Below are 84,253 nucleotides of genomic sequence, written 5' to 3'. Positions count from 1 at the left end.
AAACCTTCCGGATGTCGCTGCGCTCAAACGCCATGGCCAGCCAATCCGCGACCGCTTGCGCCAGCGCGGCGTGATTCTCGCGTTTGACGATCTCGTGGCCGTCGTCGGCAAAGAGCAGATAGCGCACGGTGCGCCCGCGGGGGCGGCGGCCCACGTTCGTGGTATTAGCCCGACCTGCGGGCGTGACGGTCGGCGGACGCTAGCGCCGCCACCGTCATCGCCCGGAGTACATCGCGTGAACGCCCCTGGTCGGCTCCCCGTGCCGCCAGGGGCTTCATGCTGTGTGGGGTCGAGTTCAGCAGACCGAACACCGCGTGGGCCATCAACCGGGCGTCCGCCTCCGCGGTGTCGGGGTGTACTTGGCGTAGCACCTCGACCCACACCTCGACATAGCTGCGCTGCGCCCGGCGCACCTGCCGCTGGGCGGAGGCCGGCAGGTGGGCGAGATCGCGATCCTGGATGCGGATCAGGTCCGATTCACCAAGTGCGAAGTCGAGGTGGAATTCGATGAGACCGGCGAGCGCGGCCTCCGGCTCGGCCGCCTCGGCGACGACGGCCCGTGCGCCGGCCAGAAGCCGCGTGCTGATGCCGACCAGGAGTTCGACCAGCAGGGCTTCCTTGTTGGGGAAGTGCCGGTACACGGCCGGCCCGCTTACTCCCGCCGCGGCGCCGATGTCCTCGATCCGAACGGTTTGAAAGCCCTTGTCCGCCATCAACCGCTCCGCGGCCGTCAACAGGGCAGACCGGCGATCCGATTTCTGCCTGCTTCGACGGGTCGACGTGTCGATGGGACCCTCCTGGAATGACTCTGGACGTTTCGGTTAATCTTCACTAACGTTACATCAGTTAGTCGTCATTAACTCAATTCGGGACGGGACATCGACGATGGCATCGCCCAACCGTGAGGCGCACCTGCAGCTTGTCGAACAGTTGCGCGGAAAGCTGGCCACCGCGGCGCTCGGTGGGCCCGAACGCGCCCGCGAACGACACGTCGCCCGGGGCAAGCTGCTGCCGCGCGATCGGGTCGACGGCCTGCTGGATCCCGGCAGCGCGCTGCTCGAGGTTGCTCCGCTGGCCGCCGACGGCATGTACGACGACGACTGCCCCGCGGCCGGGATCATCACCGGCATCGGCCGGGTGTCCGGGCGGGAGTGCATGGTCGTCGCCAACGACGCGACGGTCAAAGGCGGCACCTACTACCCGGTGACGGTCAAAAAGCACCTGCGCGCTCAGGAGATCGCGCTGCAGAACCGCCTGCCGTGCATCTACCTCGTGGACTCCGGTGGCGCGTTCCTGCCCCGCCAGGACGAGGTGTTCCCCGACCGCGACCACTTCGGCCGGATCTTCTTCAACCAGGCCACCATGAGCGCGGCCGGCATCCCGCAGATCGCCGCCGTGCTCGGCAGCTGTACCGCCGGCGGCGCCTACGTTCCCGCGATGAGTGACGAGGCGGTGATCGTCCGCAACCAGGGCACCATCTTCCTGGGCGGCCCCCCACTGGTGAAGGCGGCCACCGGCGAGGTGGTGACCGCTGAAGAACTCGGCGGCGGCGACCTGCACTCCAAGACCTCCGGCGTGACCGACCACCTCGCTCATGATGACCGGGACGCCCTGCGCATCGTGCGTCGCATCGTCGCCACCCTGGGTCCGCGTGAGCCGCGGCCATGGGATGTGCGTCCCCCCGTCGAGCCGATCGCCGACCAGCACGAGCTCTATGACGTCGTCCCTGTCGACGCACGGGTGCCCTACGACGTGCACGAGGTCATCACCCGCATCGTTGACGGCGGCGAATTCAGCGAATTCAAGGCCGAGTACGGCACCACGTTGGTCACCGGATTCGCACACATCCACGGTCATCCGGTCGGCATCGTCGCCAACAATGGTGTGCTGTTCGGTGAATCCGCCCTCAAGGGAGCCCATTTCATCGAACTGTGTGACAAGCGGATGGTGCCGCTGCTGTTCCTGCAGAACATCACCGGTTTCATGGTCGGGCGCGATTACGAGGCCGGCGGCATCGCCAAGCACGGCGCGAAGATGGTGACGGCGGTGGCCTGCGCCCGGGTGCCGAAACTGACCGTCGTGATCGGCGGCTCCTACGGTGCGGGCAACTACTCGATGTGCGGGCGGGCCTACTCGCCGCGGTTCCTCTGGATGTGGCCGAATGCCCGGATTTCGGTGATGGGCGGCGAACAGGCCGCCTCGGTGCTGGCCACGGTGCGCGGTGACATGACGCCGGAGGAATCCGAGGCCTTCAAGGCGCCGATCCGCGAACAGTACGAACATCAGGGCAACCCGTATTACTCGACCGCACGGCTGTGGGACGACGGCGTCATCGATCCTGCCGACACCAGAACTGTTCTGGGACTGGCACTCTCGGTGACCGCCAACGCTCCCGTCGAGGCCGTCTCCTACGGCGTCTTCAGGATGTGACGATGTTCAACACTGTGCTGGTCGCCAACCGCGGCGAGATCGCCGTGCGGGTCATCCGCACCTGCAAGGCGATGGGCATCCGGTCGGTGGCCGTCTATAGCGACGCCGACGCCGGGGCCCGTCACGTCACCGAGGCCGACACCGCCGTCCGCATCGGGCCGCCACCGGCCCGGCAGAGCTACCTCGACATCCAGGCCGTCGTCGACGCGGCGCTGCGTACCGGTGCCCAGGCCGTCCATCCTGGATACGGCTTCCTTTCGGAGAACTCAGAATTCGCAGCGGCGCTGGAACGGGCCGGGCTTGCGTTCATCGGACCGCCGTCGACCGCGATCCGCACCATGGGCGACAAGATCGCCGCTAAGGCGACGGTGTCGAAGTTCGGGGTCCCGGTGGTGCCGGGTATCGCCCGGCCCGGCCTGACCGACGCCGAACTCGTCGACGCCGCCGGCGACATCGGATTCCCGATCCTGGTCAAGCCATCCGCGGGCGGGGGCGGCAAAGGCATGCGACGTGTCGACGACGCGGCCGACCTGCCGGCGGCGCTGGCCGCCGCGCGGCGGGAATCCGCGGCGGCCTTCGGCGACGACACGCTGTTCTTGGAGCGGTTCGTGTTGTGGCCCCGGCACATCGAAGTCCAGGTTCTCGCCGACAGTTTCGGCAACGTCGTGCACTTTGGTGAGCGCGAGTGCAGCCTGCAGCGCCGCCATCAGAAGGTCATCGAGGAGGCGCCGTCGCCGCTGCTGGACCCGCCGACCCGCGCGCGCATCGGCGCGGCGGCCTGCGACACCGCCCGCAGCGTGGACTATGTCGGGGCGGGCACCGTCGAGTTCATCGTCTCCGCAAACAAGCCCGACGAGTTCTTCTTCATGGAGATGAACACCCGCCTCCAGGTGGAGCATCCGGTCACCGAATTGGTCACCGGGTACGACCTCGTCGAGTGGCAGGTGCGCGTCGCCGCGGGGGAGAAGCTGCCCTTCACGTCCGACGACATCACGTTGACCGGGCACGCCATCGAAGCGCGCGTGTATGCCGAGGATCCCGGTGCCGGCTTCCTGCCGACCGGAGGGCCGGTACTGGGATTGATCGAACCGGACGGTGTCCGGGTGGATTCCGGTTTGGCGCAAGGGATGACGATCGGCAGTGACTACGACCCGATGCTGTCGAAGGTCATCGCCCACGGCGCCGACCGCGCGGCCGCGTTGCGCACCTTGGATCGGGCGCTGTCGCAGACCGCGGTACTCGGCGTGGGAACCAACATCGAGTTCCTGCGTTTCCTGCTGGCCGATGGCGATGTGGCCGCGGGCCGGCTCGACACCGGCCTGATCGACCGGACCCCGTTCGTTCCCGCCTCGGCCGGCGATGACGCGTTCGTCGCCGCGGCGGCCTACCGCTGGCTGACGCGCTGGCCGTCGGCTCCGGCGGACCCCTGGGATGTGCCGTCGGGCTGGCGGGTCGGTGCGCCGGCGCCCACCAGCATTCGACTGCGATCTGGCGATCGCACCGACCACGTCCACATCACCGGAGTTCCCGCCGGGGCTGTCGCGCGCATCGAGGATGGTGAAAATCGTCCACTGTCGGCCGAATTGGACGGTGACCAGCTAACCGTCACAGTCGATGGCATTCGCAGCCGGTACACCGTGGCTGTCGACGGCGACCAGATCTGGCTGGCCGGTGGTGGTCGTTCGCTGATGCTGGAGGAAGTGCGGGAGGCGCCGGTACGCCCGGACGATGAGCACAGCGGCGACGCTGAGCTCGTCAGCCCGATGCCCGGTTCGGTGGTGGCGGTGGGTGTTTCGAATGGTGACGAGGTCACCGCGGGCACGGTGGTGGTGGCCGTCGAGGCGATGAAGATGGAGCATTCGCTGACGGCGCCGGTCGACGGGGTGGTCGAACTCCATGTCGCCGTCGGCGATCAGGTCAAAGTGGGGCAGCTGCTGGCCAAGGTCACAGCCAGAGAAGAGAAAGCGCAATCATGACTGACTTCCTGTCCACGGGAACACTTCCCGACGAGTACGCGCAGCTCGCCAAAACGGTGCGTGACTTCGCCCAGACCGTGGTGGCCCCAGTGGCGGCCGAACACGATGCCCAGCACACATTCCCCTACGAAGTCGTGGCGGGGATGGCCGAGATGGGTCTGTTCGGCCTGCCGTTCCCCGAGGAGTACGGCGGCATGGGCGGTGACTACTTCGCTCTGTGCCTGGCACTGGAAGAGCTCGGCAAGGTCGACCAGAGCGTCGCGATCACACTGGAGGCCGGAGTCTCGCTGGGCGCGATGCCGGTCTACCGGTTCGGCAACGAGGCGCAGAAGCGGGAGTGGCTTCCGCAGCTGACCAGCGGTCAGGCCCTTGGGGCGTTCGGGCTGACCGAGGCCGGCGGTGGTACCGACGCCGGCGCCACCAAGACCACCGCGAAGTTGGACGACGGGCACTGGGTGATCAATGGCACCAAGCAGTTCATCACCAACTCCGGCACCGACATCACCCGGCTGGTGACCGTCACCGCAGTCACCGGCGGCTCCGGCGACAACCGCGAGATCTCCTCGATCCTGGTGCCGGTGCCCACTCCCGGTTTCACCGCCGAGCCGGCCTACGACAAGGTCGGCTGGAATGCCTCCGACACTCACCCGCTGACCTTCGACGACGTTCGGGTGCCGGAGGAGAATCTGCTCGGTGAACGCGGCCGCGGTTACGCCAACTTCCTGCGGATCCTCGACGAAGGCCGGATCGCGATCGCCGCGTTGTCGGTGGGTGCGGCGCAGGGCTGTGTCGACGAGAGCGTGAAGTACGCCGGCGAGCGGGCTGCCTTCGGCCAGCCGATCGGGAAGTTCCAGGCGATCGAACACAAGATCGCCCGGATGGAGGCCCGCGCGCACGCGGCCCGCGCCGCCTACTACGACGCGGCGGCGCTGATGCTCGCCGGTAAGCCGTTCAAGAAGGAGGCGGCGATCGCCAAACTCGTCGCCAGCGAGGCCGCCATGGACAACGCCCGCGACGCGACCCAGATCCACGGCGGCTACGGTTTCATGAACGAATACCCGGTCGCCCGGCATTACCGGGACAGCAAGATCCTCGAGATCGGGGAAGGGACAACCGAAGTGCAGCTGATGGTCATCGCCCGGCAGATGGGACTGTAGTGAGCGAGCCGCCCGAGGAGAAGGTCGTCGTTCAGCGCGGCCTGTGGTACGAGGAGTTCGAACTCGGGGTGCGCTACGTGCACGCCCCCGGGCGCACCATCACCGAAGCCGACAACGTCCTGTTCACCACGCTGACGATGAACACCCAGGCGCTACACCTGGATGCGGCGTTCTCCGACGCTCTGCCACCGTTCAACCAGCGGCTGGTGAACTCGATGTTCACGCTGTCCACGCTGGTCGGCTTGTCGGTCACGCAGCTGACGCAGGGCACCATCGTCGGCAACCTCGGTTTCTCCGACATCGCTTTCCCCAAGCCGCTTTTCCACGGCGACACGATGTACGCCGAAACCGTCGTCACCGACAAACGCGAATCCAAGAGCCGTCCCGGAGAGGGCATCGTCACGTTCGCGCACACCGCGCGCAATCAGCACGGTGACATCGTCGCCACAGCCAGTCGCAAGACCATGGTCCGAAAGAAGCCCGCCTGATGGCACTCGACAATCCAGGGCCGGCCTGGCTGTTCTGCCCTGCCGACCGTCCCGAGCGGTTCGAAAAGGCCGCCGCCACAGCCGATGTCGTGATCCTCGACCTCGAAGACGGGGTTGCGGCCAAGGACCGCGAGGCCGCGCGTGAGGCCCTGGTGTCCACCCAGCTCGACCCCGGCCGCACCGTGGTCCGGGTCAATCCGGTGACCACTCCCGATCATCCGCGGGATCTCGAGGCGCTGGCCCGCACGCCGTACACCACGGTGATGCTGGCCAAGACCGAGTCCGCCGAGCAGGTCGCCGCACTGGCTCCGCTGGACGTCGTGGTGCTGATCGAAACCCCGCTGGGTGCGCTCAACGTCGTCGAGTCCAGCCGGCCGGACAACGCGATCGCCGTCATGTGGGGTGCCGAGGACTTGTTCGCCGTCCTCGGTGGCACCGCCAACCGCTATCCGGACGGCTCATATCGCGAAGTCGCACGGCACGTGCGGTCGCAGAGCTTGCTGGCGGCCAAGGCATACGGCCGCCTCGCGCTCGACTCGGTGTACCTCGACATCAAGGACCTCGACGGCCTCGCGGCCGAGGTGGACGACGCGGTCGCTGTCGGTTTCGACGCGAAAGTGGCCATCCATCCTAGCCAGATAGCGGTGATCAGGAAGGGCTACCTTCCTGGCGCTGAGCAGGTAGCTTGGGCGCGACACGTGCTCGAGGCGGCCCGCGATGAACGCGGTGTCTTCCAATTCGAGGGCATAATGGTGGATGCCCCGGTGCTTCGGCGAGCAGAGCGCATAGTCCAGCTGGCGCCCGACCCCGGCCGCTAGCTGGAGCCTGCTACCACAGGTTTGCTCCGACCGCCTCCGCACCGGTAGAGGAGGCGGTTATGGATCAACCGGTTCAACTCATCGGGCCCGACGGAACAGCGACGGCCGAAAGCCGATATCGCCGTGATCTGGCGCCGGAGACCCTAGCGTGGCTCTACGAGAATCTGGTTGTCGCGCGCGATCTCGACGTCGAGTTCGTCAATCTGCAGCGTCAGGGCGAATTGGCCCTGTACGCCTCGTGCCGGGGCCAGGAGGCCGCACAAATCGGCGCGGCAGCCGCACTCCGGAAAACCGACTGGCTGTTCCCACAGTTCCGCGAACTCGGTGTCTTCCTGGTTCGCGGGATCCCGCCCGCGAATGTCGCCGCCCTCTGGCGCGGTGCCTGGCACGGCGGGCTGGATTTCACCGGCAAGTGCTGCGCACCTGTCGCCATTCCCATCGCCACCCACACCGTGCACGCCGTCGGCGCGGCAATGGCTGCCCAACGGCTGGACGAGGATTCGGTGACGGTGGCGTTCCTCGGGGACGGCGCCACCAGTGAAGGTGACACCCACGAGGCGATGAACCTGGCTGCCGTCGAGAAAGCGCCGTGCGTCTTCTACATCCAGAACAACCAGTGGGCCATCTCGGTTCCGGCGAGCCGCCAATACGCCGTGTCCACTCTCGCGCAGCGCGCGGCCGGCTACGGAATGCCCGGAATCCGGGTGGACGGCAACGACATCCTGGCCTGCTTCGCGGTGATGAGTGAAGCCGCCGAACGGGCGCGGGCCGGGGACGGCCCCACGCTGATCGAAGCGGTCACCTACCGGATGGAACCCCACACCACCTCCGACGACGCCACCCGATACCGCAGCACTGAGGAGATCGCCTACTGGTCGGCCCGGGACCCGATCGCCAGATACCGCGCCTATCTTCACCAGAGCGGTGTCCTCACCGAGCGGATCGAGCAGCGGGTGCATGCGCGGTCGACGCGACTGCGGACCGAACTGCGCGACGCGGTGGTGGGCGCCCCGGATCCGGACGTGGACGAGCTGTTCGATCACGTGTACGCCGAGATCACCCCCGAATTATCCGCGCAGCGAGAACAATTGCGCGCCGAGTTGGCGGGAGGCACGCGATGACCCAGATCATCGAGCGACCTCCGATGCGCGGTGATGACACACCGGAACCTGACGGCCCGATCCTGACCGAACTGCCCACCGTCAGCACCCTGACCATGGTGCAGGCGATCAACCGCGCCCTGCACGACGCGATGGCAGGTGATGACCGGGTACTGGTGTTCGGTGAAGATGTAGCCGACCTGGGTGGCGTCTTCCGAATCACCGAGGGCCTGGCGGAAACCTTCGGAACCCAAAGATGTTTCGACACACCCCTGGCCGAGTCGGCGATCATCGGTGCCGCTATCGGCCTGGCGATCCGCGGATTCGTCCCCGTCCCGGAGATCCAGTTCGACGGGTTCTCCTACCCGGCGTTCGACCAGGTGGTCAGCCACCTCGCCAAGTACCGTAACCGGACCCGCGGCCAGGTCGACATGCCGGTCACCGTCCGGATCCCGTCGTTCGGCGGCATCGGCGCCGTCGAGCATCATTCGGAATCCACCGAATCCTACTGGGTGCACACGGCGGGCCTGAAAGTTGTTGTGCCGTCGACTCCTTCGGATGCCTACTGGCTGCTTCGGCATGCCATCGCCGCCCGCGATCCGGTGATCTATCTGGAACCCAAACGGCGGTACTGGGCCCGCGAGGCCGTCGACCTCGCTGTGCCGGGGCCGCCGATAGGCACGGCCGTGATCCGTCGGCCCGGCGATGACGTCACGGTGCTCACCTACGGCGGAGTGGTCGGCACCGCGGTGAATGCGGCCGAGATCGCCGAGTGCAGCGTCGAAGTGATCGACCTGCGCTCGCTGAGCCCCCTGGACTTCGACACGGTTGCCGCGTCGGTCCGCAAGACCGGCCGCGCGATCGTCATGCACGAGGGACCCCGCTCACTGGGGTTCGGAGCCGAGCTGGCCGCCCGGATATCCGAGGAACTGTTCTACGACCTCGAGTCACCGGTGCTGCGGGCCACCGGATTCGACACGCCCTACCCGCCGGCGCGGTTGGAGAAGCTCTGGCTGCCCGGTGTGGACCGGCTGCTCGACTGCATCGAGAAAGCGATGCGACGGCCATGAGCGACTTCCTGGTGCCCGACCTGGGGGAGGGCCTCGAGGACGCGACCATCACGAGTTGGGCCGTCGCCGTCGGGGATGTCGTCGAGCTCAACCAGACCCTGTGCACGGTCGAGACCAACAAAGCCGAAGTCGAGATCCCCAGCCCGTATGCCGGGCGGGTCGCCGAACTCGGCGGCGCCGAGGGGGAAACTCTGGGTGTGGGAACGCTGTTGGTGCGCATCGAGACTTCAGCGCGCGCGCCGGTTCTGGTCGGTTACGGCATCGACGACGGCATGGACCGCAGTCGGCGGGCGCGTGCTGCTCCGAAAACCCGCAAGCTGGCCGCCGACCTTGCGGTGGACCTGAACGGGCTGCGGCCTGGTTCAGGGACCGACGGCGTGATCACCCGCGACGATGTGCTCGACGCGGCCGGGGCTGTGTCACACAGCATTCCGGTGCGCGGTGTGCACGCCCGGATGGCCACCCATATGTCGTTGTCCCGCAGCCGGATTCCCGACGCCCACGCCAGCGTCCAGGTGGACGGCACGGCGCTGCTGCGGCTCCGGGATCAGCTCGACGTGACGCCGTTCGTCCTGACGTTGCGGTTGCTGGTGATCGCGTTGGCGCGCCACCCCAGGCTCAACGCCACCTGGGTGGAAGCCGAAGCGGGACCAGAGATCCGGATGCACCCCGACATTCGACTGGGTGTCGCGGTGGCCACCGAGCGAGGCCTGGTGGTTCCGGTCGTCGACACCCGCGGACGTTCCACCCGGCAGTTGGCCGCCGCCGTCGACGATGTGATCGAGCAGGCCAGGGCAGGCACCGTGGCGCCCACTCAGCTCAGCGGCTCGACGTTCACCGTGTCGAACTTCGGTGCGCTGGGCCTCGACGACGGCGTCCCGGTGATCAACTATCCGGAGGCCGCGATCCTCGGGATGGGCTCACTGAAGCCGCGGGCCGTGGTCGTCGACGGCGCGGTGGTGGCGCGGCCGACCATGACGCTCACGTGCGCGTTCGACCATCGAGTCGCCGATGGAGCGCAGGCGGCGGCGTTCCTGACCGATCTGCGCGGACTCATCGAATCCCCGGAGACCGCGCTGCTCGATCTCTGAGCCGTTGACGCCCAGCGTGGGCGTTGTCGTCGACGAATCGACCGTTCACCAACGACAACTCGCACGCTCGACGTCAGACGTGGGCGTGAAACTCCCACGGCGCGGTGGGCAATACGTCGCCGGTCTCCAGCAGCGTTTTGAGATTGGCGAACACTGTCGGCCAGCCCTGCCCGACCGACTCGCGGTCCGCGGGAGACTGGAAATTCGTATGAGTCACAGTCAATTTGACGATCTCGCGGAAGGGCTCGATCTCGAACGTGACGATGCTTTCCTCGACGGTCGGATCATCGCTGGGCTCGCCGAAGCCGAAGACCAGTCGGCGCGGCGGATCGACTTCCATCACGGTGCCGGCGACGTCGACGATGCCGGACCCGTCGGACCGGACATGCTCGACGCGGCCGCCGACCTGCCACTCCGAGACTTGCGCATGACCCCAGAACTTCGCGGTGAGCTCGGCGTCGGTGAGGGCATGCCACACCTGTTCCGCGCTGGCGTGGATGTAGGTGGTGTAGACGTAATCGGGGATGGTGTCTGACATTGCGCTCTCCTCCGCGTACTGCTTGATCGTGGCCAGGGCCGCCAGCCGAGGCTCTTCGAACTTCCAGATCCAGCGGGTCTGGAGTTGGTGGATCGGTACCGCATTCAGGTAGTGGAGCTTGCGGCGGCCGTCGCGCACTGACGTCACGAGGTTGGCACTCTCGAGAACCTCGAGGTGCTGGCTGACCGACTGCCTGCGCATGTCGAGCCCTTCGCAGAGCTCGCCGAGTGTCAGCCCGGCACGCTCATGAAGCATGTCGAGCAGCCGTCGCCTGCCGGGGTCGGCCAACGCCTTGAAGACCGCGTCCGCGTCCACGGTCGAATTATGCAGGCAATTGCCTGCCTATTGCAACAGGGCAGCTCAGCGCCGCTGCGCGGCGGCCAGTCTGGCCTTGAACTCCGGCGACTCGATGGAGGTGGCCTGCGGGCCCAGCTCGATGTCCTTGGCTGCCTCGTGGTGGTCGGTGTCGAGGAAGCCGGGGATGGCGGTTGCGCGCATCGACGCCTTCGTGGACAGCACGACCTCCCGCGGTGCGGCCGCAGGCCCAGCGGCCAGCTCGAGCGCAGCCGCGACGGGATCCTCGGCGACGGTCAGCGCTAGACCATGCCGCACCGCGGTCTCGGCGTCGAAGCGCATACCGAACAGCAGCGCCGCTCGGGCGACCTGCGGGCCGACCGCACGCTGCAGCATCCAGGTCGCGCCGCCGCCGGGGTGGATGCCGAGCTTCTGGAACCGCGGATCGAAAACTGCGTGCGGCCCCGCGATGCGGACGTCGGCAGCCAGCGCCAGGTTCAGCCCGGCACCCACGGCCGCGCCGTTGACCGCCGCGATGGTCGGCAGCGTGCACCGGCCGACGGCCATGAAGCCGGCGTAGATGCGCTCGAGCCCTTCCTTGGCAGCCGCGCCGAGGGCGGACAGGTCCGCGCCCGCGCAGAAGGCCTTACCCGCGCCGGTGACCACCACGGCATGAGCCTCGGCCTCGGCGGCCTCGACGGCCTCCCGCAACTGTTGGGACATCGCGTCGGTGACGGCGTTACGCCGGTCGGGATCGTTGACGGTGATCAGCGCGACGCGCTCGCGGACTTCGTAAAGAACCAGGTCAGACATTCCGAGTCTCCATCATCGGGAGGCTAGCAGTTAGGGTTTGACCATCATGGCGGCACCGCATCAGCAACCTGTCCGGGTAGCCGTCTTGGGACCCGTCCGGGCCTGGCACGGTTCGGCGCCGGTTGACGTGGGCGGACCGCGGCAGCGTTCCCTGCTGGCGCGACTGGCGCTGGCCAAGGGGCAGGTGGTGTCGGTCGACCGCCTCATCGAGGATCTGTGGCACGGCGAGCCCCCGCCGAAAGCGCTGTCCGCCCTTCAGGCTTACGTCTCGCATCTGCGGCGGGTGCTCGAACCCGGTCGCGAGCGGCGCGCGCCCGCAACGGTCATCGTCAGCGCCGCGCCGGGCTACCGGCTGGCGCTGCCCGCTGATTCCGTCGACGCGTGGTGGTTCGACGAGCAGGTGCGGACGGCGGAGTCCGAACCCGACCCGGCGCGGCGCGTTGACCTCCTTGACGACGCCCTCGAGCACTGGGCTGGTGAACCCTACGCCGAGGTGTCCGACGCTGCCTGGGCCATCGCGGAGATCGCCCGCCTCGCGGAATTGCGGCTCGCTGCAATCGAATTGCGGGCGTCATCCCAGCTGGCGCTGGGATACCACAACGCCGTGGTCGGTGCCCTGGAACGGGTGGTCCTCGAGCACCCGACCAGAGAGGGGGCGGCCGGCATCCTGGCTACCGCGCTGTACCGGGCTGGCCGGCAGGCCGCCGCGTTGGCGGTGTTGCGCAGCACACGCGATCATCTCGCCGACGAACTGGGACTCGAACCGGGACGGGCGCTGCGCGATCTCGAACGCGACATCCTCAGCCAGGCTGCGCATCTCGACGACGATGATCAGCCGTCGGCTCTACCGCTCCCGCAGGCGCCGGCTCACGTGCCGAACATCGCCGAACCGTCAGCGCCCCATGGTCGTTCTCGTGAGCTGGCGGCGATCGACGCCGCCGCCCACGACGCCCGCCTCGGCGGCAGCCGTCTGGTGTGGGTCGGTGGCGAGGCAGGCGCCGGAAAGACCACCGTCACCGGCGCCGCCGCAGCTCGGTTGCGCGCCGCCGGTTGGACGGTCGCCGCGGGGCGGTGCCCTGAGGTGGACGGCGCGCCGCCGGGGTGGGCGTGGACGGAGGTGCTGCGGCACTTCAGCGATTCCTTCGCCGCCGCCGACCAACGTCACATCCGTGCCCTCGCGCCACTGCTGCACGAGGCCGACGCCACCGTCGACGACCAAAGTACGTTCTGGACAGCGCATGCCGTCGCGGACGTGATCGGCCGCTCCGCCACCGTCCAACCGGTCGCGGTGCTTTTGGACGATCTGCACCGGACGGACGGCCTCACCCTGGAACTGCTGCGATTGGTCATCCACGAATTGCAGGACCGACCGGTCCTGGTCGTGGCCACGTACCGGCCGTCGGAGTCGGGAACCGAATTGGCGGCGGCACGCGCGGCGCTCGCAGTCCGTACAGTCGCGCACCTGAGCATCGGCGGTTTGGGCGCAGAGGCGACGACTGCGCTCGCCGCCGACTGTGGCTTGACCGATCTCACCGAGAACGAGTCTCGGCTGCTGCACGACCGCACCGGCGGCAACCCGCTCTTCGTGCGGGAACTCGCGCGTCTGATGATGTCGGAGGGACTCGATACCGCGCGGGTCGCGGTACCGAGCGGGGTGGGGGATGTGCTGCGGCGCAGACTCGTTCGCCTCCCCGGCGCGACGGTGACCGCGCTGCGCCAGGCTGCCGTGCTCGGCCGGGATATCGACGTCGATCTGCTCGCCGAACTCGCGCAGCGCGACGCCGACGACGTACTCGAGGCACTCGAACCCGCGGTCCTGGTCGGTCTGCTGGAGGAGCCCGGCCCCGGCCAGGTCAGGTTCGCGCACGCATTGGTGCGCGACACGCTGTACGAAGACACGTCGCTGCTGCGTCGGTCCCGTCTGCACGCGGCCGTGCTGGACCTGCTGCTGGCCCGGTCGACGGATCCGGCAGCGCTGGCCTATCACGCCGTTGCGGCTGCGACACCGGCCAGCGCGGCCGCCGCCGCCGAACTGGCGATGGCCGCAGGCCACGAGGCGGACCGGGTTGGCGCCCCTGCCGAGGCGGCCCGGCAATGGCAGGCCGCGGTCCGGATGCTGGAGCTGGCCAACCGCGCCGAGGCCGGGCCGCCGGACGTCGAACGAACCATCGAGGCCTACTGCGGATGGGTGGCCGCAACGGCTCGGGTCGGTGATGTGGTCGCCGCCCGTGATGCCCTGAAAGAGGCTCTGCCGCTTGCTGATGGGTCCGACGAACGCGTCGCCCGAGTGCTGACGGCGTGGGACGCGCCGCTGATCTGGCGGGTGCGGATCGATGACCACGCCGACGCCGAGATCGTTGGCCCGCTGCAACGAGTGCTCCGCGGCGAGCTGCCGCCGGGGGTCCGGGTGCGGCTGCTCACCACGTTGTTCGCCGAGTTGGAGGGCGCCGACCATGACGCCGCGCTGGCCGCGAGCGCCGAGGCGCTCACGCTGGCGCGGGCACTTTACGAGCAAGATCCGCAGATGCACGGCCGCCTGCTGTGCGCGGCGCTCAATGCTCGCGCCTATGCCGCGCTGGGCCCGGATCTGGCCCACGAACGCGAGCGGCTGACCGACGAGTTCCTCTCCGTCGCAGAGGCATCCGCCGCAGTCGACTATCAGGCCGTCGCGCACTGGCTGGCATTCCTCGCCGCGGCCGGTCGCTCCGATCTGGTGGCCGCCCTTGACCATGTCGACCTCGCGGTGGCTAGGGCCGGCACCGGACAGCTGGCACCGCTGCTGACGGTGCTGGAGGTGTTCACCGCTCAGCTGAGCGTGCTGGCCGGCCGAATCGACGACGGTGAGCGTCGCTACGTCGCCGCCGCCCGCCGATTGGCCGAGCAGGGCACCGCGAACGGCGCGCAGATGGGTCTGGTCGGCCGGTTCACCGCGGGTCTGGCCCGCGGAGAACTGGCGCCCCTGGCCGACGACCTGCTGGCCGTGCACATGTACGTCTCGACCTCGATTGCCGACGGCGCGGTCCTGGCGCTGATGAGCGCCGGCCGCGAGGCCGAGGCCCGGCAGATCTGGGCGAACCAACAGCCGGTCGAGCGGTCTTACTACTGGCTGGCCATGACGACGCTGCGGGCGCACGCCGCCGTCGCGCTCGGCGACGCCGACGCCGCGATCCGATGTGCTGAAGAACTGCAACCTTTTTCGGGCCGGATGGCGGGACTCGACAACGGCAGCCTGTTGACCGGACCGGTCGATGACGCGCTGGCCGCCATCGCCGAATTGCTGGGCGACGGCGACGCCGCGCGACGGTACCGGGCCGCCGCCGCCGCGCTGAAGACTCAGCTGGCGGCCGAGGCGGCCCGGCTGGTCGACCGGGTCAGCCGCTGAACACCTCGTTCTCGAATTTCTTGTGCCGCCTGGTCAAGACAGCCAACAGCAGCCGAAGAACGGGGCTGACTTGCTTGGCCACTGCCGCCCGTTCATCGTCGGTGGCCGCCCCCACCGTGCGCGGCCCGTCGAAGGTCAGCCGTCCCGTCCGCTGTGCGGTCTTCTCCACGACCTGCCAGTCGGCGACCGACACGTGACGGCGGATCACCGGGAAGATGTCGCGTTCCTCTTCGGCGATGTGCTCGGTGAGCAGGTTGCGCAGATCGGTCAGCTCGGCGCCCAGCAGCGCGGCGGTGCGGCGATCGCCACCGGCGACCCGGAATGCGTTGGCCCGATGCGCGATGATCTCGAGGCGCGGATCCAGCGCGGCATGGTCGTCGGTCAGCTCGGTCAGGTCGACGATGTCTTTCGCGCAGGCGTCGATCACCGGCCACAGCACGGTGTCCTCGACGGTGTGGTGGTGGTGGATGGATTCGCAGAGCAGGTCGGTGTAGCGGGCGATCGCCTGGGCGCGCCGGGTCGAGCAGCGCTGCCGCCCCTCGCCGATGTCGGTCACCGTGGCGGCCAGGCGACCGACGTCGGTGAGCATCGCCCGGTGCGCCAGCGTGATGCCGATCAGGTCGGGCTGGGGGTCGTGGGGCCGGCGGGGGGTGACGGTGACGGGCTGTGGTGTTTTCATGCGACGACCATCGCCGGTCGCACTTGTAAGACACTTGCGATCGACTTGTGGTCCGTCGAGGGAGATTGTTTACACCGCGGAAATGTTCACCCGCGCGATCGGCTGCCGGTTACGTTTCAATGAATCCGCCAGACCGGCCGTCAGAAGGGAACCCCAGGTGGCAACGATCAACGCCGAGCCCTTCCCCCTCGATATCGACGTCGCGAGCACCGCGCTGGTGATCATCGACATGCAGCGCGACTTCGTGCTGCCCGGCGGATTCGGTGAGGCGCTCGGCAACGACACCTCCCTGCTGCTGGCCGCGGTCGAACCGATCGAGCGCGTGCTGGCCCAGGCTCGCACGATCGGCATGCTGGTCATCCACACCCGGGAGGGCCACCGGCCCGACCTGACCGACTGCCCGCCGGCCAAGCTGCACCGCGGCGGCAAGACGTTCATCGGCGAACCCGGCCCCATGGGCCGCATCCTGGTTCGCGGCGAGCAGGGCCACGACATCATCGAGCAGCTGTATCCCATCGAGGGCGAACCGGTGATCGACAAACCCGGCAAGGGCAGCTTCCATGCCACCGACCTCGGCCAGATCCTGGCTGACCGCGGCATCAAGACGCTGGTGGTCTGCGGGGTGACCACCGAGGTCTGCGTCCACACCACGGTTCGCGAAGCCAACGACCGCGGCTATGAATGCCTGGTGCTCAGCGACTGCGTGGCGTCGTATTTTCCGGAGTTCCAGCGGGTGGCGCTCGAGATGATCAAGGCGCAGGGCGCCATCTTCGGGTGGGTGGCCGACGCCGACGAGTTCATCGCGGCGACATCCTGACGCATGGCCATCAGTTCGCGGTCTTATCCCAACCTGTACAAGGACTCGGTGTCCTTGATGACGGTGTCGGCGCGGGTGACGTCGGTACCCGGCATCGAGGCCGCGTCGGTGGTGATGGCGTCGGCCACCAACGTCGACAACCTCGCCCAAGCCGGCCTCGGCGCATTCGAGGTTCGGCCCAACGATCTGATCGTCGCGGTGTCGGGCAGCGACGAAGCCTGCGACGAGGCGCTCGCCGTGGCCGACACGCTGTTGTCGGCGTCGCCTCCCGACAGCGGCGAACAGGCTTCGGCGGCACCGACCACCAGCATCCAGATGGCCGTCGCCACCGATCCCGCGCTCAACCTGGCGCTGATCTCGGTGCCCGGCGATTACGCCGCGGCCGAGGCGATGAAGGCACTGCGGCTGGGCATGGACGTGATGGTGTTCAGCGACAACGTCACCCCGGACGCCGAGTTGGCGCTCAAGGACTACGCCCGAGCCCACGACCTGATGGTGATGGGCCCGGACTGCGGCACCGCGATCATCAACGGCATCCCGCTGGGTTTCGCCAACGTGGTGCGGCGCGGCCCGATCGGGGTGGTCGGCGCTTCCGGTACCGGCACCCAGGAAGTGACCGTCCGGATTCATCAGAACGGTTCCGGGGTCTCGCACGCGCTCGGCACCGGTGGCCACGACCTGGCTGAAGCAATCGGCGGCATCTCCATGCTGCACGGCTTGGCTGCCCTCGACGCCGACCCTGCCACCACGGTTATCGTGCTGGTGTCCAAACCGCCATCGGCGAATGTGGCCGCGAAAGTGCTTGCCGCAGCGCAGGACAGCGCCAAACCGGTCGTCGTCATCTTCCTCGGCGCCGACCCCGCGTCCATCACCCGCGACGGCGTGTACGGCGCGGCGTCGCTCGCGCAGGCCGCGGACATGGCCGTCGAACTGGCCGGTGGCGGGCAGCCGGCCGCCACCGGGATCGGCATCTCAACTGAGATGAGCCGAACTCTGAGCGATCTCGCGGATGCGATGGCGCCGAGCCAGCGGTACGTCCGGGGCATCTTCTCCGGCGGCACCTTCTGCTATGAAGCGCAGCTGATCCACCACGCCCACGGCGTGACCGCCCAGTCGAACACCCCGATAGCAGGCAACACCGCGCTGGCCGACATCAACATGAGTCAGGGGCACACCATCCTCGACATGGGCGACGATGAATTCACCCGCGGGAAGCCACATCCCATGATCGACCCGTCACAGAAGGACGCGCGCATCCGGACCGAGATCGCCGACCCCGCCACGGCAGTCGTGTTGTTCGACGTGGTGCTGGGCTATGGCTCGGCCGATGACCCGACGGCAGAACTGGTTTCGATCATCGAGAAGGGTGCTGCCGCGGCCCGTGCCGAAGGGCGGACGGTCGCCTTCGTCGGCTACGTCTGCGGCACCGAACTGGACCCGCAGGACCGCACCAAGGCCGTCGCCGCCCTGCAGTCGGCCGGGGTGCTGGTCGCGTCGAGCAACGCGGAGGCGGCCCTGTGGTCCGCCACACTGGTCACCTCGCGGGGAGTCGATCGATGAAAGAGCTTCTCCAGCAGGATCTCAACGTCGTCAACGTCGGACTGCAGAGTTTCGCCTCGAACATCACCGCGGCCGGTGGCCGGGCCACCTCCGTCACCTGGGCGCCACCGGCAGGCGCCGACCCGAAATTGGGCTGGACGCTGGCGACCCTGATCGGTGACCCGCGAATCGAGGCCGCCAACGCCGTCGCCTTCGAGCGGTACCTGGGCGCGCAACCGCGACTGGTCGACCTGGTTCGCGCCGGGGAGGTGATGGCCGGTCTCGGTCCTGGTGAACGCCGCATCCTGCATGCCGGGCCGCCGATCGACTGGCCCGACATGTGCGGGCCGCAGCGCGGTGCCATCGCCGGGGCGATCCTGTACGAAGGCTGGGCCGATGACCTCGATGCCGCCGAAAAGCTGGCGGGCAGTGGGGAAGTGGCACTCGAGCCGTGCCACGAGCACGGTGCGGTCGGACCGATGGCCGGCATCACCAGCCCGTCGATGCCGGTGTGGGTGGTGGAGAACACTGCTAGCGGGAACCGCGCCTACAGCAACCTCAACGAGGGCCTGGGCAAGGTGCTGCGGTTCGGCGCCAACTCGCCCGACGTGCTCGAGCGGCTGCGGTGGCTGGGCAGCGACTTCTTCACCACCATGCAGGTCGCGGTGCGCGGCCTCGCCGATCCCGATCTCAAACCACTGATGGCACAAGCGCTGCACATGGGCGACGAGCTGCACAACCGCAACGCCGCCGCGTCCGGTCTGCTGTTCAAACGGCTGACACTGGCACTGCTGGGATCTGATCTCGCCTCCGACGCGGTGCGGCGTGCATTGGAATTCGTCGCAGGCAACGATCACTTCTTCCTCAACATCTCGATGGCCGCGGCCAAGTCGATGTCGGACGCCGCCGCCGGCGTGCCGGGCAGCAGCATGGTCACCGTGATGGCCCGCAACGGTGTCAACTTCGGTATCAAGCTGTCCGGCACCGGAAATCAGTGGTTCCAGGCTCCCGCCAATCCCGTTGACGGACTGTACTTCCCGGGGTACACGGTCGATGACGCGGCCGCCGACCTCGGCGACTCGGCAATCACCGAGACCAACGGGCTGGGTGGCTTCGCGATGGCCGCCTCACCGGCGATCGTCCAGTTCGTCGGTGGCACCCCGGCCGACGCGACCGCCAACAGCCGCCGGATGCTGTCCATCACGCTTGGCACCAACCCCGCATTCACCCTGCCGCCGTTGAACTTCGGCGGAACACCGGCCGGAATCGACGCCCGTCTGGTCGCCGACTCGGGCATCCTGCCCATCATCAACACCGGGATCGCGCACCGCCACGCCGGTGTCGGGCAGATCGGCGCGGGCATCACCACCGCGCCGATGGACTGCTTCACCGGTGCTCTGGCCGCGCTGGCGTCGGGACTGCAGGAGTGAGCACCGCGATCGTCGCGTTCGGCGGCAACGCGTTGGTCACCGACGCCGAACACGACTCCATTCCCCAGCAATACGACACGGTTAGCCGCACCGTCGGCCCGCTGATCGACATGGTGGAGCAAGGCTGGAAACTCGTTGTCTCCCACGGGAACGGCCCGCAGGTCGGATTCATTCTGCGACGCTCGGAGCTCGCGCAGGACGAGGTGGATCCGGTTCCGGTGGATTACGCCGTGGCAGATACCCAGGGCGCGATCGGCTACATGTTCGTCAAAGCTCTGCGCAACGAGCTGGCTCGCCGGGGTTTGTCGCGGCCGGTGGTGGCTCTCGTCACGCATTCGGTGGTCAGCGTCGACGACCCGGCCTTCACCAACCCCACCAAACCGGTCGGTTCGTTCCTGACCGAGGATCGGGCCCGGGCGCTGGCGGAGAAGCTGGGCTGGACCATCGCCGAAGACGCCGGCCGCGGCTGGCGGCGCACGGTGGCCTCCCCGCGACCGACCACCATCCTCGAGACCGATGTGATCCGGCGGCTGCTCGACGACGGCGCCATCGTCGTCGCGGTCGGCGGCGGAGGCATCCCGGTGGCGCTCGACGCCGACGGCACGGTCGTCGGCGTCGAGGCCGTCATCGACAAGGACATCGCCTCGGGGCTGCTGGCCCATGAGCTGGGTGCCGAGCTGCTGCTGATCCCGACCGGGGTCGCGCGGGTGGCGATCGGGTTCGGCACGCCCGCCGAGACCTGGCTGGACACCATCACCGTGGGCCAGGCTCGCGACTACATCGCTTCGGGCCAGTTCGGTAAGGGGTCGATGGAACCCAAAGTGGAAGCGGTTGCCGATTTCGTCGCCACCACGCCAGGTTCGGTCGGCGTCATCGGTGCCGCGGAGGAGATCCCGGCCATCCTGGCCGGTACATCGGGCACCCGGATCGTCGGCGACGCACCGGGTCCCGCAGTGGAGGAGAAGGGAAGTGACGCAGTGCTGTTGGCGGTCAATGGAACGCTGATGCGGGGGCTGAAACTCTCGCCCAACATGGGCGCCGCCGGAGCCACGTTCCTGCGGGAGGCCACCACCGAGCCGGTGTATCGGCTGTGGACGATCAACGATGAACACCCGGCGATGATTCGCGTCACCGACGGCTCGGGTGTCGGCGTGGCCGTTGAGGTGTGGGAGGTACCCGCCGCGGGTCTGGCCGGGATCCTGCTCAACGAGCCGCCGGGGCTGTCGATCGGCAAGGTGAACCTGGACGACGGCTCGACGGTCCTCGGGGTGATCGGGGAACCCGCGCTGGTCGAGGGGCAGCGGGAGATCACGGAGTTCGGCGGGTGGCGGGCCTACACCGCCGCCGGCGGGGATGTGTGACCGGAAGGCTATAGCCACCGTCAGTGGTGACCGATAACATCCGCCCCAAATACTGACCACTACGTCAAAGGCCTTCGCATGGGTGAGCGCGAGTTCGCCATCGCTACCGCGGTGCTCCGCGCGACCGGCTATTTGACTGCGATCCGCATCTTCATCGGGGTGGCGTGTATCAGCCTGGGGCTGCTGAGCTCACTGGAGCAGATTCAATCCATCCAGCCGCTGGGACCGCACGGCTTGCTGGCCCGTGGCGTTCACCTGTTTCTGCTGGTGTCGGCCCTGATCATCGGTGGTCTGTGGCTGGCCCGCCCGTGGCCGGGGTACCGGCTGGCCGTTGCGTTCGCGGTGTGGGGCGATGTCGCGCTCGCGGTGTCCGGTGCCACGCTCGCCGCGCCCGAGGCGCGGTTGGCGGCCACCGTCTACATGTGCCTGATCGGTGTTTTCGCCGCCGTGCTGCTGGGCTATCGGGTGCTGTTCCTGCACTGCGGTTTCGCGACCGCGACAATTCTGGCCTTCACGTGGGTCGGTGTGCAGTCCGACGGGGCGCGGCCTGCCGAGCTCTCGCTGTACTTCCTGCCCGCGCTGACGACAGTGGTCGTGATGCCGGCGATCGCGGCGATGGTCATCGAGAGCACTCGCCGCAGCATCAGCACCACGGCGTACGCGGCCAACCGCGATTCCCTGACCGGGCTGCTGAACCGGCGGGGTCTCTACGCCGACACCGGGACCACCTGGGCTCGGAGCCCGCGCGGTTCGGTGCTCGCCGTCGTGGTCATCGACCTCGACGGGTTCAAACGGCTCAACGACGACCACGGGCACGGCACCGGTGATGCGACGCTGCGGGCGGTGGCCGAGCAGCTGACCAAGCTGGTCCGGACCCGCGATATCGCCGCACGGATCGGTGGCGACGAATTCGTGGTCGTGGCAAGTCTTTTGGACGATCACGACCTGGACAGCTTCGTCCGGCGGGTGCAGGCGCTGACGTTGCGTGATCCCAACGGGCTGTTTCTTCGGTTCAGCGTCGGGATCACCTGGGAGCACGTCGACGGTGTAGTCGATCTCGACTCCATTCTGCATCGCGCCGACGACGCGATGTATCGCGCGAAGCGGGTCGGTGGCGGCACCGTCGTGGTGGTGGAACCGCCGGGCGCCGAGGAGCAGACCGCGGTTTAGCCCCGCGTCGCGGCGCCCTCTCGCCGTCGCACCCCGGCCAGCACGTCGGGCTCGGCGCGGAACTGGAGACGGCGCACCTGCCCGTCCTCGATCGTGAAGTCGAACGCGACCTTGACTTCGCCGCGGTGAATCCAGGCCGACCCGGGCCGGTCGTCGACGAAGACCGGAAACGCGGCGGCGGCAGCGCCGTTGAAGAAGGTGGCCACCTCGTCGCGGCCTTCCATGTGGGCCGGCGTGCCGAGAGCGGCCGCGGCGGCGTCGGCGGAGACCGTCACGTCGGGTGCGAGGAGTTGAAGCAGCCGGGTGAAGTCGCCGTCGCGCGCGGCGGTCATGAACGCGTCGACGACCTCCCAGTCGGCGAGAGCATCCTCGGGCGACGCCGGGCGCACCTTGGCCCGCGCCCGGGACGCCAGCTTCCGGGCGGCGACCGGGGTGGTGTCGAGCATCGACGCGATCAGCTCGAAGTCCACGCCGAAGCTGTCGTGCAGGACGAAGGACACCCGTTCGGCGGGTGTCAACCGGTCGAGCACTACTTGCAGCGCGATGCCGACGGTGTCGGCCAGCACCACGTCGTCGGCGGGGTCGGGCGCGGTCTCCTCGACCTCGATCGACTCGGTGGGCACCGGGGTGTGGGCCCGGAGCCGGTCGAGGCACAGCCGAGAGGTCACGGTGGTGAGCCAGCCCGCGAGGTTGTCGATCGGTTCGTCGGTGGCATGCAGCCGCAGCCACGCCTGTTGGACAACGTCCTGGGCCGCGTCGGCGTCGCTCAGAATCCGCGCTGCGATGCGCTGCAGGCGCGGGCGTTCGGCCTCGAAGCCGTCGCGCAGCTGATCGTCACTCACCATGGGCGGTCACACTTTCGTCGTCGGGTGCGTCAACATCTTGACGCGCCCGGACGGCCGGGTGTGACACCGACAGGAGGAGTTAGCCCCGTGAAGACCATGACCTGCCAAGACCTGGGTGGCCCATGCGATCTCGAGCACCGCGGTGACACCGCCGACGACATCATCAAGGCACAGGATCAGCACCTCAAGGATGTGGTCTCCGGTGGCGATGACGCCCACGTGCCCGCGCGCGAGGACATGAAGGGCCGCTGGCGCCACCCCATCAAGTCGATGGGTTGGTACAACGACGTCAAGAAGCGGTTCGCTGAGCTGCCGGAGATATGAGTCGGCGCTAGATCCCTAGAACCACAGCGGTGAGTTGACGCACACGACGCCTTCATTAGTCGTATGTGGTGGATGCCTGGTTCCCGTGATTTCGGTTCGGTGGGGACCAAGCGCCGAGCGAAGACGATTTCGAGAATTCGTGTTTAACTCTATTGCGAGCCAACGCTTTAGGAGAGAGGTCGGGTCCGGCGTGCACATCGAACCGGGAATTGTCGAAGGTCCTAAACTCATCTTGAGTTATGTTACTGCCGGGGGAGCGGGTGCGTACGCGCTCTATCTCGCGTCGAGTGTGGTCAAGGACCGGGGGCTGGCGTCATTGCTGTCCCGGATCGTGGCGACGACGGGCCTGGTGTTCGTGTTTTTCCAGGTCTTCCCGCACTATCCGGTCGGCATCTCCGAAGTGCACCTCATCTTGGGGTCGACGCTGTTCCTGATCTTCGGTGCCGCGCCTGCTGCCTTTGGTTTGGCGGGCGGCTTGCTGTTGCAGGGAGTCTTCTTCGCGCCCTTCGACCTTCCGCAATATGGGATGAATGTCACCACGTTGCTCGTGCCACTGTTCGCGCTGCAGTTCGTCGCGCACAAGGTGATCGCGCGGGAGACGCCGTACGTGGAGTTGAGATATCGCCAGGCTCTTGCTCTTTCGACTACGTACCAGGCGGGCATAGTTTCCTGGGTTGCGTTCTGGGCACTATATGGCGAAGGCTTTGCAGGCCAGACCGTCAGCGACATCGTGACGTTCGGCGCGGCATACATGACGGTCGTCATCATCGAACCCCTCGCCGACCTCGGCGTGCTCGCGGCAGCCAAGGGGCTGCGTCAGCTGCGAGACAGTCCGATCGTCGAACGACGGTTGTTCAGCCCCGCCTAGATTCGTCGCCCGAGGTCGCGGGAACCACCGGCCGGTCAATTCCGACTAGGAGGTCGGTACTGCTGGCGCTGCGGGCGATGAACGGGGATCGAGTGAAAGATGTTCGGCAAGAGTCGATCCGACACGCTCTCGCGGGGATAGAACGCCGGGTACTGGATGAGGTGTGGATCGAGAGACGCCGCAGGGCCGGGTACGCTGCGCTGACGGTCCTCCTCCTAGCCTCTACTGCGGCGTGGTGCATCGACGTGATCGGTGAGGTGCGTGCGCCCGGGTCATACCGGGTTCCGCTGATTGGCGCCGTGGCCCTGGCAGTTGCGGCCGGAGCATCTGCGTTTGCCTTGAAAGTGCGGCGGTTCCGGGAGTGCTGCGTCGCTGCCTATGCCTGCGGTCTGGCCGCGGTCATCGGCATGGGCGCGCTGTGGTGGGTGCGCACGGGCGGACCGGATGCGCCGATGGCATTGTTGGTGGTCGCCGACTTGGCCGCCGTGCTGCTGACCGTCGGATGGCTGTCGGTCGTGGTGAAACCCATCGAACAGTCACAGCCGCAGATGCGTGCCTATTTCGGAACTGACGGTTGATGAACTAGTTCGAGACCTTCTCCATCTGCTTGTCACAGCAGATTTCGGAGTGGGCGGAGTCCGAACAGCACGGGCAGTCCTTCTCGTATCGCAATGTTGAACCGCACTCGGCGCATTGATAAGTGTCCCCGGCATTTCGAGCCATACCGCCGTCGCCTTGCTGCTTGAACGCTCGGTCCGTGTCGCGGATCGGGCATGTGTCGATGATTTTGCGCTGCACGCGCTCGCCGCGGCGGCGGAATCAGCAGAAAGAAAGAGAAAGGCCAAGGGTCCGTGCGGGACGCCCTACTTTTCGAGAGTGAACTGGTTGATGTCGATCGAGCCGTTGCGGAACAGGTCGGCGCAGCCGGTGAGGTACTTCATAAACCGGTCGTACACCTCCTGCGACTGCACCTCGATGGCCCTGTCGCGGTTGGCCGCCAAGTTGGCCGCCCAACTCTCGAGCGTCAGAACATAGTGCGGCTGTAGGGAATGGGTGCGGGTCAAGGTGAAGCCGGTCTTGGCCACGTGTTCTTCGATCAGCGCGGCCGACGGAAGCTGGCCGCCGGGGAAGATCTCGGTGACGATGAATTTGATGAACCGGCACATCTCGAAGGTCAGCGGCAACCCTCGACGATGCATCTCATACGGATGAAAGCCGCAGATGGTGTGCAGCAACATCACCCCGTCGGCCGGCAGCGCGTGGTACGTCCTCTCGAAAAACGCGCCGTACTTTCGGTGGCCGTAATGCTCCATGGATCCGATGGAGATGATGCGGTCGACCTTCTCGTCGAAGTCTTCCCAGCCTTGGAGGCGTACGTCGAAAGCGCGTCGGGTCGGGATGCGGGCCAGCCGGGCCTCCGCGGCGTCACGCTGTGTCTTGCTCAGCGTGAGCCCGATGACGTTGACGTCGTAACGTTCGATGGCCCGCTGCATGCCGGCCCCCCAGCCGCAGCCCACGTCGAGCAGGGTCATGCCGGGTTCCAGCCGCAGCTTGGACAGCGCGAGGTCGAACTTGGCGATCTGTGCCTCGTCGGTTGTCATGCCGTCGCGCTCGTAGTACCCGCAGGTGTAGCCCATGGTCGGGCCGAGGAAAAGGGCATAAAACTCGTCGGAGATGTCGTAGATCGACTGCATCAGGTCGAAATCTGTTTCGAGCGCAGTCACGGAGACACCCCCCGGGTTTGAGTTTGCTGGCACGTTTGCCAACAAGCGTAGATCAAACCTTTCCCGCACGCTGCGTCTTAAGGGGCGCCTGAGTTCGTGTTGACTGATAGCCAGTCTGCCGACTTAGCCAGAATGCGGCGGGCGGTTGCTCGGGTCACGTCCAACGATGGCCACCTCGGTAGGCGTCGTTGGTAGGTCCCCGGTAAGAACGCCCCGTCGGTTCCCACCCTGTCCGACAGAGGCTTGGAGAGGAACAGGGACTCGTTCATCAGAAATCACTTGACGATTGATCCAGCGCAGGTGAAAAGCGGGGGAAAGTAACTGCCCTTTGCGGTTATTGACGCCCTCGACCGCCTGGCGGCCCTTCGCCGATCTTCGCGCCGGGATCCACCCGAGTGCCTGAGTGTCCGTGCAGTGTCCCGTCGATAACGGCGCCGCGCATGACCGCAAGTGCACCGCCCTCATTGATGGCATCGCCTCTGCAATAGCCGCGGTGCTTGGCCGTGCCGCCCGGCTCCACAACCAGCCGTTCCACCATGCCGACAATCACGGCATAGCCGCCTGGGGCGATGGTGAGCGTGCCTTCGACGTAGCCCACCAGAAGGAGCTTCCCGCCCCTCGTCACGCGGACGTCACCGTGAGTCGTGCCGACCTTCACGCGGGGGCCGGAAATGACCGTCGTCATGGTGTCGACGGTACGAGCTTCGCGGTTGTCGATCGAGGCCGCCATGCTGACGACTACCTGGCGAACCTTTCGTTGACTTGCTCGGCGGTTAACCCGTAGTCGTTCAATGTGTACCTGTGCTTGGGTGCGCGGTGGCTTTCGCTGCCCTCGGAATGAGCGACGTGCATGGCCGAGATTGCTTCGTCGCTTAGTGTCAGCCCGAAGTGTCGGTAAACGCCGCAGGCCACGGCGACCGGATCGGCGACGAAATCGAAGTAGTCGATGTCGCAGAATTGCCCGGGGTTGTAGTTCGTGCGCGCGGTGTTGAATAGCTCGATACCCCGGACCCAGGTATCCAGTACATCGCGGCCGATCTGTGCCCCGACGAACGTGTTCGACCAACCTTCGGTGCTGTGCTCTGCCAACGAACACATTGATGCCAAGAGGGTTTCGGGTGGCCGGTGGCATTGAACGATCAGCGCGTCGGGATAAACCGCCATGATCGCATCGAGTGAGAACAGATGGCTCGGGTTTTTGAGGACCCAACGTTTGTGCGGTTCGTTGAGTCCGATCAGCTGAAGATTCCGGCGATGCCGTTCATAGGATGGTGTCCAGTCTTGGGTAGCCAGCCAGCGTGTGTAACTGGGTACGTGGGCGAGGGATTCGAAGGACACTGAGTGCAGCGACTGCCGAAGGAGCTGCCAACATTCCTCCAGAACGTCTTCGGCGATGTAATGCAGGCCTAGGAAGTCTGGATTCTCCTGGTGGGCCTTGGCGTAGTACGCCTTGAGACTCTGATATTCGGGAATGGTGTTCCACTGATCGCGCGGTGGTCGGGGTTGCGGGTACTCGGCCAGCCAGAGTTCGAGTCCCTGATGGCGGGGGTCTACGCCGAGGAGACGGTGCAGCGCCGTCGTCCCGGTTCGGGGTAACCCGGTCACAAAGATGGGCCGGGTGATTGCGACCTCGGCGTAGTCGGGGTGCCGCTTCCAGGCCGCCTCGCTCAGCAGGCGTGCCACCAATGCCGATTGCAAGTACTGGCGCGTCATGCTGGCGCCCAGCGGTGTGAAATCTGCTTCCCGCGAGTATGATTCGAGCAAGACGCTCAGGGCCTCGGTGAAATTGTCGGAGGTGTCTCCGAAGTCGCCGTGCCCGGCCACTTCGGTGGCCGCCTCGCATAGCGCGTCGACAGTTCCGATTTCGGTTGACGTGGTCATGCTTTGTGCTCCCCACAGTTGACGTCGAGCGTCTGGCCGGTGATGCCATTGGCCAGATCGCTGATCAGAAAGATGATTGCCGAGGAGACATCGTCCTCGGTGACCAGACGCTTGAGGTCTGATGGCGCTGCGGCGGCAGCATAGACGGCATCGAGGGATACCCCGGAGGTTTCTGCCTGCTGCTGGAAGTAGTCCTTGAGTACCTGGCCCCAGATATAGCCGGGTGCGACGGAGTTGACACGTATTCCGCTGCCGCCCAACTCACTTGAGAGGGACTGGGACATCGCCAGCAACGCCGACTTGGCCAGCTTATACGGGCCGTACTGCGGATCTGAATGCCGGATGACCATCGAGCTGAGGTTCACGATGGATCCCCGTGATTTGGCTAGGGCAGGGGTAAAAGCCTGGATGGTGCGCAGGGCGCCGAGGACTGTCAGCTCGAAAGAGTCGCGAATATGGGCGAAAGTGGTTCCGGCGAAGGGCTTCATGGAGGGGTACATGAAGGCGTTGTTGACCAGTCCATCGATCTTGCCGTAGGCGGACAACGCTTCCTGGGCAAGTGCATGGACGTCGCCGTCCACCGTGATGTCGGTAGGCACGGAGACCGCCCGCCGACCTAGGTTGGTTACGTTCTTGGCGACCTCATCGAGTCGGGACGCTGATCGCGCCGCTAACACCAGATCGGCACCCGCCTGGGCGCAGCGCGTGGCCAGGGTGGTGCCCAGGCCGGGGCCGACCCCCGTGATCACCAGAACCTTGTCCTGCAACAGTCCCGTCATGGTTCAGCCCAGCATTCTTTGGGCAATCTGGCTCTGGCGCTGCGCTATCCGTGCCTGCCAGTTCTGGACTGAAATCCTGTTGTGGTCGATGAACGGCAGAGCGTCGGCGACAGCTGAATTACTGACGAGTTCGACCGTGGGACCGTCGGCCTCGCTCAGTTCGCGCGACAAACGTTGCCAGCGAAACTGAAAGTAGCCGCGACGGTGACCAAGTGTTTCGACCCAGTTGGTCACACCGGGGTTCTGGTCACTGACGACGATACGCACGAAGCCATCCGGGTCGGCCTGCATCTGCGAGCCGTTCAGCGACGTCTGATGGTTGATGTAGTCCAACGAGGTGTACCACATGTTGCCCAGTTGGAAGCCCAGGTAGGGGGCATCGCTGGTCGGTATGGTGATGACGAGAGCCTGATCTTCATCGAGTTCGAAATGTCCCGCCGAGGAGTATTGGGTGGTGAGGCCACCGGGGGTTGAGCGCGGCGCCACGGCGGTGTTGACGGGAAGGTTCAGATAGAACCACTGGGGAAACTGTAGCCAGGTCTTCACCCGATTGATCAATTGATCTGCGGCGATGCTGAATTGGCGCTCGGCAAGCTCTCGAGTCAAGGCCGGGGGAGCGCTACCCACGGTGTCGGTTCGATGAACAGCCAACGTTCCCCGTCGTTGCGACCAGTCACCGAACACCTCCCGGATGACGAGTTGGCCGGGCCGCTGCGGGACGAAGCGCCACTCGAAATGGCCATCGGTGCCAATGCTGAGTTCGCGGTCATCAAAGGCCACCTCACTTTCCGGCACGGTGTCGTCGGTGTATTCGCCGGCTAGGTACTGAAAGCTCAAATCAGTTGTGGTTCCCCGAATTCCGCTGACGACATACTCGAATCCGGCCTGCATCTTTGTTCCGAAATACAGGGTGTCGGGGTTGTCGAGGCCCATCTTGGTGAAGGGTCCGGTGCCGGTGAGGAGGAAGGGATGGTCCGGGTGATGGTGAAAGGCATGGTGGGTGCATGCTGCTATGCCGCCGGCCAGGTACTCCAGGCCCTCAGCAAGGTCTTGGTCGCTGTCGATGTGTGGCGCCGCTCTGATCAGTTTTTCGGCTTCGCTGATCGCATCGATAAGTGCGTCGGAGTACATGTCGGGCGACGCTAGTGACGGCTGGATAGGCGGCAGCGGGCGCCGTCCACTCAGCGGAACACTTTCTGGGTAATGTTGGTTAATTCACCCTAGATTTAGGCTAATCGCGCGCGTGGCCGGTGGGTCGTGGGTCTCCACGGGGCTTGTGTGAATTTGCGTATACGCACGAATCACGCAGCTATCAAACGCGTTTGATGTTGTTCTGGCGGGAAAAGACTAGTTCGCTACGCTCCTTCAGTGCGAGTGCGGTGTCATCGAAGGCGCGTTTCACCCAATCCCCGGTCTCGTTCATGATGTCGCGTGCGTGGCTTCCCAGGAAGGCGTCCGTGGAGTAGTACCTGCACCGTTCTGCATCGACGGGCTCAATCACCTGGTCACGGCGGGCGGCGTACGGAGACTCTTCGGTGGCGACCAATTCCCAGGACAGTAGCCGTCCAGGGACGATCGCGCAGACGTACTCAGTGTTGGTGAATGTGCCCTCCCCATGCGCGTAGTCGGCGAGCACCATCTCCACCGGGCTGCCTACCCGCAGTGTCGATGCTGCGGAAAGACAGAACGGATTCCATAGCGGATAACGGTCCAGATCCACCAGTACAGCCCACACGACATCTGAGGGGGCGTCTATGTCGACGATGATCGAGCGCACCAGGGTCTGCGAGTCATAAAGAGGTATCGGAAGGTTTGGCATTGGGTCTCTCCTCAGGAGAAGTGCTGCGGCGGAGAGTCATCCGGCGCAGGTCGATAAAGAGTCGTACCGTGCCATGGCCCGGTCAACTGCAGTATCACCGAGGCCGGTGAGTGGGAAGTTTTGGCTGCGGCTCATCGACGGCGACTGCGGTCGATGCGCACCACTCACGGGCGGTCATGGCTCGTGGCCGAGTCCATAACGAGGTGGCAGATCTGCTGGACCCCCGTCGCTGACAACTCAGGGCCGCTATAGCGACGAATGAACGAGGACTGACTTTATTCAGTTGGGCTAAACACCCTCTGACCAGCGCCCCGGCAGGAATTAACCTGCGACCTAGGGATTTGGAATCGGTGGTCCGATGGGTTCCGGATAAGGGGTCGTTCATGCTGGTAGATGGCGGTTTTCGCTTCTGACTGATTCGGCCTCGGACCGGCTGAATCCGGGCGATTCTTGGTCATTCGCGCCGAATAAACGGCAACGCGATTCGAGGGCTTGAACTGCGTGTGCGGGAACCTCGACTCCCGTACTATAGTGCGGGTAGGCCAACTATAGTTGGCACCCTGGAGGTGCACCGTGGAGATGAACCGCCCGCTCGCGACGGTCACGCCAACTCTAGACGGCGATGTCTTGGCAGTGCTGGCGGCACACGATGTCACGTTCACGACGGGTCAGATTCACCGCGTGCTGAATTCCTACTCAGAGGAAGGCATTCGGAAGGTTCTCGCCCGACTCGTCTCACAGGGTGTTGTGCTCTCAGAACGCGTCGGCAACGCCTTTGCATATCGGTTGAACGCAGCACACCTCGCGGCAAAGCCGATCCTGGAGTTGGCGAAACTCTTCGACACGTTTCTCAAGCGGCTCGAAGATGAACTCAGCGGGTGGCAGTACCCACCGGTATACGCCGCGGTGTTTGGCTCAGCCGTTCGCGGCACGATGACGCTGGAAAGCGACGTGGACCTGTTTTTGGTCAGTGCGCCTAGGACGCCTGAGGCCGTTTGGGCGCGGCAGGTGAATGAGCTTGCCTCGGCCGTCACGGCCTGGACGGGTAACGACGCCCGTGTTGTGGACTACACCGAGGTGGAGCTCAAGAGCGCGCGAACCGAACCGATGGTGCAAGAGGTCCTTGAGCATGGGCTCACCGTGGCCGGATCGCGCGCGTGGCTTCTCAAGCAGATGAGACCGGGCCGCGTGGGAGGGGGTGATCGATGAGTGAGCGCACACGGCCCAGCTCCGAGGCCATCCGACGCGGCCGGCTCAAGAAGGCTGTCGAGTTCCTTGATAGTGCCCTCCTCGTAGAGGACGATTTTCCCGATCCAGCCATCTCCCTGCTGGTCAACGCGGGCATCGCGGCGGCCGACGTCATATGCGGTGTGCGCCTTGGCATATACGCCGCCGGTGAGAACCACAACGAGGCCGTTGCGCTACTCGCGAAGGCCGACGCCGGCACGGAAAAGCATCTCCGGGCGCTGCTCAACGTGAAGTCCAAGGTGTCGTACACGCATCAGTCGGCCACGGCGGATGAGCGTAAGAGGTCGAGACGCGCAGCAGAGGCGTTGGTCGAGGCCGCCCGCCGCGCGGCTGCCACCGGTTGATTCTCCCGCGGCCCGCAGATGCCAGCGGGAATGGCCTTCATGGCCGGGGCTCTGCCCAGCACGGGTTCTGTGACGAGCTCATACGCCTCGAACACCACAGCCTGCGAGACGGTTTCAGCCCGCCGTCTTCATTTGAAGTCTGACCGCCCCTTTAACTTCACATAGGTGCATAAGTGAAGTAGAGGGACGCCCGGCAAGTGTCTTGGCGTTGTGTGCTGGGAGCCGCTTACGGCGGACCGGGGCTCCCGTAGATGCCAAAACCGTACTGGCGAAGCGGTTCCAAGACCGCTTTGCCGACACTAGCCGCAGGGTCCGTGTTGGGATTATCAGCCGAGCTCGCGAATGCCAACATCCCGCCGTCGACGAAGGTGAACGCGTACCACTGACTGCCCTCGTTCGCTAAGTCCACCTGCATGGCCAACTCGGTGGGAAAGCGGGCGATCATCACATTGGTGACTTGCCCCCGTGGGTGCACCCGTGCACTGCACGCCGCGACTGCGGTCGCGTTCGGCAACTCTTTATAGGGAACTCGAACGTCGTAGACGGGTGGAGCACAGACCGCCGAAGCCCAGTCGGACGGCCATTCCCGCACCTTGTTTATCGCGCTGAATTGATCACCAGGCGGGAGTGGGTCACGCACCTCATACAAGATGGGGCTCCGCAGACGCACGGATACGCCGTACTGGTGCAGGCGCACCATGGGCGCAATGACGACCGCCGCAGGCACGGCGAGTGCCACCAGAGCCGCGCCGACTATCAATAGCCAATCTCGTTGCCGCATCAACGAACCCCCAAGAAACGTCGAACCGCTTTGTCACCATGATGCACCGTGTGTAGCGCCAACAGATCCATCCGAGACCAACCTCCGGTGCCACGACCTTCGGGACAACACGCGGTCTGTCTCGTCTCTCGACAAACGAGCGGCCCTGTAGTGAAGCTAGGGTTGAGAAATGCAGTCGGTAGGGACCGTGCGCGAGTGGCACACCGAGGAGGGGTGGGGTGTCATTGATTGTCCCGATACGCCAGGGGGTTGCTTTGTCCACTTCAGTCACCTCTTTCACGTAGACATCCCGACGCCTGGTCCCGATGAAGTCGTCGAGGTCTCCAGCGGATTCCGTGAGGCCTTCGAGGGCGAGACCGTGGACTTCGACTGGCAACCGACTGCCTCCCCCGGAAGTCAAGACGGTTACTCATTTGTCGCCATCACCGTATGGCCCCGGGGGCGAGCGGCGCCACACCGCACCATCCGCTACTACAAGCACGGCGAAAGTCCCTATCAGTCAGGCTGATTCGGCACCTCTCGCCGGCTATTTTGTGTAGACCTCGTTTATCTAGAAGCGAGACGCGGGACGGTTATTTAGGGCCAGTCTGACGACCCAGGGGTGGCCGGCGTCTTCCCGGTACAACGTGTGAGCGAGCGAGATGCGGCCGTCGTCGTTGAGATGGGGGAGGCGGCGTTCAGAATCGAGATTGCCTTTGGGTCGCGCGTCATCTGAGGTTCGCTGCTGTATTGACTTCGCCTATGCGATAACTGAAGTTAATCGCGTTCGCTGTAGGTCGGCTGCGGCGGCGTGGACCGTGCACCGAGGGTTTTAGGACCGCGAGCCGCTGCTCGCCTGTCGACGGAGTCACGTTTGACATATGACGTCGACAGGGACGGTGAAGTTCTGGCACCGAGACGATTGGGCCAGTGGAGTGGAGTCACTCTCCGACATCGAAATCCTCTCCGCAAGAAAACATCTGATCCCCACCAGTTCTCTAGCACTGCGGCTCGGTCATCGTTTGCCGACGCCAGAGACAACGGCGTCGGCGTGCTCGCGTGTTCGATCACTTGCGAAGTGAGCGTCCTCGTCGCTCATCCATTGCTGCCACAGTTTTTCGGAGTTGGCGCCGTCGCGTCCCAGGCCTCGCTCGAGGCGGATGCGCCGGGGCGTCTCTACCCACACGGATAAAGACAACCTGTCCCGAACCGCCGCCCTCGCCGAGGAAACGCCTTCCAGGATGAGCACTCCGCCTGGAATTACGGTGTGCCAGTCCGCGAATCTCCGCTGGCTCCAGTTGTAGCGTCGATATTGCGCCGCTTGGTTCGCCGCGATGGGTCCGAGGACCTGTTCTTCGAGCCGCGGCCACCAGTGAGTGGGGTTGTCCCATGAGGCGAAGTCGTCAGTGCGCACGACCTGGGCATCGCACGCCTCGGCCAGCCGTGCAGCGTAGATGGACTTTCCCGCACCGCCAGGGCCGTCAACAGCGACAAGTCGCGTTTCCCCGAGTCGGGGTCTGCGGGACCACACTTCTCCTGCGAGGTCTTCGACGTCCACCTATCTCATGATGTCGGACAACACGGAATGCGACCGACACGAAGGTCGACAAAGTGATCGGAAATTCTTTCGCGGTGGGATCCACGTTCACCCTGTGCGGGTCGCTTTGGCGCGCGGCGACGAGGGTTGACGTGGGGTTGATAGATTGCCGTGGTGCCCGGTCGCCCGCTGTTGTTCCTAGACGTGGACGGGACTCTGCTGTCCAGCGACGGATCGGCGGAATTCGATGTGTCGCTTATTGATTGGACGGAATGGCAAAGTCACCGCAATCCGCGGTTGGCCGGGATGGACCGTACCCTTGGCCGTCGGCTGCTCGCTCTTGGTTGCGAACTGGTCTGGGCCACGGCTTGGATGCGCGACGCCAATGAGGTGATAGCCCCACTGCTCGGGCTACCGCCACTACCGGTGGCGGAACTACCCGAGGCGCCATTGGCGGATCCGGTCGACACACTGCACTGGAAGACTGCTGCACTGGTCACAGCTGCCGCTGGCCGTAACTTCGCCTGGGTCGACGACGAAATCTCCGACATCGATCGGGCTTGGGTGGCCACACATCACGCAGGGTCGGCTCTGCTTCATCGTGTCGATCCCAGGTCAGGATTGACCGGAGCGGATCTCGCACAGATCGGCGACTGGCTCGCTGGCTGTTCGCGGCGCTCCGCGGAATGACTCTGCTACGAGGGCGGCTAGTTGGAACCCGTTGTGCCATGTGCTCGTAAGTCTTTGACCAGAGCGAGCCCCAGCGGGCCATTGCCTTGCCCGACACCGCGGAATCCCTTGCGCTCGTAGAGGCGCTTGGCGGGGTTGCGCAGGTGAACATTGGTGCACATCGCGTCGTGGTCTTCGGCGAGGGCGACGAAGAGCGCATCGAGCAGCAGCCCGCCAACACCGGCACCTCGACGCCCTGGCGCAACAGCAATGCACAGCTCGGGTAGCGGCAAGCCCGCCGCGTCACAGCGCAACGGCGGACTGCCGAAGTAGGTCCACACCGCGCCCAGCGGTGTGCCGCTGTGGTCTTCGGCAATGATCGGCGCCACCCCCGCGGGCGGGAGCATCTCCAAAACCTCCTCGTCGTCGCGGTTCGGAAGAGGCCGATCTTCGATGACGCAGGCGTGCCGGGCCATCTCGACGATGAAGGAGTCATCATCGGCTGTCGCCGCACGAAGGACTACGGCCCTGGAGGTCATCGCCGGATTCTGGCAGACATCGGCCAAGTCCGACGACTCGACGAGACCAAGGCCTCGGCAGGCCGACGGGGTATCGCACTACCCGCGTTCGCCATCGCGACGCTCATCGACGACGCCGGGCTATCCGCACGCATCGGCGCCGACCACCTCGGCCACGCCAAAGTGTCGATGACTCAGGACCGCTACATGACCCGCGGCCGAGTCCACAACCGGTGGCCGAACTGCTCGACGAGTCCGTCAAGGGCAACTCAGGTCCGCTATAAACGCCGAATAAACGCCGAATAAACGCCGACCGACCTTATTCAGTACGGCTAAATACCACCTCTGACCAGCGCCCCCGGCAGGAATCGAACCTGCGACCTAGGGATTAGAAGGCCCTTGCTCTATCCGACTGAGCTACGGAGGCAGCGCGTCGACAGTCTAGCGGTGCAGATTTGCCAGGAGGGGCGCGTGTAGCTCTGTGTGAATTGAAATCTGTCTGAGCAAAGCTCCGCGGAAGTATCAGTCGACGCCGAAACGGGACTCCAGCGCCTCCTGCAAACGGCGTACCTCCCCGAGCTTTTCGCGCAGGCGCAGCACGGGCTCGGGTGTCCGAGCGGAACCCCAGCCGGCGTCGCAGCGGTTGGTCCAGCGGCTCTGCGCCACCGCGATCAGTTCCTCGAGATCGTCGATCTCGGCCTGCATCAGCTCGGCAAAGCGCCTGGCTTGAGCTGCGTCATTGGGGTGAATCGGCCGCGTCGTCGGGGGACGCGGAAACGGCCGCGTCAGCCGCGCGGGCGGACCCGCGGGGAGCGCGGGCCGGGCACGGGCAGTCAGTCCGCCGGCGAAGCTGGCAGCGGGGTCCTCGAGAAGCATTCACAAATCGTGCGGTGAATTGCTCGACGTTTCCTGTCGGGCAAGTTCGGGGCCAACGCGGAGTCACCGCCTGTTCACTTTGCCGGGCTGGCTTCCTGGCGGACCAAGGGTCTAAAGGCCTTAGTTCCTGAGAATTCCTCAGGTTCGTCCGAAGTTGGGTTATGGTGTGACGACTGGCACACGCAGACCCCGCCGCACCCGCGGTTGGCAAACGCGTTAGGCGGGCTAAGGACAAGGGGGTCTGGTAGCTCATGAGCAGTCCAATCGAGCAGGTCACCACGCGTTGTACGCAGGCCTTGCAGACCGGGTCTCTGTTGCTGCGCGGCTCACCGGCCGCGGCCGGCTGGGTGCTGGGGTGGCTCAACGCGGAGTTCGCGCCCCAGGTCCTCACGGGGCACGCGCTCGCGACGGTCTCGCCGCTGCAGCGGGTCGCCTGCGCCCTCGCTGTCCAGAAAGCCGACAAGGTGCTCGACGCGGCGCTGGAGGAGACCTTCGGCAAGGACTACACCTCCCAGGTGCGGCATCCGCTCGACCAGGAACCGGGACACCGGCCCAACGTCGCCGCCGTCCTCGACGCCATGCACCACCGGCGTCGCTACGCGGCCACCACCCGGAACATCTCCTACGGCCCCCGAGGCCGCAACAACACTCTCGACATCTGGCGCCGCCCCGATCTTCCCGAGGGGTATCGCGCGCCGGTTCTCATTCAGGTCCCCGGCGGTGCGTGGTCGGTGAATGACAAACGCGGCCAGGCCTATCCGTTGATGGCGCGGATGTCCGAACTCGGGTGGATCTGCGTCACCATCAATTACAGCCGCAGCCCGCGCAACGCGTTCCCGTCGCACATCATCGACGTCAAACGGGCCATCGCCTGGGTGAAGGCCAACATCGCCGAGTACGGGGGAGATCCCGAGTTCGTCGCCATCACCGGGGGATCGGCTGGCGGTCACCTGAGCTCACTGGCGGCGCTGAGCGCGGGGGATGAGAGCCTGCAGCCCGGGTTCGAGCAGGCCGACACCAGCGTGCAGGCCGTCGCGCCGTATTACGGCGTCTATGACCTGACCACCACCGACAAGATGCATCCGCTGATGATGCCGCTGCTCGAGCACGTCGTCGTTCAGCGCCGGCTGGAAGACAATCCTCAGGTGTACCGCGACGCGTCGCCGATGCACCGCATCCATCGTGACGCGCCGCCGTTCTTCGTACTGCACGGTGAGAGCGACGCCGTCATCCCGAGTGCACAGGCACGTGATTTCGTTGCGGCACTTCGCTATTCGGGACCTGCAACGGTGGCCTACGCCGAGCTACCCAAGGCTCACCACGCCTTCGACACGATTGCGACGCTGCGTTGCCAACTGGCGGCAGAAGCCGTCGCGAGCTTCATGGGCATCGTCTACGGCCGCCATGTCGCGGCACGCGAGGGTGCTGACAGAGTCGCAGTCGGCTCGGCGAGCTGAGCTCAGGCCACCGTCATCAAGTAATCCGCGGCCCCGGCGTAGACGATCGTCGACGGATTCGGGGTGACCGCGGCGTTGACGATTTTGGTGGCGAACCCTTCGACCGTCGGCAGCGCTCCCGTGGTCCCATCGCCGGAGACCACCGTGAGGTGGATGCCGGCATGGTCCAGCTCGGAACGCATTGCGTAGAGGGCGGTTTCGCCGGCCCGCTTGCTGGCAGCCACTCGCCCGTACCCCTTCGCCACTGCCTTGTGCGGATAGAAGTGGGCCTGATGGCTGGTGACGAAGACAATTCGCGAACCGGCCGGCATCAGCGGCAGGGCCAGCAGCGCAAGGCGGCGCTGGGCGTCACGGTTGAGGCGCATCGCGTATCCCGGATCCGCGCCGATCTCCATTCCGCCCGACGCGTTGAGGATCAAAGCATCCAGCCTGCCGAAGTGTGCGGAGACGTACTGCATCATCGCCTCGACCTCCACGGCGTCGGTGATGTCGGCAGCCAGAGCCGTGGCGCTGCCGCCCGCAGCTCGGATGGCGTCGACCACCGCGTTGGCCCGCTCGGCGTTCTCGCGGTAGTGCACGATCGCGTGAGTATCGGGTGCGGCGAGCTGGCGTGCGACTTCGGCTCCGATTCCTCGGGATGCACCAGTGATCAACACGACGCGGGCGAATTGCTGCATGGCGGGCTCCTTCCGTTGCGGCACCGCCCACCGTACACGAACTCTAAGAAAAATAAGGTAAAAATAAGATAACGCTGAGGTCTCGCGGTCGCGGCGCGAGGCCAGGGCTCAGTTCGAGAGCTTCCCTGGCGTGAATGTCACTGGAACCGTGCGGAATCCGCGTGTGACGGAGTTCCCGTGGAACTTCGCTTGTGCGTCGGTCGCCAGCGTGAAGTCGGGCATTCTGGCCAACACCTGTTCCACGCCGAGCCGGAACTCGAGGCGCGCGAGATTGGACCCCAGGCACCGGTGCACGCCGGCGCCGAAGCCGAGGTGCCGGTTCTGTCGTCGGTCGAGAACGCAGCGCTCGGCCTGCGGGAACTCTGCGGCGTCGCGGTTGGCCGAGGCGTAGTTGACCTGGACGGATTCACCCGGACGGAAGGTATGCCCGTCCACTGCGACATCGCGGGTGACGGTTCGCGGAATGCCGTGGATCGACCCGGCAAAGCGAATGAATTCCTCGACGGCGTAGGGCATGATCTCGGGCTCTCGGATCAGTCTGTCGCGTTCGTCTGGATGTGTGGCGAGGTAGTGGAAGGCGAAGGACATGGCGTTCGCGGTCGTCTCCAGTCCGGCCTGCACCAGCAGCATGGCATTGCCGACGACGTCTTGGAACGCCAGTTTCTGACCGTCGATCTCCGCGTTGAGCAGCACGTCGATCATGTCGTCGGCCGGAGGGCCTTCGGAGTGAGCGACGACCGCGTCCGTGAGGTGCTGATACAGCCCACCCCACGCCGCGCTCCGGGCGTCTTCGGTGGTGCCGTTGAGGGCGGTGTCGGTCAATTCGATGCACAGCGGGACATCCTCGATCGGCATCCCGAGTACGTACTTGAAGAAGACGATGCCCGGCTGCCGCCATGCCACCTCGGCGAGGTCGCCGGCTCCCGATTCGATGAACTCATCGATCAAAAGATCTGTCTCTGATCGAATTTCGGGTTGTAACTGTTGCATCCGCCCGGGGGAGAAGTACGGATTGAGCACTTTGCGAAATTTTTGCTGACGCGGGGGATCCAGGGTGATCACGATGTCGCCGGGCAGTTGTTCGGCACCCTGGGGCGTCGGGTTGCTCGAGAAGTGCTCCCAGTCTTTGAGGATCGCCGCACACGCGCTGTAGCTCACCGCGACCCAGGATCCCCCGGCGTCGGGCGTCAGAAAAGGTTTCTCGGTGTAGGCGAAGGAGGACTTCGCCCGCATGACGTCGTAGACGTCGTAGAGAAGGTCGTTGTCGTTGAAGTCCTCGTCGCGCAGGTCCCACTGCCTGGCGTGTTCCTCCCGGGACTTGGGCAACGTCGGACTCCCTCTGCATGGTCGGCCGCGTGGCCGACTGGACCAATAATCCCAGCTCAGAAAGTTATATACGTACTCGGATAAATTATCCGACCACGAATATATCGATTGAGGTCGGGTCACACAATGCGGATCAGCGATCTGGGACCATCGACGCATGGTGGAGAGATGGACGCGTGAGCGGCGGTTGGCGCATACCCGCAACCTGCTGCTCGACTCGGCGGAGGCGGCATTCGCCGATCACGGCTTCGCGGGTGCGGCGCTCGACGACATCGCCGCGGTCGCCGGCTACACGCGCGGCGCCATTGCGTCCCACTTCGGAGCGAAGGACGACCTGTTTCTCGCGGTGGTCGAGCGCCGGCTGCAACGGCTCGCCGCGAACTTCGACGACGTCATCGGTTCGTTCGAGGCGCTCAACGACCAACTGGTCGACGAACTTGTGAAGCGGTGGCGCGGCATCACAACCGCAAGTCGGGTCGACGCGGCGCTCAATTACGAGTTCTCGCTCTATCTGCTGCGGAACCCGGACGCCCGCGAGCGTTTGGCGCCGCAGCGCGAGCGGATGATTCACTGGATTGCCGACTACATAACGAATCACGTCGATCGTCTCGGCGGCCAACTTCGGATGCCGGCCGAGACCCTGGCTCGGCTCCTGGTCGCCAGCACTGAGGGCGTTTTGATGGGAAGCCATCTGGACGACCAGGATCTCTACGAGCCGTATCTCCAGTTCGTCATGGCGAATCTGGTGTTGCGCAGCAATTGACGGGTGTCAGTCCGCGGCGCGGACCTCGTGTGGCCGCAGCAGGGGCACCGCCAACACGATCACGATCAGCCAGCCCGATGCTGCCACCGGGATTGCCCAGGCCCGCCGCATCGCCAGCGCGTGCTGGCATTGGTCGGCTTTACCCGCGAACGTGGCCTGAACCAGGTCGGAGCTAAAACCGCTGCCGCACTTGATCTGTACGCCCCATGGATCGAAGTCCGGGAGGTACACCGGCCACCGCAGCGCGAGCAGGCCGAACGTCAGCAGCACCGCCGCGACGACGGCCGCCACGACCTGCCGAACGGTCACGTCATGCAGACATTGGCGACCAGCAGCACCGGCCACGACACGATCGACCCCAGAAACGACACCACCAGGTCCGCGCCCCGCATCGACTGCAGATGATCGGTGTGGGTCGACGACCACACCAGACCCACAGCGAGATAAGGGATCCCGATCAACAAGTTGATGCCGATCAGTTCGGCGATCGTCAGTCTGTAGTTCAACACCGACCGAATTTTCGTCAGCATGATGATGTCCTCCCGCCCCGAGTGCGCCCAATGCTAACGAGTACGGCGGCCCGGGAGAACCATTTGTGAGAAACTGTGTTCTCAGATTTGAGGGAGGCGCCGTGGACCAGTTGATGACCAGATTGCGCCGACTGCTCAGCTACGAGGTGACGGTCGAGGCGGTGATCGAAATCGCGATGTGGCTTGCCATTCCCTATCTGGTGATCGGACTTGTGTGGGGTTTCTTCCACGCCGATGCGGTGCAGCAGCTCGAGGTCCAGCTCGGTCGGGTGCTGCCGGCCGGCGCCGAGGTCGGCGCCTACGGATTGGCCGCGCTGCTGTGGCCGGTGCTGCTTCTGCTGCCGCCGCTCTGCCTGGCGTGAGGCGGTAACCGACTCGCAATCGAGACCCGCCACCCCCGCGCGCCGACTAGCGTGGTTGGGGGCGCGCGGGCGTTCGCGGAGCGGGAGGATGTTGGTGTCGATGAGGTGGGATCGATGAGCGGGACCGTCGACGTCAACGGTCTGCCGGACGAGCTCGGCCCCCTCGACATGCTGCTGCATCGTGGCGAGGCCAATCCGCGTACCCGGTCGGGAATCATGGCGCTGGAGATCCTCGACAGCACCCCGGACTGGACCCGGTTCCGGACCGCGTTCGAGAACGCGTCGCGCAAAGTGCTCCGGCTGCGCCAGCGGGTCGTCGTACCGACATTGCCGACTGCCGCACCGCGCTGGGTGGTCGACCCCGACTTCAACCTCGACTTCCACGTCCGCCGGGTCCGCGTCCCCGAGCCCGGCACTCTGCGTGAGGTGCTCGACCTCGCTGAGGTGAGCCTGCAGTCGCCGCTGGACATCTCGCGGCCGCTGTGGACGGCCACCCTCGTCGAAGGACTCGAAGGCGGCAAGGCCGCCACCCTGCTGCACCTCAGTCACGCCGTCACCGACGGCGTCGGCGCCACCGCGATGTTCGCCGAGATCTACGACCTCGAACGCGAACCGGCGCCGCGGCCTGCGCCGCCACTACCGGTGCCACAGGACCTCACGCCCAACGACCTGATGCGCGAAGGCATCAACCAGCTGCCCGGTGCCATCGTCGGTGGGCTGCTCGGCGCCGTCGCCGGCGGCCTGGGCGTGGTTGGCCGCGTGGTGCGCAATCCCGGCACGGCCGTGTGGGACGTCGTCGATTACGCCCGCTCTGGACGTCGGGTGGTGGCCCGCGCCGCCGACCCGTCGCCGCTGCTGCGCCGGCGTAGCCTGTCGTCGCGCAGCGAGGCGATCGAAATGCGGCTGTCCGATCTGCGGGCGGCCGCGCACGCCGCGGGCGGCTCGATCAACGACGCCTACCTCGCCGGGCTGTGCGGGGCCCTGCGGCGCTACCACGAAGCGCTCGGCGTGCCGGTGAACAGCCTGCCGATGGCGGTGCCGGTGAGCCTGCGGGCCGAGGCCGACCCGGCCGGCGGCAACCGGTTCGCCGGGGTCAACCTCGCCGCACCGATCGCCGTGGTGGATCCGGCGGTGCGGATCCAGAAGATTCGCAAACAGATGACCTCTCGGCGCGAGGAGGCGGCCATCGACTTGATGGGCGCCATCGCGCCGGTCGTCGGGCTGCTGCCCGACGCCGTCCTCGAGGCGATGAGTGGCGCGGTCATCGCGTCCGACGTCCAGGCCAGCAACGTGCCGGTTTACGCCGGCGACACCTACATCGCCGGCGCAAAAGTGCTGCGGCAGTACGGGATCGGCCCGCTGCCCGGCGTCGCGATGATGGTCGTACTGGTCTCTCGCGGCGGTTTTGCGACGGTCACCGCGCGCTACGACCGCGCCTCGATCACCGACGAGGACCTGTTCGCGCAGTGTCTGCGCGACGGTTTCGATGAGGTGCTGTCGCTGGCCGGTGATCCGCCGCCGCGCGTGGTGCCCGCATCGTTCCCCGATGACGTCAACGACTCCGCCCAACCCAGCCCGAACGGATCGGTGGCCTACTGATGAGTGAAACGGAGATGCGCCTGCCCGGCTCGGTTGCCGAGGTGATGGCCAGCCCCGAGGGACCGCAGATCGGGGCATTCTTCGATTTGGACGGCACGCTGGTGGCCGGGTTCACCGCCGTCATCCTGACTCGGGAGCGGTTCCGCAGCCGCGACATGGGAATCGGTGAGCTCATCACGATGATCGCCGCGGGCCTCAACCATCAGCTCGGCAGGCTGGAATTCGAAGAGCTGATCACCAAGGCGTCGCAGGCCCTGCGGGGACGCGCATTGAGCGATCTGCACGAGATCGGCGACCGGATGTTCGTGCAACAGATCGAGAAGCGGATCTATCCCGAGATGCGCGAACTGGTGCACGCCCACATGGAGCGCGGGCACACCGTCGTGCTCAGCTCCTCGGCGCTGACCCTTCAGGTCGAGCCGGTGGCCCGCTTCCTCGGCATCGAGAGCACGCTGACCAACCGATTCGAGGTCGACGAGAACGACGTGCTGACCGGCGAGGTGGTGCGGCCCATCCTGTGGGGCCCCGGTAAGGCCAACGCCGTCCAGAAGTTCGCCGCCGACAACGACATTGACCTCAAACAGTCCTACTTCTACGCCGACGGCGACGAGGACGTCGCGCTGATGTACTTGGTCGGCAACCCGCGGCCGACCAACCCCGAAGGCAAGATGGCCGCGGTGGCCCGCCGGCGCGGCTGGCCGATCCTGCGGTTCTCCAGCCGCGGCAGCGGCGGCCTGATGGGCCAGGTGCGCACACTGCTCGGCGTGGGCGCGCTGGTGCCCGCCGCGACCGGCGCCATCTGGTGGGGGACGCTGACCCGCAGCCGGCGGCGTGGCCTGAACTTCTTCACCACTGCGTTCCCGAACCTGCTGTTGGCCGTCAACGGGGTGAAGCTCAACGTCCTCGGCGAAGAGAACCTCCGCAAGCAGCGGCCAGCGGTGTTCATCTTCAACCATCGCAACAACGCCGACCCCGTCATCACGGCGTCGCTGTTGCGGGACAACTGGACCGGCGTGGGCAAGAAGGAACTGAAGGACGACCCGGTCGTCGGCACGCTCGGCAAGCTGGTCGACACCGTCTTTATCGACCGGGACGACCCCAAGGCCGCCCTCGAAACCATGCACGAGGTCGAGAATCTGGTCGCCAAGGGCTTGTCGATCATGATCGCGCCCGAAGGCACCCGGCTGGACACCCGGACCGTCGGCCAGTTCAAGAAGGGGCCCTTCCGGCTGGCCATGGCCGCGGGCGTTCCGGTGGTGCCGATCGTGATCCGCAACGCCCAGGTGATCGCCTCCCGGGATTCCTCGACCATGAATCCCGGCGAGGTGGATATCGTTGTGTATCCGCCTCTTTCAGTAGCGGACTGGACGTTGGACGACCTGTCGGAGCGGATCGAAGGGGTTCGTCAGCTGTATCTGGACACGCTGAAGAACTGGCCGACCGACGAGGTGCCGGTGCACGATATCTACAAGAAGGCGCCGGCGAAGAAGGCTGCCAAGAAAGCGCCCGCCAAGAAGGCGGCAGCGAAGAAGACGCCGGCCAAGAAGGCCGCCACCAAGTCGCAGTCACCGAGCGCCAAGGGCCGCCGATGACCCACACCGACCACTTGGCTGACTTCAGTACCACCGACGACGCGCTGGTGCTGGCATCGGTGTCGTCGAAGGCGGAGTTCGAGCTGCTCAACGACTGGCTGCATGCCCAGCGGCGAGCACACCCCGACACCAAGGTCGAGGTGCTGCGCCTGCCCGCCGGTGATCCGCCGCCCGGTGTGGTGGCCCAACTCGTCGAGGAACTCGGCGTCGGGGAGGACAGGCTGGTCGTCCCGGTGCGGGTGTTCTGGGTGCCCGGCGGACTGCCCACCCGGGTCAAGGTCGTCGGCCTGATCTCCGGGCGGGACACCTACCGACCGCCAGAAGTGCTGCAGCGCAGAATCCTTCGCCGCGATCCGTCCCGCGCGCGCATCGTCGCGGGCGAACCGGCGAAAGTCTCCGAGCTGCGCCAGCAATGGCACGAGAACACCGTCGGCGACAGCCCCCGGGACTTCGCGCGCTTCGTGCTGCGCCGCGCCAGGCTTGCGATCGAGCGGATGGAACTGCGGCTGCTGGGCCCGGAATACAAGTCGCCACAACTGATCACCGACGAACTGATGTCCTCCACGCGATTCATGGAAGGCCTGGAAAAGATCCCCGACGCCGACCCCGCCAAGGCCGAGGAGATGCTCAACGAGCTCGCCACGGGCTGGAGCAGGTTCTCGGTCGACCTGATCCCCAACCTCGGGCGAGCGATCTTCAGCCGGGGTTTCGATCCCCGAATCGACTACGACAACATGGAAATCGAGTCGATGCGGCGCGGCCTGGAAGACCATCCGGCGGTCTTGCTGTGGTCGCACCGGTCCTACCTCGACGGCGTCATCGTCCCGGTTGCGATGCAGGAGAACCGGCTTCCGCCGGCGCACACGTTCGCCGGGATCAACCTCTCGTTCGGTTTCATGGGCCCGCTGATGCGCCGCTCCGGCGTGATCTTCCTGCGCCGCAAGCTCGATGACCCGGTGTACAAGTACGTGCTGCGGCAGTTCGTCGGCTATATCGTCGAGAAGCGATTCAACCTCAGCTGGTCGATCGAGGGCACCCGGTCGCGCACCGGAAAGATGTTGCCGCCCAAGCTCGGACTGCTCGCCTACGTCGCCGACGCCTATCTGGACGGCCGCAGTGAAGACATTCTGCTGCAGCCGGTCTCGATCAGCTTCGACCAGTTGCACGAGACCACCGAATACGCGGCCTACGCCAGGGGTGGCGAGAAAACGCCGGAGAGCGCCGAATGGCTGTACAAGTTCATCAAGGCTCAGGGCGAACGTAACTACGGCAAGATCTACGTCCGCTTCCCCGAAGCGGTGTCGATGCGCCAGTACCTCGGCGAACCGGGCGGCTCGATCGCCTCGGACGAGGCCGCCAAACGGCTTGCCATGCAGAAGATGGCCTTCGAGGTGGCTTGGCGGATTCTGCGGGTGACACCGATCAACGCCAGCGGCCTGGTGTCGGCGCTGCTGCTCACCACCCGCGGTCGGGCGTTGACGCTCAACCAGCTGCACCACACGCTCCAGGACTCGCTGGATTACCTTGAGCGTAAACAGAATCCGGTCACCAACAGTGCGCTGCGGCTCCGCACGCCGGACGGGGTGCGGGCCGCGGTCGACGCGTTGTCGAACGGTCATCCGGTGACCCGGGTCGACGGCGGTCACGAGCCGGTGTGGCGGATCGCGCCGGAGCACGAGCACGAGGCGGCCTTCTACCGCAACACCCTGATCCACGCGTTCCTGGAGACGTCGATCGCCGAACTGGCGCTGGCCCATGCCGGCCGCGCACCCGACGGCGACCGCGTGGAGGTGTTCTGGGATCAGGCGATGCGACTGCGCGACTTGTTGAAGTTCGACTTCTACTTCGCCGATTCAGCGGCCTTCCGCGAGCACCTCGCCGAAGAGATGTCGTGGCAACGCGATTGGGAGGTCCAGGTCGCCGCGGGCGGTGACGCGGTGGACAACCTGCTGCGCGACAAGAAGCCGTTGATGGCGCACGCCATGCTGCGGCCGTTCATCGAGGCTTACACGATCGTCGCCGACGTCCTGTGTGATGCACCGAGCGACGTCGAAGAGAAGGAGCTCACCAAGATGGCCCTCGGCGTGGGCGCCCAGTACGCAGCCCAGGGCCGAATCCGCAGCAACGAGTCGGTGTCGGCGCTGTTGTTCACGACGGCGCGGCAGGTCGTCGCCGACCAGAATCTGCTGCAGCCCGGACCCGATCTGCGGGAGCGGCGAGCGGCTTTCCTACACGAACTGCGCAGCATCCTGACCGACATGGACCGCATCCACGAGCTGTCCAGCGCCCAGTTCTATGCCCGTGAGCTCAGGCAGCGCGAATAGCCATACGCTGACACGATGCCTGCACCCGCCGTCCGCCACAGCGCGGTCTGGCCGGTGTTGTCGATGGTGGCCCTGCTGGCCGGCATCACCGCCGCCGGCATCGGCGCGCTGTCCCTCACCGACGCGCTGACCGCGACCGGCCTGCCCGATCCGGGGCCGGTCACCACGCTGGGCCTGCCGTTCGTGCAGGCCGCCGGTGAGATCGCGGCGGTTCTGGCGGTCGGCTCGTTCCTGTTCGCGACGTTCTTCGTCCCACCGCAGGACAGCGGAGTGCTCGATGTCGCCGGCTACCGCGCGCTGCGGATCGGGGTCGCCGCGGCCGGGGCGTGGGCGGTCTGCGCGGCGCTGCTCGTCCCGCTGACCGTCTCCGACGTCTCCGGTCAGCCGTTGCGCGAGCACCTCAACCCGGTACAGCTGTGGTCGGTGGCCGGCCTGGTCGACACCGCAGGCGCCTGGCGCTGGACGGCGTTCCTGGCATTGGCCGTCGCCCTCGCCGGTAGGGCGGTGCTGCGTTGGTCGTGGACGCCGCTGCTGCTGGCCGGATCGCTGATCACGCTGGTGCCGCTCGGCTTGACCGGGCACTCCTCGGCCGGCGGATCCCACGACGTCGGCACCAACAGCCTGATGATCCACCTGCTCGCGGGTGCGGTGTGGGCAGGCGGGCTGCTGGCCCTGCTGGTGCACGCGCTGCGCGGCGGCGAGCACGCCGACCTGGCGGCGCGGCGATTCTCCGCGGTCGCGCTCTGGTGTTTCGTGGCGATGGGGCTCTCCGGGGTGATCAACGCCTTCATCCGGATTCGGCTCGGTGACCTGTTCGCCACCGACTACGGCTGGCTGGTGGTGGCCAAGATCGCCGCGCTGTGCCTACTGGGCGCGATCGGGTGGCGCCAACGCCGCGGACTGGTGGCCGCGCTGCAGGCCGACCCGCAGGCCCGCGGTGTGCTGGTCCGACTGGCGTCGGTGGAGGCCCTCGTCTTCGGCCTCACGTTCGGCATCGCGGTGGGTCTGGGCCGCACTCCGCCGCCGCCTCCGCTGGTGGCCAACCCGTCACCGGCCGAAGTCGGGATCGGCTACGACCTGGCCGGGCCGCCGACCGTCGCGCGGATCCTGCTGGACTGGCGCTTCGACCTGGTCTTCGGCACGGCGGCACTCGTGTTCGCCGCGGTGTACCTGGCCGGCGTGCTCCGGTTACGCCGTCGGGGTGACTCGTGGCCGCCGGGCCGGACGTTCGCCTGGTTGCTGGGCTGCGCGGCGCTGCTGTTCACCACGTCCTCGGGTGTGGGCCGCTATATGCCGGCCATGTTCAGCGTGCACATGACGGCGCACATGCTGCTGTCGATGTTGATTCCGGTCCTGCTGGTGCTCGGCGCACCGGTGACGCTGGCGCTGCGGGCGCTGCCCGCCGCGGGTAAGGGCAACCCGCCCGGGCCGCGGGAATGGCTGCTCGACGGTCTGCACAGCAAGTGGTCGCGATTCTTCACCCACCCGGTGGTGGCCACGATCGTGTTCGTCGCGGGGTTCTACGGCCTCTACTTCGGCGGCATCTTCGACGCCGCGGCCGGTCTGCACGGTGCGCACGTCCTGATGAACCTGCACTTTTTGGTCAGCGGCTACCTCTTCTACTGGGTGGTCATCGGCGTCGACCCCACGCCACGCCCGCTGCCGGCGGTGGCCAAGATCGCGATGGTGTTCGCCTCACTGCCGCTGCACGCGTTCTTCGGCGTGGTGATGATGGGCATGGATCAGGTGCTGGGGGAGAGTTTCTACCGTTCGCTGAAGCTGAGCTGGCATACCGACCTGCTCGCCGATCAGCATCTCGGCGGCGGAATCGCTTGGGCGGCAGGCGAAATCCCGCTCGTCGTGGTGATGATCGCGTTGCTCATCCAGTGGAGCCGAAGTGACCGGCGCACCGCCAAGCGGCTCGACCGCGCCGCCGAGCGCGACGACGACGCCGACCTGACCGCCTACAACGCGATGCTGGCCCATCTGGCGCAGCGCGAAAATGGAAGCTGAGGACCGCGTCGGTCGCCGGCTGTAACACCACGGCGGCGAAATCGCCGATCTAGCGCCCTGACGTTACGTTCGCGGCGGGATCGACGAGATGTATCCCCAGTTCGACGTTCGTCCACAGGCCGCGGCCCGCTCACCCGAGCTGGGAACGCGGCTGTCGGGGTCCGGCGGCTCACTGGAGGCGCAACCGCAGTGAAACGAAAGGACCCAAGCCATGTTCGAAACCCATCTCACCGTCGTCGGCCGCGTTGTCACCGACCTTCGCCGCCGAGTCGTCGGCGACCAGGAAGTGATCAGCTTCCGGGTGGCCAGTAACTCCAGGCGCCGCACGGGAGACGGCACCTGGGAGCCCGGCAACTCCTTGTTCATCACCGTCAACTGCTGGGGCAAGTTGGTCACCGGCGTCGGCGCCGGCCTGTACAAGGGCGCCCCGGTGATCGTCGTCGGCGACGTGTTCACCAGCGAGTACGACGACAAGGACGGCGTCCGGCGGTCTTCGCTGGAGATGCGGGCCACGGCGGTCGGCCCCGACCTGTCGCGGGCGATCGTCCGCTTCGAGCAGCCTCAGTCCAAGCCGGCTGAACCGGTCGATGCCGAGCCGCTCACCGAGGACCAGCCCGACGCCGCCGACGATGTCGAGCAGACAGCCGATCTGGCCTTCTCGGCGTAGCGGAGGCGGTGGCCGCGCTGGCGTGGTCCAGCGCGGCCGCGAGGCCCGGCCGCGGCGCGCCTAGGATGGTCGGCGAGCATTTCACGACAAAGACGGAAGGCACCCCCGCGGCAATGGCCGAATACATCTACACGATGCGCAAGGTCCGCAAGGCACACGGCGACAAGGTCATCCTCGATGACGTCACGCTCGCCTTCCTGCCCGGAGCCAAGATCGGCGTCGTCGGCCCCAACGGTGCGGGTAAGTCCAGCGTGCTGAAGATCATGGCCGGCCTGGACCAGGCCAACAACGGCGACGCGATGCTGGCGCCGGGAGCCACGGTCGGCATCCTCATGCAGGAGCCGCAGCTCGACGAGACCAAGACCGTCCGGGAGAACGTCGAAGAGGGCGTGGCGATCAAAGCCAAGCTCAACCGGTACAACGAAGTGGCCGAGCTGATGGCCACCGACTACACCGACGAGCTCATGGACGAGATGGGCAAGCTCCAGGAGGAGCTGGACGCCGAGGACGCCTGGGACATCGATTCGCAGCTCGAGCAGGCGATGGACGCGTTGCGCTGCCCGCCGCCGGACGAGCCGGTGACGCACCTGTCCGGTGGCGAGAAGCGTCGCGTGGCGCTCTGCAAACTGCTGCTGTCCAAACCGGACCTGCTGCTGCTCGACGAGCCGACCAACCACCTCGACGCCGAGAGCGTGCTGTGGCTCGAACAGCACCTCGCCGCTTACAAGGGCGCGATCCTGGCCGTCACCCACGACCGGTACTTCCTGGACAACGTCGCCGAGTGGATCCTCGAACTCGACCGCGGCCGCGCCTACCCGTACGAGGGCAACTACTCGACCTATCTGGAGAAGAAGGCCGAGCGCCTCGAGGTGCAGGGCAAGAAGGACCAGAAGCTGCAGAAGCGCCTCAAGGAGGAACTGGCCTGGGTGCGCTCCGGCGCCAAGGCCCGGCAGGCCAAGAACAAGGCTCGCCTCGGCCGGTACGAGGAGATGGTCGCCGAGGCGGAGAAGACCCGGAAGCTCGACTTCGAGGAAATCCAGATCCCGGCTCCGCCGCGGCTGGGCAGCGTGGTGGTCGAGGTCGAGCACCTCGACAAGGGGTTCGAGGGCCGCACGCTGATCAAGGACCTGTCGTTCACGTTGCCCCGCAACGGCATCGTCGGCGTCATCGGCCCCAACGGTGTCGGTAAGACCACCCTGTTCAAGACCATCGTCGGACTGGAACAGCCCGACAGCGGATCCGTGCGGGTCGGCGATACCGTCAAGCTGAGCTATGTCGACCAGAGCCGCGCCGGCATCGACCCGAAAAAGACGGTGTGGCAGGTGGTTTCGGACGGTCTCGACTACATCGAGGTCGGTCAGAACGAGATCCCGTCGCGGGCTTACGTGTCGGCGTTCGGGTTCAAGGGGCCCGATCAGCAGAAGCCGGCCGGCGTGCTCTCCGGTGGTGAGCGCAACCGGCTCAACCTGGCGCTGACCCTCAAGGAGGGCGGCAACCTGATCCTGCTCGACGAGCCCACCAACGACCTGGACGTCGAAACGCTGTCCTCGCTGGAGAACGCGCTGGAGAACTTCCCGGGTTGCGCGGTGGTGATCAGCCACGACCGCTGGTTCCTGGACCGCACCTGCACGCACATCCTGGCGTGGGAGGGTGACGACGACAACGAGGCCAAGTGGTTCTGGTTCGAAGGTAACTTCGGTGCCTACGAGGAGAACAAGATCGAGCGAATGGGAGCCGACGCGGCCCGTCCGCACAGGGTCACCCACCGCAGGCTCACACGCGACTAATGTTGGCGGCTGCGGACCAGCGTCGGTTCGCACGCTGATCAGGAGTCGCAGGTATGACGGTTGACCCCAAAGCTACCGAGTCACTGGGTGAGGCCTATCTCGCCACCTATCGCGGGCCGCACGGCGGGGCCCCCGACGTTGACGCCACCGACACCGGTCCGCTGGTCGCGGCGGCCGCCGAGCAGGCGGTGCCCACCGAGCTGATTGCCGCCCACGAGCGGCTGGCGCGCGTCCGGTCCGTCGGCGAGACACTGGTCGCCGTTTATCCCGGCGACGACCCCGGCGGCTTCGGGCCCGCGCTGCAGATCGTCACCGACCAGGCCACCATGCTCCTGGATTCGGTCACCGTGCTGCTGCATCGGCTCGGCGTCAGCTATGTCGCGTTGATGAACCCGGTCTTCCGGGTGCGGCGCAGAGCAACCGGAGAGCTGCTGGACGTACGGCCGTCGTCGATGAACGAACCGGCAGGCCCGGAGTCCGACGGGATCGACGAATCCTGGATCCACGTGCAACTCTCGCCGTCGGTGAACCGCAAGGCGCTGGCCGAGGCGGAGCGGATGCTCCCGATGGCGGTGGCCGACGCCCGGCAGGTGGCGCTGGATTCGACGGCGCTGTCCGCCGCGCTGCACGACCTCGCCCGCGAGATCGACACCGACACCGGAAGCCGATTCGTCGGCGCGGACCGCAGCGACGTCGCCGACCTGTTGCGGTGGCTGTCCGACGGCCACTTCATCCTGCTGGGCTGTCAGGACTGCACGGTGCGCGACGGGGTCGCCACCGTCGTCGAATCCAGCAGGCTGGGTGTGGCGCGGTTGCGCACCGAGGTGCTGCCCGAGCTCACCAACCCCGGCGATGTGCTGGTGCTGGCGCAGGCCACCATGCCCAGCTTCCTGCGCTACGGGGCGTACCCGTACATCGTGGTGATCCGCGAGCACATGACCTCCGGGGATGTGGAACACCGGTTCGTCGGGCTGTTCACGGCGGCGGCGATGAGCGCCAACGTTCTTGACATTCCACTGATTTCGCGGCGGGTGCGCGACGTGCTGGCGATGTCGAAGAGCGACCCCAGCCACCCCGGGCAGCTGATGCTCGACATCATCCAGACCATTCCGCGCTCGGAGCTGTTCTCGCTGACCGCCGAGCAGCTGCTGGCGATGGCGATTGCCGTCGTCGACCTCGGCTCGCGCCGTCGCGCCCTACTGTTTCTGCGTGCCGGCCAACTCGGCCAATTCGTATCCGCCCTGGTGTATCTGCCCCGCGACCGCTACACCACCGTGGTGCGGCTGGCGATGCAGGACATCCTGGTGCGTGAGTTCGGCGGTCTGAGCATCGACTACACCGCGCGGGTCAGTGAATCACCCTGGGCGGTGGTTCATTTCACGGTGCGACTGCCGGACAGCTCAACACGTGAATCGATCGACGACAGCGAGCAGAACCGCATCCGGGTGCAGGGCCTGCTCACCGACGCGCTGCGCACCTGGGGTGACCGGCTGATCGGTTCGGCGCGGACCGGCAAGATCGACCAGGCGATCGCCGAACACTACGCCGAAGCGCTGCCCGAGACGTTCAAGCAGGCCGTCACCTCCACCGAGGCGATCACCGACATCGGTTTCATCGAAGCGCTGCAAGAGGATTCGGTCAAGCTGCAGTTCGAGCAGGGCGACGAGGGCAATGAGGCCTTCCTCACCTGGTACCTGGGCGGATCGACCGCATCCCTGAGTCACCTGCTGCCGATGCTGCAGTGCATGGGGGTGCTGGTGCTCGAGGAGCGCCCGTTCACCGTGGTGCGCCCGGACGGACTGAAGGTCTGGATCTACCAGTTCAAGATCCGGCCGGACGCGTCCATGCCCGACGCCGCCACCCAGGAGGAGTGGGACGCCACCGCGCAGCGGTTCGCCGATGCCGTCACCGCCATCTGGCAGGGGCGCGCCGAGATCGACCGGTTCAACGAACTGGTGCTGCGCGCCGGGCTGACCTGGCAGCAGGTCGCCGTGTTGCGGGCCTACGCGAAGTACTTGCGGCAGGCGGCTTTTCCCTACAGTCAGTCGCACATCGAGTCGGTGCTCAACGGTAATCCGGGCACCGCGCGCTCACTGGTGACCCTCTTCGAGGCGATGTTCGACCCGGACTCCGCCGACAAGGGCCTGGACGCGCTCGCCGCGGCCGACGCGGTGGCAGCCGACATCGACGCGCTGGTCAGCCTCGACACCGACCGGGTGCTGCGGGCGTTCGCGACGATGATCCAAGCGACGCTGCGGACCAACTACTTCGTCACCAGTCCCGACTCGGCGCATGCGCAGAACGTGCTGTCGCTGAAGCTCGACCCGCAGCTGATCGACGAATTGCCGCTGCCCCGGCCGAAGTTCGAGATCTTCGTCTACTCACCTCGGGTCGAGGGCGTGCATCTGCGGTTCGGTCACGTGGCGCGCGGTGGCTTGCGGTGGTCGGATCGCCGGGAGGATTTCCGCACCGAAATCCTCGGCCTGGTCAAAGCCCAGGCCGTCAAGAATGCGGTGATCGTGCCCGTCGGCGCCAAGGGTGGATTCGTCGTCAAGAAGCCACCCGCGCCGCTCGGGGATGCCGCCGCGGACCGGGATGCGTTCCGCCACGAGGGAATCGCCTGTTACCGGCTGTTCATCGCCGGCCTACTCGATGTCACCGACAACGTCGACCGGGCTACCGGACAGGTCATCACCCCGCCCCGGGTGGTCCGCCGCGACGGCGACGACGCCTACCTCGTCGTCGCCGCCGACAAGGGCACCGCCACCTTCTCCGACATCGCCAACGACGTTGCCCAGTCGTACGGCTTCTGGCTGGGCGACGCGTTCGCCTCCGGCGGTTCGGTCGGCTACGACCACAAGGCCATGGGCATCACCGCCAAAGGCGCCTGGGAGTCGGTCAAACGGCACTTCCGCGAGATGGGCGTGGACACCCAGAGCCAGGACTTCACCGTCGTCGGAGTCGGTGACATGAGCGGCGACGTCTTCGGCAACGGAATGCTGCTGTCGCACCACATCCGGCTGATCGCCGCGTTCGACCACCGGCACATCTTCATCGATCCCGACCCGGACGCGGAGCGGTCGTGGCAGGAACGGCGTCGACTGTTCGAGCTGCCCCGGTCGAGCTGGGAGGACTACGATCCCAGCCTGATCAGTGCGGGCGGAGGCGTGTTCAGCCGCCAGCAGAAGTCGATTCCGGTCAGCCCGCAGATGCGTGCCGCGCTCGGCCTGCAGGGCGAGGCCGACGAGGTCACCCCGCCCGCGCTGATGAAGGCGATCATGCAAGCCCCGGTGGATCTGTGGTTCAACGGCGGCATCGGCACCTACATCAAAGCCGAGTCCGAATCCGATGCCGAAGTCGGTGACCGCGCCAACGACACCATCCGGGTGAACGGAAACCAGGTGCGCGCCAAGGTGATCGGCGAGGGCGGCAACCTCGGGGTGACCTCACTGGGCCGGGTCGAGTTCGATCTGTGCGGTGGCCGCATCAACACCGACGCCATGGACAACTCCGCCGGCGTGGACTGCAGCGACCACGAGGTCAACATCAAGATCCTGGTCGACTCGCTGGTCACCGCGGACAAGGTGAGCGCCGACGAGCGCACCGAGCTGCTGGCCTCGATGACCGACGAGGTGTCGCGGCTGGTCCTGACCGACAACGTCGACCAGAACGATCTGATGGGCACCAGCCGGGCCAACGCCGCGACGCTGCTCAACGTGCACGCCCGCCAGATCGTCGAGCTCGAGGAGCGGCGCGGACTCAATCGCGGGCTGGAGGCGTTGCCGTCGAACAAGGAGATCCGCCGCCGCCAAGAGGTGGGCATCGGGCTGACCTCCCCGGAATTGGCGACCCTGATGGCCCACGTGAAGCTGTCCCTCAAGGACGACCTGCTCGCCAGCGAGCTGCCCGACCAGGAGGTGTTCGCCGCGCGGCTGCCGCAATACTTCCCGAGCCAGCTGCGCGACCACTTCGCAGCTGAAATCCGCGGCCACCAGCTGCGCCGGGAGATCACCACGACGATGTTGGTCAACAACGTCGTCGACACCGGCGGCATCACCTTCGCCTACCGGGTCACCGAGGACACCGGCGTGGGATACGTCGACGCGGTCCGCACGTTCGTGGCCACCGACGCGATCTTCGGGATCACCAAGGTCTGGCAGCGCATCCTCGACGCATCGCGGGAAGGGTTGCCGGTCAACGTCTCCGACCGGATGACCCTGGATCTGCGTCGCCTGCTGGACCGGGCGTCGCGCTGGCTGCTGAACTACCGGCCGCAGCCGCTGGCCGTCGGCGCCGAGATCAACCGGTTCGCCGCCACGCTGGCCGAGCTGACGCCGCGGATGTCGCACTGGCTGCGCGGCGACGACAAGGCGATCGTGGCCAAGGAGGCCGGTGAGTTCGAAGCGCACGGCGCCCCGGCCGATCTGGCCTACACGGTGGCCACCGGCCTGTACCAGTACAGCCTGCTCGACGTGATCGACATCGCCGACATCGTCGACCGGGATCCCGCCGAGGTCGCCGACACCTACTTCGCCCTGATGGATCACCTGAGCACCGACGGTCTGCTGACCGCGGTGTCCGGACTCCCTCGCGACGACCGCTGGCACTCGTTGGCACGCTTGGCCATTCGCGACGATATCTACGGATCGTTGCGGGCTCTGTGCCTCGACGTGCTGGCGGTCGGCGAGCCCGAGGAGACGGGGGAGGAGAAGATCGCCGAGTGGGAGCACACCAACGGATCCCGGGTCGAGCGGGCACGTCGCACGCTGGCCGAGATCTATGCCGACGACGAACGCGACCTGGCCACACTGTCGGTGGCGGCACGCCAGATCCGAAGCATGACCAGGACGAGTGGAACAGGGTCAAGTGGTTAATGGATTCACCACCGGCGTGCACGTGCGCTGGTCGGACATCGACATGTATCAGCACATCAACCACGCCACGATGGTGACGATCCTGGAGGAGGCACGGGTCGACTTCCTGGCAGAGCCGTTCGCCGAGGACATCACCACCATCGGTTTGCTCATCCACGAGGTCCAGGTGCTCTACAAAGGCCAACTGCGGTTGGACGATTCACCACTGCAGGTGACGATGTGGACCAAGCGACTGCGCGCCGTGGATTTCACCCTCGGCTATGAAGTGCGATCGCTCAACGCCGCGCCGGACTCACGACCGTCGGTGATCGCCGAGACACAGCTGGCTGCGGTGCACATCAAAGAGCAGCGGCTGGTGCGGCTTTCGCCCAAGCATCGGGAGTACCTGCAGCGCTGGCAGCGATGACCGGCGGGCAGGAGCGGGGCGACCGGGGGATGTCAGCGCCCGAACGCGCTTTGGTCATTCCCGACGCTGTCGTCCGCAGCGATCTGGCGGTGTTCGTCGAACATGCGCTGCGCCTCGACGAAGCCGCGGTGGTCCGGCTGCGGGCGCGGGCCGACGGCGTGGTGACGGCCTGGGTGGCCACGGGGTTCGACGTGCTCGCGGTACGGGCAGTCGCCGGTGAGATCAAACCCGCCGACTTGTCCTGCGGAGCAGACGAATTAGCTCGCGGCCTCCGTAATCCCGAGGTGTCCGGCCGGGTGGATCCCGGCTTTCCGATGGATTCCGCGTGGCGCGGCGTGCTGCCGCCGGACAGCGGCTTCACCCACCTCGACGATGTGCCGGCCGCAGTTCTGATCGACCTGGCCCAGCGGGGTGCCGACCTGGCCAAGGAGCACAGCAGCGCGCACGGACCGCCGGCGTCGCTGCTGGATCAGGACGTGCTGCGGGTGAGTTCGGGTGACACCGAGGTCGGCGTGCCGATGCGGTGTGTGTTCGCTTTGACCGCAATGGGATTCATGCCGGAACCGCCGGGTGAAGACGAGATCGTCCGGGTGCGGCTGTCGCCGACGTGGTTGCGGATCGACGCGCGGTACGGATCGGTGTATCGCCGACGCGGCGATCCCGCGCTGGTGCTGCGTTAGTATCCGCCCGTGGCTGACAACGTCCACGGCACCCTGCCGTTCTGGAGCCGCCCGGCCGCCCGCGTGACGGTCGGGGGTGCGGTCGGCGCGGTCGTGACTGCCGTGCTGTGGCGCCAGAACGGCATGCTGTCGCTGCTCGGCGGGTGGACGGCGCTCGCGCTGATCTTCACAAGCTGGACGTGGCTGGCGCTGTGGGGTTTCGACCACAAGGAGACCAAGCAGCACGCCAGTCAGGAGCAGCCGCTGCCGTGGGTCGTCACGGCTTTGGTGCTCGGTGGCGCGGCTGCCAGCCTGGTCGGGGTCTGGGTCCTGTTGGGCCGCAGCCAGGATGCGGCAGGCGGCGTCCGCCACGATTCGGGTGCGGGCTGGATGGCCGTGGGCAGCGTCGTACTGTCCTGGCTGACCATCCACACGCTGTACGCGATCATCTACGCCAAGCACTATTTCGACTCGAAGCAGCCCGGCGGAATCGATTTCAACAGCCCGCCCGGCCACAAAGATCAACCCTGCTTCAAGGATTTCTTCTACGTCGGCTTCGCCGTCGGGATGAGCTTCGCGATCTCCGACACCAACCTGACCTCGACGCGGATGCGGGCCACCGCGCTGGGCCACGGGCTGCTGTCGTTCGTGTTCGGCTCGATCATCGTCGCGTCGGTGGTGAACCTGCTGGCCGCAGGCGTCTAGCCGGTCACGACCCACGCCGCCGAATCGGGAGGCAACTGCCCGCCGACCAATGGCGCACTGGCGGCGAGCACATCGCCGGCGGGCAGCTCGAGTGGGGTGCGGCCGGTGTTCAGCACGCACAACACCCCGGCCGACAGGAACGCCAGCGCGTCGTCGCGCAGCTGGAGCCACTCCACGTCGAATTCGGTGAAGTGAAAGTGGCTGCGCCGCAGCCGCAGGATCGTGCGGAAGAAGAGCAGCGTCGAATCCGGTTCGGCGAGTTGGCGTTCGACGGTCACGGTGGACCAGTCCGGCGGCATCGGTAGCCAGGTGTCCGGGTTCGACGAGAAGCCGAACGGCGGTGTGTCACCCGACCACGGCATCGGGACCCGGCAGCCGTCGCGGCCGCGTTCGGTGTGCTTCGATCGCTCCCACACCGGATCCTGCAGCGCCTCGTCGGGCAGGTCGACGTTGGGCAACCCCAGCTCTTCCCCGTTGTAGAGGAATACCGCACCGGGCAGCGCCAGCATGACCATCGCCATCGCGCGTGCCCGGGTGAGCCCGGCGGCGCCGTCGCCGTAGCGGGAGACCTCGCGCTCCACGTCGTGGTTGGACAGCGTCCAGGTAGGGCTGGCGTCGGCCAGCGCTGCCGCGGCCAACGCGTTCTCGATCGCACCGCGAACGCTGGCCGGGTCGAATTCGGCTCGTACCAAACGGAAATTGAAGCCCATGTGCAATTCGTCGGGCCGCAGATACTTGGCGAAGTCCGCGTTGTCGAACACCCAGATCTCGCCGATCGTCACCGCATGGGGATAGTCGTCGAGCACCGAGCGGATGCCGCGGTGGATGTCGTGGACGCCCTCGTGGTTGAACCGGGGATCGTGGTCGTCGAGGGTGAGCATCTCGACGTCCGGGTTCGTCATGTCCGGCAGACCGGGTGGTTTTGCCATGCCGTGCGCGACGTCGATGCGGAAACCGTCGACCCCGCGGTCCAGCCAGAACCGCAGCGTCTTCTCCAGGTCCGCGAATACTTCGGGGTTGTCCCAGTTGAGGTCTGGCTGTTCGGAGTCGAACAGGTGCAGGTACCACTGGCCGTCGGCGACCCGGGTCCAGGCCGGCCCGCCGAACACCGATACCCAGTTGTTGGGCGGCTGGGCGCCCAAATCATTTCCCGGGTCGCTGCGCTCTTGCCCTCCGCTCGGTCCCAGGCCGTCGCGGAAGATATAGCGTTGCCGTTCACTACTTCCCGGTGCGGCGGCCAGCGCGGCCTGGAACCAGATGTGCTGGGAACTGGTGTGGTTGGGCACCAGATCCATCGTGATGCGGATGCCGCGCGCATGCGCCTCGGTGATCAACCGCTCCAGGGCGCCCAGACCGCCGAAGAGCGGGTCGACGTCGCGGGGGTCGGCCACGTCGTAACCGTGATCGGCCATGGGGGAGACCATCACCGGGTTGAGCCAGATCGCGTCGACGCCGAGCTCGCTCACGTGATCGAGGTGCGCGGTGACGCCCCCGAGATCGCCGACGCCGTCACCGTTGCTGTCGGCGAAGGAGCGGGGATAGACCTGATAGAAAATCGCGTTCGTCCACCACGGGACGGCTTCGGTCATCGGTGTCCTCTAGAACGGGGAGTTGACCATCGACTGCGCGGCCATCTCGAGGTAGGCCAGCAGCTCCCGCCGGTGCGCGTCATCGAGCGTCTGGGAGTCGATTGAGGCTACCGCGGTGTGCATGCAGCGCAGCCACGCGTCGCGCTCGATGAAACCGATCTTGAACGGGACGTGGCGCATCCGAAGCCGGGGATGTCCGCGAAGGTCCGAATAGGTCCGCGGGCCGCCCCAGTACTGCTCGAGGAACATGCGCAGCCGGACCTCGGCATCGTCGAGCTCGTCGGGGGGATACAGCGGAAGCAGCACCTCGTCCTCGCGGACCTGCTCGTAGAAACGGGCCACGATCGTGCGGAACGTGTCATGGCCGCCCACGGCGTCGTAGAAGGTCTGCCCACCGCCGTCGGACTGAGTCTCTGTCACCCCACCATTGTGTACATCCACCTCAGACGGAGCCCACGTCACCCGATGTTCACGGATTTGACCTGCGAACACCGAACAAATAGCCGTGCGATCGCGGCGGATCCGTGGTGCACTGGTTGGCGGAGGACGCATGTCGCAGCGCAAACGGAACCGCGGTCACCGCGCCGCGGCGGGCCCGATCGGGTCCGTAGCCGGTTCCAGCCTGCACGCCGACCCTCACATACCCAGCCCGGCCGACGGATCAGTGTGGGGACGTCGCCGGGTGCTGTTGCTGAATTCAACCTACGAACCGCTGACGGCGCTCCCCATGCGCCGGGCGGTGATCATGCTGCTGTGCGGCAAGGCCGACGTGGTGCACGACGACCCGACCGGGCCGGTGATCCACTCGGCGTCGCGGGCGATCGTGGTGCCGTCGGTGATCCGGCTGCGCAGCTTCGTGCGAGTCCCGTACCGGGCTCGCATCCCGATGACCCGCGCCGCGTTGATGCACCGCGATCGGTTCCGGTGCGCATACTGCGGCGGCAAGGCCGACACCGTCGACCACGTGGTGCCGCGCAGCCGCGGCGGTGAGCATTCCTGGGAGAACTGCGTGGCCGCCTGCGGGACGTGCAACCACCGCAAGGCCGACAAATTGCTGAGCGAACTGGGCTGGACGTTGCGGCTGGTGCCGATGCCGCCGAAGGGCCAGCACTGGCGGCTGTTGTGCACCATCAAAGAACTCGACCCCGCTTGGGTGCGCTACCTGGGTGAGGGCGCGGCCTGACTGCTACGGTTTGCAACGTGAATGCTGCCGTCATCCACGGTCTATTCGTGGGCATCCCGTTTGGGCTCGCCGCTGTGCTGGCCTTGCTGTTCATCCCCGGCAAGAGCAAGCACCCCAAGACCTACAAGCTGTCCGAACCGTGGACGCACGCTCCGATCCTGTGGGCGGCCGTCGACGAGGTGGTTCCCGGCGGTGGCCATCACGGTCACGGCTCGGCCGAGGTGAATGTGGGAGGTGGAGCAAGTGGCAAGTGGTGACCACGGAACCGCGGTGGCGACCGTCGATCCGGCCAATCTGCCGCACGGCTGGGCGGTGACCACCAGCGGACGCCTGTCCGGAGTGACCGAGCCGGGTGAGCTGTCGGTGCACTACCCGTTCCCGATCAGCCAGCTGGTCGAACTCGACGATGCGCTGAAGTACGGCAGCCGGCAGTCCAAGGCCCGCTTCGCCGTCTACATCGGCGACCTCGGCGGCGACACCGCGGCCCGGGCTCGGGAGATCCTGGCCGACGTGCCGACGCCGAACAACGCGGTGCTGTTGGCCGTGTCACCGGACCAGAAGGCCATCGAGGTGGTCTACGGCGCCGACGTGCGCGGCCGTGGAGCCGAGTCGGCTGCCCCGCTCGGGGTGTCGGCGGCCGCGTCGGCTTTCAAAGAAGGCAACCTGATCGACGGCTTGGTCAGCGCCGTGCGGGTGATGTCGGCGGCCATCTCCAGGCCGTAAACCGGGCGTGCCGGCGCCGGTGGGATACCCGCTCGCTGCCCGCCTCGCAGCGACAGTCACCTGGCGTAGAGGTGGTTCTGCGCGAGGTTGAACTCACGCAGGGGGAGTTCGAGTAGCCGTCTGACGGAGTTCAATCTCGTCGGAAGCATCCGCGGGGATCGATTGTCGCTCGAAGGCGGACACCAAACTCATACCGCAGTCTCCGCCGCCGCCAGCAACTCTGCGCGGATGCGCACGTACCGCTCAAGGAACAGGCGTTCGTCGAGCCGCTTACGGCGCAGCCAGCCGGTGACCTCGTCGTTGCACTTGCTGGCGTTGCACGCCCCGCAGGCGGGCACCACGTTGTCGATCGTGTAGCGCCCGCCCCGCGATATCGCCATCACGCAGTCCCGTTGCAGCGGCTTACCCGTCGCCCCGCAGTACGCGCAGCCGTTCCAGGCCAGCTTCAACGTCGCCCACTGCTCGTCGGTCAGGTCGTTGACCACCGCTTTCACCCGTCGGGTGCGTCTGCGCGCCGCGCGTGCTCGTCGGGTGTTCCTGGCTGCCATGGCGTGATTTTGGCAGCGCGGGATCATTGCGCGTCGAAGGCGCGCGCTTTCAGCGAGCGTTCGATACCGGCCCGGCCTTCCAGCACGAGCCTGCGCAGCGCCGTCGGCAGCTCGCCGGCCAGGAAGTTGTCGGCGGCCAGCAGGGCTTCGGAGCTGATGTCCCACGACGGGTACAGCCCGATCACCACGGTCTGCGCGACCTCACTGGAGCGACGCTCCCACACCCCGGGGATCGCCGCGAAATAGCGCTCGGTGAACGGCTGCAGCAGCGCGCTCTGCCCGGTCTGGACGAACCCGCCGATGATCGCGCGTGCGGTGATGTTCGGCAGGGTGTCGTCTTCGATCACCTGCTGCCACGCCGCATTCTTGACCTCGAGCTGCGGGCGGGCGGCTGCCGCCGCCGCCGCGTGCCTGCGACCGGCAGCGGTCGGATCACGCTGCGCCTCGGCGTCGAGGAACGGGGTCTGCACGCCGTCGCCGTCGATGTCGCCGGACGCGGCCAGCGCGGTGACGATCCGCCACCGCAGGTCGGTGTCGATCACCAGACCGGGCAGGTTCACCTCGGCCGGCTCGTTGTCCAGCAGAGTCGCCAGCACCGCGACGTGGTGCAGTTGCAGCACCGACGAGCACAGTGCGTTGACGAACGCGAGCTGATGATCCGACCCGGGCGAGGACTCCCGCGCCAGGTCCAGCAGCCGGTCGGCGAACGCCGGCCACCCGTTGGCGCACGCCCACTGCGGATCGGCATACGAGTTCAGCGCGGTCTGCGCCTGCAGCAGCAGTCGCTGCGCCACCCCGACCTCGGTCTCGGCCTGCACGCCACTCATCACCAACGCCACGAAATCGCGGGCCTTCAGCTCGGCGTCGCGGGTCATCTCCCACGCCGCCGACCACACCAGCGTCCGCGGCAGCGGCTCGTCGATGTCGGCGATGCGGCTCAGTGCCGTCCGCAGCGAATCGTCGTCCAGCCGCAGCGAGCAGTAGGTGAGGTCGTCGTCGTTGACCAGAACCAGCTTGCCGCGGGAAACGCCCTGCAGCGCAGGGACTTCGGTGACAGACCCGGAGATGTCGAGCTCTTCGCGGTGCACGCGCACCAGCTTGCCGGTCGTCGGGTCGTCGTCGTAGATGCCGACCGCGAGCCGGTGCACCCGGGTCTCCCCGGCTCCCGGTGCCGCACCGCCCTGATTGATGGCGAACCGGGTGAACCGGCCCTCGTCGTCGACGTCGAAGTCGGCGCGCACAGTGTTCAACCCGGTGGTCTTGAGCCACTGGCGGCCCCAGTCGGACAGGTCGCGCCCGGACGCCTTCTCCAACGCACCCAGCAGGTCGTCGAACGTCGCGTTGTCGAATGCGTGCGCGGCGAAGTAGTCACGTAGCCCGGCCAGGAAGTGCTCCAACCCGACGTAGGCGACGAGCTGCTTGAGCACGCTGGCGCCCTTGGCGTAGGTGATGCCGTCGAAGTTGACCTCGACGGCGTGCAGATCCGGGATGTCGGCGGCCACCGGATGGGTGGACGGCAACTGGTCCTGGCGGTAGGCCCACGACTTCTCCACATTGGCGAAGGTGGTCCACGCCTGGTCGTACTCGGTGGCCTCGGCCTGGCAGAGCACCGAAGCGAATGTGGCGAACGACTCGTTGAGCCACAGGTCGTCCCACCACGTCATCGTCACCAGGTCGCCGAACCACATGTGGGCCATCTCGTGCAGCACGGTCTCGGCCCGGCGCTCATAGCTGTAGCGGGTCACCTTCGACCGGAAGACGTAGTCCTCCAGGAACGTCACCGCCCCGGCGTTCTCCATTGCGCCTGCGTTGAATTCGGGCACGAACAACTGGTCGTACTTGCCGAATGCGTACGGCACCCCGAAGTTGCGGTGGTAGAAGCCGAAGCCCTGCTTGGTTTCGGTGAACAGCCGCTCGGCGTCCATGTACTCGGCGAGCGACGAGCGACAGAACAGCCCGAGCGGAATCTCGCCGTGCTCGTCGGTGTAGACGTCGTCCCAGCGGGCGTACGGACCGGCGATCAGGGCCACCAGGTAGGTGCTCATCCGCGGGGTGGTGGCGAAGGTGTGCATGCCGTTGTCCACCGACACCGTCGCGCCGTTGGAGATCACCTGCCAGTGCGACGGTGCTGTGACCGTCACGTCGAAGGTCGCTTTGAGGTCCGGCTGGTCGAAGCAGGCGAACATCCGCTTGGCGTCCGCGGTTTCAAACTGCGAGTACAGGTACACCTCGCTGTCGACCGGGTCGACGAAGCGGTGCAGACCTTCACCGGTGTTGGAGTAGCGGCAGTCCGCGTCGATCACCAGGACGTTGGTCTTCGCCAGGCCCTGCAGCGCGATGCCGGTGGACTCGTCGTATCCCGACACGTCGATGTCGCGGCCGTTGAGCACCGCACTGTGCACGGTGTCGGCGGCCAGGTCGATGTAGGTGTCGGCGCCGGGTGTCGCCTCGAATTCGACGGTCGTCGTGGATCTGAAGGTCGACTCGGAGCCGGTCGTCAGATCCAGAGCGATGGAGTAGTTGCCGACGGTGACCAGAGCAGCGCGCTCGATGGCCTCGTCACGAGTCAGGTTGGGTAGTGCCACGCGTCCAACCTAGCGGCAGTGGGAACAGTGTTCTATTGGGAGAGGTTGAGTTGAAAGTCTGCGTCCATCGCTGGGAGGAGCCCGCATGTCCGAGAAATCAGTAGCCGGTTTTTGGTTCGATCCGCTGTGCCCGTGGTGTTGGATCACCTCCCGCTGGATTCTCGAGGTCGAGAAGGTTCGCGATATCGACGTCGACTTCCGGGTGATGAGCCTGGCGGTGCTCAACGAAGGCCGGGACCTGCCCGAGGAGTACCAGGAAATGATGAAGAAGGCGTGGGGCCCGGTCCGCGTCGCGATCGCCGCCGAGCAGGCGCATGGCCGCGAGGTCCTGTCGCCGCTGTACACCGCGATGGGCACCCGGATTCACGACCAGGACAACAAGGATTTCGATGTCGTGATCGCCGAGTCGCTTGCCGAGGTGGGGCTGCCCGCCGAGCTCGCTGAGGCGGCCACCTCGGACACGTACGACGACGCTCTGCGCAAGAGCCATCACGAAGGTATGGACGCCGTCGGCGAGGATGTCGGTACCCCGACCATCCACATCAACGGTGTGGCGTTCTTCGGCCCTGTCCTGTCCCGCATCCCGCGCGGTGAGGAAGCCGGCAAGTTGTGGGACGCGTCAGTCACGTTCGCCGCCTATCCGCACTTCTGGGAGCTGAAGCGGACGCGGACCGAAGCCCCGCAGTTCGACTGAAATTTCCCCTCCGGTTGCGCGCCGGCTCGGTAGAGACAATTTTTAGTCCATGACAGTGGCTGATCCGACCGAGCCGAGCGTGCAATCCGACGGCACCTACCGCGACAAGTTGGTGGCCGTCGAGCCCGGTGGCAACGAGTTCATCGCGCACGAGGATCGGCACGGGCACCCGCGCCAGCTGTTCTGGACGTGGACATCGCCCAATCTGGAGTTCGCGACGATATTCGTCGGCGTGCTGGCGGTGGCCGTCTACGGCATGACCTTCTGGCAGGCCGTCGCCGGAATCGTGATCGGCACCGGGCTCGGCGCGATCGCGCACTACTTCCTGTCCGCCCGGGGTCCGTTGCACGGCGTGCCGCAGATGGTGTTGGGCCGCTTGGCGTTCGGGTTCAAGGGCAACGCGGTGCCTGCCGTGCTGATGTCGGTGACCGCCGGGGTCGGCTGGTTCGCCACCAACAGCGTCAGCGGCGCGTTCGCGCTGTCCACCCTCTTCGGCATCGGACCGCTGGCGGCACTGGTCATCGTCGTGCTGATCCAGACCGGGTTCGCTTTCTTCGGCCACAACCTCGTCCAGGCCTTCGAGCGCTGGTCGTTCCCGGTTCTCGCGGTGATCTTCGCTGTCGCCTCGGTCGTGATCCTCACCAAATCCCACTTCGACGCACCCGCGATCGACGGCGGCATGGGCGGTCTGGGCGGGTTCCTGCTGACCGTGGGCACCGCGTTCGGCTACGCCGCCGGCTGGACCCCCTATGCCGCCGACTACACCCGCTATCTACCGGCGACCGTGTCGACGGCGCGCACCGGACTGTTCGCCTCACTAGGGCTGTTCCTGTCGTGCGCCATCCTCGAGATCGTCGGCGCCGCATCGGTGACCATCGGCCCGGCGTTGTCCGACAACCCGACCGAAGCGTTCACCAGCGAGCTGGCCTCGCCACTGGCCAAGGCCACCCTGCTGGCCATCGCGGTGGGCGCGATCGCCGCGAATGCGATCAACATCTATTCCGGCGCAATGGCTTTCGTGACCATCGGCGTGAAGCTGCCGCACCATATCGCCCGCGCCCTGGTCACGGTGTTCTTCGGCGTCGCAGGCTTCTGCATCGCATGGTGGGCGCTGGCCGACGCCGCCGCGAGCTACGAGGCCTTCCTGCTGATCATCGCGTACTGGATCGGACCCTGGCTGGGCGTGGTGTTCGCCGACCAGTACCTGCGCCGGGGTCAGCCCATCGCCGCATTCCTCTACGACCGTAGCTATGCGAACTGGGGCGGATTCGCGTCGTTCGGCCTCGGCCTGGTGGTGTCGGTGTTGCTGTTCTCCAACCAGGAGAAGTTCGTCGGCTACATCGCCAGAGCGGTGCCCCAGCTCGGCGACATCACCTTCTTCGTCGGCTTCCTGATCGCCGGGGCAAGTTATCTTGTGCTATGCCGATCGAAGATCACCGCCGAACGAACCGCGGTATGACGCCGGAAGCGATGCTCGACGTCGCCTACGACGAGGCCCGAAAGGGATTGGCGGAAGGCGGAATTCCGATCGGGGCGGCGTTGTTCAGCGCTGACGGGAAGCTGTTGGGCAGTGGGCACAACATGCGCGTGCAGGACGATGATCCGTCGATCCACGCTGAGACCGCGGCGTTTCGCAATGCCGGTCGCCAGCGCGACTACCGTTCGACGATCATGGTGACCACGCTCTCGCCATGCTGGTATTGCAGCGGGCTGGTGCGTCAGTTCAACATCGGTGCGGTGCTGATCGGGGAGAGCCGGACCTTTGTCGGCGGCCACGACTGGCTGGCCGAATCCGGCGTCGACGTCACGCTGCTCGACGACGGGCGCTGTGTGGCGATGATGACCGACTTCATCGCTGAGAACCCGGAGCTGTGGAACGAGGACATCGGAGTCGCAGAGTGATCGCCACGATCGACATGTCCCGCTGGTACGCCGGGGGAGAGCAGGCCGACGCCGTCGCCGCCGAACTCGACGAGGGACTGCAGCAGGCCGGTTTCATTCTGGTCACCGGGCACGGCATCGATCCCGAGCTGGCCGCCGGCGTGCGGGCCGCATCGCGGAAGTTCTTCAGCCTGCCCGACGACGTCAAGCGCCGGTACTCGGTGCCGGTCGGCGGCCACGGCTGGATCGCTCCCGGAGCGGAGGCCAACGCCTACGCCGAGGGCACCGAGACACCGCCCGACCTCAAGGAGAGCTACAGCCTGGGCGCGGAAACGGCTGTCGGCGACGCCGAGGTCGACCGGATCTGGTTCGCGCCCAACGTCTGGCCCGCCGAGGTGGCCGAGCTGGAGCCGCTGGTCAACGAGTACACCGCAGCCGTACACCGGCTCTCCGACGATCTGCTGGCCCTGATGGCGCACGCGTTGGGGCTGGCAGAGAATCCCTTCGTCGCCCTGGCTGACCGGCCGACCTGGACGATGAACATCAACCACTACCCACCGGTCAGCGTGGTCGGCGAGCCCGAACCGGGCCAGTTCCGGATCGGCCCGCACACCGACTTCGGCACCGTGACGATCTTGGACCGCGAGCCCGGAGCCGGTGGGCTGCAAGTCTTTTCCGAAGCCGACGGATGGGAGGATGCGCCGTACGATCCGGCGGCGCTGACCGTCAACATCGGCGACCTGCTCGAGTACTGGAGCGGGCGGCGCTGGCCGTCCGGGCGGCATCGGGTGCTGCCCCCGCAGCCGCACGCACCCGAAGAGGACCTGATCTCGCTGATCTATTTCTATGAGGCCAACCACGACGCACTCATCACTCCGCTGGAGCCGCCGGTCGGGCGGGTGCCGGGGGTTGACGCCGGTGACGTCATCGGCGTTCATCAAGGAACGGCTGGACGCCATCACCGTTGGCTGACGTTTGACCGGGAACCGCGTCGAGGTCGGCAATGTCGTTCTCGTTCAACGCGATAGCCCCGACAGCGACGTTCTCCTCGAGATGCCCGATGGATGCCGTGCCGGGTATCAGCAGAATGTTGGGTGAGTGGGCGAGCAGCCACGCCAGACCGATCTGGGCGGGCGTCATGCCACGTTCGGTGGCGATCCGAACCACTTCGGTGTTGTCGGCAACCTTCGGGAAACCGGGGAAGCCGGAACCGAGTGGAAAGTACGGGACCCACGCTATGTCGTTGGCCGCGCAGAATCGTAAGCAGTCTTCGTGGGTTCGGTCGAGCAGACTGTATGCGTTTTGGACACAAGCGATCTCGGCGCCCGCGGCCCGCTGCACCGTCTCCAGTGGAACGTTGCTGATGCCGATCGCACCGATTTTGCCCTCGTCGCGCAGTGTGATCAGCTCGGCGAGCTGATCGTCGAGGTCGACGACCTGATCACCGTCGGCGATCAGCCCGGGCCCGATCTCGGCGCGGCGCAGATTCACCACGGGAATCTGCTCCAGGCCGAGGCTATCGAGATCGAGTTCGACGGAAGCGCGCAGTTCGGCGGGTTTCTGCGCAAGTGTCAGTGGCACGTCGGCGTCGGCAACCGCGCGCGCCCCGACCTTGCTCACGATCACAAGATCGTCGCGATAGGGCGCGAGTGCGCGCCGAATTCGGCTGTTGACTTCGCCACCGCCGTAGAAGGAAGCGGTGTCGATGTGGTTGATGCCCAATTCGACTGCTCGGTGCAGCAGCGACACGGCGTCGTCGATCGCGACGCTCTCGAGGCTCATGGCGCCGTACCCGACGCGGCCCACTGAACGATCACCCAGCCGGGCGGTGCCTCCGGGCGCTGATGTAGCTGTCATGGTGCTCCTGGCATGTCATACTCGGCGATGCGGAGGAACCTCCGCTTAAGCGACCATAACAAAACGGAGGGGCCTCCGCTATGGCTGAGCGGGCGCGCGCTGACGCGGTGCGCAATCGTGAGCGACTGCTGCGGGCTGCCGCCGCAGCGTTCGCGTCCGGCGATGGGCCGGTCTCGCTCGAAGGGATCGCCCGCGATGCCGGCGTCGGGATCGGCACGCTGTACCGGCACTTTCCCAGCCGGGAGGCGCTCACCGAGGCGGTCTACCGCACCGAGTTGGCCGAGGTTTCGGCGTCGGCGGCGCACCTGCTCGACCGGCACCCGCCGGCCACCGCGTTGCGGCGCTGGATGGACCGCTACGCCGAGTTCGTCGCCGCCAAGCGGGGCATGGCCGAATCGCTGCGCGTGGTTTTCGAATCCGGTGCTGTGACGCCCGGCGACACGAGAGCCGGCATCGTCGGCGCCGCCGAACTATTGCTGGCCGCCGGCGTGGCCGAGGGCTCTCTGCGTCCCGACGTGCGCGCCGACGACCTCGTCTCCAGCATGTTGGGCATCACCATGGCCAGTAGCTCGACGGAGCAGACCCAGCGGATGCTGGACCTTCTCGCGGCCGGAGTGGCCGCCCGTTAGGGTTACGGCCATGCGTGTCTACCTCGGCTCCGACCATGCCGGATACGAACTCAAGCAAGCCATCATCGAGCACCTGAAAAACGGTGGTCACGAGCCGATCGACTGCGGCGCCTACAGCTACGACGCCGACGACGACTACCCGGCCTTCTGCATCGCCGCCGCGGTGCGCACCGTCGCCGACCCCGACAGCCTGGGCATCGTGCTCGGCGGCTCGGGCAATGGCGAGCAGATCGCGGCCAACAAGGTGCCCGGCGCCCGCTGCGCGCTGGCCTGGAGCACCGAGACCGCCTCGCTGGCCCGCGAGCACAACAACGCCCAGCTGATCGGCATCGGCGGACGCATGCACACCCAAGAGGAGGCGTTGGCGATCGTCGACGCGTTCCTGTCCACCCCCTGGTCGAAAGCGCCACGGCACCAACGCCGTATCGACATCCTCGACGAGTACGAACGCACCCACGTCGCGCCGCCGGTGCCCGGCGCCCCGGCCTGACCTGTGCCCGAAGGGCACACCCTTCACCGGCTCGCGCGGCTGCACCAGCGCCGCTTCGCCGGCGCCCCGGCGGCCGTGTCGAGTCCGCAGGGCAGGTTCACCGATGCCTCGATCGTCCACGGCCGGGTGTTCACCCACGCCTCGGTCTGGGGCAAGCACCTGTTCCACCACTATGACGGCGGTCCGATCGTGCACGTCCACCTGGGGCTGTACGGCACCTTCACCGAGATGCCGGTGCCGATGCCGCTGCCGGTCGGGCAGGTGCGCATGCGGATCGTCGGCGACGAGTGGGGTACCGACCTACGAGGCCCGACCGCCTGCGAGGTGCTCGACGAGGCGCAGGTATCGGCCATCGTCGCCCGGCTCGGGCCCGACCCGCTACGCCGGGATGCCGACCCTGCGCTGCCGTGGTCCCGAATCTCCAAGTCCCGCAAGACCATCGGCGCCTTGCTGATGGACCAGAGCGTGATGGCCGGGGTCGGCAACGTGTATCGCAGCGAACTGCTCTTTCGGCACCACCTCGACCCGTTCCGGCTGGGCCGGGACATCTCCGAGGCCGAGTTCGCCGACGCCTGGACCGACCTGGTCACGCTGATGAAGGTCGGCGTACGGCGCGGCAAGATCGTGGTGGTGCGGCCCGAACACGATCACGGTGCGCCGTCGTACGCCCCGAACCGTCCACGCACCTACGTATACCGGCGCGCCGGTGAGCCCTGCCGGGTGTGCGCGACCGCGATCCTGACCGCCGAATTGGAAGGTCGCAACGTGTTTTGGTGCCCCACCTGCCAGGTGTGATCAGCGCCGCCGGACGGCACCCGCGAGAATGCTTGTATGGAACTGATTCTCGTCGTCGTCGGCGCCATCGTCGTCGCCGCGATCGCCAAGAACCGTGGCTTGGAACCCGCCCTGATGATCGTCGTCGTGGGTATCGCCGCGTCGTTCCTGCCCGGCTTCACCGCGCCTGAACTGGAATCCCATGTCCTGCTGTCGGTGGTCCTGCCGCCGCTGTTGTACTCCGCGGCACTGGACTTCTCGTTTCCCGCGTTCATACGCAACATCAAGCCGATCCTCGGCCTCGGGGTGGGCCTGGTCGTGGTCACCGCGTTCGCCGTGGCGGCGGTGTCCGCCTGGCTGGTCGTGGTGCCGCTGACGTTCGCGACCGCGCTGGTGCTCGGCGCCATCGTCGCTCCGCCTGATGCGGTCACCGCCGTCGCCGTCGGCCGCAAACTGGGCCTGCCCAAGCGGGTGATGACGATCCTGACCGGTGAGAGCCTGATCAACGACGCCGCCGCGCTCGCGTTGTTCTCGATCGCCGTCGCCCAGATCGCCGGCACCCACGTCTTCATCGCCAACCCGCTGCTGCTGTTCGGCTACAGCGCGCTGCTCGGCCCGGTGGTCGGCGTCGCGCTGGGCTACGTGACCCTGTGGATTCGCGAACGTCTCAACAGCGCCAGCCTGGAGACGATCCAAGGCCTGGTCGTGCCGTTCGCCGCGTACCTCACCGCCGAGCGATTCCATGCCTCCGGCGTGCTGGCCGTGGTGGCCGCCGGGTTCATCGTCGGCAGCGGCACCCTGAGCGCCGGCTATCAGACCCGGCTGCAGGAACGCTACGTCTGGCACTCCGTGGACGTGCTGCTGGAGGCGTTCGTCTTCGCCTATATCGGGCTGCATCTGCGCTTTGTCCTGGAGGATCTGCGCGACGCCCACGAGTCGCTGGCGGAGGTCGGCATCGGCGCGCTGGCGGTGCTGGCGATCGTGCTCGTGATTCGTCCACTCTCGGTGTTCGTGATGTTCGGCCGAGGTGTGCTGTCCCGTCACGTCGACCGCAGGCTGAGTGTGCCGATTCCCGAGGGCGGCCGCGGCGCACTGGGCGTCCGCAAACCCGGAAAGCCAAAAGGCAAGTGGCGCTCCATGATCGACCACACGGCGTTGACGTGGCAGGAGAACGTGGTGGTGTCATGGACCGGGATGCGTGGCGTGGTGACGCTGGCTGCCGCGGCCGGTATCCCGCCGACCGTCGCCAGCGGCGAGCCGTTCCCGGAACGGGCCACCATCCAGGCGATCGCATTCGCCGTGGCGGTGGGCACCCTGCTGCTGCAGGGTTGGACGTTGCCGCCGCTGATCCGCCGGCTGCATCTGTCCTCGCGGGAGGACGACCGGATCTACGACCGCGAGGAGACCTACAAGACCGAGCAGACCGTGCACTTTGCCGCCGACGAGGTGCTGGCCCGGTTCGAGGCGGAGCCGCCGGCGGGCCTCGACCCGCACGTGCTGACCGAGATCCGCACCTGGATTGCCCGCCATTCCAAGGATGCCGATGAGATGCCCGACCCTGAGGAGCACAATCTTCGCGCGGAGGTGTTCTCCACGTTGTACCGCAATGTGCTTGCCGCGCAACGTGCTGCGTTGATCACCGAACGCGACGAGGGACGCATCGACGATGAGGCCGTGCGTGCGATGCTTGACAGGCTGGACTTGCAGGAGGCCAGCGTGACCGCCCGGATGGAGAGCCGGATCTAATTCCCCGGGTCGCTACGCTCCTGCCCGCCGGATCTAATTCCCCGGGTCGCTACGCTCCTGCCCGCCGGATCTAACTCCCCGGGTCGCTACGCTCCTGCCCGCCGGATCTAGAAGTCGCCGAACCCGCCGAAGTCGCCGCCGCCGAAGTCGCCGCCGCCCCAGCCGCCGCTGTCGCCGAGGCCGCCGCCGTCCCAGCCGCCGCCGTCGCCACCCCAGCCACCGTCCTGGCCGCCGGCGTCCAGACCCTGATCAAATCCCTGGTCGTAGCCCTGGTCGAAACCCGAACCGAAGCCGTTCTCGAATCCCGAAGCGCCGTAGTCGACGCCGTGCATGCCGGAGAACAGTGCGTCGAACAACAGCACCGACCCGACACCCCACGCGCCGGCCACCAGGGCCGTCTTCCACCACGGCTCGGAATACCAGCCCGCCGGCACCGGACGGCCCGCGACCCGACCGCCGGGGTAGTAGTTCGGGGTCCGCTGGCTCGGTGTGGGGGAGGCCTCGATCTCGCGGCCCTCGAACTGAACCTTGCGATCCTCGGTCACCGCGCCCGCAGCCTTCTGGCCGGACACCGTCTCCAGTTCGGGCCCGGGATCCATACCCATCGCGGTGCGGGCGGCTCGCACGTAGTACAGCCCTTCGATGGCGCTTTCCTTGGCCAGCATCGCCTGCTTGGCGGTGGTGGCCTGATCGATCTGAGAGGAGGCGGCGGTGAACCGCTCGGAAGCGTCGGCCAGTGCTTGACTGGCGGCCTCGTTGTTGCCGGACAGGTTGAGCACCTGGCCGCCCAGGCGCTCGATCAGCCGACGGGCATCGGCCTTCGCGTCGGCCAGTGCGGCCGCGTTGCGATTGCCCGAGGCCCGCGATGAACTCACCACCGCCAGCACGATCACGCCGATGACGACCAGGATGAGCACGACCAGCACACCGTTCATGGCGTCCACAGTACCGATCCTGTGAAAGTGCTCCGGAGAACGAGAATTAGCTCATCAGAGCACACCGAGGGTGCGATACACCTCGTCGCTGAGCGCGGTGCTGCGCGGGTCGGCATTGCACTTGGTGGCGTCGAAATAGTTCATCACGTAGGCGTAGCCGATGCGGTGCTCGAGGTCGACGAACCCGTAGGAGCCGCCCGAGCCGCCGTGGCCGAAGCTGCTCAGGTTAGGGCCTGCCACACCGCGTTGGTTGAGCATGTAGCCCAGGCCCCAGCCGTGATCGGCGACCCGGGGCCCGAGCACGACGTCGGGATCGAAGCCTCCCTGAGAGACCCGCACCGCCTCCAGATGATCGCGGCTGAGCAACTTTTCCTGCGCGAGGCCGTTGTAGAACGTGGCCAGGCCGAGCGCCGACACATGACCGTTTGTGCTCGGGAACTCGCTGACACGCCATCGCTCGAGCTCGTTCGAGCCCAGCTCGTCATCCGGGACGAAGCCCATCGCGACGGCCATCCCGGCCATCGGATGCTCGGCGAGTGAGGTCGGATATCCCGGTGCCTGGCCGTTGGCCAGGACATCGCGAATGTGAGGCTTGTTGATCATCTCCGCGCAGCGGTGGTGTTCGGCGGTAGGCAGACCGATATGGACGTCGACGCCCATCGGCTCGGCGATCTCGGTCCGCAGATACTGGCCGATGGTGCGCCCGGTGACCCGGCGGACGACCTCGCCGAGAATGAACCCGAAGCTGACCATGTGGTAGCCCTGGGCTGTGCCCGGCGGCCACCACGGCTCGGCGGCGGCGAGGTCGGCGCAAACCCGGTCCCAGTCGGTGGTGTCGCTCCAGTGCATCCGGGTGCGGGGCCCGATCACCCCGGAGCGGTGCCCGAGCACCGCCGCGATCGTGATGTCCTGCTTGCCGTTCGACGCGAATTCCGGCCAGTACCGGGCGACCGGGGCGTGCAGGTCGAGCTCGCCGCGATCGGCGAGCAGGTGCACACACGTGCTGGTTAGACCTTTGGTAGCGGAGAACACGCTGGCCAGCGTGTCCTGGCGCCATCGGCGGCGCCTGCGGGCATCGGCATAGCCGCCCCACAGATTGACCACCAGATCCCCGTCGACCCACACGGCGACCGCTGCGCCGACCTCAGCGCGAGAGGTGAAGTTCGCCTCGAAAGCGTCGCGCACCGCGCCAAAACCCGCGGCGCACGCACCGCCGATGGGAATGTGGTCGCTCAACGCGCCTCCTGGCCGCCGGGTATCGCCTGAATCTACGGCGGCCAGGTTAGCCAGCGAAGTTGTGAGGACGATTGGAGCGGAATCGAAACCACCCTGTAATTAGCGCTGACGCCGGCGGATGTGTTCATGTGGATTTTCCGGGCGGTTTGGCGTTCTCGCAGGACCGTACGTCACGATCCTGATGTGGAGATTCCCGATACGGGCATTCCGCCGGCGCTTGCGAGCCGGATGACGATGGCCGAGCAGTACGAATGGCATCAGAGGTATCTACGCGCTCGCCCGGTCTCGCGGCGCAACTTCCTGCGCGGGTCGGCGGCGGCAGCAGCCGTGGCGGCACTGGGAGCCGCCCCGTTCGGGCGCCGCGCATACGCACAAGATGCGCCGCTGGCGGTGGCGGGCCGGCGCGTCGGCTACGGCACCGACGCCTCGAGTCAGCTGCGCCTGGCCGGCCAGTTGTCGCGAAATCCAGGCGCCACCAAGGTCTTCCTCGACCACGGCCCGACGCCCGGGCTGGGTGCGACGGTCGAGGCGGAGGTGCGCAACCTGGTGACCCAGATCCCGGACAGCAGCGGCGGGGTGCTGTCGGCCGAGCAGTTCTACGTCCATGCGCCGGTGGACGGACTGCCCGGGCGTACCCCGCACTTCTACCGGTGGCGCACCGACGACGGGTTCGTCAGCGACGTGCGTTCCGCGGCGACCGCAATGCCCAGTGCGCGAGATGCGGTGGGCTGGTTCCGGTTCACCATGATGGGGGACCAGGGCACCGACGAGACACCGCTGGCTCCGCCCGGTCTCACCCGGGGCGACTACGACGACAGCTATTACAAATCCGACAACGATCCGACCGTCTCGCACACCGGCAACGTGCTGGATCAGATCGTGGCGGCGCGCCCGGACTTTCATGTGCTCGCCGGTGACATCGCCTACGCCGACCCCTCCGGTGCGGGCAAGCCGCCGCAATTCGTCCGAAAGGGCGAACCGCCCAAAGGTTTCGACAAGTTCAACCCGTATGTCTGGGACGTGTATCTGAACTCCATCGAGGCCAGCGCCTCGACGACACCCTGGATGTTCGCCACCGGCAACCATGACATGGAAGCCGCCTACCCGGTGCACGGCTACGGCGGCCACCTGGCGCGGCTCGATTTTCCGGGCAACGGTCCGTCCGGCTGCCCGTCGGTCTATTCGTTCACCTATGGCAACGTCGCGGTGCTCTCGCTGGACGCCAACGATGTCAGCTATGAGATCACCGCCAACCGGGGTTACTCCGGCGGCACGCAAAATGGTTGGGTAGAAAGGACTTTGGCTGCGCACCGGGCCGATCCTGACATCGATTTCATCGTTTGCTTCTTCCATCACTGTGCCTACTCGACCACCGAGGCTCATGCCAGCGACGGCGGTGTGCGGGCCGCGTGGGTGCCGCTGTTCGACCGGTACCAGGTCGATTTGGTGTTGCAGGGCCACAACCACGTGTTCGAACGATCCGACCCGATCCGGGGCGGCGCACCGACCCGGACGGCCGAAGACAATGCGATCGTCTATCCGGAAACCGACGGCACCGTCTACTACACGGTGGGATCAGCGGGACGGCCGCGGTACAACTTCCAGCCCGGCGAACCGGAGAGCTACCGCGGCAATGTGGCGCCGGATACGTTCGTGGGCAACAGCTATGTCTGGACGGCCGACGGCCACAAGCAGACCGAAGCGGTCGGCTGGTCCAGGGTGCGGTTCCGCAACTACGCCTTCATCCGGGTCGATGTGCGGCCCGGCAACCTGATGAGTGAGATGGATGTGACCGCGGTCGACGAGTACGGCCGTGAGTTCGACAAGCTGACCTACCGCCGGCAGGTTCAGAAGTAGTCGAAGTGGTAGCCGGCCGCGCTGAGTAGACCGGCCTGTGACACGGCAGCGGGCGACCCGAAAAGTCCCATCAGAGGGACGGTCAGATCGGCGGCAACGGCGGGCGCGGCGGCCTGTTCTGGGCATTGGTGGTGGTGATGACGGCTCGGCCCAAGCAGAATGCCTCCCATACCCCATGGGGTATGATCGAATCATCGGGAAAGAAGGAGGGTCAGGATGGCTAAGAGGGTGAAGCAACTGGCAGGTGCACTGGTCGCGATCGCGGTTTCCGCGGTCATCTGGGCTCCGGTCTCAGCTGCTGCTGAGAGTAACTCGACCTGCGTCACAACCGGCGGATCGACCGATTGTCAGGCGCCGGACAATGCCCAGATTTACGCGGCTCCGCACGCGCTGCCCGCCTCTGGGGGCCATTCCAATCCCAAGTGGCAACCGCTTGGTTACAACCCGAAGTGGAATGGCTTCCAGCCTTGAGGTCGGGGCGCGTGAACTACCCGCCAATGCACTAAGTTTCGGCCCGATGAGGCGTGGACGCGCTAGGCGCATGCGCAGCCTCGTCGGCCTGCGTTGCCAGCACTTCCCTGGCCGCGCGTTCTCCGGAGCGGACCGCACCGTCCACCCAGCCGTGCATGACCCCCGACGTCTCGGTGCCCGCCCAGTGGATTCGGCCGCAGGGTTCGGTGATCGCCGGTCCGAACTCGGTGAGCACACCTGGGGGGCAGTGGCTGAGCATGCCTCCGCCCGAATATCTTTCGACGCTCCAGTCCTGATCGAGGTAGGCCACCGGGGTAGCGGCCCGGTGGCCGAAGCGCTCCACCAGATGGGCCAGCACTTGCTTCTTGCGCGCGTCGGGATCCATCTTCGAATACCGGCGGCCTTCGGGTCCCTCGGTGATCACACACATCACCCCGGGTCGGGGTGCGTCGGTGGATGCGTCGATGGTCAGCGTCGCGAGCGTTCCGGGTGCGAATGACTGGCCCGTCAACCCATCTTGTCGCCAGAACGGCTCGTCGTACACGATGTTGATCTTCACCACAGCACCACTCGGTACCCGCTGGTGCAGGAAGGCGCGGTCCACCGGAAGCATCGGCTCGTAGAGGATGTGGCTGGCGATCGCCATCGGTACCGCCACGATCACCCGTTGTGCACGCACGGTCATGCCGTCGCTCTCGACGGTGACACCCTGGTCGTCCTGAGTGATCCGCCGCACAGGCTGATTCAGATGCAGCGAGTCTCCGAGCGCGACGGTCATCTTGCCGGACACCGCGCCCATGCCGCCGACGATGCGGGAATCCTGCGACCCGTCCTTGATGCCGAGCACGAAGGACGGCCCGCCGCCGGAGGCCAGCTGACGCAGTACGAACAACATCGACGTCTCGGACGCCGCTGATGTGTACAAGCCGGCGATGGCCGCTTCCAGCAAGGCGTGTGCGGGCTTGGACAGTGTGCGGTCATTGAGCCAGGAGGCGTACGTGATGCGGTCGAGCTTGTCGGCGTTCTTGGCTTCCCACGGCGCCTCGAGGGGGATCGTCTTGCACAGTCGGGTCAGATCGAGGAAGACCGCACCCATGTTGAGCGCCGCCCAGGGACTCATCGTCAACGGGATGGTGCCCTCGTAGCGATAGTGCTTGCCGTCGACGACCATCATGGCTTCACCGTCGGTGTACTGCTTGTAGCTGCCGACGCCGAACTCCTTCAGCAAGCCGTAGATGGCATCTTGGCCCGGTCCGATCCACGCGCCGCCCCGGTCGATCCAGACACCCTCGGGGCCCTCAACGGTAAAGGTGCGCCCGCCGATCCGATCGCGGGCTTCCAGCAGCGCCACCGATCGGCCTGCCTGTCGGAGTCGCAAGGCGGCAGTCAGCCCGGCGAAGCCGGCCCCGACCACGCAGAAATCCACAGCGGCCATGGCTTATCGTGCGCTTCGCGATATACATCCTGTGGGCATTTGGCAAAGTATTGACCTGCCCGCCGCACGGTCCCCGGGAGGACAATGAGCACCGACGAGTCCGTACGAACCGCTGTGGTGTTCGTGCACGGTTTGCTCGAACGCCGACCGATGGACGTCCTCGACGATTTCGCCAAGACGGCGTTGACACCGCACGGTGGCCGCTGGGAGTACGCCCCGCAGCCGATCGAGATCACCGACTCCTACGAGGCGCGCCGCTACGCCGCGCCGTCGGGCGTCGATCTCTATGAGTACGACTGGTCGTTTCTGATGATGAGCGGGCGGTACGCCGGCTTCATCCCCGCCCTGGCGCGGGTGTTGCTACGGCGTCCCCGCCACGTACCGGACCAGTTGTTCGGCATCTGGCGCGTGGTCGCGCTGACGGTGCTCATTCCATTGGCCGTCATCGTGGCGCTGTTTGTCGTAGGAGGCTATTTCCTGCACACCGGGGTGGCCGGCTGGATCATCGGCGTCGCCACCAGCGTCGTGGTCCTGACCGTCGCGCTGGCCGTGTTCCGGCTTCTCCCGCGAGCATTGACCCGCAGCTTCTTGACCACGGGCTTCGTCAACGTCGCCCGCTACTTCGACATCGCACCGGAATCTCACGCCGCGAGGCGCGCGATCCGCGGCGGGCTCGTTGACCTGTTGTACACGCTGCACCAAGGGCGTTATGCGCGAGTGGTCGTGGTCGGGCACGGCATCGGTGGCTACATCGCCTATGACGCCCTCACCGAGTTGTGGGCCGAGTTGCACGAGCTGCGGGCCGCGCCAGGCCCGGCGCCGAGCTGGTCGACGGAGGTTGGCGACTCGACCGAGGAGTTTCAGCACCAGCAGTTCTCCCGGTGGCAGGACCTCCGACGACTGGGAAACCCATGGCGGATAACTGATTTCGTGACCATGGGAACGCCGATGGCGTTGGCCGACCTGTTCGTGGCCCGGCCGCCGATTCTCGGCGGCTGCGGTCGCGTCGACAGGCGGCACGCACTGTTCAGCTCACTGATCCGTCGGGGTGTGGTGTGTAGTTGTCCACCGCTGGATGAGGAGTCCGCGGATTCGACGACGGTGGGTGGGCTGTCGCCATTCGCGGTGACCCGCTGGAGCAACATCTGGTTCCCGGTGCGGCGGGGCGCTATTCGCGGCGACTGGTTCGGCGGGGCGCTGGCGCCGTTGTTCGGAACAGGCGTCCGCGATATCGCGGTCAGCGGCAGTCTCCCCGAACGCTTGACCCCCGGGCTCGCGCACACCCGCTATTTCAAGTATCCCGAGAAGGATGCTGATGGTGACGTGGCATCCGCGCTTCGGAAAGTCCTTGCTCTCGAGGATTATTCGGGACTGGGTGTGTCGGTCAATGCACCCGAGCCCGATCCGGCGACGGTCGGCCGGGTGGTGTACCGGTCATGGCAGCGCAGTATGTGATGCCGGGTCGGGGGCGAGGGATCGCCTTGCGGGTGGTGTGCGCGGTCAGCGCGGTTGCCGCAGTTCTGTTGGCTGTCTTGGCGGCCAATGATCTGTACTTCGCCGGCTTCCCGGACTCGCATCTCACCGACTATGACCGAGCGGCCGAGACGCCCAAGCGGGTGCTGATGTGGGCGCAGTGGGGTTTCGTTCCGCTCTTCCTGTTGCTGGCACTTGCGCCGATGAAGTCGAAGGTTCGCGCCACCGCATTGGTCGTCGGTCTGGTCGTACTTGTTGGCACCGCCGTCGCTCAACGGGTCGGTATCCCTTGGTATTTCGCCACCCATCTCGGTCTCGACAACGGAACCGGCGGTTGACATAGTGTGTGACGCAGATCACTAAATCGCTGTGAACCATCTCTACCGTCCCTCTCGTGAACCGAGGAGTCAACGAAGACGAATCCCACGGAAGGGTCGGGGCGATGGCGCATGCCGCAACCAGGATGATCACAGTAGCGGCGATGAATGTACTCGCCACGGCCGCACTGCATTTCCCCGGTGATCCGCCCGCCGCAGCGCCTGTGTTGCACACCCGGCCGATTGCTCTGGCCGCATCGCTGGATCACCAGTCCGCGCCGCCCGCACCCAACCGGCTGATCGCGGCCACTGGTGAAACAGCTTCAGGCACAGAGAGATCGATTGCCGAGGTGGTCGAATCTCGCACCGAGTCGGCACCGCCCAGCACACCTAGGCGGGTCCGGACGGTCAGCTCGGCGCCGAGCCTGGTGGTCCCCTTCCATCCCGGCGTGAGCAGTGTGCACCCCGGTGGACACCGTCAGGCCGCCGCGGTGCCGGCGCTGCCGACCCCGGAGGCCATCGCCGGCCAGATCCGCGCGTTCGTCGCCGTCTACATCAGTAACGGAACTGCTGCGCATCCCGACGCGGGGTTGTTGATAGGCAACGGGTTCGACGGTGCGACCGGCCAGGACGGTGGGCGCGGCGGCATGCTGTTCGGCAACGGCGGGCGCGGTGGTGACGGGCTGCAGTCCGTCCAGAATGGCCGGGCAGGCAACGGCGGCAGCGCTGGGTTGTTCGGCAATGGGGGCGACGGCGGCCGAGGCGGCGACTTCACCGGCACGCAGGGAACCGCATCCGTCGGTCGTCAAGGCGGCAAGGGCGGTAACGGCGGGCTGCTGATCGGCAACGGCGGTAAGGGTGGCAACGGCGGCACCGGTCAAAACCTCGATACCGGTGCAGGCAACGGTGGTCTCGGAGGGCAGGGCGGCAACGCCGGGGTGTTCGGTCGCGGTGGTGACGGCGGCCAAGGCGGCACGGGAAACGCCGGAACCGGCACGGCCCGAGGGGGAGCGGGCGGCAATGGCGGCCGCGCGGGAACGGTCGGAGGCGGCGGCGCCGGCGGCGCCGGCGGAAGCGGCTCCAGTAAGGGCAATGCGTTCGGCGGCGACGGCGGGACCGGGGGAGAAGGCGGACGGATCACCGGCCGCGGCGGTGATGGCGGAACCGGCGGTGCGGCCGGCAGCAATGTCGTCACCAGCACGGCCACGGGTGGCCACGGTGGCAACGGCGGCGACAGCCATGGGATCCGCCAGACCGGCGGCGCGGGCGGCCAGGGCGGCAACGCTCAGTCGATCCCGGGGACCGGCATCGGCGGCGACGGTGGCAGCACCGGCCGCAGTGGACCCGGCGGTGGCCGTGGTCCGGCCGGATTAGGTGGCGTCGGCGTCGGGAGCACGCCCGGCAGCCACAACGGCAACGCGGGCGCCGGCGCCCCGTAGGCCGGTCGCGCGCAACCCGCATTGCGGGGCGAGATGGATGCTTACGCTCGGCGGGTCATCGACACCACCGGTGTGTCGGCGAACCTGGAGCAGAAATGACCATGTCGAAATTGGGCCTCGCGGCGGCGACAGTGGCCGCACTGTCGATGGCTCCGGCCGCCGCGCACGCGGATCGCGCTGAACCGCCACCCTTGTACGGGTACTACAACCTGTTGATCGACTTCTCGAAGCAGACGTTCAACGGGGTGCCCACACCCATGAACCCGATCACCTTCCCGGTCCCGTTCGCCACCCACTGCGATGCCGGCGGCTGCGTCGCGACCCTCGACAACACCGACGATCATGCCCGTAATCCGGGCGCGCCAATGTCATACGACTACCGATGGAATGGTCAGCGCTGGGAGACCAGCGGTGAGTACCCGTACTTCTGCGACCGCAACGACCCCACCAGCGTCGTGATGGCGCAACGCTCCGACTATTGGGTTCCGAAACCCGACGGCAGCTTCGCCGGCGAGCGCACCCTGATCATCGGCGGAGCCGGCTGCCCGGGTGAGGGTCCCGGCACGCATCGGCTGCCGATAGCGCTGACGCCCATCGCTCCGCCGCCGGCGGGTTGACCAACTCAACCCGCTGCGGCGCTCGTGGCCCGCTTGCTGCCGGCCTTGCCGGCTTTCGCCGTCGCAGACGGGGTCGGCTTCTTGGCGCCGCGAACTTTCGCGGCCGCACGGGAAGGAGTCGTACGGCCGCTCGACGCTGTGGAGCGGCCGGTGCTGCCGGTGGCCCGGGTGGGTGTCGCGACACGGTTGGCCGGCTTGATCCGCGCCTGCGCCGGCGATGAGCCGCTGCATGTCTGCCCGGCGAAACACACCGGGAACTTCGGCACTCTCGGAACGTGGAAGACCCGCAGCACCGGATTGACGAGGTTGGCGAAGCCATTCCAGGCGTAGGCGGTCGCGGCGAAGGCCACGACGAGGCCGCTGAGCCCGATGGCCGCGAGACCGGGGCCGGCGCCCAGACCGAGACTGTTGAGGTACTCCAGGATCGACGCCGCGAACGCGAGGAAGTCCGGTGGCGCGGTGGTGTCGTTGGCGGTCTGGCTCGCCGATGCCGGCCGGGGCGCCGCCGTCTCGACGACGGCGCTGAGGTCGATCACATCGACGGACGCCAATGCGACCGCGTGAACTTCATTGCGAGGGGGCGTGACACTCGGCGGCGCTGTCACCAGACCGAGAGCAAGGATTCCGGCGGCGGCCGCCGCGGCATACGGACGAACAACCCTGCTCTGGAGATCTGGGCTCATCATCACCTTTGGTCGTCGGCCCCTACGGCGAATCGATCATGACACCGGCGCATCCACCCGGAGTTGATTTCCCGAACAATATTTGCGCATCCGTCAGTCCAGTTTGGGCACTCCCCGAATTGGACATGATGGGACGGTGAAACTGCTTCCGACCCCCGACGTGGCGCTCGCCGACTCCGACGTCGAAGACGCACTGGGCCGGGCCGTCGCGGTCATCAATCCGCTGCTCGACGTGTTGTGGTGGACCGACCCGCTCGGAATCAAGCGGCAAGAGCCGCCGAACGTCGTCTCCCGGGTCCTCAACGCGGCCGATGTGCCCGGCACCCTGGCGTGGGACGACCTGGACACCGACGACCGGATCGCGTGGTGGGTGTGGCGCGTCGGTGCCCTGAACACCGTCGTGGTGGCCGTGCCCGGCCTGCTGGGAGTCATCGGACGACGACTGCCGATCCAGGATCTCCTCGGCTTCGCCAACCAGGCCATCGTGCTGTGTGCCGTGGCCCGCGAACTGGGCGTCACCGACTACCGGCGGCAGACTCGGATGCTCGCCTCGGTGCTCTGCGAGCGGGATCTGGCGGTCGTGGTGCACGACCCCGACCGAGCGGCGATGGCCATCCCGTTCACCCCACAGGGCATCGCCTCAGCGGTGTGGAAGCTGGTCGGAGTCCTCGACGCCGTCGGCGACGAGCTCGCCAAGCGGCCGCACCCGCGAGCGCCGTTCCGGTATGTGGCCATGCTGCCGGGCCTGGGCGCGGTGGCCTCGTACCTCGGGGAAATCGGCGCGCTGTCCCGAGCCGCCAAGCGGGGGCGAAAGTGGGTCGACCAGCAAGAACGACCCAGGTAGGGCGGTTCAGTGGAGCGGGCGACGGTGTGATGCTTCAGGACATAGGAATGGGGTGTGTCAAGACATCGGAATAGCTTGACGGCGTGACGTTAAGTGGATGTCGAAGGCTCGCCTGGTCATCACCGCGGTCGTTATCGAGGGTCGTAGCCAATCTTCGGTGG

General features: G+C 66.5%; 78 protein-coding genes, 1 tRNA gene and 1 pseudogene. 50 read left to right on the top strand and 30 right to left on the bottom strand.

Annotation, left to right across the window (positions count from 1 at the left end; all coding sequences use genetic code 11):
* Positions 1-164 precede the first annotated feature (164 nt).
* On the bottom strand, positions 165-788 hold the full coding sequence (locus AB4879_RS00975; RefSeq protein ID WP_370506051.1) for a TetR/AcrR family transcriptional regulator: 624 nt from the start codon (positions 786-788) through the stop codon (positions 165-167).
* A 97-nt stretch (positions 789-885) separates the two neighbouring features.
* Here AB4879_RS00975 and AB4879_RS00970 point away from each other — a divergent pair, with 97 nt between their 5' ends.
* Genes AB4879_RS00970 through AB4879_RS00935 form a run of 8 tightly spaced genes read left to right on the top strand, consistent with a single transcriptional unit; the run spans position 886 to position 10,130 of the window.
* Complete coding sequence (locus AB4879_RS00970) at positions 886-2,430, top strand: carboxyl transferase domain-containing protein (protein WP_102808637.1); 1,545 nt, start codon at positions 886-888, stop codon at positions 2,428-2,430.
* 2 nt (positions 2,431-2,432) lie between these two features.
* Entirely contained in the window at positions 2,433-4,406 is a 1,974-nt protein-coding gene (locus AB4879_RS00965) for a biotin carboxylase N-terminal domain-containing protein (RefSeq protein WP_370506046.1), read from the top strand.
* A complete protein-coding gene (locus AB4879_RS00960; protein WP_102808635.1) occupies positions 4,403-5,563 on the top strand; it encodes an acyl-CoA dehydrogenase family protein in 1,161 nt (386 codons plus the stop codon). Before AB4879_RS00965 ends, AB4879_RS00960 begins: the two co-directional genes overlap by 4 nt.
* Complete coding sequence (locus AB4879_RS00955) at positions 5,563-6,051, top strand: MaoC family dehydratase (protein WP_370506045.1); 489 nt, start codon at positions 5,563-5,565, stop codon at positions 6,049-6,051. Before AB4879_RS00960 ends, AB4879_RS00955 begins: the two co-directional genes overlap by 1 nt.
* The gene (locus AB4879_RS00950) at positions 6,051-6,869 is read left to right on the top strand and encodes a CoA ester lyase (RefSeq protein ID WP_370506044.1); all 819 of its coding nucleotides are present in this window, start codon (positions 6,051-6,053) and stop codon (positions 6,867-6,869) included. The genes AB4879_RS00955 and AB4879_RS00950 overlap by 1 nt, the downstream gene beginning before the upstream one ends.
* Before the next feature lie 59 nt (positions 6,870-6,928).
* Entirely contained in the window at positions 6,929-7,990 is a 1,062-nt protein-coding gene (gene pdhA, locus AB4879_RS00945; protein ID WP_370506043.1) for a pyruvate dehydrogenase (acetyl-transferring) E1 component subunit alpha, read from the top strand.
* Positions 7,987-9,039, top strand: a complete 1,053-nt coding sequence (locus AB4879_RS00940) for an alpha-ketoacid dehydrogenase subunit beta (protein WP_370506042.1) — start codon at positions 7,987-7,989, stop codon at positions 9,037-9,039. The genes pdhA and AB4879_RS00940 overlap by 4 nt, the downstream gene beginning before the upstream one ends.
* Complete coding sequence (locus AB4879_RS00935) at positions 9,036-10,130, top strand: dihydrolipoamide acetyltransferase family protein (protein ID WP_370506041.1); 1,095 nt, start codon at positions 9,036-9,038, stop codon at positions 10,128-10,130. Before AB4879_RS00940 ends, AB4879_RS00935 begins: the two co-directional genes overlap by 4 nt.
* A 73-nt stretch (positions 10,131-10,203) precedes the next feature.
* On the opposite strand, the gene AB4879_RS00930 is transcribed toward AB4879_RS00935, so the two are convergent.
* Both AB4879_RS00930 and AB4879_RS00925 read right to left on the bottom strand, forming a co-directional pair.
* Positions 10,204-10,983 carry an ArsR/SmtB family transcription factor gene (locus tag AB4879_RS00930; RefSeq protein WP_370506040.1) on the bottom strand — a complete coding sequence of 260 codons (780 nt, stop codon included), beginning with the start codon at positions 10,981-10,983 and terminating at the stop codon, positions 10,204-10,206.
* Positions 10,984-11,028: 45 nt separating this feature from the next.
* Positions 11,029-11,775 (bottom strand): enoyl-CoA hydratase, encoded by a 747-nt coding sequence (locus AB4879_RS00925; RefSeq protein ID WP_370506039.1) that lies wholly within the window; start codon positions 11,773-11,775, stop codon positions 11,029-11,031.
* A gap of 46 nt (positions 11,776-11,821) precedes the next feature.
* Between AB4879_RS00925 and AB4879_RS00920 the strand changes: the two genes are divergently transcribed.
* Positions 11,822-15,157, top strand: coding sequence for a BTAD domain-containing putative transcriptional regulator (locus AB4879_RS00920; protein WP_370506038.1), 3,336 nt, complete (start codon positions 11,822-11,824; stop codon positions 15,155-15,157).
* Here the strand turns inward: AB4879_RS00920 and AB4879_RS00915 are convergent.
* Positions 15,147-15,836 (bottom strand): hemerythrin domain-containing protein, encoded by a 690-nt coding sequence (locus AB4879_RS00915; protein ID WP_370506037.1) that lies wholly within the window; start codon positions 15,834-15,836, stop codon positions 15,147-15,149. The genes AB4879_RS00920 and AB4879_RS00915 overlap by 11 nt on opposite strands.
* Before the next feature lie 157 nt (positions 15,837-15,993).
* Between AB4879_RS00915 and AB4879_RS00910 the strand changes: the two genes are divergently transcribed.
* From AB4879_RS00910 to AB4879_RS00890, 5 genes are all read left to right on the top strand, one after another.
* Positions 15,994-16,653, top strand: a complete 660-nt coding sequence (locus AB4879_RS00910; RefSeq protein WP_370506036.1) for a cysteine hydrolase family protein — start codon at positions 15,994-15,996, stop codon at positions 16,651-16,653.
* A gap of 3 nt (positions 16,654-16,656) precedes the next feature.
* Positions 16,657-18,213 carry an acyl-CoA synthetase FdrA gene (gene fdrA / locus AB4879_RS00905; RefSeq protein ID WP_370506035.1) on the top strand — a complete coding sequence of 519 codons (1,557 nt, stop codon included), beginning with the start codon at positions 16,657-16,659 and terminating at the stop codon, positions 18,211-18,213.
* Positions 18,210-19,622, top strand: a complete 1,413-nt coding sequence (locus AB4879_RS00900) for a DUF1116 domain-containing protein (protein ID WP_370506034.1) — start codon at positions 18,210-18,212, stop codon at positions 19,620-19,622. Before fdrA ends, AB4879_RS00900 begins: the two co-directional genes overlap by 4 nt.
* Positions 19,619-20,983, top strand: coding sequence for a carbamate kinase (locus AB4879_RS00895; RefSeq protein ID WP_370506033.1), 1,365 nt, complete (start codon positions 19,619-19,621; stop codon positions 20,981-20,983). Before AB4879_RS00900 ends, AB4879_RS00895 begins: the two co-directional genes overlap by 4 nt.
* Before the next feature lie 78 nt (positions 20,984-21,061).
* The gene (locus tag AB4879_RS00890) at positions 21,062-22,153 is read left to right on the top strand and encodes a diguanylate cyclase domain-containing protein (protein ID WP_370506032.1); all 1,092 of its coding nucleotides are present in this window, start codon (positions 21,062-21,064) and stop codon (positions 22,151-22,153) included.
* On the opposite strand, the gene AB4879_RS00885 is transcribed toward AB4879_RS00890, so the two are convergent.
* On the bottom strand, positions 22,150-22,998 hold the full coding sequence (locus tag AB4879_RS00885) for a sigma-70 family RNA polymerase sigma factor (RefSeq protein ID WP_370506031.1): 849 nt from the start codon (positions 22,996-22,998) through the stop codon (positions 22,150-22,152). The genes AB4879_RS00890 and AB4879_RS00885 overlap by 4 nt on opposite strands.
* Positions 22,999-23,094: 96 nt before the next feature.
* Here AB4879_RS00885 and AB4879_RS00880 point away from each other — a divergent pair, with 96 nt between their 5' ends.
* The 3 genes from AB4879_RS00880 to AB4879_RS00870 all read left to right on the top strand — a co-directional run bounded on the left by AB4879_RS00880 (position 23,095) and on the right by AB4879_RS00870 (position 24,768).
* Entirely contained in the window at positions 23,095-23,322 is a 228-nt protein-coding gene (locus AB4879_RS00880) for a hypothetical protein (protein WP_370506050.1), read from the top strand.
* Between the two features lie 190 nt (positions 23,323-23,512).
* Positions 23,513-24,190 carry an energy-coupling factor ABC transporter permease gene (locus AB4879_RS00875; RefSeq protein ID WP_370506030.1) on the top strand — a complete coding sequence of 226 codons (678 nt, stop codon included), beginning with the start codon at positions 23,513-23,515 and terminating at the stop codon, positions 24,188-24,190.
* A gap of 245 nt (positions 24,191-24,435) precedes the next feature.
* Positions 24,436-24,768 carry a hypothetical protein gene (locus AB4879_RS00870; protein WP_370506029.1) on the top strand — a complete coding sequence of 111 codons (333 nt, stop codon included), beginning with the start codon at positions 24,436-24,438 and terminating at the stop codon, positions 24,766-24,768.
* Between the two features lie 285 nt (positions 24,769-25,053).
* Here AB4879_RS00870 and AB4879_RS00865 read toward each other — a convergent pair whose 3' ends face one another.
* The 6 genes from AB4879_RS00865 to AB4879_RS00840 all read right to left on the bottom strand — a co-directional run bounded on the left by AB4879_RS00865 (position 25,054) and on the right by AB4879_RS00840 (position 30,393).
* Positions 25,054-25,914: a cyclopropane mycolic acid synthase family methyltransferase gene (locus AB4879_RS00865; RefSeq protein ID WP_370506028.1), complete on the bottom strand. Its 861-nt coding sequence runs from the start codon at positions 25,912-25,914 to the stop codon at positions 25,054-25,056.
* A gap of 334 nt (positions 25,915-26,248) precedes the next feature.
* On the bottom strand, positions 26,249-26,644 hold the full coding sequence (locus tag AB4879_RS00860) for a hypothetical protein (RefSeq protein WP_370506027.1): 396 nt from the start codon (positions 26,642-26,644) through the stop codon (positions 26,249-26,251).
* Between the two features lie 8 nt (positions 26,645-26,652).
* Positions 26,653-27,795, bottom strand: a complete 1,143-nt coding sequence (locus tag AB4879_RS00855) for a sulfotransferase (RefSeq protein WP_370506026.1) — start codon at positions 27,793-27,795, stop codon at positions 26,653-26,655.
* On the bottom strand, positions 27,792-28,574 hold the full coding sequence (locus AB4879_RS00850) for an SDR family oxidoreductase (protein ID WP_370506025.1): 783 nt from the start codon (positions 28,572-28,574) through the stop codon (positions 27,792-27,794). The genes AB4879_RS00855 and AB4879_RS00850 overlap by 4 nt, the downstream gene beginning before the upstream one ends.
* 3 nt (positions 28,575-28,577) lie before the next feature.
* Positions 28,578-29,705 carry a hypothetical protein gene (locus tag AB4879_RS00845; RefSeq protein ID WP_370506024.1) on the bottom strand — a complete coding sequence of 376 codons (1,128 nt, stop codon included), beginning with the start codon at positions 29,703-29,705 and terminating at the stop codon, positions 28,578-28,580.
* A gap of 181 nt (positions 29,706-29,886) precedes the next feature.
* Positions 29,887-30,393 (bottom strand): SRPBCC domain-containing protein, encoded by a 507-nt coding sequence (locus AB4879_RS00840; protein ID WP_370506023.1) that lies wholly within the window; start codon positions 30,391-30,393, stop codon positions 29,887-29,889.
* Between the two features lie 573 nt (positions 30,394-30,966).
* On the opposite strand from AB4879_RS00840, the gene AB4879_RS00835 reads away from it, so the two are divergent.
* Positions 30,967-31,602 (top strand): nucleotidyltransferase domain-containing protein, encoded by a 636-nt coding sequence (locus AB4879_RS00835; RefSeq protein WP_370506022.1) that lies wholly within the window; start codon positions 30,967-30,969, stop codon positions 31,600-31,602.
* On the top strand, positions 31,599-31,985 hold the full coding sequence (locus tag AB4879_RS00830) for a hypothetical protein (RefSeq protein ID WP_370506021.1): 387 nt from the start codon (positions 31,599-31,601) through the stop codon (positions 31,983-31,985). Before AB4879_RS00835 ends, AB4879_RS00830 begins: the two co-directional genes overlap by 4 nt.
* A 226-nt stretch (positions 31,986-32,211) precedes the next feature.
* On the opposite strand, the gene AB4879_RS00825 is transcribed toward AB4879_RS00830, so the two are convergent.
* Both AB4879_RS00825 and AB4879_RS00820 read right to left on the bottom strand, forming a co-directional pair.
* Positions 32,212-32,766, bottom strand: coding sequence for a hypothetical protein (locus AB4879_RS00825; protein WP_370506020.1), 555 nt, complete (start codon positions 32,764-32,766; stop codon positions 32,212-32,214).
* 994 nt (positions 32,767-33,760) lie between these two features.
* Entirely contained in the window at positions 33,761-34,303 is a 543-nt protein-coding gene (locus tag AB4879_RS00820; RefSeq protein WP_370506019.1) for a uridine kinase, read from the bottom strand.
* Positions 34,304-34,456: 153 nt separating this feature from the next.
* Here AB4879_RS00820 and AB4879_RS00815 point away from each other — a divergent pair, with 153 nt between their 5' ends.
* Entirely contained in the window at positions 34,457-34,972 is a 516-nt protein-coding gene (locus AB4879_RS00815; RefSeq protein ID WP_370506018.1) for an HAD domain-containing protein, read from the top strand.
* Between the two features lie 17 nt (positions 34,973-34,989).
* Here AB4879_RS00815 and AB4879_RS00810 read toward each other — a convergent pair whose 3' ends face one another.
* From AB4879_RS00810 to AB4879_RS00800, 3 genes are all read right to left on the bottom strand, one after another.
* Complete coding sequence (locus AB4879_RS00810) at positions 34,990-35,490, bottom strand: N-acetyltransferase family protein (protein WP_370506017.1); 501 nt, start codon at positions 35,488-35,490, stop codon at positions 34,990-34,992.
* A gap of 332 nt (positions 35,491-35,822) precedes the next feature.
* Positions 35,823-35,896: transfer RNA gene (locus AB4879_RS00805), tRNA-Arg, on the bottom strand.
* Positions 35,897-35,991: 95 nt separating this feature from the next.
* On the bottom strand, positions 35,992-36,345 hold the full coding sequence (locus AB4879_RS00800) for a hypothetical protein (protein WP_370506016.1): 354 nt from the start codon (positions 36,343-36,345) through the stop codon (positions 35,992-35,994).
* A 251-nt stretch (positions 36,346-36,596) separates the two neighbouring features.
* Between AB4879_RS00800 and AB4879_RS00795 the strand changes: the two genes are divergently transcribed.
* Positions 36,597-37,802, top strand: coding sequence for an alpha/beta hydrolase fold domain-containing protein (locus tag AB4879_RS00795; RefSeq protein WP_370506015.1), 1,206 nt, complete (start codon positions 36,597-36,599; stop codon positions 37,800-37,802).
* A 2-nt stretch (positions 37,803-37,804) separates the two neighbouring features.
* Here AB4879_RS00795 and AB4879_RS00790 read toward each other — a convergent pair whose 3' ends face one another.
* A complete protein-coding gene (locus tag AB4879_RS00790; RefSeq protein ID WP_370506014.1) occupies positions 37,805-38,479 on the bottom strand; it encodes an SDR family oxidoreductase in 675 nt (224 codons plus the stop codon).
* Between the two features lie 108 nt (positions 38,480-38,587).
* The gene (locus tag AB4879_RS00785; RefSeq protein WP_370506013.1) at positions 38,588-39,805 is read right to left on the bottom strand and encodes a cytochrome P450; all 1,218 of its coding nucleotides are present in this window, start codon (positions 39,803-39,805) and stop codon (positions 38,588-38,590) included.
* A gap of 157 nt (positions 39,806-39,962) precedes the next feature.
* Between AB4879_RS00785 and AB4879_RS00780 the strand changes: the two genes are divergently transcribed.
* Entirely contained in the window at positions 39,963-40,568 is a 606-nt protein-coding gene (locus AB4879_RS00780; RefSeq protein WP_370506012.1) for a TetR/AcrR family transcriptional regulator, read from the top strand.
* A gap of 6 nt (positions 40,569-40,574) precedes the next feature.
* Here the strand turns inward: AB4879_RS00780 and AB4879_RS00775 are convergent, their stop codons facing one another.
* Together AB4879_RS00775 and AB4879_RS00770 are read right to left on the bottom strand one after the other, a co-directional pair.
* A complete protein-coding gene (locus AB4879_RS00775) occupies positions 40,575-40,877 on the bottom strand; it encodes a hypothetical protein (protein WP_370506011.1) in 303 nt (100 codons plus the stop codon).
* Complete coding sequence (locus tag AB4879_RS00770) at positions 40,874-41,098, bottom strand: hypothetical protein (RefSeq protein ID WP_370506010.1); 225 nt, start codon at positions 41,096-41,098, stop codon at positions 40,874-40,876. The genes AB4879_RS00775 and AB4879_RS00770 overlap by 4 nt, the downstream gene beginning before the upstream one ends.
* A 101-nt stretch (positions 41,099-41,199) precedes the next feature.
* Between AB4879_RS00770 and AB4879_RS00765 the strand changes: the two genes are divergently transcribed.
* The 11 genes from AB4879_RS00765 to AB4879_RS00715 all read left to right on the top strand — a co-directional run bounded on the left by AB4879_RS00765 (position 41,200) and on the right by AB4879_RS00715 (position 58,086).
* Positions 41,200-41,460 (top strand): hypothetical protein, encoded by a 261-nt coding sequence (locus AB4879_RS00765; protein ID WP_370506009.1) that lies wholly within the window; start codon positions 41,200-41,202, stop codon positions 41,458-41,460.
* A 114-nt stretch (positions 41,461-41,574) separates the two neighbouring features.
* On the top strand, positions 41,575-43,059 hold the full coding sequence (locus AB4879_RS00760; protein WP_370506008.1) for a wax ester/triacylglycerol synthase family O-acyltransferase: 1,485 nt from the start codon (positions 41,575-41,577) through the stop codon (positions 43,057-43,059).
* Positions 43,059-44,651: an HAD-IB family hydrolase gene (locus AB4879_RS00755; protein ID WP_370506007.1), complete on the top strand. Its 1,593-nt coding sequence runs from the start codon at positions 43,059-43,061 to the stop codon at positions 44,649-44,651. Before AB4879_RS00760 ends, AB4879_RS00755 begins: the two co-directional genes overlap by 1 nt.
* Positions 44,648-46,975: a glycerol-3-phosphate 1-O-acyltransferase gene (locus AB4879_RS00750; protein WP_370506006.1), complete on the top strand. Its 2,328-nt coding sequence runs from the start codon at positions 44,648-44,650 to the stop codon at positions 46,973-46,975. The genes AB4879_RS00755 and AB4879_RS00750 overlap by 4 nt, the downstream gene beginning before the upstream one ends.
* 15 nt (positions 46,976-46,990) lie before the next feature.
* Entirely contained in the window at positions 46,991-48,988 is a 1,998-nt protein-coding gene (locus tag AB4879_RS00745) for a cytochrome c oxidase assembly protein (protein WP_370506005.1), read from the top strand.
* Between the two features lie 211 nt (positions 48,989-49,199).
* Complete coding sequence (locus AB4879_RS00740) at positions 49,200-49,655, top strand: single-stranded DNA-binding protein (protein WP_370506004.1); 456 nt, start codon at positions 49,200-49,202, stop codon at positions 49,653-49,655.
* Positions 49,656-49,768: 113 nt separating this feature from the next.
* On the top strand, positions 49,769-51,442 hold the full coding sequence (ettA, locus tag AB4879_RS00735; protein WP_102805794.1) for an energy-dependent translational throttle protein EttA: 1,674 nt from the start codon (positions 49,769-49,771) through the stop codon (positions 51,440-51,442).
* A 53-nt stretch (positions 51,443-51,495) separates the two neighbouring features.
* Positions 51,496-56,316: an NAD-glutamate dehydrogenase gene (locus AB4879_RS00730; protein ID WP_370506003.1), complete on the top strand. Its 4,821-nt coding sequence runs from the start codon at positions 51,496-51,498 to the stop codon at positions 56,314-56,316.
* Positions 56,309-56,722, top strand: a complete 414-nt coding sequence (locus AB4879_RS00725) for a thioesterase family protein (protein ID WP_102805727.1) — start codon at positions 56,309-56,311, stop codon at positions 56,720-56,722. The genes AB4879_RS00730 and AB4879_RS00725 overlap by 8 nt, the downstream gene beginning before the upstream one ends.
* A 29-nt stretch (positions 56,723-56,751) precedes the next feature.
* Positions 56,752-57,402 (top strand): hypothetical protein, encoded by a 651-nt coding sequence (locus tag AB4879_RS00720; protein ID WP_370506049.1) that lies wholly within the window; start codon positions 56,752-56,754, stop codon positions 57,400-57,402.
* Between the two features lie 9 nt (positions 57,403-57,411).
* Positions 57,412-58,086 carry a DUF1345 domain-containing protein gene (locus AB4879_RS00715; RefSeq protein ID WP_370506002.1) on the top strand — a complete coding sequence of 225 codons (675 nt, stop codon included), beginning with the start codon at positions 57,412-57,414 and terminating at the stop codon, positions 58,084-58,086.
* Here AB4879_RS00715 and AB4879_RS00710 read toward each other — a convergent pair.
* Both AB4879_RS00710 and AB4879_RS00705 read right to left on the bottom strand, forming a co-directional pair.
* Positions 58,083-59,675 carry a glycoside hydrolase family 13 protein gene (locus tag AB4879_RS00710; RefSeq protein WP_370506001.1) on the bottom strand — a complete coding sequence of 531 codons (1,593 nt, stop codon included), beginning with the start codon at positions 59,673-59,675 and terminating at the stop codon, positions 58,083-58,085. The two genes, AB4879_RS00715 and AB4879_RS00710, sit on opposite strands and share 4 nt — an antisense overlap.
* Before the next feature lie 9 nt (positions 59,676-59,684).
* The gene (locus tag AB4879_RS00705) at positions 59,685-60,095 is read right to left on the bottom strand and encodes a globin (protein ID WP_233209150.1); all 411 of its coding nucleotides are present in this window, start codon (positions 60,093-60,095) and stop codon (positions 59,685-59,687) included.
* A gap of 130 nt (positions 60,096-60,225) precedes the next feature.
* Here AB4879_RS00705 and AB4879_RS00700 point away from each other — a divergent pair, with 130 nt between their 5' ends.
* Genes AB4879_RS00700 through AB4879_RS00690 form a run of 3 tightly spaced genes read left to right on the top strand, consistent with a single transcriptional unit; the run spans position 60,226 to position 61,581 of the window.
* Positions 60,226-60,858, top strand: a complete 633-nt coding sequence (locus tag AB4879_RS00700; RefSeq protein WP_102805723.1) for an HNH endonuclease — start codon at positions 60,226-60,228, stop codon at positions 60,856-60,858.
* Positions 60,859-60,875: 17 nt separating this feature from the next.
* Complete coding sequence (locus tag AB4879_RS00695; protein WP_102805722.1) at positions 60,876-61,115, top strand: hypothetical protein; 240 nt, start codon at positions 60,876-60,878, stop codon at positions 61,113-61,115.
* Positions 61,102-61,581, top strand: coding sequence for a DUF5130 domain-containing protein (locus AB4879_RS00690; RefSeq protein ID WP_370506000.1), 480 nt, complete (start codon positions 61,102-61,104; stop codon positions 61,579-61,581). The genes AB4879_RS00695 and AB4879_RS00690 overlap by 14 nt, the downstream gene beginning before the upstream one ends.
* A gap of 188 nt (positions 61,582-61,769) precedes the next feature.
* Here the strand turns inward: AB4879_RS00690 and AB4879_RS00685 are convergent, their stop codons facing one another.
* Together AB4879_RS00685 and pepN are read right to left on the bottom strand one after the other, a co-directional pair.
* Positions 61,770-62,129, bottom strand: coding sequence for an HNH endonuclease (locus AB4879_RS00685; RefSeq protein WP_370505999.1), 360 nt, complete (start codon positions 62,127-62,129; stop codon positions 61,770-61,772).
* Positions 62,130-62,152: 23 nt separating this feature from the next.
* Positions 62,153-64,714, bottom strand: coding sequence for an aminopeptidase N (gene pepN / locus AB4879_RS00680; RefSeq protein ID WP_370505998.1), 2,562 nt, complete (start codon positions 64,712-64,714; stop codon positions 62,153-62,155).
* An 85-nt stretch (positions 64,715-64,799) separates the two neighbouring features.
* On the opposite strand from pepN, the gene AB4879_RS00675 reads away from it, so the two are divergent.
* From AB4879_RS00675 to AB4879_RS00660, 4 genes and pseudogenes are all read left to right on the top strand, one after another.
* Entirely contained in the window at positions 64,800-65,408 is a 609-nt protein-coding gene (locus AB4879_RS00675) for a DsbA family protein (protein WP_102805719.1), read from the top strand.
* Between the two features lie 49 nt (positions 65,409-65,457).
* A complete protein-coding gene (locus AB4879_RS00670) occupies positions 65,458-66,867 on the top strand; it encodes a cytosine permease (RefSeq protein ID WP_102805718.1) in 1,410 nt (469 codons plus the stop codon).
* On the top strand, positions 66,864-67,310 hold the full coding sequence (locus AB4879_RS00665; protein ID WP_102805717.1) for a nucleoside deaminase: 447 nt from the start codon (positions 66,864-66,866) through the stop codon (positions 67,308-67,310). Before AB4879_RS00670 ends, AB4879_RS00665 begins: the two co-directional genes overlap by 4 nt.
* A gap of 14 nt (positions 67,311-67,324) precedes the next feature.
* Positions 67,325-68,261 (top strand): annotated as a pseudogene (locus tag AB4879_RS00660) (isopenicillin N synthase family dioxygenase).
* Here AB4879_RS00660 and AB4879_RS00655 read toward each other — a convergent pair.
* Positions 68,214-69,146 carry an aldo/keto reductase gene (locus tag AB4879_RS00655; RefSeq protein WP_370505997.1) on the bottom strand — a complete coding sequence of 311 codons (933 nt, stop codon included), beginning with the start codon at positions 69,144-69,146 and terminating at the stop codon, positions 68,214-68,216. The pseudogene AB4879_RS00660 and the gene AB4879_RS00655 overlap by 48 nt on opposite strands.
* A gap of 80 nt (positions 69,147-69,226) precedes the next feature.
* On the opposite strand from AB4879_RS00655, the gene AB4879_RS00650 reads away from it, so the two are divergent.
* From AB4879_RS00650 to AB4879_RS00635, 4 genes are read left to right on the top strand one after another with little or no spacing between them, the layout of a single operon-like run.
* Entirely contained in the window at positions 69,227-69,775 is a 549-nt protein-coding gene (locus AB4879_RS00650; RefSeq protein WP_370505996.1) for a TetR/AcrR family transcriptional regulator, read from the top strand.
* A gap of 10 nt (positions 69,776-69,785) precedes the next feature.
* The gene (locus AB4879_RS00645; RefSeq protein WP_102805716.1) at positions 69,786-70,265 is read left to right on the top strand and encodes a ribose-5-phosphate isomerase; all 480 of its coding nucleotides are present in this window, start codon (positions 69,786-69,788) and stop codon (positions 70,263-70,265) included.
* A 3-nt stretch (positions 70,266-70,268) separates the two neighbouring features.
* Entirely contained in the window at positions 70,269-71,060 is a 792-nt protein-coding gene (locus AB4879_RS00640; protein WP_370505995.1) for an Fpg/Nei family DNA glycosylase, read from the top strand.
* A 36-nt stretch (positions 71,061-71,096) separates the two neighbouring features.
* On the top strand, positions 71,097-72,785 hold the full coding sequence (locus tag AB4879_RS00635; protein ID WP_370505994.1) for a cation:proton antiporter: 1,689 nt from the start codon (positions 71,097-71,099) through the stop codon (positions 72,783-72,785).
* Positions 72,786-72,892: 107 nt separating this feature from the next.
* Here the strand turns inward: AB4879_RS00635 and AB4879_RS00630 are convergent, their stop codons facing one another.
* Positions 72,893-73,720: a DUF1542 domain-containing protein gene (locus AB4879_RS00630; protein WP_370505993.1), complete on the bottom strand. Its 828-nt coding sequence runs from the start codon at positions 73,718-73,720 to the stop codon at positions 72,893-72,895.
* A gap of 54 nt (positions 73,721-73,774) precedes the next feature.
* Positions 73,775-74,944 (bottom strand): serine hydrolase domain-containing protein, encoded by a 1,170-nt coding sequence (locus AB4879_RS00625; protein WP_370506048.1) that lies wholly within the window; start codon positions 74,942-74,944, stop codon positions 73,775-73,777.
* A gap of 138 nt (positions 74,945-75,082) precedes the next feature.
* Here AB4879_RS00625 and AB4879_RS00620 point away from each other — a divergent pair, with 138 nt between their 5' ends.
* A complete protein-coding gene (locus tag AB4879_RS00620) occupies positions 75,083-76,813 on the top strand; it encodes a metallophosphoesterase (protein ID WP_102805791.1) in 1,731 nt (576 codons plus the stop codon).
* Here AB4879_RS00620 and AB4879_RS00615 read toward each other — a convergent pair.
* Together AB4879_RS00615 and AB4879_RS00610 are read right to left on the bottom strand one after the other, a co-directional pair.
* Positions 76,804-76,983, bottom strand: a complete 180-nt coding sequence (locus AB4879_RS00615; protein ID WP_370505992.1) for a hypothetical protein — start codon at positions 76,981-76,983, stop codon at positions 76,804-76,806. The two genes, AB4879_RS00620 and AB4879_RS00615, sit on opposite strands and share 10 nt — an antisense overlap.
* A gap of 332 nt (positions 76,984-77,315) precedes the next feature.
* Positions 77,316-78,719, bottom strand: coding sequence for a flavin monoamine oxidase family protein (locus AB4879_RS00610; RefSeq protein ID WP_370505991.1), 1,404 nt, complete (start codon positions 78,717-78,719; stop codon positions 77,316-77,318).
* A gap of 84 nt (positions 78,720-78,803) precedes the next feature.
* Between AB4879_RS00610 and AB4879_RS00605 the strand changes: the two genes are divergently transcribed.
* From AB4879_RS00605 to AB4879_RS00590, 4 genes are all read left to right on the top strand, one after another.
* Positions 78,804-80,174, top strand: coding sequence for a hypothetical protein (locus tag AB4879_RS00605; protein ID WP_370505990.1), 1,371 nt, complete (start codon positions 78,804-78,806; stop codon positions 80,172-80,174).
* Positions 80,156-80,530 carry a hypothetical protein gene (locus AB4879_RS00600; protein ID WP_370505989.1) on the top strand — a complete coding sequence of 125 codons (375 nt, stop codon included), beginning with the start codon at positions 80,156-80,158 and terminating at the stop codon, positions 80,528-80,530. Before AB4879_RS00605 ends, AB4879_RS00600 begins: the two co-directional genes overlap by 19 nt.
* A gap of 143 nt (positions 80,531-80,673) precedes the next feature.
* On the top strand, positions 80,674-81,948 hold the full coding sequence (locus tag AB4879_RS00595; protein ID WP_370505988.1) for a PGRS repeat-containing protein: 1,275 nt from the start codon (positions 80,674-80,676) through the stop codon (positions 81,946-81,948).
* Between the two features lie 101 nt (positions 81,949-82,049).
* Entirely contained in the window at positions 82,050-82,565 is a 516-nt protein-coding gene (locus tag AB4879_RS00590; protein WP_370506047.1) for a hypothetical protein, read from the top strand.
* A gap of 5 nt (positions 82,566-82,570) precedes the next feature.
* Here AB4879_RS00590 and AB4879_RS00585 read toward each other — a convergent pair whose 3' ends face one another.
* The gene (locus AB4879_RS00585) at positions 82,571-83,248 is read right to left on the bottom strand and encodes a hypothetical protein (protein WP_370505987.1); all 678 of its coding nucleotides are present in this window, start codon (positions 83,246-83,248) and stop codon (positions 82,571-82,573) included.
* 136 nt (positions 83,249-83,384) lie between these two features.
* On the opposite strand from AB4879_RS00585, the gene AB4879_RS00580 reads away from it, so the two are divergent.
* Positions 83,385-84,092 carry a hypothetical protein gene (locus AB4879_RS00580; protein ID WP_370505986.1) on the top strand — a complete coding sequence of 236 codons (708 nt, stop codon included), beginning with the start codon at positions 83,385-83,387 and terminating at the stop codon, positions 84,090-84,092.
* Positions 84,093-84,253 lie beyond the last annotated feature (161 nt).

This window comes from Mycobacterium sp. SA01, from assembly GCF_041287105.1.
Lineage (GTDB): Bacteria > Actinomycetota > Actinomycetes > Mycobacteriales > Mycobacteriaceae > Mycobacterium.
The sequence above is the reverse complement of the archived record's forward strand: the minus strand, read 5'-3'. Positions and strand labels throughout refer to the sequence as shown.

Bases quoted from the DNA above. Each gene is read 5' to 3' on its own strand.
- AB4879_RS00970 (WP_102808637.1), top strand. From the start codon at position 886: ATGGCATCGCCCAACCGTGAGGCGCACCTGCAGCTTGTCGAACAGTTG.
- AB4879_RS00965 (WP_370506046.1), top strand. From the start codon at position 2,433: ATGTTCAACACTGTGCTGGTCGCCAACCGCGGCGAGATCGCCGTGCGG.
- AB4879_RS00960 (WP_102808635.1), top strand. From the start codon at position 4,403: ATGACTGACTTCCTGTCCACGGGAACACTTCCCGACGAGTACGCGCAG.
- AB4879_RS00950 (WP_370506044.1), top strand. From the start codon at position 6,051: ATGGCACTCGACAATCCAGGGCCGGCCTGGCTGTTCTGCCCTGCCGAC.
- pdhA (WP_370506043.1), top strand. From the start codon at position 6,929: ATGGATCAACCGGTTCAACTCATCGGGCCCGACGGAACAGCGACGGCC.
- AB4879_RS00940 (WP_370506042.1), top strand. From the start codon at position 7,987: ATGACCCAGATCATCGAGCGACCTCCGATGCGCGGTGATGACACACCG.
- AB4879_RS00935 (WP_370506041.1), top strand. From the start codon at position 9,036: ATGAGCGACTTCCTGGTGCCCGACCTGGGGGAGGGCCTCGAGGACGCG.
- AB4879_RS00925 (WP_370506039.1), bottom strand. From the start codon at position 11,775: ATGTCTGACCTGGTTCTTTACGAAGTCCGCGAGCGCGTCGCGCTGATC.
- AB4879_RS00920 (WP_370506038.1), top strand. From the start codon at position 11,822: ATGGCGGCACCGCATCAGCAACCTGTCCGGGTAGCCGTCTTGGGACCC.
- AB4879_RS00915 (WP_370506037.1), bottom strand. From the start codon at position 15,836: ATGAAAACACCACAGCCCGTCACCGTCACCCCCCGCCGGCCCCACGAC.
- fdrA (WP_370506035.1), top strand. From the start codon at position 16,657: ATGGCCATCAGTTCGCGGTCTTATCCCAACCTGTACAAGGACTCGGTG.
- AB4879_RS00900 (WP_370506034.1), top strand. From the start codon at position 18,210: ATGAAAGAGCTTCTCCAGCAGGATCTCAACGTCGTCAACGTCGGACTG.
- AB4879_RS00890 (WP_370506032.1), top strand. From the start codon at position 21,062: ATGGGTGAGCGCGAGTTCGCCATCGCTACCGCGGTGCTCCGCGCGACC.
- AB4879_RS00885 (WP_370506031.1), bottom strand. From the start codon at position 22,998: ATGGTGAGTGACGATCAGCTGCGCGACGGCTTCGAGGCCGAACGCCCG.
- AB4879_RS00880 (WP_370506050.1), top strand. From the start codon at position 23,095: ATGACCTGCCAAGACCTGGGTGGCCCATGCGATCTCGAGCACCGCGGT.
- AB4879_RS00860 (WP_370506027.1), bottom strand. From the start codon at position 26,644: ATGGCGGCCTCGATCGACAACCGCGAAGCTCGTACCGTCGACACCATG.
- AB4879_RS00855 (WP_370506026.1), bottom strand. From the start codon at position 27,795: ATGACCACGTCAACCGAAATCGGAACTGTCGACGCGCTATGCGAGGCG.
- AB4879_RS00850 (WP_370506025.1), bottom strand. From the start codon at position 28,574: ATGACGGGACTGTTGCAGGACAAGGTTCTGGTGATCACGGGGGTCGGC.
- AB4879_RS00845 (WP_370506024.1), bottom strand. From the start codon at position 29,705: ATGTACTCCGACGCACTTATCGATGCGATCAGCGAAGCCGAAAAACTG.
- AB4879_RS00840 (WP_370506023.1), bottom strand. From the start codon at position 30,393: ATGCCAAACCTTCCGATACCTCTTTATGACTCGCAGACCCTGGTGCGC.
- AB4879_RS00830 (WP_370506021.1), top strand. From the start codon at position 31,599: ATGAGTGAGCGCACACGGCCCAGCTCCGAGGCCATCCGACGCGGCCGG.
- AB4879_RS00825 (WP_370506020.1), bottom strand. From the start codon at position 32,766: ATGCGGCAACGAGATTGGCTATTGATAGTCGGCGCGGCTCTGGTGGCA.
- AB4879_RS00810 (WP_370506017.1), bottom strand. From the start codon at position 35,490: ATGACCTCCAGGGCCGTAGTCCTTCGTGCGGCGACAGCCGATGATGAC.
- AB4879_RS00800 (WP_370506016.1), bottom strand. From the start codon at position 36,345: ATGCTTCTCGAGGACCCCGCTGCCAGCTTCGCCGGCGGACTGACTGCC.
- AB4879_RS00795 (WP_370506015.1), top strand. From the start codon at position 36,597: ATGAGCAGTCCAATCGAGCAGGTCACCACGCGTTGTACGCAGGCCTTG.
- AB4879_RS00790 (WP_370506014.1), bottom strand. From the start codon at position 38,479: ATGCAGCAATTCGCCCGCGTCGTGTTGATCACTGGTGCATCCCGAGGA.
- AB4879_RS00780 (WP_370506012.1), top strand. From the start codon at position 39,963: ATGGTGGAGAGATGGACGCGTGAGCGGCGGTTGGCGCATACCCGCAAC.
- AB4879_RS00770 (WP_370506010.1), bottom strand. From the start codon at position 41,098: ATGCTGACGAAAATTCGGTCGGTGTTGAACTACAGACTGACGATCGCC.
- AB4879_RS00760 (WP_370506008.1), top strand. From the start codon at position 41,575: ATGAGCGGGACCGTCGACGTCAACGGTCTGCCGGACGAGCTCGGCCCC.
- AB4879_RS00755 (WP_370506007.1), top strand. From the start codon at position 43,059: ATGAGTGAAACGGAGATGCGCCTGCCCGGCTCGGTTGCCGAGGTGATG.
- AB4879_RS00750 (WP_370506006.1), top strand. From the start codon at position 44,648: ATGACCCACACCGACCACTTGGCTGACTTCAGTACCACCGACGACGCG.
- AB4879_RS00745 (WP_370506005.1), top strand. From the start codon at position 46,991: ATGCCTGCACCCGCCGTCCGCCACAGCGCGGTCTGGCCGGTGTTGTCG.
- AB4879_RS00740 (WP_370506004.1), top strand. From the start codon at position 49,200: ATGTTCGAAACCCATCTCACCGTCGTCGGCCGCGTTGTCACCGACCTT.
- ettA (WP_102805794.1), top strand. From the start codon at position 49,769: ATGGCCGAATACATCTACACGATGCGCAAGGTCCGCAAGGCACACGGC.
- AB4879_RS00730 (WP_370506003.1), top strand. From the start codon at position 51,496: ATGACGGTTGACCCCAAAGCTACCGAGTCACTGGGTGAGGCCTATCTC.
- AB4879_RS00720 (WP_370506049.1), top strand. From the start codon at position 56,752: ATGTCAGCGCCCGAACGCGCTTTGGTCATTCCCGACGCTGTCGTCCGC.
- AB4879_RS00710 (WP_370506001.1), bottom strand. From the start codon at position 59,675: ATGACCGAAGCCGTCCCGTGGTGGACGAACGCGATTTTCTATCAGGTC.
- AB4879_RS00700 (WP_102805723.1), top strand. From the start codon at position 60,226: ATGTCGCAGCGCAAACGGAACCGCGGTCACCGCGCCGCGGCGGGCCCG.
- AB4879_RS00685 (WP_370505999.1), bottom strand. From the start codon at position 62,129: ATGGCAGCCAGGAACACCCGACGAGCACGCGCGGCGCGCAGACGCACC.
- AB4879_RS00675 (WP_102805719.1), top strand. From the start codon at position 64,800: ATGTCCGAGAAATCAGTAGCCGGTTTTTGGTTCGATCCGCTGTGCCCG.
- AB4879_RS00670 (WP_102805718.1), top strand. From the start codon at position 65,458: ATGACAGTGGCTGATCCGACCGAGCCGAGCGTGCAATCCGACGGCACC.
- AB4879_RS00665 (WP_102805717.1), top strand. From the start codon at position 66,864: ATGACGCCGGAAGCGATGCTCGACGTCGCCTACGACGAGGCCCGAAAG.
- AB4879_RS00655 (WP_370505997.1), bottom strand. From the start codon at position 69,146: ATGACAGCTACATCAGCGCCCGGAGGCACCGCCCGGCTGGGTGATCGT.
- AB4879_RS00650 (WP_370505996.1), top strand. From the start codon at position 69,227: ATGGCTGAGCGGGCGCGCGCTGACGCGGTGCGCAATCGTGAGCGACTG.
- AB4879_RS00645 (WP_102805716.1), top strand. From the start codon at position 69,786: ATGCGTGTCTACCTCGGCTCCGACCATGCCGGATACGAACTCAAGCAA.
- AB4879_RS00635 (WP_370505994.1), top strand. From the start codon at position 71,097: ATGGAACTGATTCTCGTCGTCGTCGGCGCCATCGTCGTCGCCGCGATC.
- AB4879_RS00630 (WP_370505993.1), bottom strand. From the start codon at position 73,720: ATGAACGGTGTGCTGGTCGTGCTCATCCTGGTCGTCATCGGCGTGATC.
- AB4879_RS00620 (WP_102805791.1), top strand. From the start codon at position 75,083: ATGTGGATTTTCCGGGCGGTTTGGCGTTCTCGCAGGACCGTACGTCAC.
- AB4879_RS00615 (WP_370505992.1), bottom strand. From the start codon at position 76,983: ATGGGAGGCATTCTGCTTGGGCCGAGCCGTCATCACCACCACCAATGC.
- AB4879_RS00610 (WP_370505991.1), bottom strand. From the start codon at position 78,719: ATGGCCGCTGTGGATTTCTGCGTGGTCGGGGCCGGCTTCGCCGGGCTG.
- AB4879_RS00605 (WP_370505990.1), top strand. From the start codon at position 78,804: ATGAGCACCGACGAGTCCGTACGAACCGCTGTGGTGTTCGTGCACGGT.
- AB4879_RS00600 (WP_370505989.1), top strand. From the start codon at position 80,156: ATGGCAGCGCAGTATGTGATGCCGGGTCGGGGGCGAGGGATCGCCTTG.
- AB4879_RS00595 (WP_370505988.1), top strand. From the start codon at position 80,674: ATGAATGTACTCGCCACGGCCGCACTGCATTTCCCCGGTGATCCGCCC.
- AB4879_RS00590 (WP_370506047.1), top strand. From the start codon at position 82,050: ATGTCGAAATTGGGCCTCGCGGCGGCGACAGTGGCCGCACTGTCGATG.
- AB4879_RS00585 (WP_370505987.1), bottom strand. From the start codon at position 83,248: ATGAGCCCAGATCTCCAGAGCAGGGTTGTTCGTCCGTATGCCGCGGCG.